This window comes from Enterobacter sp. 61D5 (assembly GCF_034107965.1).
In the GTDB taxonomy this organism is placed as follows: Bacteria; Pseudomonadota; Gammaproteobacteria; order Enterobacterales; family Enterobacteriaceae; genus Enterobacter; species Enterobacter cloacae_M.
On sequence record NZ_JAWNFK010000003.1, the window covers coordinates 29511 to 143982 of the forward strand.

Consider the following 114472-nt stretch of genomic DNA (forward strand, 5'->3'; position numbering starts at 1 on the left):
GGGAAATCGTACTGAGACAGCAGTTCACGAACTTCCATCTCTACCAGTTCCAGCAGCTCTTCGTCATCAACCATGTCGCATTTGTTCAGGAACACGATGATGAAAGGAACGCCTACCTGACGACCCAGCAGGATGTGCTCACGAGTCTGAGGCATTGGGCCGTCAGTCGCAGCAACAACCAGGATCGCGCCGTCCATCTGCGCAGCACCGGTGATCATGTTTTTAACATAGTCGGCGTGGCCTGGGCAGTCTACGTGTGCGTAGTGGCGAGTCGGGGTGTCGTACTCAACGTGAGAGGTGTTGATGGTGATACCACGAGCTTTTTCTTCTGGTGCGTTATCGATCTGGTCGAATGCGCGAGCAGAACCACCGTAGGTTTTTGCCAGAACGGTAGTGATTGCAGCGGTCAGCGTTGTTTTACCATGGTCAACGTGGCCGATAGTACCGACGTTAACGTGCGGTTTTGTACGTTCAAACTTTTCTTTAGACATCGATTGTCCCTCTAAGACACGGATAAATCGGTGATATCACCACATCAACCAGACGAAATGCCTGAATTGTTGAATACAGTAAAATTGAAACAGAGAGAAACGGGAAGGAGAAGTGAAGTGGTGCTGATACCCAGAGTCGAACTGGGGACCTCACCCTTACCAAGGGTGCGCTCTACCAACTGAGCCATATCAGCACGTATTGGAGCGGGCAGCGGGAATCGAACCCGCATCATCAGCTTGGAAGGCTGAGGTAATAGCCATTATACGATGCCCGCATCCTGAAACTCGGCTACCCAGTTCTTTCTGTAACAAAAAAAGAGATTTCTCTCTTTTTCAGTTTGAGCTGGCTAATTTTTCCAACCAGCTCCGGCGGCATTTACGCTGCCAGAAAGTGGTGGTGGGGGAAGGATTCGAACCTTCGAAGTCTGTGACGGCAGATTTACAGTCTGCTCCCTTTGGCCGCTCGGGAACCCCACCGGACTTGATGGTGCCGACTACCGGAATCGAACTGGTGACCTACTGATTACAAGTCAGTTGCTCTACCTACTGAGCTAAGTCGGCATCAAGTAGCGCGCATTCTATGGATACCTGCGCGGTCATGCAACTAAAAATTTGCATAAAACGTTCTTTCGCTCACATTTTATGCGAACAGCGTATCAGGCGCTGTAAAAGTAGTCATTTGAGGTCAAATATTCAACATATCATCGTGATTTGCACCGTATTCACCGTAGCGTGACGGCTTCCGCGTAACGCAGTGCTTTCCATCTTTTTTCTTATTATTCCCGTCATCTGGTGTTAACCTCCTGCCCATTGTCCAAAATTAACTGTGTGATGAGCCATGATCCGGCAGTGTGATGCTGGCTCACTGAAGCATGCTTATGAGCAAAAAAGAGCAAACGTTAATGACGCCTTATCTTCACTTTAACCGCAGCCAGTGGGCTGCCCTGCGTGATTCCGTCCCTATGACGCTGACGGAAGGTGAAATCGCACGGTTAAAAGGGATAAACGAAGATCTGTCCCTGGAAGAGGTGGCAGAAATTTATCTCCCCCTCTCTCGCTTGCTTAACTTCTATATCAGCTCGAACCTGCGCCGTCAGGCCGTGCTGGAGCAGTTTCTCGGGACGAACGGTCAACGTATTCCTTATATCATTAGTATCGCAGGCAGCGTGGCCGTGGGTAAAAGTACCACCGCGCGCGTCCTGCAGGCGCTGTTGAGCCGCTGGCCGGAACACCGCAGCGTGGAGCTGATCACCACCGACGGCTTCCTGCACCCGAACGAGGTGTTAAAAGAACGTGGGCTAATGAAGAAGAAAGGCTTCCCGCTTTCTTACGATATGCACCGTCTGGTGAAATTTGTCTCTGACCTGAAATCCGGCGTGCCTCACGTGACTGCGCCAGTCTATTCGCACCTGATCTACGATCGCATCCCGGGCGGGGATAAAACCGTGGTCCAGCCGGACATCCTGATTCTGGAAGGTCTGAACGTGCTGCAAAGCGGGATGGACTATCCTCACGACCCGCATCACGTATTCGTCTCGGATTTCGTCGATTTCTCTATTTATGTCGATGCGCCGGAAGACCTGCTGCAAAACTGGTACATCAACCGCTTCCTGAAGTTCCGCGAAGGGGCGTTCACCGACCCGGATTCCTATTTCCACCACTATGCCCAGCTTTCTGAAGAAGAAGCGATCAACGTGGCCACGGGACTGTGGAATGAGATCAACTACGTGAACCTCAAAGAGAACATCCTGCCGACGCGCGAGCGTGCAAGCCTGATCCTCACCAAGAGCGAGAAGCACGCCGTCGACCAGATTCGCCTGCGGAAATAATCAAGCAGACATAAAAAAAACCGGCTTAACGCCGGTTTTTTTCGTTATGCCTGTGGCTTCTCGCCATTTTCATCCTGATCGACCGCGAAGCAGGCAACCAGCTGGCCGCCATAATCCTTCAGCTGCGGCTGGAGCTGGGTGCACGGACCGAAGCGGCGACTGCAGCGGGCGTTGAATGCACATCCCGGAGGCGGATTCAGCGGGCTTGGCAGTTCACCCGTCAGCTTAATACGCTCACGACGATCGTCCGGGTTCAGACGCGGCGTCGCAGACAGCAGCGCCTGGGTATACGGGTGACGAGGGTTATTAAAGATCTGGTCTTTAGTCCCCTTCTCCACGCAGCGCCCCAGGTACATCACCATCACTTCATCGGCAATATGCTCCACCACCGACAGGTCGTGGGAGATGAACACGTAAGAGAGCCCCAGCTCCTGCTGGAGATCCATCATCAGGTTCAGCACCTGCGCACGCACGGATACGTCGAGCGCGGAGACCGGCTCATCGGCAATCACCACGTCCGGATCGAGCATCAGCCCGCGGGCGATAGCGATACGCTGACGCTGGCCGCCGGAGAACATGTGCGGATAGCGATCGTAATGCTCGGTTTTGAGGCCGACCTTCGCCATCATCGTCAGCGCTTTTTCACGGCGCTGCTCTTTGCTCAGATTGCTGTTGATCAGCAGCGGCTCTTCCAGAATCTGTCCCACTTTTTTACGCGGGTTCAAAGAACCGTACGGGTTCTGGAACACAATCTGGATTTTCTGGCGACGCAGCTTCTGCGCCTGCGGATCGTGCTTGAGCAGATCCTGCCCCTGATAATAGAGCTCGCCGCCGGTCGGCACTTCAATCATCGTCAGCAGACGGCCCAGCGTGGATTTACCGCAGCCTGACTCCCCCACCACCGCCAGCGTTTTACCGCGTTCGAGGTTAAAGGAAACGCCGTCCAGCGCTTTCACCAGGCGTTCAGGGGCAAACAGTCCCTTCTTCACCGGGTAGTATTTTTTCAGGTCGATGGCCTGCAACAGCGGTTGTTGCGTGGTGGCCTGTTGCGTACTCATAGTGTTGGCCTCCCGGCATCATCGAGTGGGTAGTGGCATTTCGACTGACGGCCGTCAGCAAGCTGGTTCAGCTCAGGCTCTTCTGCCCGGCATTTGTCCGTTGCATACGGACAGCGCGGATTGAGCAGACAGCCCTGCGGACGGTCATATTTACCCGGTACCACACCCGGCAGCGACGCCAGACGCGCTTTGTCCTGGGCAAACTCCGGCAGCGCGCGTAAAAGCGCTTGGGTATACGGGTGACGCGGCGCGCGGAAAATATCGTGTGAATTCCCGGTTTCGACCACCTGACCGGCATACATCACGATGATTTTGTGCGCGGCTTCGGCCACCAGCGCCAGATCGTGCGTAATCAGCACCAGCGCCATATTCTCTTTCTGCTGCAGCTCCAGCAGCAGTTCGATGATTTGCGCCTGGATGGTCACATCCAGCGCCGTCGTCGGTTCATCTGCAATCAGCAGTTTTGGTCGACAGGCAATCGCCATCGCGATCATCACGCGCTGGCTCATCCCACCGGAGAGTTGGTGCGGGTAAACGTCCAGGCGTGATGCCGGGTCAGGAATACCCACCTGGTTCAGCAGGTCGATCGCGCGCTGACGACGGGTTTTCTTATTCCCGCCCTGATGCACCTTAATCGCTTCCATAATCTGGAAACCAACGGTGTAGCAAGGGTTCAGGCTGGTCATGGGATCCTGGAAAATCATCGCCACTTCGGCGCCCACCAGCTGGCGGCGCTGTTTTTCAGAAATGCGCTTCAGATCCTGACCGTTGAACTGCAGGTTTTCCGCCATCACGCGGCCCGGGTAATCAATCAGCCCCATGATTGCCAGTGAGCTCACTGACTTACCGGAACCGGACTCCCCGACAATGCCAACCACTTCGCCCTGATTTACGCTGTAGCTGATGCGGTCCACGGCGCGAAACGGGGTGCCTTCGTCGCCGAAGTGCACCGATAATTTATCTACATTTAATAACGCCATCTCGTGCCTCTTACTGCTTCAGTTTGGGATCAAGCGCATCACGCAGACCATCACCCATCAGGTTAAATGCCAGCACCGTCAGCAGGATTGCCAGACCCGGGAAGGTGACAACCCACCAGGCGCTTTGTGCGAACTGCAACACGTCGGAGAGCATGGTGCCCCACTCTGGTGTTGGCGGCTGCGCACCCATGCCCAGGAAGCCAAGAGCGGCCATATCAAGAATGGCGTTAGAGAAACCGAGCGACGCCTGAACAATCAGCGGCGCAAGGCAGTTTGGGAAGATATTGACAAACATCTGGCGCATCGCACCGGCACCCGCCACGCGAGAGGCGGTGACGTAATCGCGGTTCACTTCCACCAGCACCGCCGCACGGGTTAAACGCACGTAGTGAGGGAGCGCTACGAAGGTCAACGCCAGCGCGGCATTGCCTATCGACGGGCCGAAGATCGCCACCAGCACCAGCGCCAGCAGCAGGCTTGGCAGCGCCAGCATGATGTCGACGATACGCATGATGATGTTATCAACGATGCCGCCGAAGTAACCGGCAACCAGGCCGAGTACAACACCCATGATCAGCGACAGCACAACAACGAGACAGCCGACCAGCAGCGACAGGCGCGCGCCGTACATCAGACGCGACAGCACGTCGCGGCCCACGTCATCGGTACCCAGCAGGTGCGCCAGGCTGCCGCCGTCCTGCCACGCAGGCGGCGCGAGCAGCGCATCGCGGAACTGGTCCGCCGGGTTATACGGTGCGAGGAAATTCGCAAACACCGCAATCAGGATCATGATTACGACATATACCAGCCCTACCACCGCGCCTTTATTGCGCTTGAAGTAGTGCCAGAATTCCTGCAGCGGCGTCATAGGAACCGGTGCAGCGACCACTTTATTTTGAGTAACTTGTGACATGATGGTCCCTTACTTCTTATGACGAATACGCGGGTTCACCACGCCGTACAGCAAATCGACCAGCAGGTTAACGAGGATAATCATCGTCGCGACCAGCAGTACACCGCCCTGCACAACCGGATAGTCACGGCGTTGCAGCGCGTCAATCAGCCAGCGTCCAAGGCCCGGCCAGGAGAAGATGGTTTCGGTCAGGATCGCCCCCGCCAGCAACGTCCCCACCTGGAGACCGATAACGGTCACCACCGGCAGCATGGCATTACGCAGCGCATGGACGATGATGACGCGCATACGCGTCAGGCCCTTTGCGCGCGCGGTGCGGATATAATCCTCACCCAGCACTTCCAGCATCGAAGAACGGGTCATTCGCACGATCACCGCCAGAGGAATGGTGCCCAGCACCATGGCAGGCAGGATCATGTGCGCCACGGCATCAATGAAGTTGCCCTCTTCGCCCCAGATAGCCGTATCAATCAGCATAAAGCCGGTGAGCGGGTTGGAGTCATCCAGGAAGACCATATCACTGACGCGCCCGGAGACCGGTGTCAGGTTAAGCTGCACCGATACCAGCATGATCAGCATCATGCCCCACCAGAAGATAGGCATGGAGTAGCCGGTCAGCGCGAGGCCAACGGCGGTGTGGTCAAAAATAGAGCCACGCTTGACGGCAGCCAGTACCCCGACAGGAATACCCACCGCAGTGGCGAAAATCATGGCGCAGACGCCAAGCTCCAGCGTCGCTTTAAAACGCGGCACGAACTCGTCCCACACCGGAAGGCGGCTTTTCAGCGAAATCCCTAAATCACCGTGCAATACGCCCCAGATATAGTGGAGGTACTGCTGCCACATCGGCTTATCGAGACCGAGTTCCGCCAGCAGCTGTGCATGGCGCTCAGGGGAAATACCACGCTCGCCCGCCATAATCATTACCGGGTCGCCGGGGATCATATGGACGAAGGCAAAAGTGAGAAGGGTGATACCGATAAACGTGGGGATAACAAGTCCCAGACGTCGGAGGATGAACTGCAACATAACCCGGATTCTCTCTGATGACGCACGACCAGTGGCGTGACGTCTGTATTGCTCACAAATGTAAATTCCCTCTCCCAGCGGGAGAGGGTTAGGGTGAAGGGCGTGCATGCATCCCCTCACCCCTGCCCTCTCCCAGAGGGAGAGGGAGAACACCCTACTTATTATTCAACAGATACGTTTTCGAAGTGGTGTTTGCCCAGTGGATCAACCACGTAGCCCTTCACTTCTTTACGCACTGGCTCATAGACGGTGGAGTGAGCAACAATCAGCGCCGGAGCCTGATCGTGCATAACAACCTGAGCCTGCTTGTACAGTTCAATACGTTTGTTGTGATCGTCGGTCGCACGCGCCGGCTGGATCAGATCTTCAAACGGCTTGTAGCACCAGCGAGAGTAGTTAGAACCGTCTTTCGCCGCCGCGCAGCTGAACAGGGTGGCGAAGAAGTTGTCCGGATCCCCGTTGTCACCGGTCCAACCCATCATTACCGCCTGGTGCTCACCCGCTTTGGCGCGCTTCAGGTACTCGCCCCACTCGTAGGTCACAATCTTGGCCTGAACGCCAACCTTAGCCCAGTCAGCCTGAACCATTTCCGCCATACGGCGTGCGTTCGGGTTGTAAGGACGCTGTACCGGCATCGCCCACAGCTCAACGGTAAAGCCTTTATCCTGGCCCGCTTCTTTCAGCAGCGCTTTCGCTTTCTCAGGATCGTAGGTGTAGTCTTTAACGTCGTCGTTATAGCCCCACATGGTTGGTGGGATCAGGTTTTTGGCAGCAACGCCTGCGCCCTGGTAAACCGCCTTGATGATCGCTTCTTTGTTCACCGCGTAGGTCAGCGCCTGACGCACCTTCACGTCATCAAACGGTTTCTTCTCGGTGTTGAAGGAGAGATAGCCCACGTTCAGGCCAGCCTGCTCCAGCAGGTTGATGTTCTTGTCCTGCTTCATGCGGGCGATATCAGCCGGGTTCGGGTACGGCATTACCTGGCATTCGTTTTTCTGCAGTTTTGCATAACGCACTGACGCATCAGGCGTGATGGAGAAGACCAGACGGTCGATCTGCGGCTTGGTGCCCCAATAGCCTTCGAACGCTTTATACAGAATGCGGGAGTCTTTCTGGTACTGCAGCAGCTGGAATGGACCGGTACCGATTGGGTTCAGGTCAACTTTTTCCGGCGTACCGGCTTTCAGCATGTTGTCCGCATACTCTTTGGACAGAATTGAGGCGAAGTCCATGGCCAGGTCAGCCAGGAACGGTGCTTCCGGGCGAGTCAGCACGAACTGAACCGTTTTATCGTCCACTTTTTTCACTTCAGCAATCAGGTCAGGAAGACCCATCCCTTCGAAGTATTCATAGCTGCCGCCAGACACTTTGTGGTACGGGTTCTGAGCGTTTTTCTGACGGTCGAAGGAGAACACAACGTCGTCTGCGTTAAAGTCGCGCGTTGGTTTGAATTCTTTGCTGTCCTGCCACTTCACGCCCTGGCGCAGGTGGAAGGTATAGGTTTTGCCGTCTTCGCTGACGTCCCACTTCTCGGCCAGACCCGGAATCACTTCCGTGGTACCGGTTTTGAATTCAACCAGACGGTTATAGATCGGTACAGAGCTTGCGTCGTAAGTCGTACCAGAGGTAAAGAGCTGTGGGTTAAAGCCTTCCGGCGAGCCTTCAGAACAGTAAACCAGGGTTTTTGCCTGTACGCCTGCTGCCACGGTCATAGCCACCAGGCTCAGACCAAGCTTCAGCATCCCTGACTTCTTCAAGGAAATACTCATTATTCTGCTCCAATGTGATGTTTTGCTTTGTTGTGTTACGCCGCCAGACCTTTATTTATTTTTTACCCGGTCCGGTCGGTGATGCCCGAAGGCTTTAAAGGGATGGAGAATCCTTTCAGAAGAGCGTTTGAGTTGCAGCGCAGATCGTCCCTGAAATGCCCCTCATGCCCTACAATCTGTCAACAGAATGTGAAAACGTCAATACAGGTGACGGGGATTTACGCTGAGTGTGAGAAACCGCAAACAAAGATTAAAAAAACTATGCATGCCAGTTTTCAGCAGGGAAATTTATGCTACTCGCTATCTTGCAGCACAAGTCTCTTCATATTTCGCAACAATCAGTGATTAACTTTTATTCAGAATGGGTAAATTTTCTTGCAGAATGGTGATTATCTGAGCACTAAATACCGCGAACGTTAAAACGCACAGCGAAAAATGCTGAGGTTATCCATAAGCAACGCGAAAAAAGATCAATCTATATATAAAAAAATACAATGGATTATGTCACAAAATCGTTAACAGGCAGGGAGAAGCAGGCCTAAGGGGCGTTTTGGATACTCTGACGGGATAAGATCATAATGCAAAAAGGGCTAACCTTGCGGTTAGCCCTTTTCAGAATGTGGTCGGCGAGAGAGGATTCGAACCTCCGACCCACTGGTCCCAAACCAGTTGCGCTACCAAGCTGCGCTACTCGCCGAATGCGGAGCGCATCTTACTGCTGAGGTGCGCCCCCGTCAATCCCTTATTTTCAAAAAGCCATTCAACTGGCGATATTCTCGCCAGAGCAGCTACTGCGCGGCTTTTACGCTGTTATCAGGGAGTTTACACCAGTTGTTGTTTTCGTTAATCCCACCATTCGGTGAGGTATAGCCGAGACAACCCATAATAGTGTCGTACAGCTCAACGTGGCGACGCGGCACCTTCATCTCCGCCTCTTTTTTCAGCTGAGCAAACATCTTCGCCTTCTCCGGGTTTTCAAGATACTTATCCGACATCCACATGATCATCGGCACGCGGAACTGCTCCGGCGGTGCCAGCTTGCGCGGCGTACCGTGCAGGTGCTCTTTCTCATTGATGGATTCACCGTGATCTGCCGCGTAAATCACAATCGCTTTTTTATCGCGCAGCTGGTCAATGACACGGCTCAGGAAGGTATCCACATACAGCACCGAGTTGTCGTAGGCGTTGATCAGCTCCTGCTTGCTGCAGTCTTTATTAATGCCCACGCACTCAGGCTGCCACTTCGCGAAATCACGCGTGTAGCGCTGGTAGTAGCTGTAATGCGACCCTTTGGTATGCAGAATAACCAGATGCTTACCCTGCGGATGGTTCTTGAGGGATTGCGACATCTCTTCCAGCAGCAGCATGTCGTCGACGTTTTTGCCGCGGTTACGCGGCTCGGCGCCAATCTGCTCGCGGTACGCGATGTTATCTGCCAGCGTGTTGGTGTAGAACCACATCTCACTTTGCATGGCGAACAGGTCAGAGCTAAATCCAAGCTGCTTCAGCACGGCAAACACGTTCTGTTCTTTCAGCGTGCGTTGCGGGTTATCGCTTGCACCGCCTTCACGCACAAACATGCAGCGCAGCGAGAGCTTGGTTGCGGTATCGCAGGAGTAGCCACGGTAAGCCACCAGGTTTTTCTCCTGCGCCAGCTTTGGCGTGGTGTCCCGGTTATAGCCGAGAATGCCCATATGATCCCAGCGCGTCGTTTCGCCGATGACGAAGACGACGTAAGTATCATCAATCCCGTCGGCTGGCGGCTGGTAGGTGAATTTTTTCGTTGGATTGATCAGCGATTTCACATCGCTGGATTCGTCCGCCTGCGCCCAGGCATACAGACCTAACGCTGACAGCCAGTTAGACGGCAAATACGAGTTTGCCACCACGCCGCCATAGCTTGGCATATCCACGCCCGTCGCTTTTTCGACGCGTTTTTGCTGCGTTTCCATCAGGCGGATTGGCGCCCATACCAGCAGTCCGGCCAGCAGGACAACGACGATATTGCGGATCCGCTGTCCACGCGTGCGCAGCTGGCGTAGCAGCGTATAGCGGCACGTATTGTTCCAGATAAAGAACAGGGGTATCAGACAGGTTAAAACCGTCCAGACGATAAAACCTTTCCCTACCACCTCTTTCGAGAGATCGATATCCGTGGTCATCACCGAGGCAACGATGCCGTACCCAATGACCACGTTCATAAAGGTCATGTAATAGCTTGCGGCGGCGGAAATAATCACCACCAGCGAGGCCAAAATTTGCCAGGTACGTCGGCCAAAAAGGGACAGCAGGCGTAAGAGGAAGAAGGTGGCGAGGACGGAGCCGAATACTTCAATGGCGGCAAAAATACTATTACTTACGGTAAGGTTTTCAAAATAACCTTCCACTCTTCTGAACAGTACCGCGCCATTCAGAAATAGTCCGATATAGACAGCCAGCATCAGACACAATCTTTGCTGGGTAAGAGACCTAATGTATTTCATGCAAACAACCCTGGGGGAAGGGGTATAAAAACCCGACGAATCTCAAAGAGAAAGCGGACAGAGTAAGTAAATGCGTAAGGAAGCGTTATTAGAAACGTCTACAAGCGCGATAAGTAGACCACAGCGGGAGAGAAAAGTGGCAGCAGAGAGTGTGATCGGTGTAAATTTTTACAAAATATCGAGACGGGAAGCCTCTCACATAAAGAAAAAAGAGGCCGCAATGGCCTCTTTCATACAGCTTATGCATGCACTTCTTTAAATACCTCGCGCTGCGGCTGGCGAATCGTGGTGGATAGCGCCAGTGAGATAATCAACAAGGCGAAGATGACGCAGAAGGTCACATAGAACCCGCCGAACAGGGAGGCAATCAGCGAGCCGCAGATACTGCCGATGCCGAAGCCGAGATAAATCACGCCATAGTTTTTCGCCAGATTGTTCAGGCCAAAGAACTCGCTCACCAGTGACGGGAAGACGGTAATGGTGCCGCCGAAGTTAAAGGCCACGCAGGCAATTGCCGCAAAGAAGGTGGCTTCATTCAGCGGAGCGAACAGCAGCGCCGCCATACCGACCAGCGAAACCACCTGCCCGATCGTAATCACGCGGATGCGGGCAATTTTGTCAGACAGAATACCGAGCACCAGACGACCGGAGAGGTTGGCAATGGAGATGACCGTCACCGCATTGGCCGCCGTGGCCGCATCCAGCTTCACCATTCCCTGTGCGATATCCTTCGCCACACCAATGACATACAGACCACTCATGCAGGCCGTCAGGAACATCACCGCCAGCATCCAGTACTGTGGCTTACGCATGGACTGCGCGAGGGTGAAGTCGTTCTCCACCACGCCGTTAACGGATTTGACCTCCTGCTGCGGCGCATCGGTCATCAGCGTGGCGCCGAACAGAATCATCACCAGCACGATTGCGCCCCAGATCATAAAGGTGTTTTCGAGGCCAACGGACACCAGCAGATGGGAGTCGATAAATTTGAACCCGAGGCTGCCCAAGCCATAAGAGCCGATGGCGAACGCGGAGATTAAGCCTTTACGCTCCGGGAACCACTTCACGCAGTTCGACAGCGTCAGCAGGTAACCTGCGCCATCGGCCAGACCCACCAGCACGCCGGCGCTCAGCCACAGCATCATCAGGTTGCTGGAATGCGCCGTCAGGAAGAAGCCCAACCCCAGCAGAATGCCAGACGCCATGGTCACGCGCTTCACCCCAAAACGCTCCTGCAGCTTGCCCGCGACGGAAGACGAAATCGCCAGACCCAGGCTCAGCAGACCAAAGGAGAACGCGACCTGGCTGACCGGTGCGCCGAGTTTGTCGGAAAGCGCACTGTTAAACAGGCTCCAGGTATAGACCGACCCCAGCGCAAACTGGGTGACGATGGTGCCAAAGAGCGTAAGCCAGCGCGTGCGGTTATAAGTTGATGTGTTCATGGCAGTTGTCCTGCAAGAGAAATTAAGGAAGTTCGCTGAGGACAACCATAAACAAAACCTTAATACGCCTGGGGTAAAACGGCATGAAATGCAGGCGGAACGGAATGAAATGCCTGGAATCGGGAATGAATGGCCTGGTCCGGGAATAAAGCGACAGCATGTTAGTACACACTATCGCTGTAAAGGCCGTGGTTGTTGTATTCGAGATGTTATCGTAACGTTTAAAAAAGTAACAACTCTAGAAATTTGCGCTAACGCCGAGGGTGTATAAAAACTCCTCACCGGTGGTGGTGTGCTCCCCCTGAGCCAGCGACGCATAGGCCGCCACGTGCGTATTAAAAGGAATATCCGTTCCCACGGTGACGTCCATCCAGCTACCGTTTTGGGCTGGGGCTGGCGTTTGCGGCATGCCAAACTGCGATTTCCACTGGTTTTCACCAAACTGCTGGTTATAGCTAATCTGGGCCCACGGACGAAGATCGCCGTACTGGGTATTCACGCGCCACCCCAGCGAGCTGACGCTGGCATGCCAGAGCGGGTCGATGATTGCCTGCGTCGACGCGCTATCACCAAACTCGTTGATCATCATGGGAGCCGTGCCGTCGTAACGCCACGCCACTACCGGACCGGTGGTGATACGCGCTGAAACCGGAAAATTCCAGCCCACGCTCATCGCCCCCTCCGTCGTGCTGCCAGATGGTATATTCAGGGCAAGACCCGGCGCGTTTTGCGAAGACTGAATACGCTCAGCAAGAATATCCTCATAACGCGGTTGGTGATCCGCGTCCCATGTATAGCGTTCCGCCGTATTATTTTGGGCGTCTGAAACGATATATTCCTGTTGCCAGGCAGACGCTGTATTACAAAAAAACAGGCAGGCTGAAATTCCCACCAGGCCAGAAGCAGCATGGCGACCACTGATTTTTTTTATCATCATCAACGCGACCCCAGAGAGAGCCGAATTCGGCGATATTTGTCGTTATTCAGGAAGAGCTTATAGCCCTGTATTAACTATTGTCTTTAAAGTAAACACGTCAAGCCAGTCAGAAAGAAAATTTTGCGAAATCAGTATCAATAAGGGAGATGACGGATGGAACGTTGCGGTTGGGTGAGCCAGGATCAGCTTTATATCGACTATCACGATCGGGAATGGGGCGTGCCAGAAACGGATGGCAAAAAACTCTTTGAGATGATCTGCCTGGAGGGCCAGCAGGCTGGGTTGTCATGGATTACGGTACTGAAGAAACGCGAAAACTACCGTAACGCCTTCCACCAGTTCGATCCTGTCGCCGTCGCCGCCATGACCGATGAAGATGTGGAACGCCTGGTGCAGGACGCCAGCATCATCCGCCATCGCGGTAAGATCCAGGCCATCATCGGCAACGCTCGTGCTTACCTGGCGATGGAACAAAACGGCGAATCGTTCTCAGATTTTGTCTGGACGTTTGTGAACAACGATCCGCAGGTCACCCAGGCCGCCACGCTCGCGGAAATCCCGGCCTCTACCCCGGCCTCGGATGCCCTCTCGAAGGCCCTGAAAAAACGCGGCTTTAAGTTTGTCGGCTCCACCATCTGCTACGCCTTTATGCAGGCCTGTGGCCTGGTCAACGACCACGTTACCGGCTGCTTCTGTCATCCGGGAGGCCATCATGATCCGCAAATGGCAAAGTGAGAATACCGCGGCGCTTTTGAGCCTATGGCTTGAAAGCACCACGGAAGCGCATCCGTTTATCGAGCCGGGTTACTGGAAAGAAAACGAGGCCATGGTGCGGGACGTTTACCTTCCGTCGGCGGAAACCTGGGTCTGGGAACAGGATGGCGAGCCATACGGATTTATCAGCGTGATGCAGTCTCAGTTTGTCGGCGCGCTGTTTGTCACACCATCATGCATAGGGAAAGGCATCGGGCGCGCGCTGCTGAACCATGTTCAACAGCGCTTCCCGCATTTAACGCTGGAGGTATATCAGAAAAATGTGCGGGCGGTGAATTTCTACCATGCTCAGGGCTTTCGCATTGAAGACAGCGCCTGGCAGGATGATACCCAGCACCCGACGTGGATCATGAGCTGGCAGGCGGATCAAACGCCGTTAAGATAAGCTCGGGTCCCTGATATTTCTCTACCCAGGCCAGCGCCGTGTTCCCTGCACAGCCATTCCCCAGCTTCGAGCTGGGGAGATCTTTGGTCAGCACGTTAACCGCCCCGTTTTTACAGATCCCTCCCTCGGCGGGCTCAAGGTCGGGCCAGGCGCCCTGATGAATGCAGATCACGCCCGGTTTAATCCCGTCGCTCACCACTGCCCCTGCCAGCACCTGCCCGCGCGAGTTCCAGACGCGCACCACGTCGCCGTCCGCGATCCCGCGGGCTTTCGCATCAAGGGTATTCAGCGTGATCGGCTCTCGCCCGGCGACCGCATACTGCTCGCGCAGGGAGGTATAGTTAAGCTGGCTGTGCAGACGGTGCGCGGGATGCGCAGACAACACCTGTAGCTGTTCCGGCTGGGCGTTGCCGTGCCACTCGTCCGGCTCGAGCCACATAGGGTGTGGCGGGCAGTCGGCATAGCCAAAGCTGGAGATACGCTCGCTATAGATCACGATCTTTCCGCTCTCGGTTTTCAGCGGGTGGCTCTCCGGGTCGCGGCGGAAATCGGCAAAACGGACAAACTTCGCGTTCTGTTCGCTCTCCGGCATCTCGACGAGCTGGTTCGCCTCCCAGAATTCAGCAAATGGCGGAAGCGTCACGCCCTGCGCCGCGCCGCGCTGTCCGGCAATCTGGTAGAAGCTCTCCAGCCATTGCAGATCGCTTTTCCCTTCGGTAAAACGCTCGCGACCGCCCGCTTCCCACAGCTCGCTCAGTTCAGCAAACACGTCAAAATCATCACGCGCCTCATCGCGCGGGGCCACAACGCGCTTCATCGGGACCATATGCTGGTTGCTGTAGTCGCCGGTCATGGTGAGGTCGTTACGCTCAAACGAGGTGGTCGCCGGCAGCACGATATCTGCATGCTTAGCCGAACCGGTCCAGAAGCACTCGGAAATCACCACCAGCTCCGGCTTTTGCCAGGCGCGGATCAGGCGATTGGTATCCTGATGGTGCGTGAAGTTCGATCCGCCCGCCCACCAGACAAATTTAATGTCCGGGAAGTGGCGGTCCAGACCGTTGTGCTGATAAAAACCGCCGGGGTTTTCCAGAGCTTCAACGATCCGCGCCACCGGAATTTTATCCACGGCATCGACGCCGCCCTGCAGCGAGCCTTGCAGTGACGCCAGCACTGCCGCTTTACGCGTTGGGTTACCGCCGTTCGCAAAGTGATAGGAGAGACCAAAACCCCCGCCCGGCGTACCGATCTGCCCAAGCATTGCGGCAAGGGTGACCAGCATCCAGTGTTTTTGCTCGCCAAACTGCTGACGCTGCATTCCCCAGCCGGACATTAACATGGTGGTATTTTTATGGAACAACGCCGCCAGTTCGCGGAGTTTGTCCGCAGGAATGCCACAAATCCCTGCTGCCCACTCTGCCGTTTTTGCTACCCCATCGGATTGTCCCGTCAGGTAGTCGGCGAATTTATCGAAGCCGGTGGTACAGCGCGTCAGGAATCCGACGTCGTGCCAGCCGTTTTCTACCAGCGTATGGGCGATCCCCAGCATCATCGCCACGTCGGTGCCCATATGGGGGGCAATCCACTCGGCGCTGTCGCCGAAGAAATCCATGGTTTCAGAGCGCATTGGGTCAATGCAGATGATGCGCTTGCCGCTTTTGCGCAGCGCGTCGAAATACCCGATGCCCTGCTCGTCGCTGGCATTCCAGGCAATTTTCAGCGTGTTGAGGGGGTTAGCGCTCCAGAGCACCACCACGTCGGTATGCGCCAGCACCAGCGGCCAGCTAGTCTGCTGCTGGTACACTTCGTTCCCCCCTACGACGTACGGCATGATCGCCTGCGCCGCGCCGGTGGAGTAATCCCCCAGATGGCCGGTATAGCCTCCCGCCAGGCTCATGTAGCGCTGCAGCAGCGTCGAGGCCTTGTGCAGCACGCCGTTAGAACGCCAGCCGTAGGAGCCGGCAAAAATGGACGACGGACCGTAAGTGTCGCGAATGCGCTTATGCTGGGCGTGGATCAGCGCCAGCGCGTCATTCCAGCTCACGCGAACAAACTCATCCTGACCGCGAATCCCCTGTGGCTTATCCGGCGAGGCCAGAAAACCTTTACGAACCATCGGCCAGCGCACGCGTGTTTTGCTGTGCACCTGATCGCGAACGACGGTCTGTAACGAGTTGGGATGTTGGGTTGGCAGTGCCCCGCGGGACGACAGAACATTTTCGCCATCGGTTTCGACCAGCATCGGCCCCCAGTGGGCGGCGGTCAGAATGGTTTTCGTTGAGGTGCTCAAGCGTGCGCTCCTGGTTGCGTGCAGGTTTACGGCCTTCTTTCTAAGGCAGTTTATGGTTTGTCACAAATTTCAGAGTTATACCCGGAATTTTCTCCGTATCTGGACGTCATAATCAACTGCCACGCTCGCCGTGGCAAAGAATAAAAAGGATTAAGGAAAGAAGATGAAAAAACGCGTACTCGTTATTGCCGCTCTGGTGAGCGGTGCACTGGCTGTTTCTGGCTGCACAACCAACCCTTACACCGGTGAGCGTGAAGCGGGTAAATCCGGCATTGGCGCGGGTATCGGCTCGCTGGTCGGCGCAGGCGTTGGGGCGCTCTCCTCCTCCAAGAAAGACCGCGGTAAAGGCGCGCTGATTGGCGCAGCGGCGGGCGCGGCACTGGGTGGCGGCGTTGGCTATTACATGGACGTGCAGGAAGCGAAGCTGCGCGACAAAATGAAGGGAACCGGCGTGAGCGTGACGCGCAGCGGCGATAACATCATCCTGAATATGCCGAACAACGTGACCTTCGACAGCAGCAGCGCGACGCTGAAACCAGCGGGCGCAAACACCCTGACCGGCGTGGCGATGGTGCTGAAAGAGTACAATAAAACCGCCGTTAACGTGATGGGCTATACCGACAGTACCGGCAGCCAGGATCTGAACATGCGTCTGTCTCAGCAGCGCGCCGATTCCGTGGCCAGCTCGCTGATTACCCAGGGCGTTGAAGCCAACCGTATCCGCACCAGCGGCATGGGCCCTGCCAACCCTATCGCCAGCAACAGCACGGCGGAAGGCAAAGCGCAGAACCGCCGCGTTGAGATTACGTTAAGCCCAATTCAGTAGGTAAAAGCAAAACGGCAACGCTCGTTGCCGTTTTTAGTGGTTGCACCCTCTCCCGTGGGAGAGGGTTGGGGTGAGGGCACCAGACCGCACCCTCCGGTAAGCGCAGCGCCACCGGGCAAATTACTTGATTCGTCTGATTTTCCCGCTAAGGTATTCTCACTAAATTCAGGGAAATCAGCGATGAGCAAACCAGCCCGGGCCACCATCAGCGACGTGGCGAAAGCCGCCAAAACCGGTAAAACCAGCATTTCGCGCTACCTTAACGGCGAGAAACACCTGCTGTCCGACGCATTGCTGGCGCGTATTGAACAGGCCATTGCCGATCTCGACTACCGTCCCAGCCTCATGGCGCGCGGGCTCAAACGCGGCCGCACCCGCCTTATCGGGCTTATCATCGCCGATATCACCAACCCCTATTCCGTTAACGTGCTCAGCGGTATTGAAGCCGCCTGTCGCGAGAAGGGGTTCACGCCGCTGGTCTGTAATACCAACAACGAAGTCGACCAGGAGCTGCATTACCTCGATCTGCTGCGCAGCTATCAGGTCGAAGGGATTGTGGTTAACGCGGTGGGCATGCGGGAAGAGGGTTTAAATCGCCTGCAGCAATCCTCCCTGCCCATGGTCCTCATCGACCGTAAAATCCCGGAATTTGCCTGCGATGTGGTCGGGCTGGATAACACCCAGGCCGCCACTACCGCCACCGAACATCTGATCGAACAGGGCTTCGAGGCCATTCTGTTTCTGAGTGAACCGTTAGGGATGGTCAATACCCGTCGCGAGCGCCTGGGCGCATTTCGCGCCACGCTGGAGCGATATCCCGGCGTGATCGCCGAAAATGCCGAAACGCCGCTTCACGAAGCCGACCAGCTCGATAACACCCTGCGCCAGTTCCACACGCGCCATCGCGGGATGCGCAAAGCCGTTATCTCCGCAAACGGGGCGCTGACGCTTCAGGTCGCCCGCTCGCTCAAGCGCATTGGCCTGCACTGGGGCAGCGATATCGGTCTGCTGGGGTTTGATGAACTGGAGTGGGCGGAGCTGGCGGGCGTCGGCATTACTACCCTCAAACAACCCACCTGGCAGATTGGCTATGCGGCTGTTGAACAAGTAGTTCGTCGCATTGAAGGCACCAGCGATGCCGTTCGCGAGCAGGTCTTCTCCGGCGAGCTGATCGTTCGCGGCTCCACGGCGCGTTAATTTTCCCTTGTGATACCGATCATAAATTCGACATCCTGACCTTTTCTTTGGAACCGGTTCCATCTAGCGTAATAGTATTGATATGTTGCGATGGAGTCCGAAGATGGGCAGGAAAATTATGGTGGTCACCGCCGCGTACGGTGCGGAACAGGTGCGACAGGCAGGCGGTCAGCGGGCGATGCTTCCCGTTATTGCAGGCGCAGGGGCAGACGGCGTGGAGATCCGCCGGGAACTGTTCAGCAGCGAAGAGCTGCTGGCGCTGCCTGCGCTGGGAGAATCTATTGAGCTGCTCGGCCTGCTGGCGTGCTACTCCGCCCCCGCCGCCCTGTTTATGCCCGACGGCACCCTCAACCCGGATCTGACCCGCTATCTTTCTGAGGCCAGCACCCTGAACGCCCTGTGGCTGAAGGTTTCCCTGGGCCATTTCCGCGACGCCCAGCCTCTCGACGCCCTGCGTACCCTGCTGAACGCAAGCGGCATGGCGCTGGTCGTGGAGAACGATCAGACCGACTGCGGACAGCTCGCGCCGATGCAGCGCTTCCAGACCGCCTGTCGGGAAATGGCCTTACCCGTCACGCTGACCTTCGATATGGGCAACTGGCTGTGGGTTGGCGATTCGCCTGAAGAGGCCGCGCGTCATCTGGCCCCTGCGGTGAGCTATATCCACGTGAAAGCCGCCGTGCCGCACAAAGATAACTTCCGCGCCGTGGCGCCGGACCACGCCGATGCGCGCTGGCTGGATCTGCTCGGCCAGCTGCCTGCCGATGCCCCGTGCGGTATCGAGTTCCCGTTGGAAGGAACGGATTTAACCGCCGTTACCCGCCATTACGTCAACCTGCTGCGCGAGGAGTAAACCATGCACAAGACGCTGGATGTCATCACGATTGGCGAAGCCATGGCGATGTTTGTTGCCACTGAAACGGGCGAACTGAGCGCGGTGGAGCACTTTATCAAACGCGTGGCGGGCGCAGAGCTGAACGTCGCAACCGGCCTGGCGCGTCTCGGCCTTAACGTCGGCTGGGTCAGCCGCGTGGGGGACGACAGCTTTGGCCATTTCGTTCTCTACTCGCTGAAAAAAGAGGGAATTGATGCCGCAGGCGTCACCCTCGATGGACGCTTCCCTACCGGCTTTCAGCTTAAATCTAAGGTCGAAAATGGAACCGATCCCATCGTGGAATATTTCCGTAAGGGATCGGCCGCAAGCCACCTCTCAGTGGCAGATTACCACGCCGACTATTTCGCCTCCGCGCGCCATCTGCACCTGAGCGGCGTGGCGGCAGCGCTGTCCGCCAGCTCGTATGAGCTGCTGGATCACGCGGCAGCCACTCTGAAAACCCAGGGAAAAACGATCTCTTTCGATCCGAACCTGCGCCCGGTGCTGTGGAAAAGCGAAGCGGAAATGGTCGAGAAGCTCAACCGCCTGGCGTTCAGAGCGGACTGGGTTCTGCCGGGCCTGAAAGAAGGGATGATCCTGACGGGTGAAAATACGCCGGAAGGCATTGCCGATTTCTACCTGAATAAAGGGGTAAAAGCGGTGGTGCTGAAGACCGGCGCCGATGGCGCATGGTTTAAGACGGCCGACGGCCAACAGGGCGCGGTCGCGGCGGTGAAGGTTGAGAACGTTGTCGACACCGTCGGCGCGGGCGACGGTTTTGCCGTGGGCGTGATTAGCGCCCTGCTGGAAGGCAAAACGCTGCCGCAGGCCGTGGCGCGGGGCAACAAGATTGGCTCGCTGGCCATTCAGGTGCAGGGCGACAGCGAAGGATTACCCACTCGAGCAGAGCTCGGCGTTTAACTTCCCTCTCCCCGTGGGAGAGGGCCAGGGTGAGGGCAGCAAGCCGCACCAAATAATTAAGCCACCGTGTACCCTACAGACAACGGCGGTAACAACCTCAACAACAGAGGCAAGCCTATGAACAGTTCGACCAATGCAGTAAAACGCTGGTGGTACATCATGCCTATCGTGTTTATCACGTACAGCCTGGCGTACCTTGACCGTGCCAACTTCAGCTTCGCGTCCGCGGCGGGGATCACAGAGGACCTAGGTATCACCAAAGGTATCTCCTCCCTCCTGGGTGCCCTTTTCTTCCTGGGCTACTTCTTCTTCCAGATCCCCGGCGCGATTTATGCGGAACGCCGCAGCGTGCGTAAGCTGATCTTCGTCTGTCTGATCCTGTGGGGCGCCTGCGCGTCACTGACCGGCGTGGTAAACAATATTCCTGCCCTGGCCGCCATTCGCTTTATCCTAGGCGTCGTTGAGGCGGCGGTCATGCCGGCAATGCTGATCTACATCAGCAACTGGTTTACCAAATCTGAACGCTCGCGCGCGAATACCTTCCTGATCCTCGGTAACCCGGTCACGGTACTGTGGATGTCGGTGGTGTCTGGCTACCTGATCCAGTCCTTCGGCTGGCGCGAAATGTTTATCATCGAAGGGGTCCCGGCAGTGATCTGGGCATTCTGCTGGTGGGTGCTGGTGAAGGATAAACCTGCCCAGGCGAAATGGCTTTCCGAAGACGAAAAAGCGGCGCTGCAGGCGCAGCTGGATAAAGAACAGCAAGGTCTGAAGGCGGTACGCAACTACGGTGAAGCCTTCCGCTCGCGCAACGTGATCCTGCTCTGCGCGCAGTACTTTACCTGGAGCATTGGCGTGTACGGTTTTGTGCTGTGGCTGCCGTCGATTATCCGCAGCGGCGGCGAAAACCTCGGCATGGTAGAAGTGGGCTGGCTCTCTTCCGTACCGTATCTGGCCGCGACCATCGCCATGATCGTCGTCTCCTGGGCATCGGACAAGCTGCAGAACCGAAAATTGTTTGTCTGGCCGCTGCTGCTGATCGCTGCTTTTGCCTTTATCGGCTCGTGGGCCGTGGGTGCAAATCACTTCTGGGCCTCTTATACCCTGCTGGTGGTCGCCGGTGCCGCCATGTATGCCCCGTATGGTCCATTCTTTGCCATCATCCCGGAAATGCTGCCGCGTAACGTCGCGGGGGGCGCGATGGCACTGATTAACAGTATGGGTGCGCTGGGGTCGTTCTGCGGTTCCTGGTTCGTCGGCTACCTGAACGGTGCCACCGGCAGCCCGTCCGCATCGTACATCTTTATGGGGGTGGCGCTTTTCGCCTCCGTGTGGCTTACTCTGATTGTTAAGCCTGCTAATAATCAACAACACCCTGTCGGCGCACGCCACGCCTGAATCCTTAAAAATCAACGGAGATTAGCATGAAGCCGTCCGTCATTTTGTACAAAGCACTGCCGGAAGATCTGCAGAAACGCCTTGAAGAACACTTCACCGTCACGCAGGTGAAGAACCTGAGCCCGGAAACCGTGGCGCAGCACGCCGAAGCGTTCGCCAGCGCCGAAGGCCTGCTGGGTTCAAGCGAGAAAGTGGATGTCGCCCTGCTGGAGAAAATGCCGAAGCTTCGTGCTACCTCTACCGTTTCCGTGGGTTACGACAATTTCGATGTGGATGCCCTTAACGCCCGCAAGATCCTGCTGATGCATACGCCACATGCCCTGACGGAAACCGTGGCCGATACGCTGATGGCGCTGGTACTCACCACGGCACGTCGCGTGGTGGAAGTAGCCGAGCGCGTTAAAGCGGGCGAATGGACAAAAAGCATTGGACCGGACTGGTTCGGCGTGGACGTTAACGGCAAAACGCTGGGCATTGTTGGCATGGGGCGTATCGGGCTGGCACTGGCGCAGCGCGCGCATTTTGGTTTTAACATGCCGATTCTGTATAACGCGCGTCGCCATCACAGTGAAGCCGATGAACGCTTCAACGCCCGCTACTGCGAGCTGGATACCCTTCTGGAGGAAGCCGACTTTGTTTGTCTGGTTCTGCCGCTGACGGACGAAACGCGTCATCTGATTGGCAAATCCGCATTTGAAAAAATGAAGAAATCCGCCATTTTCATCAACGCGGGTCGCGGCCCGGTGGTGGATGAGAAGGCGCTGATTGAAGCCCTGCAGAACGGCGAGATCCATGCCGCAGGTCTGGACGTGTTTGAACAGGAGCCGCTGCCGGTTGATTCCCCGCTGCTGACAATGCCAAACGTCGTTGCCCTGCCCCACATCGGCTCAGCTACCCATGAGACGCGCTACAGCATGGCGGCCACTGCGGTCGATAACCTTATCGCCGCCCTAAGCGGAAAGGTGGAGATAAACTGCGTGAACCCGCAGGTGCAACGATAGAAACGAAAAAACCCGCCAGAAGGCGGGTTTTTGAATTTTGTGCTACTGGGTTGGAAGCTTACAGGCTTACAACGTTACCAGCTGCTGGGCCTTTAGCGCCGCTTTCGATGGTGAAGGAAACTTTCTGACCTTCGTCCAGAGATTTGTAGCCATCGTTCTGGATAGCAGAGAAGTGTACGAACACGTCTTTAGAGCCATCGTCAGGAGTGATGAAGCCGAAACCTTTATCAGCGTTGAACCATTTTACCAGACCAGTCATTTTAGCAGACATAGAAATTACCTTATTAACAAATATATTGAGCCTTCCGGCTTGATGGATTGCGTTACAGATTTTTAAGCGATGAAGGAAGGGTCACAACGAAGGGTATCTATGGATAACAATCTGGACTGCTTTACTAAACTGCTTTAGGTCTGTGTAACAAACCGACGGGGATAGTTATACCGATGTGGTAGAAGAATGACAAGTGTTATTTTCCATAAGCATAAAAAAAACCCCGCCGGGAGCGGGGTTTTTTCGGTTTATTCTGTGGCCGTGACGGCGGCACTCCAGGCCTGGCTAAAGGCCTGATGCTGGGAGGCCAGCGGCCCAATCAGCGTATTGTACTGGCTTGCCTGCTGCGAGGTCGGGAACTGAATGCCGTTGGCAACGAAGCTCACCTGAGTATCCTGCTGGGCAATAAAGTCGCCCACCTGAACCAGCTGCTGCGTGAAGATTTGCGCGGCCGGAATCAGCGGTTGCAGCGCTTCAGACGGTTTCGTCACCACTTTCTCATACACTTTGTCGAAGACAGGTTTGAGATCGTCACCCTGCTTCAGCGCAGAACGTGACGCGTCAGCCTGCATTTTCGCATTCTGCAACTGCTGGCTCAGCACGCCAAGCGCACCGTTGGACTGGCGAAGCGGTTCGCGCTGCGTCATATAATCCTGCGGAACGCGAATGGCGTTCACGCTATCCACTACCGGGCGGATACCGGAATCCATCGCCTGGCTCACCTGCTGAGAATAACCATAAAGAATGGCGTAATCGGACACGAAGGGGCCAAACTGTTTTTTCTGATCCGCAGTCAGCGTCGGCAACCGTTCGCCGCTGCGCATCACTGTATTCTGCAGAAAATCGATAAACGCTTTGCGCTGATCGCCTTCTTTATCAAAACACCCACTCAGGCTAACAACCATCAACAACGCCGCAATAGGCGCAAACCAGCGAGAGCAGGACTTTCCTGTCGCCATTTTATTACTCCTTTCACCCAAAAAAGCGCACACCGGCACACGCGTGCCCGACGCTGACAAGGATAGTCCAGGTCAGCCTTGCAAGATACTCTTTTCATGCAAAACGGCTATTGCCGTTTTATTTCTTACCATTTACAAAAAAATACCTGACGAAGCCGACATATGACTAATCAGGTAATTAGCATAACTATCCATATTGCTGAATCGGGTAAAGCGATCGTTACCGCACGATTAATCACATCCGTGACGATCCTGGGTTGGTATTAGGGACTATTCTTAACTGGCTCTCTGATGTTCTTGATCACGATGTGAGATTTAAGAGGAGTCCTCAATGGAATATAAAGATCCTGAGTTTGAACTGCTGAGCAGTCTGGAACAGATCATTTTTAAAGACGTACCGCAGGCGATTACCCTGCAACAAAAAACCAATCCCTTTACAGAATATGAGCAATTGCGCAAAGGGACAGGACTGAAAACTGAAGAATTCGCCAGAGCGATGGGTGTTAGCGTGGCTATGGTGCAGGAGTGGGAGTCAAAACGTGAGAAACCCACCCCAACCGAGTTAAGGCTGATGCGCCTGATTCAGGCCAACCCTGCACTCAGCAAACAGATAGCGTAGTAACGTTTGAATGCCCCCGCCTCTGCGGGGGCTTGTGCTTTAAAGGCTCTCGCAACGCCAGCCCGCCTCTTCCCATACCCATTCATGCGTTAACGTTAAGCCTCTTAAAAAAGCCTCATCGTGTGATACCACCAGCAGAGCTCCAGGGAAACCGGCCAACGCCGCTTCAATGGCCTGGATCGAGGCCAAATCCAGATGGTTGGTCGGTTCATCCAGCAGCAGAAGCTGCGTGGCCTCCGCGCGCCACAGTACGCAGGCCAGGGCGGCCTTAAGACGCTCGCCGCCGCTAAGCTCCGCAAGCGGGAGCGTCACTTTGTCGGCACCCAGTTGAAGCTGTGCCAGACGGGTTCGCAATACCCCCTCTTCCAGAGGCGTATTACTCAGGTTGAGATGCGTCATGACTGACTGCGAAAGATCGAGCCGGGAGAGATGCTGGTCGAGATAAGCACAGCTGACGGAAACCTTACAGGTACCCGAACGAGGAGCAATCTCGCCGAGGAGGGTTTTTAACAGTGTCGATTTGCCGCAGCCGTTCGGTCCCTTTAACGCCACGCGCATCGGTCCGTCCATTCGCAAGTTGAGCGGAGGAACAGGCACATGCGGCAGCAACAGATCCTTCAGCACCAGCACCTGCTTCCCCTCCGGGATCTGACTCCCCGGCAGGGTGAACATTACCGGGTTATCTTCCTCAGCGCGTTCACGCGCCTTATTTACCGCGGCGTTCAGGGCTTCATTTTGCTCGCTGTGCTGTTTTTTCCAGGAGCCGATCCGCTCCTTTGCCGCGCCTTTATATTTGACCCGCTCGAACGACGCGATATTCAGGGTATCGACGGTGCGCAATGTCTTTGCCGAACGCCGCTGGCTATCGTCATGCTCTTTTTGCATGCGTACCCGGGTGCGTTTGCGCTCGGTTGCCGCATGTTCCAGCGCCGCGCGGGCCGCCTGCTGTTCGGTATCGCGCTGGGTTTGATAATCCGCATAATTCCCGCCGTAGCTGCGCAGACCCGAGGCGCTCAGCTCAAGGATACGCGGCACCTGCTCCAGAAGTTCGCGGTCATGGGAGGCTACCAGCACGCCGCCCTGAAAACGGTGGAGCTGGTCGTAGAACCATGCCCGGCCCTGTCGGTCCAGATGGTTAGTGGGCTCGTCAAGCAGCATGAAATCCGCCTCAGCCGTAAACGCCCCGCACAGCAGGGCGCGAATGCGCTCGCCGCCGCTGAGTTCGCCGGCGGGTTTATCCGGATCAAACGGTGGGAGCTGCGCATTGATAAACGCCTCGCTCAGGCGCTCGGCAACATCCCAGTGGCCGTCAAGCAGCTCCAGATCGTCAGGCTGGTAATCGCCGCTGTCGATGCGCTTACGCGCCGCAAAAATAGCGTCATACCCGAGCAGTTCAGCAAGCGTCGTCTGCGGCGAAATGACGTGCTGTTGCGCCACCCAGGCATGCGAGCCAAAGCGTTCAATATGACCGGAAGCCGGTTCGTCCAGCCCCGCCAGCAGACGCAGCAGACGCGTTTTCCCGCTGCCGTTGCGGCCAACCAGCGCGCACAGGGAGGGTTCCAGCGTGAGATTCAGCGGACCAAAAAGGGTATCGCCCGTCGGAAACTGGCAGGTGACCTGATGCAAAATAAAAGAAGGGGACTGCGCAAAATGAGCCATAAGCACTCCTGAATGAAATCAAAACATCCCCTGCCGACGCGGTGGCGTTTAGCAAGGATCGAAATTCATCAGTCGTGTTTGTTCATTTTTGGGGGGCGCTCCAGCGCGAGAAAGTTAACGCGTTAAGGATAGCGGTAATGCGTTGAAGGTTTCAAGGTTAAATTTTGGGCGAAACGGTATAAAAAAACCCGCCGAAGCGGGTTTTTCTCACCTGTAGGCCCGTGCAAGCGAAGCGCCGCCGGGCAGCGGGCACATTACTGCAGCAGCGAAATATCCGCCACGCGCAGGAACAGCTCGCGCAGTTTCTCGAGCATAGAGAGACGGTTAATACGCAGTTCTTTATCTTCTACGTTTACCATCACTTTCTCGAAGAAGGCGTCGATCACGTCACGCAGCTCGGCCAGCTCCACCAGCGCTTCCTGGTAGCGACCTTCCGCGAAGTACGGCTCGAGCTTGTCGCGCAGCACCACAACCTGCATAGCCAGAGCGATCTCTTCCGGCTCTTTCAGGGTTGCGGCGTTCACGCGCTCGTTCAGCGTCTCGTCGGATTTCGCCAGAATGTTGGATACACGCTTGTTGGCCGCGGCCAGGGCAGATGCCGCTTCCAGCGTACGGAAGTGGGAAACCGCCTTCATACGCGCATCGAAATCAGCCGGACGGGTCGGACGACGCGCCAGCACCGCCTGAATGGTGTCAACGGTGTAACCTTCGTCCTGATACCACGCGCGGAAACGACCCAGCATAAAGTCGATCACATCATCCACAACGTTCGCGTTGGTCAGCTTGTCGCCGTACAGACGCACCGCTTCTTCGGTAAGGGTCTGCAGATCGAGGTTCAGGTTCTTCTCAACGATGATACGCAGCACGCCCAGTGCAGCACGACGCAGCGCAAACGGGTCTTTATCGCCTTTCGGATGCTGGCCGATACCGAAGATACCCGCCAGGGTGTCCATCTTATCGGCAATTGCAACGGCACATGCAACCGGGTTGGACGGCAGATCGTCACCCGCAAAGCGCGGCTGATACTGCTCGTTCAGGGCAACGGCTACGTCTTCCGCTTCGCCATCGTGACGCGCGTAGTGCATGCCCATCACGCCCTGGGTGTCGGTAAATTCGAACACCATGTTGGTCATCAGGTCGCACTTGGACAGCAGGCCTGCACGCGTCGCGTGGTTGACGTCCGCACCGATTTCACGGGCAATCCAGCCGGACAGCTCCGCAATACGGTCGGTCTTGTCGCGCAGCGTACCCAGCTGCTGCTGGAACAGCACGGTCTGCAGGCGCGGCAGGTTATCTTCCAGACGCTTTTTACGGTCGGTGTTGAAGAAGAACTCTGCATCCGCCAGACGCGGACGAACGACTTTCTCGTTACCGGAGATAATCTGGATCGGATCTTTCGATTCGATGTTTGCCACGAAGATGAAGTTTGGCAGCAGCTTGCCGTCGTTGGCATAAACCGGGAAGTACTTCTGGTCACCCTTCATGGTGTACACCAGCGCTTCAGCCGGAACGGCCAGGAATTTCTCTTCGAACTTCGCGGTCAGCACAACCGGCCATTCAACCAGAGAGGTGACTTCTTCCAGCAGGCTTTCGCTCAGGTCGGCGTTACCGCCAATCTGGCGCGCCGCTTCTTCAGCGTCCGCTTTGATTTTTGCTTTACGCTGTTCGTAGTCGGCAATGACCTTACCGCGCTCCAGCAGGATCTGCGGATACTGGTCGGCATTGTCGATGGTGAACTCTGGCTCGCCCATAAAGCGGTGGCCGCGGATCACGCGATCGGACGCCACGCCCAGAATGGTCGCCGGGATAACGGTATCGCCCAGCAGCAGGGTCACGGTGTGAACCGGACGCACGAAGTGCACGTCGGACGCGCCCCAGCGCATCAGCTTAGGAATCGGCAGCTTCGCCAGAGACGTGGCAATCATGTCCGGCAGCAGCGCTTCCGCGCTTTCGCCTTTCACGTGCGCACGGTACAGCAGCCATTCGCCTTTATCCGTGGTCAGACGCTCGGCCTGATCAACGGTGATGCCGCAGCCGCGCGCCCAGCCTTCAGCCGCTTTGCTCGGCTTGCCTTCCGCGTCAAACGCCTGGGCAATCGCCGGGCCACGTTTTTCAACTTCGCGATCCGGCTGAGACGCCGCCAGATTTGCCACTTTCAGCGCCAGACGGCGAGGTGCGGCAAACCACTCAATTTTACCGTGTGCCAGGCCAGCGTTATCCAGCTCGGCGGTCACGTTCGCAGCGAAAGATTCAGCCAGGCTGCGCAGGGCTTTTGGTGGCAGCTCTTCGGTGCCGATTTCCACCAGGAAAGTTTTCTCAGACATGGCCGCCTCTTATTTGTTTCGGTTGCACATCGGGAAGCCAAGGGCTTCACGGGACGCGTAGTAAGCTTCTGCAACGGCTTTGGTCAGGGTACGAATACGTAGAATGTAGCGCTGACGTTCAGTTACGGAGATGGCTTTGCGGGCGTCCAGCAGGTTGAAGCTGTGGGCGGCCTTCAGAATACGCTCGTAGGCAGGCAGAGGCAGCGGAGTCTCCAGCGCCAGCAGCTGCTGCGCTTCTTTCTCGTACTGCTCGAAGCAGGTGAACAGGAAGTCCACGTCCGCGTATTCGAAGTTATAGGTGGATTGCTCCACTTCGTTCTGATGGAACACGTCGCCGTAGGTGGTTTTACCCAGCGGGCCGTCGCTCCAGACCAGGTCGTAAACGCTGTCTACGCCCTGAATGTACATCGCCAGACGTTCCAGACCGTAGGTGATTTCACCGGTGATTGGCTTACATTCCAGACCACCCACCTGCTGGAAGTAAGTGAACTGGGTCACTTCCATGCCGTTCAGCCACACTTCCCAACCCAGACCCCAGGCACCCAGCGTGGGGTTTTCCCAGTTATCTTCCACGAAACGGATGTCGTGGATGGTTGGATCCATACCCAGCTCTTTCAGCGACCCGAGGTACAGTTCCTGAATGTTGTCGGGTGATGGCTTAATCACCACCTGGAACTGATAGTAATGCTGCAGACGGTTCGGGTTTTCACCGTAACGACCATCGGTCGGACGACGGGAAGGCTGCACATACGCGGTCGCCATTGGCTCTGGCCCCAACGCGCGCAGGCTGGTCATCGGGTGTGAAGTGCCGGCGCCGACTTCCATGTCCAAAGGTTGAACAATGGTACAGCCCTGACGAGCCCAGTAATCCTGTAAGGTCAGGATCAGGCCCTGGAAGGTCTTGGTATCAAACTTTTGCATAGTATTTCGTGCTGGATACGTGTGGTTTTAAATGGAAGGGACCAGTATACCCGCTGGCTGCAAGATATACAGTACGAAACGGGGTTGTTTAGGGAAAATTGGGAAATAAGCCTTCCGGCCAGAACGCTGACGGCGTCTGGCTGCTGATTATGCGAGCAGGCTAGCGCATGGAGAGGTGTAAAAACTGACCGTCCGCATCAAACGAGCAGACAAAGCCCTCTTTGCGCGACGTATGGCCCCGCAGCTCGTAGCTTCCCTGAAAACGCTCAAACCCGGTGACATCAATTTTCTGCACGTCCGAGTTATAGCGGCGAGCGGCCCGATCTTTACAGAGCGCTTCCATATCCAGTGAACGTTCCGGGCTCATTTTACCCTGCTGCGCTTTTTGCACAGGTGCTTCTTGCGGCGCGCTGCATCCCGCCAGTATCACCAGCAGAAAGAGTGACGCCACACGCTTCATCATCATTTTTATTACCGCCCTGGTCAGTGGCTGTTATTTTTAGTATCAAAGCTTTTATAGATTACGGTCCGGCATTCTGCGAATCTCGCGGCCTCCCTACAAGCCTGCTGAATAAAACTCAGAATTTTCCAAGCGAAGACTTTTGGACAATGGCAGTCACACTCAATTTACAGGGAATACGAGGAACTGATGCAGTCAAAAATTAACTGGATTGATAACCTGCGAGGAATAGCGTGTCTGATGGTGGTCATGATCCACACGACGACCTGGTACGTCACGAATGCCCACAGCATCAGCCCCGTTAACTGGGATATCGCCAATATTCTCAACTCTGCGTCACGCGTCAGCGTGCCGCTGTTCTTTATGATTTCCGGCTTTCTCTTTTTTGGCGAGCGTAGCGCGCAGCCGCGGCACTTCATCCGCATCGCGGCCTGTCTGGGGTTCTACAGCGCCGTTGCCCTGCTCTATATCACGCTGTTCACATCCATTAACGCCGGGCTATCGCTGAAATACGTGCTGCAAAAACCGGTGTTCTACCACCTGTGGTTCTTCTTCGCCATTATCGTTATCTATCTGGTCTCCCCGCTCATCCAGGTAAAACACGTCAGCGGGAAAATGCTGCTGGCCCTGATGGTGGTTATCGGTATTGTCGCCAACCCGAATACACTCTCACAGAAAATCGACGGATTTGAGTGGTTGCCGATCAATCTCTATATCAACGGTGATACTTTCTACTACGTGCTCTACGGCATGCTGGGGCGCGCCATCGGGATGATGGACACGCAAAAACGCGGTCTGAACTGGCTCTGCGCGGTGCTGTTTATCGCTGGCGTGGCGGTGATAGCGCGCGGGACGCTGCACGAGCTGCAGTGGCGCGGCAATTTTGCCGATACCTGGTATCTCTATTGCGGGCCGATGGTCTTTATCTGTGCCGTTTCGCTGCTCACGCTCGCCAAAAATACCCTGAACGCGCGCGCCCTGCCCGTGCTGAGTCTTATCTCGCGCCACTCTCTCGGGATTTACGGTTTTCACGCGCTGGTGATCCACGCCCTACGGACGAGGGGCGTTGAGTTAAAAAGCTGGCCGGTGCTGGATATCGTCTGGATTTTTGCCGCCACGCTGGCGATCAGCCTGCTGCTGTCGATGCTGCTGCAAAAAATAGACGTTCGCCGCTTCGTCAGCTAATGCTTCGCTGCCGGGCGCGATGGTACTGCCGCGGGGAGGAAAACCCCGCCGCCAGTGAAGCCTGCTCAACCCCGCGCCCCTGTATCAGCCACTGCTCCGCCACCGCCAGACGCAGCTGTTCCAGATAATCGCGAACGCTAATCCCTAAATGTAACTGGAAAAGCCGGGTGAGATGACGCGGGCTGACGTGCGCCAGTGCGGCAATGTCAGGCAAGCTCCACGCTTTTTGCGGCTCGGCGGTGAGCGCATCCTGCGCCCGATGGATCGCCGGATGAAGATGATTGCGGTAGCGCAGCCACGGGGATAGCTGGGGATCGTCACCGGAACGGCGGAACCAGACCACCATCTCACGCGCCACACTCAGCGCCTTTTCGGGGCCGCACAGGCGGTTAATCATATGCAGCGCCAGATCGATGCCTGACGTGATCCCCGCGCTGGTCCAGATGTTCTCATCCTGCACAAAGATGCGGTTTTCTTTAATCGTCGCCGTGGGGGCAGCGGTGCGTAAACGGCTAATAACGTCATGATGGGTCGTGCACTGCCGGTTGTTCAACAGGCCCGATTTCGCCGCCAGTAAGGCCCCTGAACAGACGCACATCACGGTCATTTCCTGGCGCTGGATCTGCGGCTGCAGGCACATCAGCCAGTGCTGGATCTGCTGCGCCTGTGGCGTTGAGAACTGACTGCGGGAGTCGCTCACACCCGGCAGCACCAGCAGGCTGCCTTCCGGGAGACGCTCCGGCAGCGGCTGAATGCCGCTCATCGTCAGGCCAATCGACGTCGGAACCTCAGATTGCGGGCCAATGTAATGCAAACGAAACGCGTCGCCAGCCAGCACAAAGGTCTCTGCCGGGCCGGTCATGTCTAATGACAGCACCCCGGGCAACATCACGAACCAGACGTCGATGCTCATTACAGGGACTCCAGCGTCTCCGCTACCGTTTTAATCTCGGCAAAACGCCCGGACAGTACCGTCTCGGTACGATGGCGAATTTCCGCTGCGCTAAGGGTTATCCCCTTGTACGTCATGGGAAACGTCAGCGTTGCCTCACTAACAAAGGTCACAGCATAACCCAGATCGGAAGCCACCCGGGCGGTGGTTTCACAGCATTGCTCAGTACGAATTCCGCAGATAATCACACTGTTGATATCACGCTCGCGCAGCCAGCGGTCAAGCCCGGTATCCGTGAAGGCATTATGGACGTGTTTCTGGAAAACCACATCCGGCTGATGACGCAAAAAGGCCATCGGTTTGACATAGCCGCTTTCCAGAGTGAAAGGACCGTCTTCATCCACATGAAAAATATCAACGACCGGAATATTGCGCGCCTGGCAGCCTTCAATCAGCCCCAGCATCGCCTGCTGAAAGGCAGGAATTTCGTCCTCCTGCCAGTAATTGCGGTGATGGAACGACTGCTGAGTATCGATGTTGATTAATGCAATGCGTGACATGATAAATCTCCTCGCCAGTGGGTGTAACACCATACTGGCAAGGAAAGTAAGGCACGCACAGCCCAAAAAAGGACATCCTCGTGCCTCTCCCGGACAAGCGTATTTACGACATCAGGGGCAGCAGCTGCTGGTAGATTTTGCGGAACACTTCGCGCCTTTCCGCGTACCGCGCATGGCGCTCCGCGTCAGGCAAATGCGCCTGTTCAAGCGTAAGCTGCGGCAACAGTTGCGAAAGTGGTTGTTCCGGATGAATGGCTATCTGCGCCAGACGCGCAGCACCGAGCGCGGGCCCGACATCCCCTCCGGTGCGGAAATCCAGCTGCAAGCCGCTGATATCCGACAGCATCTGTCGCCAGTAAGGGCTTCGCGCACCGCCGCCAATCAGGGTGACGCTCGTCGGTTTCAGGCCGCAGTCGTGCACCACGTCCATCCCGTCAGCCAGCGCATAGCCCACGCCTTCCAGAACCGCACGCGCCAGTTCTGCCGGGCCATGTTGATGGGTTAAGCCAAAGAACACCCCTTTCGCTTCCGGGTTGTTGTGCGGCGTACGCTCGCCGGAAAGATACGGTAAAAACCAGACGGTACCCGCAGCGTCATCCGCCTGCTGGGCTGCGGAAATGAGCGCCGGAACGTCGGCCATGCCGGTGAGTTTTGCCGCCCAGTCCAGGCAGGATGCCGCGCTGAGCATCACCGACATCAAATGCCATTTCCCGGGAAGGGCATGACAGAAACTGTGCACAGCGCTTTCAGGATTACTGCGATATCCGTCGCTGACGGCAAAATAGACGCCAGACGTTCCCAGTGATAGCATCGCCTGGCCCGCCTCAACCATCCCTACACCGACAGCGCCCGCCGCGTTATCGCCGCCTCCGGCCACCACCGGTACGGCAGGCATATTCCAGCGCTCAGCAACGGCTGGCAGCAGCGCGCCCGTCACCTCACAGCCTTCGTACAGCGCGGGCATGTGTTCACGGGTCAGATGGCAAGCATCCAGCATTGCCTCGCTCCAGTCGCGCTTCGCCACGTCGAGCCACATGGTGCCCGCGGCATCCGACATGTCGCTGGCGAAATCGCCCGTCATGCGAAAACGCAGATAGTCTTTCGGCAGCAGGACTTTCGCCACCTGACGGAAAATCTCCGGTTCATGGCGCTTCACCCACAGCAATTTGGGCGCAGTAAAGCCGGGCATCATCAGGTTACCGGTAATCTCGCGGGAATTGGGTACGCGTTCCTCAAGAAGCGCACACTCTTCCGCACAGCGGCCATCGTTCCAGAGGATCGCAGGACGCAACACACGATGCTGGCTATCGAGCAGCGTAGCGCCGTGCATTTGTCCGGCAATCCCCAGCGCTTTCACGTCGCGCAGGCTGTGCTGCTCACCTAAGGCTTTGATTGCGCGATCCGTCGCCTGCCACCACTGTTCCGGATCCTGTTCCGACCACAGCGAATGCGGACGTGAAACCTGCAGCGTTTCCGTCTGCGTTGCTAACACGTCGCCCTGCTCGCTCAACAGGATAGCTTTCACACCCGATGTGCCAAGATCGATCCCGATATACATTACGGTGACTCCTTTAACAGAAATGCCCGGTGGCGCTAACGCTTACCGGGCCTACGTGCATCTTCAGCTCAATCACTTATCAAACAGATAGTGGTTTACGAGATTTTCCAGCAGTTCCTGGTGCCCGCTCTGGTGCTGCGGCGCCAGCTGCTGTTGTTCAGCGTACTTCGCAATTTCCGCCAGCGATAACTGACCTTTCAAGATTTGCTGGCCCAGCTCACTGTTCCAGCCGCTGTAACGCTTCGCCACGCGCTTATCCAGTTCGCCGTCTTCAATCATGCGCGCGGCCACTTTCAGCGCCAGCGCCATGGTGTCCATCGCGCCAATGTGGCCGTAGAACAGGTCGTATTTGTCGGTGCTCTGACGACGTACCTTGGCGTCAAAGTTCAGGCCGCCGGTGGTGAAACCGCCCGCTTTGACGATTTCGTACATCACCAGGGCATTCTCTTCCACGCTGTTCGGGAACTGATCGGTGTCCCAGCCCAGCTGTGCATCGCCACGGTTCGCATCGACAGAGCCGAAAATGCCCAGCGCAATGGCAGACGCGATCTCGTGATGGAAAGAGTGGCCCGCTAGCGTGGCGTGGTTGGCTTCAATGTTCACTTTAATCTCTTTTTCCAGACCGAACTGCTTCAGAAAGCCATACACCGTCGCCACGTCGTAGTCATACTGGTGCTTGGTCGGTTCCTGCGGTTTCGGCTCGATCAGCAGCGTGCCGCGGAAGCCGATTTTGTGCTTATGGTCGACAACCATCTGCATAAAGCGGCCAATCTGCTCGCGCTCCTGGCGCAGGTCGGTGTTCAGCAGCGTTTCATAACCTTCACGGCCACCCCACAGGACATAGTTCTCGCCACCCAGCTGATGCGTAGCGTTCATTGCAGTCACCACCTGCGTGGCTGCCCAGCTAAACACTTCCGGATCCGGATTGGTTGCCGCGCCTGCGCCGTAGCGTGGGTTGGTGAAGCAGTTTGCCGTGCCCCAGAGCAGCTTCACGCCGCTTTGCTGCTGTTTCGCCGCCAGTACATCTACCATCTGCGCAAAATTGTTCAGATACTCTTTCAGCGACGCCCCTTCCGGCGACACGTCCACGTCATGGAAGCAGTAGTACGGCACGTTTAGCTTGTGGAAGAACTCAAATGCGACATCGGCTTTGCGCTTTGCCAGCTCAATGGCCTCACCCGGCTGCTGCCACGGGCGGTCAAAGGAACCCACGCCGAACATATCGGCGCCGTTCCAGCAGAAGGTATGCCAGTAACAGGCGGCAAAGCGCAGATGATCTTCCATGCGCTTACCCAGCACCAGCTCATCCGGGTTGTAGTGACGAAATGCTAAAGGATTGGTCGTTTTTGGGCCTTCGTAACGAACACGATCGAGTTGGTCGAAATAAGCTTGCATATTGAGCTCCATAATCAGGGTATGCGGCGAGTCGTTGATACAGGAGTAATAGTGAATAGACATTTTGGGTTGCTCAATTACGTTATTTCACACTGCTATTGAGAGAATGCATAACTGTGCGCTGGCTCGCAAAATAATGCGCAGACAAACTATTTTTCGGCGCGTATTCCAGAATCAAATGTAATTAAGACGTTACGTATTTTAAAATCCGATCGCGGTCATAAATTCAGAAATAAACCAAATATCATAATGAGAAGATAAAAATCTGTAATTGCCAGCCCGCCTTTCCGCGTTAAAAATTTGCTGCGTCTCAGCAGTGAATGTTTCTTTTATCTCAGCAACACATACCCCTACAAAAAGGCCTAATAATTATGAAGATAAAGAACCTGACTCTAACGCTCTGCACTACGCTCCTCCTTGCAAGCTTTGCAGGACATGCCAAAGAGGTCAAAATTGGCATGGCGATTGACGACCTGCGCCTGGAGCGCTGGCAAAAAGATCGCGATATTTTTGTTAAAAAAGCAGAATCCCTCGGTGCCAGCGTGTTTGTTCAGTCGGCTAACGGCAATGAAGAAACACAAATGTCGCAAATCGAGAATATGATCAACCGTGGCGTCGATGTTCTGGTCATTATCCCCTATAACGGCCAGGTATTAAGTAATGTAGTGAAAGAAGCCAAACAGGAAGGCATAAAAGTCCTGGCCTATGACCGCATGATTAATAATGCGGATATTGATTATTATATTTCGTTCGACAATGAAAAAGTCGGGGAATTACAGGCGCAAAGCCTGATCGACAAAGTGCCTCAGGGCAATTATTTCCTGATGGGCGGCTCTCCGGTAGATAACAACGCCAAACTGTTCCGCGAAGGGCAAATGAAAGTCCTTAAGCCGTACATCGATAACGGGAAAATTAAAGTGGTTGGCGATCAGTGGGCCGACGGCTGGCTGCCAGAAAACGCGCTGAAAATTATGGAAAACGCGCTGACAGCCAACAACAACAAAATTGATGCGGTTGTGGCCTCCAACGATGCCACTGCAGGCGGCGCTATCCAGGCCCTGAGCGCACAGGGGCTGGCCGGAAAAGTCGCCATTTCAGGACAGGATGCCGATCTCGCTGGCGTAAAACGCATTATCGCAGGCACCCAAACCATGACGGTCTACAAACCGATTACCCAGTTGGCCAATACGGCGGCGGAAATCGCCGTGGAGCTGGGCAATGGCAAACAACCTAAAGCAGACGCAACGCTGAATAACGGCCTGAAAGACGTTCCGGCTCGCCTGCTCACGCCGATTGAAGTCAATAAAGAGAACATTGACGCCACCGTGGTTAAAGACGGTTTCCACAAGAAGAGCGAACTGTAATCCGGCGCGGCCCCTGCTCTGCGGGGGCGTATCACGTTGTACTGTTCTTCCCTCGGGTTATGTGGAGCGGTTATGCCCTATTTACTTGAAATGAAAAGCATCACCAAGCGCTTCGGCACGGTGAAAGCCGTCGATAACGTTAGCCTCCGGTTGAACCCCGGCGAAGTGGTTTCATTGTGCGGCGAGAACGGCTCGGGCAAGTCGACGCTGATGAAAGTGCTGTGCGGGATCTACCCACACGGCAGCTACGAAGGCGAAATCGTCTTTGCCGGCGAAGTGATTCAGGCGACACACATCCGCGATACCGAACGCAAAGGCATCGCCATCATCCACCAGGAGCTGGCGCTGGTGAAGCATCTCACCGTGCTGGAGAACATCTTCCTCGGGGCCGAAATTTCCCACCGCGGCGTGCTGGATTACGACACCATGACGCTCCGCTGCGAAAAGCTGCTGGCGCAGGTGAGCCTCAACATTTCACCGGATACCCGCGTGGGGGATCTGGGCCTCGGGCAACAGCAGCTGGTCGAAATAGCGAAGGCGCTAAATAAACAGGTCAGGCTGCTGATCCTTGATGAGCCAACGGCCTCGCTTACCGAACAGGAAACCGCGGTTCTGCTCAACATCATCCGCGATCTGCAAAACCACGGCATCGCCTGTATCTATATTTCGCACAAGCTGAACGAGGTCAAAGCCATTTCGGACACCATCTGCGTGATCCGCGACGGGCAGCACATCGGCACGCGTGAAGCCGCAGGCATGAGTGAAGATGACATCATCACCATGATGGTGGGCCGCGAGCTGACGGCGCTCTACCCGAATGAGCCTCACGCTAAGGGCGATGAAGTGCTGCGCGTGGAAAACCTGACCGCGTGGCACCCCGTTAACCGCCACATCAAGCGCGTCAATAACGTCTCGTTTTCCCTTCACAGCGGTGAAATTCTTGGGATTGCTGGCCTCGTCGGTGCCGGGCGCACCGAAGCCGTACAGTGCCTGTTTGGCGTGTGGCCGGGGCGCTGGGAGGGCACGGTTTATATCGACGGTCAGCCGGTGAAAATCGACAACTGCCAGCAGGCGATTGTCCACGGCATTGCCATGGTGCCGGAAGATCGTAAGAAAGACGGCATCGTACCGGTGATGGCTGTGGGTAAAAACATTACGCTTGCGGCACTCGATCGGTTCTCCGGCGCGCTGAGCAGCCTGGACGACGCCGCCGAGCAGCAGTGCATCCTCCAGTCGCTTGCCCGGCTGAAGGTCAAAACCTCCTCGCCGGAACTGGCGATTGGCCGTCTGAGCGGGGGAAACCAGCAGAAGGCGATTCTGGCACGCTGCCTGCTTCTCAATCCACGCATATTAATCCTTGATGAGCCGACGCGCGGGATTGATATCGGTGCCAAATATGAAATCTACAAACTGATTAATCAGCTTGTACAGCAAGGGATTGCCGTCATTGTCATTTCGTCTGAGTTACCCGAAGTGCTCGGCCTGAGCGACCGCGTGCTGGTCATGCACGAGGGAAAACTGAAAGCCAACCTGATTAACCAGAACCTGACGCAGGAGCAGGTGATGGAAGCCGCTTTAAGGAGCGAACGTCATGTCGAAAAGCAATCCGTCTGATATCAAAGTCGCTGTTCCGACGCCCGGTGCATTCGCGGGGCTAAAAGCGCTTAACCTGCAGGTTTTCGTGATGATCGCGGCCATTATCGTCATCATGCTGTTCTTTACCTGGATGACCGATGGCTCGTACTTAAGCGCACGTAACGTCTCCAACCTGCTCCGCCAGACCGCCATCACCGGCATTCTGGCCGTGGGCATGGTGTTCGTGATTATCTCCGCGGAGATCGACCTGTCGGTCGGGTCGATGATGGGTCTACTCGGCGGCGTGGCGGCGATTTTTGACGTCTGGCTCGGGTGGCCGCTGCCGCTGACCGTGGCGGTCACGCTGGTGCTGGGTCTGGTTCTGGGTGCCTGGAACGGCTGGTGGGTTGCCTACCGTAAGGTGCCATCGTTCATTGTCACCCTGGCGGGGATGCTGGCCTTTCGCGGGATCTTAATCGGCATCACTAACGGCACCACCGTCTCCCCGACCAGTGCAGCCATGTCGCAGATTGGTCAGAGTTACCTCTCGGATAGCGTGGGCTTTGCCCTCGGTGTGGCGGGGTTGCTGGGGTTTGTCGCGTGGCAGTGGCGTGGACGCATGCGTCGTCAGGCGCTGGGGCTGGCTTCTCCGGCGTCAACATCGGTGTTGGGGCGTCAGGCGCTCACGGCGGTCATTGTGCTGGGCGCCATCTGGCTTCTGAACGACTATCGCGGTGTCCCGACACCCGTCCTGCTGCTGGCGCTTTTACTGCTGGCCGGTATGTTTATGGCGACGCGCACCGCGTTTGGCCGCCGTATTTATGCCATAGGCGGCAACCTTGAAGCTGCCCGCCTCTCGGGTATCAATGTCGAGCGTACCAAGCTGGCGGTCTTCGCCATTAACGGCCTGATGGTCGCTATCGCCGGGCTGATCCTCAGCTCGCGTCTGGGCGCCGGTTCTCCCTCCGCCGGTAACATCGCCGAGCTGGATGCTATCGCCGCCTGCGTCATTGGCGGCACCAGCCTCGCAGGGGGTATCGGTAGCGTGGCGGGCGCGGTCATGGGGGCATTTATCATGGCGTCGTTGGATAACGGGATGAGTATGATGGACGTCCCGACGTTTTGGCAGTATATCGTCAAGGGGGCCATTCTTTTACTGGCAGTCTGGATGGACTCGGCCACCAAGCGACGGGCCTGATAACCGTATTGTGACTTAATTGGGAAGTGAGCCATGTTTGAAAAGCGTCACCGCATTACGTTGTTATTCAATGCCAATAAAGCCTACGACCGTCAGGTGGTGGAAGGTGTTGGTGAATATTTGCAGGCGTCGCAATCTGAATGGGACATTTTTATTGAAGAAGATTTTCGCACCCGTCTGGAAAACATCAAAGACTGGCTGGGCGATGGCGTCATTGCCGACTATGACGATCCCGTCATCGAGCAGCTGCTGACCGACGTCGATGTCCCGATAGTGGGCGTCGGCGGCTCCTATCATGCGCCCGAACACTATCCGCCGGTCCACTATATTGCCACCGATAACCATGCCCTGGTCGAGGCCGCCTTTCTCCATTTAAAAGAGAAAGGCGTCCATCGCTTCGCGTTTTATGGGTTACCGGCCACCAGCGGCAAGCGCTGGGCCGTTGAGCGAGAACACGCGTTTTGCCAGCTGGTCGCACAGGAGAAGTATCGCGGCGTGGTGTACCAGGGGCTGGAGACCGCGCCGGAAAACTGGCAGCACGCGCAAAACCGCCTGGCGGACTGGCTGCAAACGCTGCCGCCGCAAACCGGTATTATCGCCGTGACGGACGCTCGCGCGCGGCACGTGCTGCAGGTCTGCGAACACTTACACATTCCGGTGCCCGAAAAGCTGTGCGTGATTGGCATAGATAACGAAGAACTGACCCGCTATCTGTCTCGCGTGGCGCTCTCCTCCGTTGCTCAGGGCACGCGTCAGATGGGCTATCAGGCGGCGAAGCTGCTGCATCGTCTGCTGGATAAAGAATCTCTGCCGCTTCAGCGTTTGCTCGTGCCTCCTGTCCGCGTGGTGGAACGTCGCTCAACCGATTATCGCTCCTTAAGCGACCCGGCCGTCATTCAGGCCATGCACTATATTCGCAACCACGCCTGCAAAGGGATTAAGGTCGATCAGGTGCTGGATTCGGTGGGCATTTCGCGTTCGAATCTGGAGAAGCGTTTTAAAGAAGAGGTGGGCGAAACCATTCATGCCGTAATCCATGCTGAAAAGCTGGAGAAAGCACGCAGCCTGCTCATTTCCACGTCGCTGTCGATCAACGAAATCTCGCAGATGTGCGGTTACCCGTCTCTGCAATATTTCTATTCGGTGTTCCGCAAAGAGTATGACACCACGCCGAAGGAGTATCGGGATCGCCACAGCGAGGTGCTGATATAGAAAAAAAAACGCCTTCCAGTGGAAGGCGTTTTTTTTGAGATTACATATGGGCGGCGATTAAACGCTGGTTATCCTGGTACATGGCGAACAAATAGTTGTTATAGCTCTGTCCCTTTGTCGAATAACCTTTCAGCTTGTGGATCATCGTACTGGCCGTCACTTCCTGGTCCGCTTTACGCAGCTGAGCGCGTGATTTACGGAACGATGAGTAGGCCGGGTGCGTGTTCAGATTCACTACGTAAGCGCTGACGGAATCTTTCACAGATTCAAACTGCGAATAGCCTTTCACCTTGCCAGGGGCATTATTACAACGACCTTTCACACATTTCATGCCGAAAAGGTTGTTGTTGCTACGCGCAAGCTTAGAAGTACCCCAGCCGCTTTCGGCAGCAGCCATGGTAGCAACCATGCTGCCCGGGATGATATCTACACGCTCAAGGAGAGCATTCCACGGCACACGACGGGTGTTACCGTTCCAGCTCAGCTTGTAGCGCTTCGTGATATCTTTCAGACGCGCGCGCTCTGACGGCGACCAGCGGCTATCGTACTGCTTGGAAATCAGCCAGTTACGATCCGCAGTAATCGCGGCATTTTGACTCGTGATGTAAGGCATTACCGTCCGGAGAAACGCTTTTTTCCTTGGTGTTCCGGAAGGGTATTTTCGCAAATCAGGAAGTGAACTACTCTTTGCACTATTGCGAGAATACTCTTGTTTACTGCTAACCTTACTACTTGTCGTCTTTATTACGTGGGCTTTCTTACTCGTTGTATCCGTGTGCGTCTTCGCAAGCACCTCACCCGAAAATGCCGTGGTGAGTAACATGAGTATCGCAGCCCCATATCGTCGAATGGGAGTCGATATCATTAGGTCTCCTGGTCGGATGTAATCATCCCAACACCTTATTTTTTTCACAAATTTGAGAGCGGAATCTCAAATCATATCAAAAATAGACTTCAAGAGCACGTATAGAAATAGTCCAATTCCGAAACTATGTCACCTGAAACTTGCTCATAAAAACATCATTCCACAAAAACTGTGTGCGCTATCGCAGATAACTGCCTAATTTTGCGCGAGATCACTCATCCTCACGCATCCTCCTGGCAGAAAGCGACAGGGGATGAGTTTCAGCCCCCCGCCTGATGGCACACTGGTCAAAAATGCCGCGACAGGAAAAAGGAATGAAACGTACCGCATTAGCCTTTCTGATGTTACCCGCACTGGCGCATGCCGACTGGTCATCGCCGGGGTTTAGCACATTTAGCGCCGAAGGCACCGGGGTCTTCACCAGCCAGGCAAAGCTTGCGAAGGGTACGCGTCCTCTGACGCTGAGTTTTGACAAGACGTGCTGGCAGCCTGCAGATGCGATAAAACTCAATGAGATGCTGTCGCTCAAGCCCTGTGACGGCACGCCGCCGCAGTGGCGCCTTTTCCGCGACGGTGACTACCAGATGCGGATTGATACCCGCTCCGGCACGCCCACCCTGCAGCTGACGATTCAGAGTGCCTCAGAACAGCCGGTTGCAAACGTCATTCGCCAGTGTCCGAAGTGGGACGGCAAACCGCTGACGCTGGACGTCAGCAGTACCTTCCCGGAAGGCTCCGTGGTGCGCGACTACTACAGTAAACAGACGGCGACGGTGCAGAATGGAAAAATCACCCTGCAGCCAGCCGCCAACAGTAACGGCCTGCTGCTGCTTGAGCGCGCGGAAACCGACAAGCCTGCGCCGTTTAGCTGGCAAAACGCTACCGTCTATTTTGTGCTGACCGACCGTTATGTGAATGGTGACCCGGGCAACGACAACAGCTACGGTCGCCATAAAGACGGTATGCAGGAGATCGGCACCTTCCACGGCGGGGATCTCAAAGGACTCGCCGGCAAGCTCGATTATTTACAGCAGTTGGGGGTGAACGCGCTTTGGATAAGCTCCCCGCTTGAGCAGATCCACGGCTGGGTAGGCGGTGGCACCAAAGGAGATTTCCCCCACTACGCCTATCACGGCTACTACACCCAGGACTGGACCAGGCTCGACGCCAACATGGGCACCGAAGATGATTTACGCCATCTTGTCGACGAAGCGCACAAGCGCGGGATCCGCGTTCTGTTTGATATCGTTATGAACCACGTTGGCTATGCCACGCTGTCAGACATGCAGGAATTTCAGTTTGGTGCCCTGTACCTTCAGGATGATGAACTGAAAAAGACGCTGGGAGAACGCTGGACGGACTGGAAGCCTGGCGCGGGCCAAAGCTGGCACAGCTTTAACGACTACATCAACTTTAGCGACAAAGCCGCATGGGAGAAATGGTGGGGCAAAAAGTGGATCCGCACGGACATCGGCAATTACGATAACCCCGGCTTCGACGATTTGACCATGTCGCTGGCATTTCTGCCGGATCTGAAAACGGAATCCACGACGCCTTCCGGGTTGCCTAACTTTTACCAACACAAGCCCGACACCCACGCGAAGGCCATCCCCGGATATACCCCGCGCGATTATCTGACCCACTGGCTGAGCCAGTGGGTACGTGACTACGGCATCGACGGTTTCCGGGTGGATACGGCGAAACACGTTGAGCTTGCCGCCTGGCAACAGCTGAAAGACCAGGCAAGCCAGGCGCTGGCCGCCTGGAAAGGGGCGAACCCGGATAAAAAGCTCGACAACGCACCGTTCTGGATGACCGGGGAATCCTGGGGCCACGGGGTGATGCAAAGCGATTATTACCGCCACGGTTTTGATGCGATGATCAACTTTGATTATCAGGAGCAGGCGGCAAAAGCGGTGGATTGCCTGGCCGATATGGATCTCACCTGGCAGCAGATGGCGGAAAAGCTGCAAAGCTTCAACGTGCTGAGCTATCTCTCATCACACGATACGCGTCTGTTCCGCGAAGGGGGCCAGCGAGCTGCGGAGCTGCTTCTGTTAGCACCGGGCAGCGTACAAATCTATTACGGGGATGAATCCGAGCGTCCGTTCGGGCCAACAGGTTCTGACCCATTACAGGGCACCCGATCAGATATGAACTGGCAGGACGTCACGGGCAAGCAGGCCCTAACCGTCGCCCACTGGCAAACGCTGGGTCAGTTCCGCGCCCGCCATCCGGCGATCGGTGAAGGCAAGCAAACCACATTGTCGCTGAAAGAGGGATATGGCTTCGTGCGCGAGCACATGGGCGATAAGGTGATGGTGGTATGGGCAGGTAATCCATAATTCCCCCCCACCCTAACCCTCTCCTCCCCGCACGGGAGAGGGAACCGCACGGCGCCGTCTTTTCCCCCTCTCCCTTTTGGGAGAGGGTCGGGGTGAGGGGAAATCCACCAGAACTATTCACTATATAAATCCAATTCCGCCATACAAAACAACAAATCCGACCACATCACCCGATTTGCACCAGCACGGTGCTAGCGTTATGGTTACCCACTTTCAAAATAAGCTCGACAGATCACCTGCTATGACGTTTTCACTTTTCGGCGACAAATTTACCCGCCATTCAGGCATTACTCGCCTGATGGAGGACCTCAACGACGGGCTGCGCACACCGGGCGCAATCATGCTCGGCGGCGGAAACCCGGCTCAAATTCCGGAGATGAATACCTATTTCCAGACGCTGCTCGCTCAGATGCTGGAAAGCGGCAAAGCAACCGATGCGCTTTGCAATTACGACGGCCCGCAGGGGAAAACCGAACTGCTGGCACTCCTCGCCGAAATGCTGCGTGACGAGCTGGGTTGGGATATCGAACCACAGAATATTGCACTGACAAACGGCAGCCAGAGCGCGTTTTTCTACTTGTTTAACCTGTTCGCAGGGCGTCGCGCCGACGGCACCACCAAAAAAGTGCTGTTCCCGCTGGCGCCGGAGTATATCGGCTATGCCGATTCCGGCCTGGAAGAGGATCTGTTCGTCTCCGCGCGCCCGAACATCGAGCTGCTGCCGGAAGGCCAGTTCAAATATCACGTCGATTTTGAACACCTGCATATTGGTGAAGAGACGGGCATGATCTGCGTATCGCGCCCGACTAACCCAACGGGCAACGTGATCACCGACGACGAACTGATGAAGCTGGATGCTCTCGCGAATCAGCACGGCATTCCGCTGGTGATCGATAACGCCTACGGCGTGCCGTTCCCGGGCATTATCTTCAGCGAAGCACGTCCGCTGTGGAACCCGAACATTGTCCTGTGCATGAGCCTCTCTAAGCTGGGTCTGCCGGGCAGCCGCTGCGGCATCATCATCGCCAACGAAAAAATCATCACCGCCATCACCAATATGAACGGCATTATCAGCCTCTCACCGGGCGGCATTGGCCCGGCGATGATGTGCGAAATGATTAAGCGCAATGACCTGCTGCGTCTGTCCAATGACGTGATCAAGCCATTCTATTACCAGCGCGTACAGGAGACGATTGCGATACTTCGCCGCTACTTGCCGGAAGAACGCTGCCTGATCCACAAGCCTGAAGGGGCGATTTTCCTGTGGCTGTGGTTTAAGGATTTGCCTATCACCACCGAACTGCTCTACCAGCGCCTGAAAAAGCGCGGCGTGCTGATGGTACCGGGCGATTATTTCTTCCCGGGGCTGGATAAGCCGTGGCCGCATACTCACCAGTGCATGCGCATGAACTACGTGCCCGATCCGGAAAAAATCGAAGCGGGTGTTAAAATTCTCGCCGAAGAAATTGAAAAAGCCTGGCGCGAAGACGGTCAGTAAGTTCTTACGCCAGATTATGCAGCCGTTCGGCGCGTAGTCTGGCAGGATCAACGCATCGCAACGCATGGGTTGGACAGGCCTCCACGCAGGCCGGTCCGCCTTCGCGATGCAGGCATAAATCACATTTCAGCGCTTGCGCCCTTTTTCCCTCCAGGCGCACCTGCATCGCCCCGAACGGACACGCCACCATACAGCTTTTGCACCCAATGCAGCGCGTCTGCTCAACGAGCCATGTTCCCGCCGTACGGCTGATGGCATGGGTTGGGCAGACGTTAGCACACGGCGCATCCTCGCACTGATGGCAACCCACTGCCGTTGTGTAGTCGTCCCCCTTAACCACCCGAAGGCGGGGCGTAAAGGCATGAGCGGAGACAGCGCTCTGATGCGACACCGCGCAGGCCACTTCGCAGGTGCGACACCCAATGCATTTTTCCGCATCCGCCATGATAAATCGGTTCATCTGTTACGCCTCGCGCACGTTAAAACCCAGCTCTTTTGAGATAGCCTCTGCCGTTTCGCGCAGCGGCTTGAGCAGGTTCTTCTCACCCACCTGCTTCATGCGCGACGTCGACAGCGAAATGGAGATCGCATACGGCACGCGGCCGTGGATATCAAAGACCGGCACGGCAATGCAGGAAACCCCCAGCTCGTTCTCTTCTTTGTCCATCGCCATGCTGCGATCGCGAATTTCCGCCAGCTCATCATACATCGCACTCAGCTCAGTGATGGTGTTGCGCGTCAAAGGTTGGATCTGTTCCTGATGGCTTTCCCAGTAGCTCGCCACGTAGTCCTGATGACCAAACGCCATGTAGATCTTGCCCATTGCGGAGCAGTAGAGCGGCATATGCTGACCGATATAGGCGCGCGTGCGCAGCATACCGGTTGTCGGTTCGAGCTTGTAAATCAGGATCGCGTGGTCGTCTTCCCGGCTGGAGAAGTTCACCGTCTCGCCGGTCGCGATGTTCAGCGCTTCGAGGTGCGGAGCGGCCACGTGGATGATATTCAGCGACGACAGCGCCTTTTGCCCGACGGCGATAAATTTGGTGGTCAGGCGATAGCTGCCCGCCGCGGGTGCCGGGCTCACGTACCCGCACGACTGTAGCCCCTGCAGCAAGCGGTGCACGGTGCTCTTATTCAGCCCCGCCAGTTCCGATAAATGCGCAAGCGGACATCCGTTCGGATAGTTGCTGAGGATCTCAATCAGCATCAGGCCGCGAAACAAGCTCTGGCTGCCTGCTGGCCTCTCTTTTTCTTGCGTCATCTCGCTCTCTTTCATGCTCATTAAATGGATCCTTTTTATCGCGCCCTGATGGTAGCGCAAAGTGTGGTTCAGTTCACGATCTCAACAGAAAAAACACAACCATTTGATTTTAATCGATTTTGAAAAACATGAATGTCGTTGATCTGACAAAATTTGATCGATATATCTGAAATCAGATTTCGCATAGTGAAATTTAGCGATAAAAAAGCACTCGCACTTGCCCCTTAAAAGAACAGGAGAACAGGGATGAAAGTGACCTTTGAAGAGTTGAAAGCGGCGTTCAATCGGGTCCTGCTCGATCGCGGTGTGAAAGCGGAAACCGCAGACGCCTGCGCCGAGATGTTCGCCCGCACCACGGAGTCCGGCGTCTATTCGCACGGCGTTAACCGCTTCCCGCGCTTTATTCAGCAGCTTGATGCTGGCGACATCATTCCCGACGCTCAGCCAAAACGGGTGATGACATTAGGGGCTATCGAACAGTGGGATGCCCAGCGCGCCATCGGCAACCTGACGGCGAAAAAGATGATGGATCGCGCCACCGAGCTGGCGTCCGACCACGGTATTGGTCTGGTGGCACTGCGTAACGCGAACCACTGGATGCGCGGCGGCAGCTACGGCTGGCAGGCGGCGGAGAAAGGCTATATCGGCATTTGCTGGACCAACTCTATCGCCGTGATGCCCGCATGGGGATCAAAAGAATGCTGCATCGGCACCAACCCGCTGATCGTGGCTATTCCCTCTAACCCGATCACCATGGTCGATATGTCGATGTCGATGTTCTCCTACGGCATGCTGGAAGTGAATCGCCTGGCCGGACGCGAGCTGCCGGTCGATGGCGGCTTCGACGACGAGGGCAATCTCACCCGAGAGCCGGGCGTGGTGGAAATTGAAGGCCGCACTATTTTTGCCCAGGTTCTCGATCTGACGACAAAGGAACCGCACGAGAACCGTCCGGAAGTGCACCGCCGCTATCTGGATATTCAGTTTTGGCATGGGGTGAAGAGAAAATCGGTATCGCTATTGATACCGGCAATAACGAAATAAGCGAATCATTACTGGAACAGCGGGATATTATTTTTTATCACGACAGCGAAAATGAATCCTTTATCGAAATGACACCCGGCAACTATGCCCTATTTTTCCCGCAGGATGTGCACCGTCCTGCCTGTATTAAAAACAAGGAATCCGCAATTCGTAAAATTGTGGTGAAAGTGGCAATCAGCGAATTAGATTAATTTTCTGATATCCCCTAAATAATTCGAGTTGCAGGAAGGCGGCAAGAGAGTGAATCTCCAGGAGCTTACATAAGTAGTGACTGGGGTGAACGAGCGCAGCCAACGCACATGCAACTTGAAGTATGACGGATATAAATACAGGAACGCGAAATGACCAATACCAGTTTTATTATTGGTGCGTACCCCTGCGCACCCTCGTTTCACCAGAAAGGGGAACAAGAAGAACAAACCTTCTGGCGGGAACTTTCCGACACGCCGAACATTCGCGGGCTGGAACAGCCGTGCCTTGAACATCTTCATCCGTTTGGGGATGAATGGCTGTTCCGCCATACGCCGGGTGACTGGCAAATTGTCGTCACGGCAGTGATGGAGAACATGCGCCGCCGAGGCAGCAACGGCGCGTTTGGCCTGGCCTCAGCCGACGAAGCGCAGCGTAAAGCTTGCGTCGAGTTCTACCGGCATCTGCACCAGAAAGTAAACGCCGTGAACGCCCGTTATCCGGGCAAAGTAATCGCCCTGGAAATGCAGGCAGCCCCGCAGGCGGGCAATGCTTCCGTCGAACAGGCTACCGGGGCGTTTTCACGCTCGATCCGGGAAATCGCGGGCTGGGACTGGGGCTGCGATCTGGTGCTGGAACACTGCGATGCCATGAACGGTCCGGCACCTCGCAAGGGCTTCCTGCCCTTAGAGCAGGTGCTGGAGGTGGTAAAAGAGACGGATATCAGCGTCTGCATCAACTGGGCGCGGTCGGCCATCGAAGGTCGTAATACGACGCTCCCGCTGGAACATGTTCAGGCCGCGCTCAAAGCCGGAAAGCTGGGGGCACTGATGTTTTCGGGCACGACTACTAGCGGTGAATACGGTGAATGGCAGGATCTTCACGCGCCGTTTTCTTCATTCTGCGCCGACAGTTTGATGTCAACTGAACACGCAAAACCACTCTTTACTGCGGCGAGCGCCGTAACGTTGAAATTCTCCGGTATTAAATTACTGGAAATAAATGCTAATGCTGACGTCAGCCATCGCATCGCTATTTTGCGTGACGGTATTAGCGAAATGAATAAAGCAACGCAATAACAATAAAAATATCCCTATTCCGGTTACATTGACTGAGACAGTAAATATGAACACTTACTCGAATACTCTACAAGCGGACATTCCGCGCCAGCGCTGGCTAAGAATCATTCCTCCCATTCTTATCGCCTGCATTATTTCATATATGGACCGCGTGAATATCGCCTTTGCCATGCCCGGCGGTATGGATGAAGAACTGGGTATTACCGCCACTATGGCGGGCCTGGCAGGTGGAATCTTCTTTATCGGCTATCTGTTCCTGCAGGTTCCCGGCGGCAAAATTGCCGTGCACGGCAGCGGCAAGAAGTTTATCGGCTGGTCGCTGGTTGCCTGGGCGGTGATCTCGGTGCTCACGGGTCTCGTGACGAATCAGTATCAGCTTCTGGTGCTGCGCTTCTTACTCGGCGTGGCGGAAGGCGGGATGCTGCCCGTTGTGCTCACCATGATCAGCAACTGGTTCCCGGATGCCGAGCGCGGTCGCGCCAACGCGATTGTGATTATGTTCGTGCCCATCGCCGGGATTATCACCGCCCCGCTTTCGGGCTGGATCATCACCGCACTCGACTGGCGCTGGCTGTTCATCATTGAAGGTCTGATGTCCGTCGTTGTGCTGGTGCTGTGGGCGTACACCGTTTACGACCGACCGCAGGAAGCCCGCTGGATTTCAGAGGCGGAGAAAAACTATCTGGTGCAAACGCTGGCGGCGGAGCAGCAGGCCATCGCCGGAAAAGAGGTAAAAAATGCCTCGCTCCGCGCTGTGCTGTCCGACAAAACCATGTGGCAGCTGATCGCCCTGAACTTCTTCTACCAGACCGGAATTTACGGTTACACCCTCTGGCTGCCGACCATCCTGAAAGAGCTGACGCACACCAGCATTGGTCAGGTGGGCATTCTGCCTTACATCGGCGCCATTGCGGGGATGTTCCTGTTCTCTACGCTCTCTGACCGCACCGGCAAGCGCAAGCTGTTTGTCTCCCTGCCGTTGATTGGCTTTGCGCTCTGCATGTTCCTCTCCGTGGCGCTGAAAGCAAACACCTGGCTGGCATATTCCGCACTGGTGGGCTGCGGGTTCTTCCTGCAGTCCGCCGCGGGCGTGTTCTGGACCATCCCGGCACGTCTGTTCAGCGCAGAGATGGCGGGCGGCGCGCGCGGCGTGATCAACGCCCTGGGCAACCTTGGTGGCTTCTGCGGCCCGTATGCGGTTGGCGTGCTGATCACCCTATACAGCAAAGACGCGGGCGTTTACTGCCTGGCGGTGTCGCTGGCGCTGGCGTCACTGCTGGCCCTGCTGTTACCGGCGAAATGCGATGCCGGCGCAGAGCCTAATCCCACGGTGACTCCGCATAAACGTGCGGCCTGATGCCCTCACCCCAGCCCTCTCCCACGGGGAGAGGGAGAAAACCGAACAGGGTCCACCCGGCGAATAAGTGAGATGAAGATGAGTGAAAAAGAGCCCTTCTGGCTGGGTATCGATTGTGGCGGTACTTATCTCAAAGCCGGTTTATACAACAGCCAGGGCAAGGAAATTTGTATCGAACGTCGCTCCGTTGCCACGCTAAGCCCGCGTGCTGGCTACGCGGAGCGGGATATGCCCTCACTGTGGCAGCACTGCCACGCCACCGTCGCAACGCTGCTCAAACATTCAGGCGTAAACGGCAACCAGATTAAAGGTGTCGGCATTTCTGCACAGGGTAAAGGTCTGTTTCTGCTCGATAAACAGGACCAACCGCTGGGCAACGCCATACTCTCCTCTGACCGCCGTGCGCTGGAGATAGTGCAGCGCTGGCAGCAGGACGGCATTCCCGAAAAGCTCTACCCACATACGCGCCAGACGCTGTGGACCGGGCACCCGGCCTCGCTCCTGCGCTGGGTGAAAGAGGACGAGCCGCAGCGGTACCAGCAGATTGGCTGCGTAATGATGGCGCACGACTATCTGCGCTGGTGTCTGACCGGCGTGAAGGGCTGTGAGGAGAGCAATATCTCCGAGTCCAATCTCTACAACATGAATACCGGGAAATACGACCCACAGCTTACGCACTGGCTCGGTATCAGCGAAATTGACGGCGCCCTGCCGCCGATTGTCGGTTCAGCAGAAATTTGCGGGGAAATCACCGCTCAGGCAGCCGCACTTACCGGTCTCGCGGCGGGCACGCCCGTCGTGGGTGGACTGTTTGATGTGGTTTCCACCGCAGTCTGCGCCGGGCTGCAAGACCAACACACGCTGAATGCCGTGATGGGCACCTGGGCCGTCACCAGCGGGATCGCCAGTGCGCTTCGCGATAACGAGCCGTTCCCCTATGTGTATGGCCGCTACGTTCACCCGCAGCAGTACATCGTTCACGAAGCCAGCCCCACCTCGTCCGGCAACCTTGAGTGGCTCACCGCACAGTGGGGCGACATGTCATTCGATGAGATCAACCATGCCGTCGCCAGCCTGCCGAAAGCGGAAAGCGATCTGTTCTTCCTGCCGTTCCTTTACGGCAGTAACGCCGGGCTGGAGATGACCAGTGGTTTTTACGGCATGCAGGCGCTACACACCCGCGCGCACCTGCTGCAGGCGGTTTACGAAGGCGTGGTGTTCAGCCACATGACCCACCTTAACCGCATGCTCGAACGCTTTACCCAGGTGCAGGCACTGCGCGTGACGGGTGGCCCGGCCCATTCGGACGTGTGGATGCAAATGCTCGCCGACGTCAGCGGGCTGGCCATTGAGCTGCCGCAGGTGGAAGAGACGGGGTGCTCCGGCGCGGCGCTGGCGGCGATGGTGGGTACCGGTGTGTTCACCGACTTCCACTCAGCGCAGCGCGCACTCAAACATGACATCCGGGTGATTGAGCCGGACATGCGCGCCCATGCGGCCTACCAGCGCAAATATCACCGTTACCAGTTACTGATTTCAGCACTACAGGGCTATCACGCCCGTGTTAAGGAGTACGACCTATGAGCCGACCATTACTGCAGCTGGCGCTCGACCACACTTCACTGCAGGCCGCGCAGCGCGACGTCGCGACGCTTTCAGATCACGTCGATATCGTCGAAGCGGGCACCATTTTGTGCCTGACAGAAGGGCTGAACGCCGTGCGCGCCCTGCGCGAGCAGTGCCCGGATAAGATCGTCGTTGCGGACTGGAAAGTGGCCGACGCCGGAGAAACGCTGGCAGAACAGGCGTTTGGCGCGGGCGCGAACTGGATGACCATCATCTGCGCCGCGCCGCTGGCCACCGTTGAACGAGGCCACGAGGTGGCGCTGCGTTGCGGAGGTGAAATCCAGATGGAGCTCTTTGGCAACTGGACGCTGGACGACGCGCGCGCGTGGCATCGCGTCGGCGTGAAGCAGGCAATCTACCATCGCGGCCGCGACGCGCAGGCGAGCGGTCAGCAGTGGGGCGAAGCGGATCTCGCCAAAATGAAAGCGCTCTCCGACATCGGTTTACAGCTTTTCGATTACCGGCGGCATCACCCCCGCCGATCTGCTGCTGTTTAAGCAGATCAACGTTAAAGCCTTTATTGCCGGGCGCGCGCTGGCAGGCGCCGCTAATCCGCCGCAGGTGGCACAGGCATTCCATTCACAAATTCGCGACATCTGGGGAGCATAACTATGCGTCAGCATCCGTTAGGGATTTACGAAAAAGCGCTGCCGAAAGATCTCTCCTGGCCGGAACGCCTGGTACTGGCGAAAAGCTGCGGGTTCGATTTTGTTGAGATGTCTGTCGACGAGACCGACGAACGTTTGTCACGCCTCGAGTGGAGCACCACGCAGCGCGCTTCGCTGGTTGAAGCGATGCTGGAAACCGGGGTGTCTATCCCGTCCATGTGCTTGTCTGCCCACCGTCGCTTCCCGTTTGGTAGCCGCGATGAAACCGTGCGCCAACGCGCCCGCGAGATCATGACCAAGGCCATCAGGCTGTCGCGCGATCTGGGCATTCGCACCATCCAGCTTGCCGGGTATGACGTCTATTACGAAGAGCACGATGAGGGGACGCAGCAGCGCTTTGCCGAAGGGCTGGCGTGGGCGGTAGAGCAGGCCGCCGCCGCGCAGGTGATGCTGGCGGTAGAGATCATGGATACCACGTTTATGAACTCCATCAGCAAATGGAAAAAGTGGGACGACATGCTCGCCTCGCCGTGGTTCAGCGTTTACCCGGACGTTGGCAACCTGAGCGCATGGGGCAACGACGTCACCGCCGAGCTGACGCTGGGCATTGACCGCATCGCCGCGATCCACCTGAAAGATACCCAGCCCGTTACCGCGCAAAGCCCCGGACAGTTCCGCGACGTGCCGTTTGGCGAAGGCTGCGTCGATTTTGTCGGCGTGTTTAACACGCTGAATACGCTGAACTATCGCGGCGCGTTTCTGATTGAAATGTGGACTGAAAAAGCAAAAGAGCCGGTGCTGGAAATCATCCAGGCGCGCCGCTGGATTGAAGCCCGTATGCAGGAAGGAGGCATGACATGTTAGAACAACTCAAAGCCGAAGTGCTGGCGGCAAACCTGGCGCTGCCCGCCCACCAGCTGGTGACCTTCACCTGGGGCAACGTCAGCGCGGTGGATCGCGAAAGCGGCCTGATGGTGATCAAGCCCTCCGGCGTGGAGTACGACGTGATGACGGCGGAGGATATGGTGGTGGTGAATATCGCCACGGGCCTAGTTGTCGAGGGTAATAAAAAACCCTCTTCAGACACGCCCACCCATCTTGCGCTCTACCGACGTTACCCGGAGATTGGCGGCATCGTGCATACGCATTCCCGCCACGCCACCATCTGGTCCCAGGCGGGGCAAGATTTACCCGCCTGGGGCACAACGCACGCGGACTATTTCTACGGAACCATTCCCTGCACGCGCCTGATGACCTCGGCAGAAATTGCCGGGGAATACGAATACCAGACGGGTGAAGTGATCATCAAAACCTTCGAGGAGCGCGATCTCAGCCCGATGCAGATCCCGGCGGTGCTGGTCCACTCCCACGGCCCGTTCGCCTGGGGTAAAGACGCTGCCGATGCGGTCCACAATGCCGTCGTGCTGGAAGAGTGCGCGTACATGGGCCTGTTCTCGCGCCAGCTCGCACCGCAGCTACCGATTATGCAGCAGGAGCTGCTCGACAAGCACTATCTGCGCAAGCATGGGGTGAATGCCTATTACGGCCAGTGATCAGCCGGAATTGATATGTTCTTTACAGTACCGCCGTTTCCAGACGGCGGGTGTTAGCCCGGTATGCTTTGAAAAGATCTGCCGAAAATACCCCACGTCATTAAAGCCGCAGCGGGTTGCCACTTCGGTGAGCGAGGCAGAGCCATCTAGCAACAGCTTTTCTGCCGCCCTGACGCGCTGGCGATGAATCGCCTCCGTCAGGGTTAAATGGAAAGTCCGGCGAAACACCCGCCCGAGGTAATCGGCATTGCAGTGCAACGCTTTTGCCAGTTGTGACGTAGAAAGGGGTAAATGAAACTGCGTGCGAATGAGCTGCTTCGCCTTCCACGCCATCGCCGCACCGGCTTCATCAGCATTATCTTCATATCCTGATGAAATAGAAATTTGCTGTAAAATCAGTAATAAAATGATTTCCAGCGCCACGCTTCGCTGTAATTTCTCCTGCTCGCTCAGGAACTGGCGAAAAAGAGAAATCACATACTGTGCATCCCTCACTCGGCAATGTTGTTCTATTGCCACATTTGGTAACCGGGGCGGGTGATGCTCAACCTCAAAATGCAGCCAGTAAAATTTAAGATCGGCCGGAAAGTCGCCCACGCCCACATGGCGTCGGTCTGGCCAAAGCAGCAAACTCTCTCCTGCTTTTACCTCAAATAACGTGCTTTCTTCCTGGATCGTTAATGTCCCTTTTTCGACAAAAATAATCTCCCACGACGTTAATTTTCGCGCAGGATGGCGGCCCACGCCCCGGGAGATAAATAACCCGCCATTCTGGACCTTAATCGGAAGCGCTATGGATAATTCAAGCATGGATATTCACCATTCCGCTTTTATTGCCGTTGGTATTCAACTTACGCTTTGATTATTAATCAATATTCGAATAACTGTCCGATTGGAATCACATTTTTATCATCAGGTCGGAATCGTCATCTTTTTATACTTTTCCCTTCCCTTGTTGGCCTTTCCGTTCGGTGCAGAATAAATGAGTACCTTGCACAAATACGATAATAAATTCGATTACTGAGGAGTTACTTCATGACTTCCACACCGATTACAGAATCAGACGTGACACAAGGGGCAACAGATAGCCACTTGTCCGTCCGCGAAAAAATTGGCTACGGCCTGGGTGATGCGGGCGGGACGGTGATTACCTGCCTGATCATGAATTTTCTGACCTTTTTCTATACCGATATTTTTGGTCTGACGCCTGCGCTCGTTGGCACGCTCTTTATTGCCTTGCGCGTATTTGACGCCATTTCCGATCCGGTTATGGGCATTATTGCCGACCGCACGCAAAGCCGCTGGGGGCGTTTTCGCCCGTGGCAGCTGTGGGTCGCCTTCCCGATCGGGATTATCGGCGTGCTGACTTTCACCGTTCCGGAAGCCAGCATGGGCGTGAAAATCGCGTGGGCGTTCGGCACCTACCTGCTGCTGTCCGTTGGCTATACGGCCATCAACGTTCCTTACTGCGCGCTGATCAACACCATGACCACCCGTCACAATGAAGTGATCTCCTGCCAGTCATGGCGCTTTGTACTCTGCGGGGTTGCGGGTTTCCTGGTCTCAGTGGGTCTGCCGTGGCTGGTCGCGGAGCTGGGCCAGGGCAATGCCGCAAAAGGTTACCAGCTTGGCGTTGGGGTGCTGTGCGCTGTCGCCGTGGTGATGTTCCTGTGCTGCTTCTTCTGGGTGCGCGAGCGCGTCCCGCTGGCGCTGATGGGCAAATTCACCCTGCGCGAGCATCTGGCCGGGTTGCGTAAAAACGATCAGCTGCTGCTGATGCTGGTGATGTCGTTCCTGCTGATCAATGTCTTCAACATTCGAGGCGGCGGGTATATGTACTTCATCACCTACGTGCTGCAGGGCAGTACCGCGTATACCTCGCTGTTTTTCACCATGGTGACCTTTGCCGCCATTCTGGGCGCGGTGATCGTCAGCCCGCTGTCGCGCCGTATTGATACCGTCAAACTCTACTATTACACCAACCTGGTGCTTGCAGCACTGGCTGTTGGAATGTGGTTCCTGCCAGGCGGCCCGGCGCACCAGACGCTCTGGCTGATCGTCATTTTAAGCAACGGCGTGATCCTGGGCTTCACCCTGCCGCTGCACTTCTCGTTGATGGCCTTTGCCGACGACTACGGCGAGTGGAAAACCGGCGTGCGCTCTTCGGGGATGAACTTCGCCTTCAACCTGTTTTTCATCAAGCTCGCGTGGGCGTCCAGCGCAGGGATCATTAGCCTGGTGTTTATTGCCGTGGCCTATCAGCCAGGCGCGGGCAATCAGACGCCTGCTTCGCTGCAGGGCATCACCGCCATGGAGACGCTGCTCCCTGCCCTTTTCCATCTGCTGCTGGCCGTCTCTATCCGCTGGTGCAGACTCAACAACCCTATGATGTCGCGCATTGCCACCGACCTGCGCCAGCGTCACGTACCCTCCTGAGGAGAACACGATGTCTATTATGGAAGCCGACCTGCATAAACTGAAAATTAACGACCCGTTTCTCGGGCAGTATCAACGGCTGGTACGTGAGGTGGTGATCCCCTACCAGTGGGATGCCCTAAACGATCGCGTGACGGAAGCCGAACCCAGCCACGCCATCGCCAACTTCCGCATTGCGGCGGGCCTGGAGCAAGGTGAATTCTACGGCATGGTATTCCAGGACAGCGACGTGGCGAAATGGCTCGAAGCCGTGGCGTGGTCGCTGTGCCAGAAACAGGATGCTGAACTGGAAAAAACCGCCGACGAGGTCATTGAACTGATTGCCGCAGCGCAGTGTGAAGATGGCTATCTCAACACGTACTTTACGGTGAAAGCCCCCGAGGAGCGCTGGACGAATATGGCCGAATGCCACGAGCTGTACTGCGCCGGACATATGATTGAAGCGGGCGTGGCGTATTTCCAGGGAACAGGGAAACGCCGTCTGCTGGATGTGGTCTGCAGGCTGGCGGACCATATCAACAGCGTGTTTGGCCCTGGTGAGAACCAGCTTCACGGCTATCCGGGCCATCCGGAAATCGAGCTGGCGCTGATGCGGTTGTACGACGTCACGCAGGAGCCCCGCTACCTCACGCTGGTGAAATATTTCGTTGAACAACGCGGCGTGCAGCCTCACTTCTACGATATCGAATACGAGAAGCGCGGCAGAACGTCCTACTGGAACACCTATGGTCCGGCCTGGATGGTCAAGGACAAAGCCTACAGCCAGGCGCATCAGCCGCTTTCTGAACAACAAACGGCCATCGGCCACGCGGTGCGTTTTGTCTACCTGATGGCGGGCATGGCGCATCTGGCGCGCCTGAGCCATGACGAGGGTAAACGGCAGGACTGTCTGCGGCTGTGGAAAAATATGGCGCAGCGCCAGCTGTACATTACCGGTGGAATCGGTTCGCAAAGCAGCGGCGAGGCGTTCAGCAGCGATTACGATCTGCCCAACGATACGGTGTATGCCGAAAGCTGTGCCTCCATCGGTCTGATGATGTTTGCCCGCAGGATGCTGGAGATGGAGGCTGACGGCCACTACGCCGACGTGATGGAGCGCGCGTTATACAACACGGTACTGGGCGGGATGGCGCTGGACGGTAAGCATTTCTTTTATGTGAATCCGCTGGAGGTGCACCCGAAAACGCTGGCGTTCAACCATATCTACGATCACGTGAAACCCGTCCGCCAGCGCTGGTTTGGCTGCGCCTGTTGTCCGCCGAATATCGCCCGCGTGCTGACCTCGCTGGGGCACTACATTTATACCGTCCGCCAGGATGCGCTTTTTATTAACCTTTACGTGGGCAACGATGTCGCCATACCGGTTGGCGACGAAACCCTGGCGCTGCGAATTAGCGGTAACTATCCGTGGCATGAACAGGTAAAAATCGACATTACCTCGCCTGTTCCCGTCACGCATACGCTCGCCCTACGGCTGCCGGACTGGTGTGCCGCGCCTGACGTTTTATTAAATGGTAAAGCGGTAACGGGCGAGATCTCACGTGGATACCTTTATCTGACCCGCAGCTGGCAGGAGGGTGACGTCATTACGCTAACGTTACCTATGCCGGTTCGCCGGGTGTATGGCAACCCACAGGTCCGCCAGCAGGCGGGGAAAGTCGCCCTGCAGCGCGGACCGCTGGTCTACTGCCTGGAAGAGGCTGATAACGGTGCCAATCTTCATCACCTTTCTCTGCCTGAAAACAGCGAGTTCAGGGTCTTTGAAGGGAAAGGGATTTTCGCGCACAAGATGCTGATACAGGCAGAGGGGATTGGGTGTCACATGAAGGACACGGATGCGCTGTGGCAATACGACCGCTCGCCGGTAAAACGTCAGCCCCGGACGCTGACCTTTATACCCTGGTTTAGCTGGGCCAACCGGGGAGAAGGGGAAATGCGGATATGGGTGGATGAAGGCTGAATATCTGCGGTCTGTTGCCCTCACCCTCTCCCACGGGAGAGGGAGAACGTTAAGGCAGCACGCGACGTGCTGCCTCAGCCAGAAATGCGCTTCGATTACCGAACTGAGGATGCTCGCTGACAAAGGAATCAATTTTTACCAGCAAACGTCGAGGCATCGTGATGTTGATACGCTCGGCCCTGCCGTCGAACTGTTTCATATTAATATCTACCAACAGCCATTGCCCGCCTGTGAAATCCTCAGGACGACTTTCCAGATGCGCTTCCACATTACCCGGAAGAGGCAGTGCATTATCCATTTCAAATAGCGCTTCGAAGTGTGCTGTGAGCGCATCACGCGCATCCTGAAAAGCGTCGTCCAGGGAATCACCTGCAAAAAAACAGCCTGGAACGTCAGGGAAAAAGCCGCTGGCGCTACCGTCGGAGTCAGAATGAATGTAAGCCGGATAAAACATAACTACTCCTGATATCAGTGTTTAATTCCCGCCTGTCGCCAGATGTGGGCGAGAGTGCCCGGTTTAATATCCTTCTTGGGATGTGGGACAGTAACCAGCCCTTTCTGTTCGGGATGGCGAAACTGATGATGGCTTCCTTTCGTTCTGACACATTTCCAGCCATGGCTGATCAGAACAGTAATGACATCCGCACTTTTCACATCCCAATCCTTCCATGATTATACACATAATACACACTATTGCTATCGGGTCGAATCACATTAGCGCATAAGGAACATCAGTGCAGCCGTGTTTTGGCGGAACAGGAAGAAGCATCGAGAAATGAAAAAGGAATACGTTGTATTGCAGATAAAAATGCAGGCACGATCGTAGGCCGGGTAAGGCGGAGCCGCCACCCGGCTTTACCGCATCAGAAACGCCAGGTCAGGCCGGTCATCAGCGCGAAGCTGTCGTCGCGGTCGATCATCGGGCTGTTCTTCACGTCGTCAGGCAATACGGTGTAGACCGCGCTGGCGTTCAGGTACAGCTTCTGGGTTAACTGATATTTGGCCGCCAGGCCAACGTATGGCGTCCAGCTGTCACCGGCGGTGTATTCATCCAGACCTGAGCGGCGAGACTCGCTGCCGGATACGCCGTAGTAGTAGTCGTTATAGCTTTCGTCGCTGTAGAACACCCCCACAGAAGGCGTCAGGGTCAGGCGTTCCATCCTGATCGGACGGAAGTAAGAGACCTCGCCTACCACGCCGCCGCTTTCATCCGTGGCATCACCAGAGACCGCCACTTTCAGCGAACCCCAGCTTTCGTGGCGGTAGTACGCGCCGCCGAGGAAGGCGGACGCTTTACGCTCATCCAGATGCTTCATCTGATGGTCGTCGTTGTCATCAGGATCGAAATGCAGCGGCATCCACGATGCGGTCAGGCTGAGTTCATTTTTTGCGTCTTTCCACAGGATCCATCCGCCCGTGGTCTGGCGAACATAAAAGTTGTCGCCTTCGTAACTAATTAATGGTACTGCGGTAGTATTTTCGTTATAGCCTTTGTAAGGAGACTCATTAAATACGGCCCCCGCTCCTAGTGAAAAGTCACTGGCCATTGCTGAGGATGTTGCAAATAATGTGGTAGCGATGAGTAATTTGTATTTAAAAGTCATTACATGTAATCCATTAAAATGCCGAACAAGCGAGGAGCATAATAATGGTTACAAATTTGCCAATGCAACGCTGCGCTTTATATAATATTATATATAAAATCATATAGATGGGTGTGCAGAATGAGTAATTTACAGCTAAAGCCACGCGAATTAAAAATCATATCCGTCATCGCCGCAACTCGCAGCATTGGCGATGCCGCCGCCCTGCTGGGCATGGCGCAGGCCAACGTCAGCAAATATCTGTCTGATTTTGAAACACGGGTTGGACTCAAGGTTTTTGAACGCACCACGCGCCAGCTGGCGCTTACTCAGTTCGGTGAAGCGTTACTTCCCTACGTTAACGCCACGCTGGATAAAAACACTCAACTTGTTAATTTCATTGCTGATTATAAGCATGAGAAACGTGGGAAAGTCACGATTTACGCCCCTACGGGTATTGTGACCTATCTGTCGCGGCATGTGATCCACAAAATCGAGGATATCGGTGACATCCGCATATCCCTGAAAACGTACAATCTGGATCGCAATGAATTTGCCGAAGGTGTTTCATTTCCAGATGACTGCGATATTTTAATTACCTATGCGCAACCGAAAGACGAAAGTCTGGTCGCCAGCGTGTTGACAAAATATTCCGTTACGGCATTCGCAACCCTTGAGTATTTAAATAAACATCCCATAACGGGGCCTGAAGATTTAATTAATCATTCCTGTATTCTCATTGACTCCATGCTGGTCGATGATGCAAATATCTGGCGTTTCCGCGTGCACGGCAGCGATAACGTGCATGACTACCGGGTGACCGGTAATTATATTTGCGACAATACGCAGACGGCCCTGGAGCTGGCAAGAAATAATCTTGGGATTGTTTTTGCGCCAAAAGAGAGTCTGAAAAAAGAATTAACGCAAGGGATGCTGGTTCCCTGCTTTCCGCACCAGGAGGAATGGTGGCTCGATCTGACGGCCATCTTCCACAAACGCGAATACCAGCCCTGGCGTGTGCAATACGTTCTGGATGGCGTTTTGAACTGCCTGCGCCAGCAAATTGCTCAGGCCGCCCATGGACGGCCTGAGCAGGGCGATTAGAACAGCCCCAGCGGTTTATCAGAGTAGCTGACCAGCAAACATTTCGTCTGCTGGTAATGCTCCAGCATCATCTTATGGGTTTCACGCCCGATGCCCGATTGCTTATAACCGCCAAATGCCGCGTGCGCAGGATAGGCATGGTAGCAGTTGGTCCATACACGCCCGGCCTGAATGCCTCTGCCCATTTTATAGGCCAGATTACCGTTGCGGCTCCAGACGCCTGCCCCCAGGCCATACGGCGTGTCGTTGGCAATCTCCAGCGCCTCTTCCATCGTTTTGAAGGTGGTCACGGCCAGCACAGGTCCGAAAATTTCCTCCTGGAAGACGCGCATGTTGTTCTGACCGAACAGGATCGTCGGCTCAAGGTAATACCCTTTCTGCAGATCCCCGCCGAGCACTTTACGGCGACCACCGGTCAGAATATCCGCCCCTTCTTTCCTGCCGATATCAATGTAGTTGAGGATAGTTTCCAGCTGTCCGTGCGAGACCTGCGCCCCCATCTGGGTGACGTTATCGAGCGGGTTACCGCTGCGGATTGACTCGACGCGGCGAATGGCCCGCTCCATAAAGCGCTCATAGATGGACTCCTGCACCAGCGCGCGGCTTGGGCAGGTACAGACTTCGCCCTGGTTAAACGCAAACAGCGCAAATCCTTCCAGGGCTTTATCGAAGAAGGCATCTTCTTCCTCCATTACGTCCGCGAAAAAGATGTTCGGGGATTTCCCGCCCAGCTCCAGGGTCACCGGAATAATGTTCTGCGTGGCGTACTGCATGATTTGCTGACCCACTTCCGTCGAGCCTGTAAACGCCACTTTAGCGATGCGTTTTGAGGTGGCCAGATATTCTCCGATCTCACCGCCCGCACCGTTAACCACGTTAATCACGCCCGGCGGCAGAAGATCGCCCACGATTTCCATCAGCAGAAGAACCGAGAGCGGGGTCAGACGCGCCGGTTTAAGCACAATGCAGTTCCCGGCCGCCAGCGCGGGCGCCATTTTCCAGCTCGCCATCAGCAGCGGGAAGTTCCACGGAATAATTTGCCCGACGACGCCCAGCGGTTCGTGGAAGTGATATGCCACGGTGTCGCTGTCTACCTCGCTTATTCCGCCCTCCTGAGCGCGAATACAGGAAGCAAAATAGCGGAAGTGGTCGATAGCCAGCGGCACGTCTGCCGCCATCGTTTCCCGGATCGGCTTGCCGTTATCCCAGGTTTCCGCCGTCGCCAGCAGCTCCAGATTCTGCTCCATCCGGTCGGCAATTTTGAACAAAATGGCCGCACGGTCCTGAACGGAGGTATGGCCCCATTTATCTTTCGCTTTGTGCGCCGCATCCAGCGCCAGATCGATATCGCGCTTGCCGGAGCTGGCTATCTCGCACAGCGGCTGGCCGGTAACGGGAGTCAGGTTGGAATAGTATTCGCCGTCGACGGGAGCCACCCAGTCGCCGCCAATAAAGTTGTCATAACGAGGTTTCAGCCTGAGGGGAAAACCATACTCGCCGGGCTGGATACGCGATGAGAGAGGATTGTTTGTCATGACCGTCTCCTTGCTGTTGGTGTACAACAAGGGTAGTTACGGCTGGCGATTTTCTCGCCAACCGGTAACGGCGTTTACGACGGGGGTCACGGAGTTTCAGGAAATAATAACGAATCGCGTAATAAATGATCGTTACCACGACGGCGGGTAAAGCCAATGCGGTTGAAATACTCCAGGATCTGAATCGCCAGCTTGCGGCCCACGTTCAGCCGGTCACGAAAATCGGCCGCGCAGGTAGAGCCCCGCTCCTGATCCAGCTCGCGGATCAGGTTGGCAAACGCCACAATGCGATCGTTACGGTAATAACGATCTTTCACGATCGCGACTATCAGTCCCTGCTGCGCCGCATGGCGCAATACCTGACGCATCACCTGCTCGTCGGTATTCGTTTCGCGGGCCAGATCGCGAACCCACCACGGTTCATCGCCAAACAGCGAGGCCACTTTTTGCCATACTGCCTCTTGATCTGCGGTGAACCCGGCCTTGTGATCCGGCAGATGCAGCCAGCCGTGGTGGCTTTTTATCGCCCCGCTTTCGCGCATGTTTTCAATCAGCAGCAGCACCAGCGCATCGTCTTCCATCGGCAGCGCCATGCGTCGCAGCCGCTCGCGGCCCGGGCCAGGCTCATCCTGATGCTGCTCATGGTACGTCGCCAGCGTGTTCAGTATCTTACGCTGCCAGCGTGCAGCAACCGGGGCATTAAGCAGGCTGTTGCCGGCCTGAATAAAGTCCGGTTCTTGTGTCAGCTGCCGTAAGCCTTCCCCGCTCAGCTGGCGTGCCCATGCAAAATCACTCAGACTCACCGCACCGCGTTCAAGATGCACCCGCAGCGCGGCGTTATCATTGCTGGCCTGCGCCAGCGCTGCCAGCCACTGCAGATATTCAGGCTTACGCTTGCCGCGTCGCGGTGGATTCAGCGCGACGACCCGTGCTCCGGCCAGCGTTTCCCGCGCGGAAATATCACGCAGTACCAGACGATCGTTGTCTGCCAGCCAGAGCGGGGAATCGAATACCAGTTCGGCAAGGTCGTTTTCCAGCAGCGACACGCGGCCGGTGATATGGCTGGCCGCGTGGTGAATATGCAGCGGCTGCCATTGGGTCAGGGGCACGTTTGCCTGCAGGGAGACGATGACGCGTTCAGACGGTTCAGGCGGAGCATCGGCCAGCAGCCAGTCCCCGCGGTTAAGCTGCTCTTTTTCCGCATCACCGGCTATGTTCAGCGCGATCCGCTGCCCGGCATGAGCGCGCTCTGCGGGCTGGTTTTGCGCATGCAGGCCGCGCACGCGCATCGGTTTGTTAACGCCCGTCAGCCACAGGCTATCCCCCACTTTTACTTCACCGCTCAGCGCCGTACCGGTCACCACCAGACCCGCCCCTTTGACGGTAAACGCCCGGTCAATGGCCAGACGGAAGCGGTGATGGCTGGCGTGGTCACGCGACGAAAGCTGCCGTAAGTGGTGGCGAAGTTCATCGATACCGCGCCCTTCTGTCGCCACGGTGACAAAAAGCGGTGCATCGGCAAAACCATACTCCCGCAGGGTCGCCTGTACCGTTTCGCGCACCTCGCTGACGCGTGCGTCATCCACGCGATCGGCTTTGGTCAGCGCCACGGTCAGCTGCGGGTTGCCGGTCAGCTGCAGGATCGCCAGGTGCTCACGGGTTTGCGCCATGACGCCATCATCGCAGGCCACCACCAGCAGGGCATAATCGATACCCCCCACGCCCGCCAGCATGTTGGACAGAAACTTTTCATGCCCCGGAACATCTATAAAACCCAGTACGCGGCCATCAGGCTGGGGCCAGTAGGCATAACCCAGATCGATGGTCATGCCGCGCTTTTTCTCTTCCGGCAGACGGTCGGCGTTTATGCCGGTGATCGCCTGCAGCAACGTGGTTTTTCCGTGGTCGACATGACCGGCGGTGGCAATAATCATTTCAACAACATCTCCAGAAATCGCTCTTCATCTTCAAGGCAGCGCAGATCCAGCCACATTCGGCCATCGTAAATTCGCCCGATAACCGGCGCAGGCAGGCCACGCCAGCGCGACGACAGGGCTTCAAGATGGCTGCCGCGCCCGTCACGCGGGGTGAACGTGAGCGCTTCACTCGGCAACCTGTCCACCGGCAGCGAACCGCTGCCAATCTGGGACTGGCAGGGTTCAATGCGAACGTCAAAATCGGGGTAGTGCGGGGCAATGCGCGGCAGCAGTAACTCGGCCTGGGCGCGAATCGAGGCGGCATCACGGGTTAACAGACGCAGCGTGGGCAGGCGGTCGGCCAGTTTCTCCGGGTGGAGATAGAGCCGCAGCGTCGCCTCCAGCGCGGCAAGCGTCATTTTATCAGCTCGCAGGGCGCGCTTGAGCGGATGCTGCTGCAGCTTCGCAATCAGCTCGCGCTTGCCGACGATAATCCCGGCCTGAGGCCCGCCCAGCAGCTTGTCGCCGGAAAAGCTGACCAGGCTGACGCCCGCAGCAATCATCTCTTGCGGCATCGGCTCTTTCGGCAGACCGTACTGACTGAGATCGACCAGCGAGCCGCTGCCGAGATCGGCAATCACCGGGATATTAAGTTCCTGCCCAATCGCCGCCAGCCCGGCCTCGTCAACCGTTTTGGTGAACCCTTCAATATGGTAATTACTGGTGTGAACCTTCATCAGCAGGGCAGTATTTTCATTCGCCGCCGCGCGATAATCTTTCGCATGAGTACGGTTAGTGGTGCCCACCTCATGCAGCGTACAGCCCGCCTGGCGCATCACGTCCGGAATGCGAAACGCCCCGCCAATCTCCACCAGCTCGCCGCGGGAAACCACCACCTCTTTGCCGCTGGCGGTCGCCGCCAGCATCAGCAGTACCGCTGCGGCGTTGTTATTCACTATGCAGGCATCTTCCGCGCCGGTCAGCTGGCACAGCAGGTCCGCCAGCGCCCGGTCACGATGCCCGCGTCCGGCGCCGCCCAGATCGTACTCCAGCGTCACGGGCGTTCGCATGGCCTGCACGACCGCAGCTACGGCCTCTTCCGCCTGCTGCGCGCGCCCCAGGTTAGTGTGCAGCACGGTACCCGTCAGGTTAATCACAGGCTGTAGCGCGCTTTGCGCTTTCTCATCCAGCCGGTGCTCCACTTCTTGCTCCCACGCATTACACCAGTCGGGCAAGGCATTTTCGGCCTGAATAGCGCATCGGGCTTCATTCTGAAGCAGGCGTAACATCTCCACCGTCGCGGTATGGCCGAAACGCTCAACAACAGCATGAATGCGGGGATCGCGAAGAAGACGGTCGGTAGCGGGGATCTGGCAGTACAGCGATTGATGAGTAGTCATGAAAGCGCCTGGCGAGTGAATATCTTCCCCCCTCCCGACGGGAGAGGGAGTTAACATGTGGGGGGATTGTACCGCCTCCGACGTCGAAGTGTTATAACCCGCATCAAGCCTTTGGTGGTTCGGTGCGGGCAAAGCTCTCGCGGCTAAAGAGCGTTTCTGCGAGCTTCACAAGCAGCGGACGGTCAACGCACCAGCCAGGGGAAACCCGGCGGAAGTTGAGATAGCCGATAGCGCAGGCGATGGCGATGGTCGCCAGGTTCAGGCTGTCGGTTTGAATCTTTCCCTCCTGGATGAGCTGTTCGCATCTGTCCAGGCTGCGGCTGATTTTTTCACGCTGGCGTAACAGCTCCGTTTCCGACTGCTGGGCGGCAGGCCTTGCCTGCTCACGTACAGAGGTTAATGCCGCGTCCATAATGCCATCGGCCAGCGCTTCGACCTGCTTAACCGCCAGCGCCGCTTTTGGATCGGCTGGCAGCATAGCCGGTGCAACGCCCAGCAGCTCGATATACTCCGCAATAATCGGGGAATCGAACCAGTATTCTCCCTCGTCTGTGACCAGCGCCGGGACTTTCCCCAGCGGGTTATACTGCGCGACGCCGTTTTCCGCGTTGTAGGGCTGTTCATTAATGAATTCAAATTCAATCCCCTTCTCCAGCAGGAGAACCGAGATTTTTCGCACGAAGGGACTGGTATAGCTGCCGATGAGTTTCATTGCCTGATCCTTGATGCCGGAAAAAAGTCAGTATGGATCAAGCGATGAAAAAAGGGCAGGTTTGCATGCCGCATTCCTGCCCTGGAGGGATTAGTGATCGAGATAGAGGTAGTGCATCCAGCTGGTCATACGTAACAGTACCTTTCGCATGACCGAGACGTGGGCGAAATGGTCCGAATAAACTGCAACCTGGGCATAGATACCGTCCGGCAGAGCATCGACTTCGGCGTTGGGCTCCAGCTCGATAAGCGCCTGAACGCCGTCCATACCCGGCACCACCGTCAGCGACTGCAGCGCGCCCTGCGCCTGATAGGTTCCCCCAGGCACCACCGGCAGAATACTGGTGAGCTTCCCGGAGAACACCTGACCCGGCAGCGCGTTAAACACCACTTCCGCTTCATCGCCCGGTTTCAAACGCAGCAGCGAGTTCTGGCGGAACTGGGCCACAATCAGACGCTTCTGTTCAGGGATAAAGACCATCACCGGACGCAGAGGCAGCGCGGCGGCATAGGTCCCCGGACGAATCAGTACCTGGGTGATATAACCATCGCTCGGCGCACGCACCACGGTCTGCTCCAGATTGTATTTGGCTTCGGCAAGCTGGGCACGTAAGGAGGCAATCTGCGATTGCTCGCCGTTCACCATGCTGTCTAACTGGCTTTGAATCTGCGTCTGCTCAGCCACGGAGCCTTTCACCAGCGCATCCTGCGCCAGATAGTTCTGCCGCGCGTTGTCGATATCGCTTTCAGAGAACGGGTTCACCTTTGCCTGGCTGCCTTTCAGGTAGCGCTGATAATCTTTATACAGGCGGTCACGCTCTGCCGAGACGCGCGTGGTATTAGCGACGGCCTCCACCAGCTGCGCTTTGAGATTGTCGATGTTGTGCGTCGCGGTCACCAGGTCGGCCTGGAGTCTGTCGACGCGCGCCTGGTAGCGGCCCGGATCAAGTTTAAATAACACTTCGCCTTTTTTAATAAGCTGGTTATTTTTATCGGTCACTTCACTGACCACCCCGGTAACCTGCGGCGTAACAGGAATAGAAATAACCGCTTTTTGCGCCGTAAAGGTGTACGGGTGGTTATAGTTCATTAACAGAATAAGACCGGCAACAATAAACACCCCGCCTAACGTTGCGGTGGCAAGCGTCCACTGGTTTACCGGAATACGGAATATTTTAAAAATCACCCAGGCAAATGCCACATAGGTCAAAATAATTAACAGATCCATGATTAGCGCTCCAGCGTGTTCTTATCAGCAGCAGGCTTTACCGCGGCCAGCTTTTGTTCAAGTTCCGCCACGCGTTTGGCGAGCGCATCCATGCCCGGGACTTCATCAGGCTTTGTAATGTGGTTTTGCATACCCCAGCCGCGATCTTCACGGTACAGCGTGGCCCAAATCCACAGGAACGGCCAGATGGCATGGAGCGTAAACAGGCTAATCCAGCCTGCCGTATGAATCGCATCGGCATGGGGATGGTTACGCTTTTTGGCCATATTATAAGGAATGTCATGAATGGCGATGATTCCGTAAAACAGAACCAGAAATACAAAAATTAATACGCCCAGCGCAAAATAGTTGAGAAACATATTCTCCTCACTTAAACAACGTCAACTCATTAAATTAATAAAACAGTACACAGCCTAATTAATTTATTTTAAATACAAAAAGTATACTGATTATTTCAGAGCCGGGGAGTATCGGTTTTTATAATATCTCCATGCAAGTTTATAAGCGTGTCAAAATATATCCTGAATAATAATATACTTAACCTTACAATATGAGCGTAATCCACGTTTTAACTTTTCGCCATACCACACATCAAAAGTGTTTTTTTAGCTTAACGTGTCGTGCCAGGTCATCCTGACGCCGATCGCAGCCGGGGAAATCTGCATAAAAATATTTTGTGAAATCAGTCACAATCCAGAAACAAACCTTCAAAACCAAAGCGTGACACTCATCACATAAAAGGGTGTTTTTTGCCGCTTTTCTCGCCATCGTATTTTTTTTGGCCATACATTTTGTGATTCAGATCACCTCATTAATGTCCACACCCCCTACATTTACGTGATACGCGTCACATAAATTTTCGTTGTCTGGACAGTTGAACGATTCAGTGCCAGATTTCACAGCATCAGAACAGGGCCCGGCTACCTCTGCCGCCTCATTAACAATAAACCTCGGGCCGCAAGCCTAAGCGTAAACAGAAGAAGGGGTGTTTTATGTCATCCGATTTCAAGATCAAAGTTCAAAGCTTTGGTCGTTTCCTCAGCAACATGGTGATGCCAAATATCGGCGCGTTTATCGCGTGGGGTATCATCACTGCATTGTTCATTCCGACAGGGTGGTTGCCTAACGAAACGCTGGCGAAACTTGTTGGCCCAATGATTACCTATCTCCTGCCGCTGCTCATCGGTTTCACCGGTGGTCGTCTGGTGGGCGGTGACCGTGGTGGCGTAGTGGGCGCTATCACGACCATGGGCGTTATCGTCGGTGCGGATATGCCGATGTTCCTCGGTGCAATGATTGCCGGTCCTCTGGGCGGCTGGGCGATTAAGAAATTCGACGTCTGGGTTGATGGTAAGATCAAATCCGGCTTCGAAATGCTGGTGAACAACTTCTCTGCGGGCATCATCGGGATGATCCTCGCGATTCTGGCGTTCCTCGGCATTGGCCCTGCGGTTGAAGTGCTGTCCAAAATTCTGGCGGCCGGCGTTAACTTCATGGTGGCGCACGACATGCTGCCGCTGGCGTCTATCTTCGTTGAACCGGCTAAAATCCTGTTCCTGAACAACGCCATCAACCACGGTATCTTCTCGCCGCTGGGTATTCAGCAGTCTCACGATCTCGGCAAGTCCATCTTCTTCCTGATTGAAGCGAACCCGGGTCCGGGTATGGGCGTACTGCTGGCGTACATGTTCTTTGGTCGCGGCAGCGCTAAGCAGTCCGCTGGCGGTGCGGCAATCATTCACTTCCTGGGCGGTATACACGAAATTTACTTCCCGTACGTGCTGATGAACCCACGTCTGATCCTGGCCGTTATCCTTGGCGGTATGACCGGCGTGTTCACCCTGAGCGTGCTGGGCGGCGGTCTGGTGTCTCCGGCCTCTCCGGGTTCTATCCTGGCGGTACTTGCGATGACGCCAAAAGGGGCGTACTTCGCGAACATCGCGGCCATCTGTGCGGCCATGGCCGTCTCCTTCGTGGTCTCTTCTATTCTGCTGAAAACCAGCAAAGTGAAAGAAGACGACGATATTGAAGCGGCAACCCGTCGTATGCACGACATGAAAGCCGAATCCAAAGGCGCAACCCCACTGACCGCGGGCGATGTCTCTAACGACCTGAGCCACGTGCGTAAAATCATCGTTGCCTGTGATGCCGGTATGGGTTCCAGCGCGATGGGTGCAGGCGTGCTGCGTAAGAAAGTGCAGGATGCGGGCCTGACCAACATCTCCGTCACCAACAGCGCCATTAACAGCCTGCCGCCGGACGTTGACCTGGTCATCACGCACCGCGACCTGACCGAACGCGCCATGCGCCAGGTACCGCAGGCACAGCACATTTCGCTGACCAACTTCCTCGACAGCGGCCTGTACTCCAGCCTGACCGAACGTCTGGTTGCGGCGCAGCGTCACGAAGACAACGAAGTGAAAGTGCGCTCCAGCCTGCAGGACAGCTTTGACGAGAGCAACGCCCACCTGTTCAAACTGGGTGCGGAAAACATCTTCCTCGGTCGTACTGCGGCCACCAAAGAAGAAGCGATTCGCTTTGCCGGTGAGCAGCTGGTGAAAGGCGGCTACGTTCAGCCTGAATATGTTGACGCGATGCTGGAACGCGAAAAGCTGACGCCAACCTACCTGGGCGAATCCATCGCGGTGCCGCACGGCACGGTTGAAGCGAAAGATCGCGTCCTGAAAACCGGCGTCGTATTCTGTCAGTATCCGCAGGGCGTGCGCTTCGGTGAAGAAGAAGATGACATCGCCCGTCTGGTGATTGGTATCGCCGCTCGCAACAACGAGCATATTCAGGTGATTACCAGCCTGACCAACGCGCTGGATGATGAGTCCGTCATTGAGCGTCTGGCCAATACCACCAGCGTGGAAGAAGTGCTGGCTCTGCTGAACAAATAAGTTCTCTTCCCTCTCCCCTCAGGGGAGAGGGCTAGGGTGAGGGGAAACGTTCCTCACCCCAGCCCTCTCGGGTAAAAACATTGATGAAGGTTAACACTATGAAAGCATTACATTTTGGCGCAGGTAATATCGGTCGTGGTTTTATCGGTAAACTGCTGGCAGACGCGGGCATTACGCTGACATTCGCCGATGTGAATCAGGTTGTCCTGGATGCCCTGAATGCGCGTCATAGCTATCAGGTTCATGTGGTCGGTGAAAACGAGCAGGTTGAGACAGTATCCGGCGTCAACGCGGTCAGCAGCATCGGTGAAGACGTTATCGACCTTATCGCCAGCGTTGATCTGGTTACCACGGCGGTAGGCCCGGTTGTCCTTGAGCGCATCGCCCCTGCAGTCGCGAAAGGCCTGGCAAAACGTAAAGCGCAGGGCATCGACACTCCGCTGAACATCATCGCCTGTGAAAACATGGTGCGCGGCACAACGCAGCTGAAAGGCCACGTTCTTAACGCTGTAGCAGACGAAGACAAAGCCTGGGTTGAAGCGCACGTCGGGTTTGTGGATTCCGCTGTGGATCGCATCGTTCCGCCGTCTGAATCCGCCACCAACGACCCGCTGGAAGTGACCGTGGAAACCTTCAGCGAGTGGATCGTAGATAAAACCCAGTTTAAAGGCGCCCTGCCGACCATTCCGGGAATGGAATTAACCGATAACCTGATGGCATTTGTCGAACGCAAACTCTTCACGCTGAACACCGGGCATGCTATAACCGCGTACCTCGGAAAATTGGCCGGTCATCAGACCATTCGTGACGCGATCCTCGATGAGAAGATCCGCGCTGTGGTAAAAGGTGCAATGGAAGAGAGCGGCGCGGTGCTGATCAAACGCTACGGTTTTGATGCTGAGAAACACGCAGCATACATCCAGAAAATCCTCGGTCGCTTTGAAAACCCGTATCTGAAAGATGACGTTGAGCGCGTGGGCCGTCAGCCTCTGCGTAAACTGAGCGCGGGCGATCGCCTGATTAAGCCGCTGCTGGGCACGCTGGAATACGGCCTGCCGCACGCCAACCTGGTGAAAGGGATTGCCGCGGCGATGCACTACCGCAGCGAGCAGGACCCGCAGGCGCAGGAACTGGCTCAGCTGATTGATACCAAAGGCGCGCAGGCTGCGCTGGCGCAGATTTCCGGTCTGGACGCCAACAGCGACGTGGTTGTGGAGGCGGTTAACGCATATAGCGCAACCAAATGATGCAGAATGCGGCGCAGGTTAGCCTGCGCCCAGATAATAGATTGTCAGATATGCAGGCAATAATGGAACAAACCCAGGCCTTTGAAAATCGTGTGCTTGAGCGTCTGAATGCTGGCAAAACCGTACGAAGCTTCCTGATTGCCGCCGTCGAATTACTGACCGAGGCGGTGAACATTCTGGTGCTTCAGGTGTTTCGCAAAGACGACTACGCGGTAAAGTATGCTGTAGAACCGTTACTGGACGGAGACGGACCGCTGGGCGATTTGTCCGTGCGTCTGAAGCTGATTTATGGTCTTGGCGTGCTGAACCGGCAAGAGTATGAAGACGCGGAGCTGTTAATGGCGCTGCGCGAAGAACTCAATCATGACGGTAACGAGTACACCTTTACCGATGATGAGATCCTGGGGCCCTTCGGCGAGCTGCACTGCGTCACCGCGCTGCCTCCTGCTCCCCATTTTGATAACAGCGACCCTGAGCTATACGCGATGCAAAAGCTGCGTTATCAACAGGTTGTCCGTTCCACGATGGTTCTCTCCCTGACTGAGCTGATTTCCCGAATCAGCTTAAAAAAAGCGTTTCAGAAGTAAGCCTGCTCACATTGGTGTATCCTTCCCTGTAAATTCCCCGTTTTCAGAGTCATTTGTCATGAAAGAAGTCGAAAAGAACGAAATTAAACGCCTGAGCGACCGCCTGGATCTGATCCGCCACCAGATGGCGGGCCTGTCACTGGTCGATTCCGCCGAGAAGTACGCCGAGCTGGAAAAAGAAGCCGCCACGCTGGAAACAGAAATCGAGCGCCTGCGCGAAGTGAAAGGTCAGAAGCTGAGCAAAGAAGCGCAGAAGCTGATGAACATGCCGCATCGCCGCGCGATTACCAAAAAAGAACAGGCCGACATGGGCAAGCTGAAAAAAAGCGTCCGTGGTCTGGTGGTGGTACACCCGATGACCGAGCTTGGCCGCGAAATGGGCCTGAAAGAGATGACAGGTTTTTGTAAGACGGCTTTCTAACCGCTCTTCCCCTCTTCCTATGGGAGAGGGCCGGGGTGAGGGCATCAGGCCCCATCCCGCTTCAAATTGGCCCAACCAATCCCCCTTTTCTTTCTTCCCCGGTTCACAATTCCATTAATTGCGCTCACAAACTCATTGCCTGGTCATAACATTTGGTTAACCATTCATTGTCATTAACCCTACAACACAACATTGGCAGGACCACTTTTACACAACCTGTGACGCAGAGTTGAGCGGAGACTCACCCGCAGCGCAGGCTGTCTGGTCCCCAGGAGACCTGCATGAGCCTCTGGCAACAAAACTACGACCCGGCCGGAAATATCTGGCTGTCGAGCCTGATCGCATCGCTTCCGATCCTGTTCTTCTTCTTTGCGCTGATTAAGCTCAAGCTGAAGGGCTACCTCGCCGCGACGTATACCGTTGCTATCGCCCTGATGGTGGCGCTGTTCTTCTATAAAATGCCGGTCGATCGCGCGCTGGCCTCCGTCGTCTACGGTTTCTTCTACGGCCTGTGGCCGATTGCGTGGATCATCATCGCGGCGGTCTTTGTCTATAAAATCTCGGTGAAAACCGGGCAGTTCGACATTATCCGCTCGTCAATCCTCTCCATCACGCCGGACCAGCGGCTGCAGATGCTGATTGTCGGCTTCTCCTTCGGGGCGTTTCTGGAAGGTGCGGCAGGCTTTGGCGCGCCGGTGGCGATCACCGCTGCGCTGCTGGTGGGTCTGGGCTTTAATCCGCTCTATGCCGCGGGTCTTTGCCTGATTGTGAACACCGCGCCGGTGGCGTTTGGCGCGATGGGCATTCCGATTCTGGTGGCGGGTCAGGTCACCGGGCTGGACAGCTTCGAGATCGGCCAGATGGTTGGCCGCCAGCTGCCCTTCCTGACAATTATCGTCCTGTTCTGGATCATGGCGATTATGGACGGCTGGCGCGGCGTGAAGGAGACCTGGCCTGCGGTGATGGTGGCGGGCGGTTCGTTCGCTATCGCCCAGTACCTCAGCTCAAACTTCCTCGGCCCGGAGCTGCCGGACATCATCTCTTCGCTGGTCTCTCTTGTCTGTCTGACGCTGTTCCTGAAACGCTGGCAGCCGGTCCGTATTTTCCGCTTCGCCGACATGGGCGCCTCGCAGGTTGATCAAACCCTGGCCCGTACGGGCTATACGGCAGGACAGGTGATCCGCGCCTGGTCGCCGTTCCTGTTCCTGACCGCAACGGTCACCCTGTGGAGCATCCCGCCGTTTAAAGCCCTGTTCGCGCCGGGCGGTGCGCTGTACGACATGGTGATTAATATCTCCGTGCCGTTCCTCGACAAGATGGTCGCCCGTATGCCGCCGGTGGTACACGCCGCCACGCCGTATGCCGCGGTCTATAAATTCGACTGGTTCTCCGCCACCGGTACCGCCATCCTGTTTGCCGCTATCCTTTCCGTAGTGTGGCTGCGCATGAAGCCTGCGGCTGCGGTACAGACCTTTGCGGCGACCGTTAAAGAGCTGATGTTGCCGATTTACTCCATCGGCATGGTGCTGGCGTTCGCGTTTATCTCGAACTACTCCGGCCTGTCGTCGACGCTGGCACTGGCGCTGGCCCATACCAGCCACGCCTTTACCTTCTTCTCGCCGTTCCTCGGCTGGCTGGGGGTGTTCCTGACCGGTTCCGATACCTCGTCTAACGCCCTGTTTGCCGCACTGCAGGCAACAGCAGCCCAGCAGATTGGCGTGTCGGACGTCCTGCTGGTGGCCGCGAATACCACCGGCGGCGTGACCGGGAAAATGATCTCTCCACAATCCATCGCCATTGCCTGTGCGGCGGTGGGACTGGTGGGTAAAGAGTCGGATCTGTTCCGCTTTACCGTGAAACACAGCCTGATATTCACCTGCATGGTCGGGGTGATCACCACCCTGCAGGCCTATGTCTTAACCTGGATGATCCCATGATAGTGATGCCCAGACGCCTGTCCGACGAGATTGCCTCTCGCGTGCGGGCGCTGATAGAAGAACAACAGCTGGAAGCGGGCATGAAGTTGCCCGCCGAACGCCAGCTCGCCGCCCAGCTTGGCGTGTCGCGCAATTCACTGCGCGAGGCGCTGGCGACGCTGGTTAGCGAAGGGGTGCTGCTGAGCCGTCGTGGCGGCGGTACCTTTGTGCGCTGGCAGCATGACGACTGGTCCGAGCAAAACATCGTGCAGCCGCTGAAGACGCTGATGGAGAACGACCCGGACTACAGCTTCGACATCCTTGAAGCGCGTCACGCCATCGAAACCAGTACCGCCTGGCACGCGGCCATGCGGGCAACCGACGCTGACAAAGAGAAACTCATCGCCTGCTTTGAGGCCACGCAAAGCAGCGACCCGGATATCGCCTCCCAGGCGGACGTCCGTTTTCACCTGGCGATTGCCGAGGCGTCACACAACGTGGTGCTGCTTCAGACCATGCGCGGGTTCTTCGACCTGCTGCAATCCTCCGTGAAGCAGAGCCGCCAGCGCATGTATCTGGTTCCGCCGGTGTTTGCCCAGCTGACCGAACAGCACGAGGCGGTGCTCAACGCCATTCTGGCCGGTGATGCCGAGGCCGCGCGCAAAGCGATGATGGCGCATCTCGGTTTCGTGCACACCACCATTAAACGATTCGATGAAGACCAGGCCCGACAGGCGCGTATTACCCGTCTGCCTGGCGACAGTGATATTTCCAGGGAGAACAAAGCATGATCATTTCAGCAGCCAGTGACTATCGCGCCGCGGCGCAGCGCATTTTGCCCCCGTTCCTGTTCCACTATATCGACGGCGGGGCGTATGCCGAATACACCCTGCGCCGCAACGTGGAAGATCTGTCGGAGGTGGCTCTGCGCCAGCGCGTGCTGAAGAATATGTCTGACCTGAGCCTTGAGACAAAACTGTTTAACGAAACGCTTTCCATGCCCGTCGCGCTCGCGCCTGTGGGCCTGTGCGGCATGTATGCCCGCCGTGGCGAAGTGCAGGCGGCCGCGGCGGCGGATGCCAAAGGCATTCCGTTTACCCTCTCTACCGTCTCGGTTTGTCCGATTGAAGAGGTCGCCCCGACCATCAAGCGGCCAATGTGGTTCCAGCTGTACGTCCTGCGCGATCGCGGCTTTATGCGCAACGCGCTCGAGCGCGCCAAAGCGGCGGGCTGCTCGACGCTGGTCTTTACCGTCGATATGCCAACGCCAGGGGCGCGCTATCGTGATGCCCACTCCGGCATGAGCGGCCCGAATGCTGCGTTACGCCGCTACTGGCAGGCCATGACCCATCCGCAGTGGGCGTGGGATGTCGGCCTGAACGGTCGTCCGCACGATCTGGGCAATATCTCGGCATACCTCGGTAAACCGACCGGGCTGGAGGATTACATTGGCTGGCTGGCGAACAACTTCGATCCGTCAATCTCGTGGAAAGACCTGGAGTGGATCCGCGAGTTCTGGGACGGCCCGATGGTGATCAAAGGGATCCTCGATCCGGAAGATGCCCGCGATGCGGTCCGCTTTGGCGCAGACGGGATTGTGGTCTCTAACCACGGCGGACGCCAGCTTGACGGGGTGCTCTCTTCCGCACGCGCTCTGCCGGCCATCGCCGATGCGGTGAAAGGCGATATTGCGATCCTGGCCGACAGCGGCATCCGCAACGGGCTGGACGTGGTGCGCATGATTGCGCTGGGCGCCGACAGCGTGCTGCTGGGACGCGCGTATCTGTATGCGCTGGCGACGGCGGGCCAGGCAGGCGTGGCGAATCTGCTCAACCTGATCGAAAAAGAGATGAAGGTGGCGATGACGCTGACAGGAGCGAAAACGATCGGTGAAATCAGCAGAGATTCTCTGGTGCAGGAGTTAAGCAAATTACCGGCGGCGCTGGCGCCACTTGCTCAGGGAAACGCGGCGTAAATTCTCCTCCGTTAATACACCTTTCTCACGCGCCCGATTTCCCCCTCGGGCGTTTTTTTACGCCAAAAATAACATCCAGATAACATATTGGATAAGAAAATTTGACATCCACCTGCCGTCCGCAATTGTATAGACAAGCAAATACAAGAACACAAAAACAACATCAAATCGGAGTGGAGCGTATGGCATATTCAGGTAAGGTGGATATTCAGCAGGTGATCGATGAGAGTCCCTTTTCAGGGTTTCACTGGCTGCTCATTGTGCTGGGCTTTCTGGTTCTGGCGATCGATGGTTTTGATACGGCAGCGATGGGTTACATCGCGCCTACGCTGTCGGCAGAATGGGGAATACACAAACAGGATCTGGGGCCGGTGCTGAGTGCGGCGCTGCTGGGGCTGTCGCTGGGCGCGCTGGTTGCCGGTCCGGTATCGGACCGGATGGGGCGCAAGCGCGTGCTGGTCTTTTCGTGCCTGTTCTTCGGCCTTGCGAGCCTGGGGACGGCCTGGGCACAAAGTCTGAATACCCTGACGCTGTGGCGCTTTCTGACGGGACTGGGGCTCGGCGCCGCAATGCCTAACGCCATCACGCTGATCTCCGAGTTTGCCCCCCAGCGCTGTCGCGCCATGGCGATCAATACCATGTACTGCGGCTTCCCTCTGGGTGCGGCGGGCGGCGGCGCGATCTCTTCCTGGCTTATCCCCCATCACGGCTGGCGAAGCGTGCTGCTGACCGGGGCAATTGCGCCGCTGGTTTTAACGCTGCTGCTGGCGCTGTTTTTACCGGAGTCCGTGAAGTTTCTGGTGCAGCGCGGGAAGGACGTCATGCAGGTCCGCCGTATCGCCAGCCGGTTCGCCCGCAGCACGCTGGATAGCGTCACGGGCTTTTTCCTGGCGGAGGAGAAAGTCGCCTCTAAAAAAGGGAGCGTGTCGCAGCTGTTTTCCATGCCCTGGCTGCCCGGCACCCTGATGCTGTGGGTGACCTATTTTATGGGCCTGGTCATTTACTACGTTCTGCTTAGCTGGATGCCGACGCTGATGCAGGGGATGGGCTATGCGCTGGCGGAATCCGCCTGGCTCACCTCGCTGTTCACCTTCGGCGGTACCGCAGGCATTCTGCTCGCGGGCTGGATGATGGACCGCTGGGAAGCGCATAAAGTTGTCGCGTGTGGTTTCGTGCTGACAATGGGCCTTATTCTTTTACTGGGTATTGAGCATAACCATATCGCCCTGTTTGGCGGGCTGATTTTCCTGATGGGGGTCGCGATGAACGGCGCGCAATCGGGCATGCAAACCCTGGCCGCCACCTTTTACCCTACCGAGTGCCGCGCGACGGGCATCGCCTGGATGCAGGGGATCGGCCGCTTTGGCGGCGTAGCGGGAACCATGACCAGCGCCCAGCTTCTCTCTATGCAGTGGCAGGCAGACAGTATTTTAATGATCCTCAGCGTGCCCGCTCTGGTGGCCGCTGCGGCAACCGTCTACAAAATGCTGTACAGCCGCTCGCAGGAACCCGGCGTCGCGTAGTAGCTCTCTTTTCTGCTATTCTGCCCCCGCAATTAAGGGGGCAGCATGCTTAACATCGTTTTATTCGAACCAGAAATTCCGCCGAATACCGGCAATATTATCCGCCTGTGTGCCAACACCGGTTTTCGTCTGCATATCATTGAGCCGATGGGCTTTACGTGGGACGACAAACGTCTGCGTCGCGCAGGGCTGGATTATCATGAATTTACCGCCGTCGTTCGCCATCACGATTACGCCGCGTTTCTGGAAGCCGAAAAGCCGCAGCGCATGTTCGCCCTGACCACCAAAGGCACGCCAGCGCATAGCGCCGTGAGCTATCAGGACGGTGACTATCTGATGTTTGGTCCGGAAACCCGCGGCCTGCCGGCCACGATTCTGGATGCCCTGCCCGCTGAGCAGAAAATCCGTATTCCGATGATGCCGGACAGCCGCAGCATGAACCTGTCGAACGCGGTGTCGGTGGTGGTGTATGAAGCATGGCGCCAGCTGGGGTATCCGGGCGCCATTCTCAGAAGTTAAATGCCGTCACCATACTCGAACGTATGGTGAATGCCGTTGAAGTGCTGATCCATGTCCATGGAAGGCTTATCGCTGTCTGGTTTACCGACGATGCGCGCCGGTACGCCAGCGGCGGTGGTATGCGGCGGCACGGGCTGGAGCACCACGGAGCCTGCGCCGATCTTCGCACCGCGCCCGACTTCGATATTGCCGAGGATTTTGGCACCCGCGCCAATCATTACCCCTTCACGGATTTTCGGATGGCGATCGCCGCTGGTTTTACCGGTACCGCCCAGGGTAACCGACTGCAGGATCGAGACGTCATCTTCAATCACCGCCGTTTCCCCGACGACAATCCCGGTGGCGTGGTCAAGCATGATCCCACGGCCAATCTTTGCCGCCGGATGAATATCGACCTGGAACGTCACAGAAACCTGGTTTTGCAGGAAGATCGCCAGCGCGCGGCGGCCTTCATTCCACAGCCAGTGGCCGATGCGGTAAGCCTGCAGGGCGTGGAAGCCTTTCAGGTACAGCAGCGGCGTAGAATATTTATCGACCGCCGGGTCACGCGTGCGCACGGCCTGAATATCGCAGGCGGCAGAGGCGATCATTTCCGGGTCTGCAGCGTAAGCCTCTTCCACCACTTCACGAATCGCGATAGCTGGCATGATCGAGGAAGCCAGCTTGTTGGCGAGCATATAGCTCAGCGCGCTGCCGAGATTTTCGTGCTTGAGTAGCGTCGCGTGGTAGAAACTGGCCAGCATAGGCTCGCAGTCGGCCAGCGCCCGGGCTTCGGCTTTAATATTGTTCCAGACGATATCCAGTTCTTCACACGGCATTGCTTACTCCAGACGATAGCTAATGACCAGCCAGTTCTGCGCTGGCTGGGTCATTCAGGTGACAACGGTTCCGACTAGTTACTGCTGCGCTCGTCCTTGCGCGCACGACCTAATAAGGTCAATGCTGCCTCGCGCGCATTTTTTCCGCAATACAATACCTGATAAATTTCCTCGGTTATTGGCATTTCGACACCGAAACGGTGCGCCAACTCGCGGACTTCTTTGGTATTGCGGTAGCCTTCAACTACCTGACCAATCTTCTCCTGCGCGTCTTTAACATCGCTGCCCTGCCCGAGCATCATGCCAAAGCGGCGGTTACGAGACTGATTGTCGGTACAGGTCAGCACCAGGTCGCCCAGGCCAGCCATCCCCATAAAGGTGGCCGGATCGGCACCCAGCGCTTCGCCCAGGCGGGACATTTCGGTCAGCCCTCGGGTGATCAGCGCCGTACGCGCATTGGCACCAAAACCAATGCCGTCTGACATCCCGGCGCCAATCGCAATCACGTTCTTCACCGCACCGCCCAGCTGCACGCCGATAAAATCGGGGTTGCTGTAGACGCGGAAGCTCTTGCCGCAGTGCAGCAGCTGTTGAAGGTCGTCGGAGAAGGCCTGATCGGTGGAGGCCAGCGAAATCGCCGTCGGCAGGCCAGCGGCCAGCTCTTTGGCAAAGGTCGGGCCGGAGATGACCGCCAGCGGGATCGCATCACCCAGCGCTTCGCGGGCAACGTCCTGCAGCAGGCGTCCGGTTTCGGCTTCCAGTCCTTTTGTCGCCCAGACAATGCGCGCATCCGGGCGCATCAGCGGCTTAATCTGACGGAGCACGTCGCCAAATACATGGCTCGGAACCACAATCAGAATGTTGCGGCTGGCCGCCAGCGCGGTCGCAAGGTCGCTTTCAAGGTGCAGGGAGTCGGGGAATGGAACGTCCGGAAGAAACGCCACATTACAACGGTCGCGTTGCAGCGTTGCGATATGTTTTGGGTCGTGGCCCCAGAGAACCACTTCGTGACCATTTCTTGCCAGCGTGATGGCAAGAGCGGTGCCGTATGAGCCGGCACCGATCACAGTCATTGACGCATTAACAGTGCTCATCAGGCATCCTGATGTTGTTCAGCACCTTCGCCAGCTTGCTGCTGCAGATAGTTCATGAACAGCGCATCAAAGTTCACTGGCGCAAGGTTCAGTTGCGGGAATGTACCGCGAGAAACCAGGCTGGTGATGCATTCACGCGCATACGGGAACAGAATGTTCGGGCAGTACGCACCCAGGCAATGCGCCATCTGGTTGCCTTCGATACCGCCGATAGAGAAGATGCCGCCCTGCTGAACTTCACACAGGAATGCAGTTTCTTCGCCCAGAGACGCGGTAACGGTCACACGCAGCACGACTTCATACACGTCATCTGCCAGTTGGGTAGATGCGGTATCCAGATCAAGTTTAACCTCTGGCTGCCAATCTTTCTGGAAAACATGCGGCGCATTTGGCGCTTCGAAAGAGACGTCCTTGGTGTAGATACGCTGGATCTGGAAAGTCATTTCGGTGTTGTTTTGTTCTGACATGGAAATACCCTTTTTAATTGTCCTAAAGTCTCTTAGCTCAGCAGCGGATCGAGTCCACCACGGGCGTCGAGCGCATACAAGTCATCACAGCCGCCAATGTGCTGCGCATCAATAAAAATCTGCGGAACCGTCGTACGACCACTACGTTTGATCATCTCTTCGCGTTTAATCGCGTCACCGTCAATTGGCAGTTCCTGGAACGTGACGCCTTTGCTGTTCAGCAGCGCTTTCGCACGATGACAGAACGGGCACGTCGCTTTGGTATAGATCTCAATATTGGCCATGACTGAACTCCTTATTTACCGCGTACCAAAGGAAGATTTTCCCCGCTCCAGCCGGAAATACCTTCTTTCAGTACCGTTACGTTTTCGAAGCCTGCTTTATGAAGCGCGCTGGCAGATTCCTGTGCCTGCATGCCGGTCGCATCGACAACGATAATCGGCTGGGTTTTGTGTTTCTCAAGCTCACCGACGTTGTTCGCTTTGATTTCAGCTGGCAACAGGTTGATTGCGCCCGCAATGTGACCTTTACGGAAATCGTCACGCTGGCGCAGATCGACCACGACGGCATCTTCTTTGTTGATCAGACGCGTCGCTTCACCACGGGTGATAACCTTAATTTTAGACGTCAGGCTCTTAAATGTGGTGAACAGCACAGCAGCCAGCAGGCCAATCCACGCGATGCTCAGAACCGGATGGCGGCTAACGAATTGCATAATTTCTTGCATGGAGGGTAACTACTCCCGACTAAGTGATAAAAAAAACCAGGACAGGAGTATACCTGTGAGTTCTGGCAAATACAGCCAACGACCATAACCTAATCCATTTTCTGCGGCATGCCACCTAAAAAAATGCCTCAAAATGGTCTGGTGAACATCTTGCCCCTGCGCTTTCTTTGATCTTCTGCGGCTATTTGATCGATTCAGCTGTAGTAAAATTACGCAAATTTTGACTCTTGAGCATGAGGTTGTCGCAATGTCGGTTTCTAAAAAACCTATGGTACTGGTGATTCTGGATGGCTATGGCTACCGTGAAGATAGCCAGGATAACGCTATTTTCAACGCCAAAACCCCGGTCATGGATGCCCTGTGGGCGAAACGTCCGCATACGCTGATTGACGCGTCTGGCCTGGAAGTAGGCCTGCCGGACCGCCAGATGGGCAACTCCGAAGTCGGTCACGTAAACCTGGGCGCCGGGCGTATTGTGTATCAGGATCTGACGCGTCTGGACGTTGAAATCAAAGAACGCACCTTCTTCTCCAACCCAACGCTGTCTGGCGCGGTCGATAAAGCCGTTGCCGCTGGCAAGGCCGTACACATCATGGGACTGCTCTCTGCTGGCGGCGTTCACAGCCACGAAGATCACATCATGGCGATGGTTGAACTGGCCGCCGAGCGCGGTGCGGAAAAAATCTATCTGCACGCCTTCCTGGACGGACGCGATACGCCACCACGCAGTGCAAAAGGCTCTCTGCAAGCCTTCGAAGAGAAATTCGCCGCGCTGGGTAAAGGCCGCGTAGCGTCCATCATTGGCCGTTACTACGCTATGGACCGCGACAACCGCTGGGATCGCGTTGAACAGGCCTATGACCTGATGACCCTGGCAATAGGTGAATTCCAGTTCGCGACCGCCGTTGAAGCGCTGGAAGCGGCCTATGCACGTGATGAAAACGACGAATTCGTGAAAGCGTCCGTGATCCGCGCTGAAGGCCAGGCCGACGCCGCCATGGAAGATGGTGACGCGCTGATCTTCATGAACTTCCGCGCTGACCGCGCGCGTGAAATCACCCGTGCCTTCGTCAACAGCGACTTCGACGGTTTTGCCCGTAAGAAAGTGGTAAAACTGGACTTCATCCAGCTGACTGAATACGCCGCAGACATCAAAGCGCCTTGCGCGTATCCGCCAGCATCTCTGGCAAATACCTTTGGCGAGTGGATGGCGAAGAACGACAAAACGCAGCTGCGTATCTCCGAAACCGAGAAGTACGCACACGTCACCTTCTTCTTTAACGGCGGCGTTGAAGAGCCGTTCAAAGGCGAAGACCGCATTCTGATCAACTCCCCGAAAGTCGCTACCTACGATCTGCAGCCAGAAATGAGCTCTGCAGAATTGACGGAAAAACTGGTTGCGGCCATCAAGAGCGGTAAGTACGACACCATCATCTGTAACTACCCGAACGGCGACATGGTTGGGCATACCGGGGTGATGGAAGCGGCAGTGAAAGCGGTTGAAGCGCTGGACCACTGCGTTGAGCAGGTAGCGAAAGCGGTTGAATCCGTTGGCGGCCAGCTGCTGATCACCGCTGACCACGGTAACGCTGAACAGATGCGCGACCCGGCGACTGGCCAGGCGCACACGGCCCATACCAACCTGCCTGTTCCGCTGATTTATGTGGGTGATAAATCACTGAAAGCAGTGGAAGGCGGCAAGCTTTCTGACATCGCGCCAACCATGCTGTCGCTAATGGGTATGCCGATCCCTGAAGAGATGACTGGTAAGCCGCTGTTCATCGTGGAATAATCGCTCCCCATGAGGGGAAAGGCGATTTTTTCAATCACATGGGTCGTGAAGCCGCTTAGGTTATCAGTCAGACCTCTGTTTTACGCCAGCGCACTCAGCGCTGGCGTATTGCTGTGCGCCGCATCCGCCCACGCGGATGACCGCGACCAGCTGAAATCTATTCAGGCCGATATCGCCGCCAAAGAGCGTGCGGTACGCCAGCAGCAGCAGCAGCGCTCCGCTCTGCTCGCCCAGCTTAAGCAGCAGGAAGAGGCGATCTCCGCCGCCACGCGTAAACTCCGTGAAACGCAAAACACCCTCGCCCAGTTGAATAAACAGATCGACGAGATGAACGCGTCGATTGCCAAACTCGAGCGCCAGCGTGATGCGCAGGAGCGCAATCTTGCTGCACAGCTTGATGCCGCATTCCGCCAGGGTGAACATACCGGACTCCAGCTGATCCTCAGCGGCGAAGAGAGCCAGCGCGGCCAGCGCCTGCAGGCCTACTTTGGCTATCTCAACCAGGCGCGTCAGGAGACGATCGCGCAGCTGAAGCAGACGCGCGAAGAGGTCTCCACGCAAAAAGCCGAGCTGGAAGAGAAGCAGAGCCAGCAGCAGACGCTGCTCTACGATCAGCAGGCCCAGCAGGCGAAGCTTGAGCAGGCTCGCAACGAGCGTAAGAAAACCCTTTCCGGCCTTGAATCCTCCATTCAGGAAGGTCAGAGCCAGCTAAGCGAAATGCGCGCCAACGAATCAAAACTGCGTAACAGCATCGCTCGTGCGGAAGCGGCGGCGAAAGCGCGCGCCGAAAAAGAGGCTCGCGAGGCGCAGGCCGTTCGCGACAAGCAGCAGGAAGCGTCCCGCAAAGGCACTACCTACAAGCCAAGCGAGAGCGAACGTTCCCTGATGTCGCGTACCGGCGGTTTGGGTTCTCCTCGCGGTCAGGCTTTCTGGCCCGTTCGCGGTTCAATTCTGCATCGCTATGGCGAACAGCTGCAGGGTGAGCTACGTTGGAAAGGGATAGTTATCGGTGCGTCTGAAGGTAGCGAAGTAAAAGCCATTGCCGATGGCCGCGTGATTCTGGCCGACTGGCTGCAGGGTTACGGACTGGTGGTGGTGGTTGAACACGGTAAAGGTGATATGAGTCTTTACGGCTACAACCAGAGCGCGCTGGTCAGCGTCGGCACGCAGGTGCGCGCAGGCCAACCCATCGCCCTTGTGGGCAGCAGTGGCGGTCAGGGCCGCCCGTCACTCTATTTCGAAATTCGTCGCCAGGGTCAGGCGGTCAATCCACAGCCGTGGTTGGGAAGATAAGTTTTGCTTCAATTTCGTCGAATGGTTTTCTCCGTCGTCAGCGCGCTGGCGCTGGCTGCACCGGTATACGCAGGTAAACTCGCTATCGTGATTGATGACTTCGGTTATCGTCCACACTATGAAAATCAGGTGCTGGCGATGCCGTCGGCCATCTCTGTCGCCGTTCTTCCAAATGCGCCCCACGCGCGTGAGATGGCGACCAAAGCCCATAACAGCGGTCATCAGGTGCTGATCCACCTGCCGATGGCCCCGCTCAGCAAGCAGCCGCTGGAAAAAGACACTCTGCGCCCGGATATGAGCAGCGAGGAGATCGAGCGCATCATCCGCGACGCCTACAACAAAGTGCCGTATGCCGTAGGGCTGAACAACCATATGGGCAGCGCGATGACCTCAAGCCTGTACGGGATGCTCAAAGTGATGCAGGCTCTGGAGCGTTACAACCTCTACTTCCTCGACAGCATGACCATCGGCAACAGCCAGGCAATGCGTGCCGCTCAGGGAACGGGCGTAAAGGTGATTAAGCGCAAGGTGTTCCTGGATGATACCCAGAACGAAGCCGATATCCGCATGCAGTTTAATCGAGCGGTACAGCTGGCTCGCCGCAATGGCTCAGCCATCGCCATCGGTCACCCACACCCGTCTACCGTTCGCGTTCTGCAGCAGATGCTGCCGACCTTGCCTGCCGATATCACGCTGGTGCGTCCGAGCGATCTGCTGAACGAGCCGCAGGTGGATACCTCTACACCAAATTCTGCGCAGCCTGTCCCGACAGCGCCGCGCAATCCGTTCCGCGGCGTGAAGCGCTGTGTACCTAAGCAACCGCTTGAACCGGTCTATGCAACCCGCTTCTTCTCCGTCATCGGAGACAGCATCAGTAACAGTACGCTGGTGAAATACGTCCAGCAGCAGTGGCAGGGATGGGGTAAGAAAGCCTGACGCTTATTTCGCAATCTGAGAGTCCGTCTGCTCGTTAGCAACGGGCTCTTTTTTTTCCTGATGCTGATACCAGGATTTGAAATACTTCAAAAAGCTATAGGCTGTGGCATACAGTCCCGTTGCCACCCCCACTTTGCCCTTACGCCAGGCACCGCTAAACAGATACCATTTGAAAAAAGCCCCGATGGCGCTGATTACGCCGCGCCCAATTGAGGGCCGTATTTTTTGATATTGAACCAGGCGGGTTGTATAACAATTTAATTTGTTAAAAAGCTCATGCAGCGTGGGAAACGTATCATGTTTTACATAACCCGGAATACGTTCACAATGGAGAAAACCTTCGACCTGATCGTCTACCGGTCGGTTATTAAACCGGGACTGGTTACGGTTAAAAAGACGCACAGGATAATCGGGAGATGAAACAGGATAAATCGTCCGGACTTCCTCACCCAGAACAAACCAGTGGCGGCAAATTTGCCATGCCATTCCCGGCTCTGGCTCATCGCCCGCTTTTAAAGTTAAAACGGCATTAACCGTTTCCCGGTCAAGAATTTCGTCGCTGTCGATGCACAGGACCCAGTCATGGCTGGCTAAGGATATGGCATAGTTCATCTGCTCGCCATGCCAGCCAAATTTTTTATAGACGGGTTGCAGGCCAAAGCTTTCACAAATATATCGTGTTTTGTCCGTACTGCCAGAATCGACCACGACAATTTCATCCGCTATTTCCAAAAGAGGCGGGATAACATCGTGCAATAATCTTTCAGAATTAAACGTTAATAAGCAGACCGTTATTTTAAACATTTTCCCACTTTCAATAGCAGCCTAAATTAATATTATTAATACTATATAAATGAGTAGAGACGATTAAAGTCCTGAATCACACTTTTCAAATAAGCACGTTTGAAATGTTGTCTAATCCTGAAGCGCAATAAAATAGAAAAATCTATTTTATTTCAACAGATTCTTTATAATGCAGTCAGTTGAAGGGTAGCACACGGATTCAGACATGCCGCACAAAAGTAAAATTCTCCTCCTGGATACGGGTAAAGAATGGGGGGGAGGCACCAACAGTATGCTTGAGCTCCTGAAGCGAATTAATCGCGATAAATTCGATATTACCTGTTGTTTTTACAGTGATTATAGTCGTGCTGAAGGTGAGACGATTGGCCAGGTGCTCAACGGCATCGGCATCCCACTCATCGTGATCCCTCAACGCCAGCAGCCGGTCTGGGCCAAATTGCTGAAGGAAGCGGGACGTAGCCTGCTGTTTTTCTCACGCGGCGCCCGCAAGGCATTTACACGTCATGTGGATATCATGTGGCGCATCAGGCCTAACGTCAGCAAAATCGAAACCCTTTTCACGCAGGGCGGTTTCGATACGCTCTATATGAATAACCAGCCGGGCTCAAACGAGGAAGGCTATCTGGCGGCAGCGAACCTGCAGGCGCGGTTGATCCAGCACTGCCGCATTGAACCTGTTTTGACCCCACCGCTGGTGAAACTGGTGAATGCCCATGCCACAAAAATCATCGCGGTCTCGCACGGCGTTGAACGCGTGTTGCTAGAGCATGGCGTCCGGCCCGAACTGTGTACGACGGTCAATAATGCCATCGACATCCACCAGCCTTTACCTGACCGACGCGCGATGCGCCAGCGCCTGAACATTGATGACGACACGTTTGTGTTCGGCAGTATCGGGTCGTTAATCCCTCGCAAAGCCAACCACCACACGCTGGAGGCGCTGGCACAGTTCAGCCAGAAGCATCCCCAGGCGAAATGGAAAATGGTGCTGGTCGGCGAAGGTGCCGAACGCCGCGCTTTAGCGGAACAGGCCCGAGCGCTGGGAATTGAATCCCGCGTCATCTTCACCGGTTTTCAGAATACCCCCTTTGATTACCTCGCTACGTTTGACGCCTTTATTCTCGCCTCAAAAAGCGAAGGGCTGCCGCGCGTGGTGCTGGAAGCGATGCTTCTCAATATCCCCGTGATTGGCTCTCAGGTGACCGGCACGGCGGAATTGATTAATCATGATTCGACAGGGCTGCTATTCCCCTGGAGCGATGTTTCACAGCTTGCACAGCATTTGGACAATATCTGGTCAGATGCGGACCTGCGGGCTCGACTGGCTGCGGCCGCATACCAGAACGTCTGTCATACCTATGCCATCGAAAACTATGTCAGCGGTGTCGAAGCCGTGCTTGGCGCGCACTAACCAAACGAGATAACTATGTTTAAATTTCTTAATGCTCGCTATCGTCATATCACCGGGCGACACAACATTCCTTACAGCTCTCTGCCCGTGACGGGCGCGCTTGCTGCGGTGGATTCTATTGTGATTCCGTGTACCGGCGCAGATTTCGTCGAAGAAGCATTACTCTCTGCCACCTTCGCGGAACGCTATGCCACCGGGGTGAGCGAAATCGTCATCGTCAGCGATCAGCCTGAATCCGCCTTTGGGGTACTGCCGCCGAAAACACGCGTAGTGACGCTTAACCTTCCGGTTCGTGAGGAAGGTTACCGCTATAAGCAGATCTACCTCAGCCGTCTGGTGAAGCTTAACGCCCCGCTGCAGGCGCGCGGTGAAGGCGTATTGATGATCGATTCCGATCTCAACCTGCTGAAAATGCCTGAGATCAACATGGCCGATATGCATATCTACTCCAGCTTCCGTCAGGGCAAAATGATTGCCAAGCTGGACGGTGCGCCAGCGGAGAAAGTGCCGGCATATTACAAGGAGACGGTGCGCCCGTATCTGGTCGATCACGTTAACGGCGCGTTTCTCGCGGCAACAAAAAAAACCTGGCGCCGTATCTGCCCGCTGTGGCTGACGCTGTTCCAGGATACCTGGGAGCTGATGGACGACACGCAGCCGCCGACCGATCAGCTGCCCCTCGCCGCGCTGCTGGACATGCTGGATCTAAAAACGGTTAACCTGGGCGACTGGATGAACTGGCCGGTCTCCAAGAAGATCGGTGGTCAGGAAGCCGTTGTACCGAAAGAGGTGATTGGCGCGCACGGCGGCTTCCCTCTCTCCGAATGGCAGAAGTATCTTGAATCGCCGGATAACAAACTGCTGTTCAAAGGCCAGGACTACACCCGCAAGGTGCGTTACCTGACGGACGAAGAGAAAAAGAATCAATGAAAAAAGGGGCCTCAGGCCCCTTTTTGATTACTTATCCCAGCTCAGGATCACTTTCCCTGACTGGCCGGAACGCATAGCGTCGAAGCCCTGCTGGAACTCATCGATGGAGAAGCGGTGAGTAATAATCGGGGACAGATCCAGACCGGACTGGATCAGCGCTGCCATCTTGTACCAGGTCTCGAACATCTCGCGGCCATAGATGCCCTTGATGAACAGCCCCTTGAAGATGACTTTGTTCCAGTCGATAGACATGTCTGACGGCGGAATACCCAGCATCGCGATACGGCCACCGTGATTCATGGTGTCGAGCATGGTGCGGAACGCCGGCGGCGCGCCGGACATCTCCAGGCCAACGTCAAAACCTTCGGTCATGCCCAGCTCTTCCATCACGTCGGTCAGGCTCTCTTTCGAGACATCTACCGCACGGGTGACGCCCATTTTGCGCGCCAGCGACAGACGGTATTCGTTCACGTCGGTGATCACAACGTTGCGCGCGCCCACGTGCTTCGCCACCGCTGCCGCCATAATGCCGATTGGGCCCGCGCCGGAGACCAGCACGTCTTCACCGACCAGGTCGAAGGAGAGCGCCGTGTGCACCGCGTTGCCGAACGGGTCGAAGATGGAGGCCAGATCGTCAGAGATATTGTCCGGGATTTTGAACGCGTTAAACGCCGGGATCACCAGGTATTCCGCGAAGCAGCCCGGGCGGTTTACGCCCACGCCAATGGTATTACGGCACAGGTGAGTACGCCCGCCGCGGCAGTTACGGCAGTGGCCGCAGGTAATATGGCCTTCACCGGAGACGCGATCGCCAATTTGGAAGCCTTTCACTTCCTGGCCGATACCCACCACTTCACCGACATATTCGTGACCGACAACCATCGGTACCGGAATGGTTTTCTGCGACCACTGGTCCCAGTTGTAGATGTGAACGTCAGTACCGCAGATGGCGGTTTTACGAATTTTGATCAGCAGATCGTTATGACCGACTTCCGGCTCCGGCACGTCGGTCATCCAAATCCCTTCTTCCGCTTTCAGTTTGGATAACGCTTTCATCACACGTCCTCAGGCAATTACGCCCAGCTGTTTGCCGATGCGGGTAAAGGCTTCCACCGCACGTTCAATTTGTTCAGGCGTATGCGCCGCAGACATCTGGGTGCGGATACGCGCCTGACCTTTTGGCACCACCGGGAAGAAGAACCCGGTGACGTAAATCCCTTCTTTCTGCAGCTCGCGGGCAAATTGCTGCGCGACGACCGCATCGCCCAGCATCACCGGAATGATCGCGTGGTCAGCACCGGCCAGGGTAAACCCTGCGGCGCTCATTTTTTCACGGAACAGACGGGCGTTGGACCACAGGCGGTCGCGCAGCTCAGCGCCGGACTCCACCATCTCCAGCACTTTGATGGAGGCAGAAACAATCGCCGGCGCCAGGGAGTTGGAGAACAGATACGGGCGGGAGCGCTGACGCAGCCACTCGACCACCTCTTTACGCGCGGCGGTATAGCCGCCGGACGCGCCGCCGAGCGCTTTGCCCAGCGTACCGGTGATGATGTCCACGCGGCCCATCACGTCACAGTATTCGTGGGAACCGCGGCCGTTTTCGCCGACAAAACCGACCGCGTGAGAGTCATCAACCATCACCAGCGCGTCGTATTTATCCGCCAGGTCGCAAACGCCCTTCAGGTTGGCGATCACGCCGTCCATGGAGAACACGCCGTCGGTGGCGATCAGCACGTGGCGAGCACCCGCTTCACGAGCCTCTTTCAGGCGCGCTTCCAGCTCGACCATGTCGTTGTTGGCGTAGCGGAAACGCTTCGCTTTACACAGGCGTACGCCGTCGATGATGGAGGCGTGGTTCAGGGCGTCGGAGATAATGGCATCTTCTGCTCCAAGCAGGGTCTCAAACAGACCGCCGTTGGCGTCAAAGCAGGAGGAGTACAGAATCGCGTCTTCCATTCCGAGGAAGCTCGCCAGCTTTTGCTCAAGCTGCTTGTGGCTGTCCTGCGTACCGCAGATAAAGCGTACGGAGGCCATGCCGAAACCGTGGGTGTCCATGCCGTTTTTTGCAGCGGCAATCAGCTCAGGGTGATTCGCAAGACCTAAATAGTTGTTCGCACAAAAGTTGATCACATGGCTGCCGTCGGCAACGGTGATGTCCGCCTGCTGGGCAGACGTGATAATACGCTCTTCCTTGAACAACCCTTCCGCACGTGCGGTCTCGAGGTCGCTGTTTAACTGTTTGTAAAAATCACCACGCATTGCAATTCTCCAGACTCGGCAAATTTCGGGACATATTACCCAAACCTATAGTTCATGACGAGATGACACGTCATCTCTTGTCGTTTTTGCAGCATAAATCACGCGTACCCCTGCGCTGTGAAGGTGAATGGCTGAAGGGCAGCCATACTAATGATATGATAGAGACATTAGCGTCCGGGATTGTCCCCGGGCTCCACACTTCAAAGGTTACAGTTATGATCATCGTTACCGGCGGCGCGGGCTTTATCGGCAGCAATATTGTTAAGGCTCTCAATGACAAAGGCATCACCGACATCCTGGTGGTTGACAACCTGAAAGACGGCACCAAGTTCGTCAACCTGGTGGATCTGAACATCGCTGACTACATGGATAAAGAAGACTTCCTTATCCAGATTATGGCAGGCGAAGAGTTCGGCGAGATCGAAGCCATCTTCCACGAAGGTGCGTGCTCTTCCACCACCGAGTGGGACGGTAAGTACATGATGGACAACAACTATCAGTACTCCAAAGAGATCCTGCACTACTGCCTGGAGCGTGAAATTCCGTTCCTGTATGCCTCTTCCGCGGCAACCTACGGCGGCCGCACCTCTGACTTCATCGAATCTCGCGAGTACGAGCAGCCGCTGAACGTCTACGGTTACTCCAAATTCCTGTTCGACGAGTACGTGCGTCAGGTGCTGCCAGAAGCGAACTCGCAGATCGTCGGCTTCCGTTATTTCAACGTCTACGGACCGCGCGAAGGCCACAAAGGCAGCATGGCGAGCGTGGCGTTCCACCTGAACACCCAGTTGAATAACGGTGAAAGCCCGAAACTGTTCGAAGGCAGCGACGGCTTTAAGCGCGACTTCGTTTACGTGGGCGACGTTGCCGCAGTGAACCTGTGGTTCTGGGAAAACGGCGTATCCGGCATCTTCAACCTGGGTACCGGCCGCGCGGAGTCCTTCCAGGCCGTGGCTGACGCAACGCTGGCGTATCACAAAAAAGGCAGCATCGAGTACATTCCGTTCCCTGACAAGCTGAAAGGCCGTTATCAGGCGTTCACCCAGGCCGATCTGACCAACCTGCGCGCCGCAGGCTACGACAAGCCGTTCAAGACCGTTGCCGAAGGCGTAACGGAATATATGGCCTGGCTGAACCGCGACGCGTAAGTATGAAGATTCTGGTGATCGGCCCGTCATGGGTGGGCGACATGATGATGTCGCAAAGTCTCTATCGCACGCTCAAGGCGCGTTATCCCCAGGCGATAATCGACGTGATGGCACCCGCATGGTGCCGTCCGCTGTTGTCGCGTATGCCGGAAGTGAACGAGGCGATCCCGATGCCGCTTGGCCACGGGGCGCTGGAAATTGGCGAACGCCGTAAACTCGGCCATAGCCTGCGCGAGAAGCGCTACGATCGGGCGTATGTCCTGCCAAACTCCTTTAAATCCGCCCTGGTGCCTTTTTTTGCGGGTATTCCACATCGCACCGGCTGGCGCGGTGAAATGCGCTACGGCCTGCTGAACGATGCGCGGGTGCTGGATAAAGAGGCATGGCCGCTGATGGTGGAGCGCTATGTGGCGCTGGCCTACGACAAAGGCGTGATGCGCAGTGCGAAAGATCTGCCGCAGCCGCTGCTCTGGCCACAGCTTCAGGTCAACGACGGTGAAAAATCCCAGACCTGTAACGCGTTTGGTCTTTCGTCTGAACGCCCGATGATTGGCTTCTGCCCCGGTGCAGAGTTCGGGCCGGCAAAACGCTGGCCGCACTACCACTATGCGGAGCTGGCGAAACAGCTGATTGACGAAGGCTACCAGATTGTCCTGTTCGGTTCGGCAAAGGACCACGAGGCAGGCAACGAAATTCTCGCGACGCTCAGTAATGAACAGCAGGCCTGGTGCCGCAACCTGGCGGGAGAAACGCAGCTTGAACAGGCGGTTATTCTGATTGCCGCCTGTAAGGCTGTGGTCAGTAACGATTCGGGCCTGATGCACGTCGCTGCCGCGCTCAACCGCCCGCTGGTGGCGCTGTATGGCCCAAGTAGCCCGGACTTCACGCCCCCGCTTTCTCATAAAGCGCGCGTCATCCGCCTGATCACGGGCTACCATAAAGTTCGCAAGGGCGATGCCGCAGAAGGCTACCATCAGAGCCTGATCGACATTACGCCAGAGCGCGTTCTCGAAGAGCTTAACGAACTGCTGTTGAGCGAAGAAGGATAACGAATGCGGGTATTGATCGTTAAAACCTCTTCGATGGGCGATGTTCTGCATACGCTCCCGTCACTGACGGACGCTATGCGGGCCATTCCCGGCATTCGTTTTGACTGGGTGGTGGAAGAAGGCTTCGCGCAGATCCCCACCTGGCATGAAGCGGTTGACCGCGTGATCCCGGTGGCGATTCGCCGCTGGCGCAAAGCGTGGTTCTCCGCGCCGATTAAAGCCGAACGCAAGGCCTTCCGTGAGGCGGTGCAGGTACAGCATTACGACGCTATCATCGACGCCCAGGGGCTGGTGAAAAGCGCCGCGCTGGTGACGCGTCTGGCACACGGCGTAAAACACGGCATGGACTGGCACACCGCCCGCGAACCGCTGGCGAGCCTGTTCTATAATCGTCGACACCACATCGCAAAGCAGCAGCACGCCGTCGAACGTACCCGCGAGCTGTTTGCAAAAAGCCTGGGCTACGCGAAACCGGAAACCCAGGGCGACTACGCCATTGCGCAGCACTTTTTGCGCAATACAGATCCCTGTGCTCAGCCTTATCTTGTCTTCCTGCATGCCACAACGCGCGACGATAAACACTGGCCGGAATCGCACTGGCGAAGCCTGATTGAACTAATGCAACCCACCGACATCCATATTAAACTCCCGTGGGGTGCCGAACATGAGCGGCAGCGTGCAGAGCGTCTGGCAGCAGGCTTTTCACACGTCGAAGTATTGCCGAAACTCACGCTGGCGCAGGTTGCAGCGCAGCTGGCGGGAGCGAATGCTGTTGTTTCCGTTGATACAGGTTTAAGCCATTTAACCGCGGCGCTGGATCGTCCGAATATTACGATTTTTGGTCCGACCGATCCTGGATTGATCGGGGGTTACGGCAAAAACCAGCATCAGATGGTCAGCCCGACCCAGCAAACGAAGGATATCAGCGCAGATGCTATTTTTTCATTTTTACAGGGCAGCCGTTGGCTTTCCAACAGGGATATCTAACGCATGAGTTACGTATTTCTGCTGATTTTACTCTTTCCGGTGAAGCTTATCCGGAAGCTGTTCCGCAAAGAGACAGGTAAAAACCTGGTCATTCAGACAGCAAAAATCGGCGATTTTGTTAATGCAACGCCCCTTCTGGCATACCTGCAAAAAAGCGACGTGCTCATCAGTCGTAGCGTGGGTGCGCTGTCAAAGCATGATGAGACGATCGATAAGATTTTTTTTATCGAGCAGCATAAGCGTAACCTGTGGCGAAAGCTGGTCTTTGCCTGCCGGATCATGAACCGCTATGACAATGTCTATCTCCTGCAACCCAACAGCGTGAACCTCTTTTTCGCCTCCGTATGTAACGCTAAAAACAAACAGTTTTTAAGCACTTACACGCGAAGATGGTATCACGGTATTTTCTATGCAACGGCAGACGGCACTGTTGAACACGGCAGAAAGACGCTGTCGGTCACGAACTATCTCAAACTGGCCGATCGCACCTTAACCTGGAAAGACTCGCCAAAGCACGCCACAAAGCCGCTTTTCAAACCGGCGACCTATCCGGCAATCCTCGATAAACCCGGCGTGATCCGCATTGGCATCAGCGTAGCCGCGGGAAATAAAGCGAAAACCGTTCCGCCGGTCATCTGGAAGCAAATTGCCGATCGTCTCGCCGACCTGCCCTGCGAGTTTTATGTGTTTGGCGCCCCGAATGAACAATCGTGGATGGATGACATCACCCGCGCTTATGGTGAACTACCCAACTTTATTAACCTGATTGGCAAAATCTCGCTTGAAGAGCTGCCGTGGGCCATTTCTAAAATGGATTGCTATATCGCGTCTGACTCGGGGAATGTCTACATTGCCGATGCGGTCGACGTGCCGGTAATTTTACTGTTCGGGCCTTGTTGCCACTATGAACAGCGTCCTCTGGGCAACGTATTGCTGATTGGTAATGATGACAACATTTGCTCATATGTTTTTGAAACACGATATTACTTCTCACAGAGCCGGGAAGAACTCTTCGCTGTAACAGACGAAGCGCTACGTGAACTCAAAAATTTTATTTGCGAGTTACCAACAATTAACGCAACTGCATACTCCTTTGATGCTCAGGAAAACTGATTATTATGGCTTTTCTTAGCATCATTATTGCCGCGCATAACGCCAAAGATACGCTTCACACTACGTTAGAAAGCCTGCAAAACGCGATTGAAGGTGCGGGCGATGATGTAGAGATCATTATCTTTAACGACAGTTCCAATGACTCAACGCAGGATATTATTGAAGCGTGGCTGCCAATGCTTCCGAATGCGCAATCCCGATACGTCGAGTACCGTAACGTAGGTCATGTTCGAAACAGTGCCCTCTCGCTGGCCTCAGGTGAATATATTACCATGCTGGATAGCGATGACCGGATGAAACCGGGCAGCATCAGGGACGCTGTGGCGTTTCTCAAATCAGAGCGCCCTGATATGCTACTGACGCGCCTGCTGGAAATTCGCGACACCAAAAAAATTACAGCTGACTGGCAGGGGTTCTCTCCGGTTGCTTTGTCACAACATGAGGCAATAAAGCGGTTCCTGCAGCACAAAGATTTTCAGGCACATCTCATCGGGCAATTTATTCATCGGAAATTGTACGTGAGCAATTCCATTCCATCGATGGTCTGTTACGAAGACTTTGCGGTATTTCCTGCCATGCTCATGCAGGCAGAAAAAATCTGCTATCAACGCCAGGGCCATTACTATTACATCAAACGTAGCGAAAGTTTATCGAGTCGTCTCGACGCCAGTAAAATCGCTACGCTGGTTGAATGCACATTGCAAATGGAAAAAACATTCCCTCGTTCTTTTAAGCATCTTGTTAATTGTCACTGGTTTGATATCTACAGTAACCATCGGCAGCATCTGACTGACCTGCAACTCAAACTGGTTAAACAGCGGGTCAATGCACTTTATTCTCTCTCTTTCTTTTTCTCCAGAGATGTACGTTTTAGCTACAAAAAAAGGGTCATTGAGGCATTATGGAAAAAGTAAAACTGCGGCTTTATCAGCTGACGCTGATTTTGAGCCTTATTTCGCTTGCGCTGGCGCTGCTGAGTTCAGGTAAGCAGCGAGAGTTTTTCTATATTGCAATTTATGCCAGCATTATCGGCTTAGCATGCGAATATAAAAAAATCACAGTGCGTCCTTTTTCTATAGCATTGCCGATGCTATTAATTGGGCTGCTTAATCTTGTCTGGTATCTGGTGTATGAATATCATAGCGAAGGCCTGAACGTTTATAGCGATTATCTCGGTGCAAGTAAGAAATTGATCCTGGCGAGCATTCTTATATTCTATCTTGACCGGTTTAAGTCTTACATTGATCAAGCATCCTTCCAGAAGTATTTTTTATATGCCTCTGGCGTAGGGTTTATACTTGCAACTGGCTATGGCTTATGGCAGGCATCACAGGGTATGGGGCGTATCGAGATGGCCATAAACCGTGCAACCGTGTCGGCCTATGTTTACTCTGTACTGTCACTGGCGTTTGTATACAGCCTTTATCTACAGAAAAATATAAAACTGTATGTAGCCGCAGGACTCATCATCTTAATATCTTATTTCGTCATTCTTCTAACGGGCACGCGTGCCGCAATGGGATTATATTTGATCCTGGCGATTGTACTCACGCTCTACCACTTCAGAAGAATACACCTTAAATCAACGCTGATTTTCTTCTGTATTGTGGCGGGTATTGTTATCGTTAGCTACAAACCATTAATTTTACCAAAGATACAACAAACTCAAGCTGAAGTTGAAAGTTATCAACAAGGATATGATGCAACCTCACTGGGCGCTCGTTTCTCTATGTGGAGTGTGGGTATTCAAAACGGACTTGCCCATCCTTTGGGGCAGTCTGTTGAAGAGCGCGAAGTTTGGACACAGCAATATGTAAAAAATGGGCATCCACATCTCGCGGCCGCACTCGAGTTTATCAAAGTGCATCTGCACAATGAGTTTATTGAAAAATATTCACTGCAAGGGATCCCCGGGCTAGCGATATTAGTCTTTTCCTATATATCGATGTTCGCTTACGCACTTAAGAACAGAAATGGCCTGCTGCTGACGACCATGCTTCTTTTATTACTCTACGGCCTGACGGACGTAATACTATTGAGTTCAGAGGCCTTAATCTTCTTTGTCACCGTGTTTGCGCTGAGTACACCTTTTTCGCAAACCAGGCTACGTTAATGATAATGCCCGCGAGGCGGGCATTATTTTTTCCTGTATTGATAAAACTCCGCCAGCGTCATTCCTACCGTCTTATCAGACAACCAGCTAAAGAGCGTTTCTAAATCCTGATACAACCCTTCGATCGCCGCCTCATCTTTAAACGTGGGGCTTCCGCCAGGCATAAATTCCGACGAATGAAGCATAAACTCCACGTAATCACTTCCCTGAGACAGGCATTGCTGTGCAACTTGAATCATCTGCGCCGCATTCCCACCGGAAGGTCTTAGCCAGTTGACCGAGGGTGAGCGGTATTTACCGCGAAGCCTGTCGTAACCCTGTTTGATCGTGTTCAACCACGCCGGGTGTTTATACTGAATGCTCATCGGCACTTCGAGTAATGGGCTATTGCCCGCCCGGGAAATATTATCTAAATCCATAAAATAGGCATGGTCGGGGAAATGCTGATAATTCGTTCCGCCATTACCCTGCGGCGCACCTTTCGCGTTGCGCCAGTTCACCCGCGGCGTCACGGAGCAATCCACCTGGTAACCCAGCTCAACGAGCAATTTTGCGTAGCGACTGTCAAATGCCCAACGTCCGGCACGGTGGCTTAACATTTTGGTCTGGAATGTCTCTTCCAGCAGGCGGGTCATAAACAGCACTTTCTCGCGCATCACCTCATCCGAAAATTCAATCAGATAAGGCTGCCAGCGCCAGTCGTCTCCCGTGAGATCGTGTTCCGGCGGGCTATTCCATGCGTGAAGGTGCATCCCCACCTCGCTCTGACCGCGGGCGATCGCGTCCCTGGCGAATTCGATGAAAACGGGCTCGATCGCCATCTCGTAATTGGTCAGCCACACGGGCTTAAAACCGAAACGCTCACAAAGCGCCTGGAACCGCGCCAGATAGCGCGCGTTTTCCGTTTTAATGACGCGGTGATTTTGCCAGAGATTATCGCCCTCAGTATCAATCGTGATGATAAACGCTGGTTTGTTCATAATGAGTCCGCAAGACAGGAAAGTTAGCGCTATGTTACGCACTCTCCAAAGCGTGAGTAAACCCTTCCTGGGAAATTACTGAGATTATGGAGAAAGAGTGCAAGTCGCTATCAGGTCTATTAGAATTGCCATCAGTACAACGCCGATAAGATGATGATGAATAACTTACCTGACACACCTGATTTGCGCATTTTACTTATCAAACTCCGCCATCATGGCGACATGTTGCTGACCACTCCCGTCATTGATTCGTTACGTCAAAAATGGCCGCAGGCGCAGATTGATGTCCTGCTGTATGAAGAAACGCGCGATATGCTCGCCGCGCATCCGGCGATCGGTACAATTTATGGAATCGATCGTAAATGGAAGCAGCTGGGCACGCTGAAGCATCTTCAAAAAGAGTGGCAGTTGCTGTGTGCGTTAAGAAATCAGCATTATCATCTGGTCATTAACCTGGCCGATCAATGGCGTAGCGCAATTGTCACCCGCTTTACCGGCGCACCCGTTCGCCTCGGATTCGCGTTTAACAAACGCAACAGTGCATTCTGGCGTTTTTGTCATACCGATCTGGTCTCTGTCGACGGCCACAAATCCCTGCATACGGTCGAACAGAATCTCTCCATTCTGACGCCATTACCTGTCGCGCCGCAGCCTGCCGTCACCATGGCTTACACCGCAGAGGACTGGGATTATGCCCGTCAAAGACTGACGCAGACGGGTGTGGGCGAGCGCTATATCGTGATCCAGCCAACGTCCCGCTGGTTCTTTAAATGCTGGAGCGAAGACAAAATGGCGCAAACCATTACTGCACTGCAGCAGGAGGGTCATAAGGTTGTGCTCACCGCGGGGCCGGATAAAAAAGAGCTGGCGATGATCGATCGCATTCTCGCCGCCTCGCCAAAGACGGGGGTCGTCTCTCTGGCGGGCCAGCTAACGTTGCGCCAGCTGGCCTCACTCATCGATCATGCGTGTCTTTTTATTGGCGTTGACTCCGTTCCAATGCATATGGCCGCCGCGCTTCAAACGCCCTGCGTGGCATTGTTTGGTCCATCAAAACTGACGTTCTGGTCACCGTGGCAGGTTAAAGGGGAAGTGATCTGGGCCGGCGATTACGGCCCGCTACCCGATCCGGATGCCATTGATACCAAAACGAAAGAACGCTATCTCGACGCCATTCCCGTTGATGCTGTCGTCTCCGCCGCAAGGAGATACCTGTCATGAAACACCATCGCCTGGCCATTGTTCGCCAAAAGTATCGCCCTGATGGCGGAGCGGAGCGCTTCGTTTCGCGCGCTCTCACCGCGCTGAGCAATCAGAACCTTGAGCTCAACGTCATCACGCGTGAGTGGCAGGGAGAGAAGCAAGACGACTGGCATATCCACATTTGTAACCCTCAAAAATGGGGCCGCATCAGTCGCGAACGCGGATTTGCACAGGCCGCGCGCGCGCTGTGGCAGCAACAGCAGTTTGATATTGTTCAAAGCCATGAGCGCATTCCGGGGTGTGATATTTATCGCGCGGGTGATGGGGTGCATCGTCGCTGGCTGCTGCAGCGCGCGCGCATTTTACCTGCCTGGCGCGCGCAAATGCTGATGTATGACCGCTATCACCGCTATGTGATGCGTGCGGAACGGGAAATGTATCAGGCGCCTGAGTTAAAAGCCGTCATCTGTAATGCGGAGATGATCAAACGCGAAATCGTTGAAGACTTTGATATTGACGCAAAGAAAATTCATGTGATTTATAATTCAATTGATTCCAGCCGCTTCGTTCCGGCCCTGGAAGCACAGCGTGCGATTTTGCGCCAACAATTTGGTTTGCCAGCCGATGCCGTTGTTTTCTGTTTTGTAGGCTCAGGGTTTGAACGAAAAGGATTAGCCAGCGCCATACGCGCTATTGCTGGAACATCTGCCTGGCTGATTGTGGTTGGGCAAGATAAAGCAGAACGTCGTTATCGCGACCTCGCCCGTTCGTTAGGCTGCGAGGGGCAAATTCGTTTCCTGGGGATGCAAAAAGAAACTCTGCCTTTTTATCAGCTATCCGATGGTTTACTGTTGCCAACGCTGTATGATCCCTTTCCTAACGTCATTCTTGAAGCGATGGCCTGCGGCTTGCCCGTCATTACTTCAGAGAGTTGCGGTGGTGCAGAATTTATTCAACAAGGCCAGAACGGATTTTATTGTGACGCACTTGATATCAGTACATTGAAGGAAGCGGTAGCCGCTATCCCTTCACTGGAAAAAAATAACAATATGGGACGAGCGGCACGTGAACGTGTAATAGACGCCACTCCCGAAAAACTATCAAGTCAGCTTATTACGCTTTATCAAAAATTACTGGATTAAAAATGCGCATCCTAATGATTATTGATGGTTTACCCGGTGGAGGAGCCGAAAAAACGGTTCTTACACTCTCCCGCGGGTTAATAGAAATGGGGCATCAGGTCTCTCTATTCTCTCTGCGGAAAGTGTGCGACTACGCCATCCCGGAAGGCATCGATTATCAGGTTGTTCAGGACACATGTAAAAAACCGTGGCGAAAGCTGACGGAGATCCCACGCCGCGCCCAACTGCTTGATCAGGCGATTGAGCGAGCTGAGCGCAGCGGCAAATTTGATGTGGTGTTCTCTCACCTGCACAAGACAGACCGCATTGTGGCGCACTGCCGCGCGCTGGAACGTGACAAAGTCTGGTTCTGCGTGCACGGCATGTTCTCGTTTTCCTATCTTCGCCATCGCAGCGGACTTTCGCGCTGGTTTAAACATCTTAAAATTCGTCATACCTACGAAAACCGCAACGTTGTCGCCGTCTCAGGCGCCGTGTTGAAAGATCTTTCCGAGACGCTGGCGCTCAATCTTCGACGCAAAGCGGTTATCCATAATCCTTTCGATATTCCTGAAATTCAGCGTCTGGCGGATGCGCCCTTCGAAATGCAGGGAAAGGATTACATTATTCATGTTGGCCGCTTCCATGAGCACAAACGCCACGACCGACTCTTACGTGCGTTCGCCCTGAGTAAAATTGACACCACGCTGGTCATGATGGGCAATGGATCTGATGCTCAAATTCGCAAACTCAAGCAGCTTGCAGCCGAGCTGGGTATTGAAAACAAAACGGTTTTCCGCCCGTTCGATTCCAATCCCTATCCCTGGATTAAAGGGGCACGCCTTTTAGTGTTAAGTTCTGACTGCGAAGGTTTTGGTAATGTGCTGGTCGAAGCCATTATCTGTCAGACGCCACCGGTCAGTACAAATTGCCCCGGAGGCCCTGCTGAAATCCTCACCGGAGCCTTAGCGCGCGGGCTGGCAGAGTTAAATGACGCGTCACTGGCAAAAACGCTGGCGGATATTTATACCGCCCCGCCGGTCGTTGGCGATGCAACCATCGCGTCGTTCGGTATCAGTGCCATTTGCCAGCAATATATTGCTCTGGTCGACAATCAAAAATAATCAGGTTTCTTATGCAAAATTCTGCCCCATTGCTAAGCGTGGTGGTTGCCGTTTATAACGGTGAAGCTTTCCTGGATCAGTTCTTTACCTGCCTTGTCAATCAACGCATCGACAGCATGGAAGTCATTATTGTCAATGACGGCTCTACTGACCGCTCGATGGAGATCGTCGAAAACTGGCGAGAAAAACTGCCGCAGATGCAGGTTATAGAACAGCAAAACCAGGGCGTATCCATAGCGCGTAACACCGGTCTGGCCGTTGCGACGGGTCAATATCTCTCTTTCCCGGATATTGATGATGTCTTTAAACCCGGCATGTACCAGCGCCTGCTGGATATGGCCGTCACGCAGGATCTGGATGTCGCCACTTGTAACGGGAACTACGTCTGGGAGAACAACAAGAAACCCTCACGCCCGATCTTCCCTGAAGACAAACTAGCTTCCACAGGGGTCATGACTGGCCCTGCGTGGTTAAAAATGGCGCTGGATTCACGTAAATTCCTTCACGTCACCTGGTTGAACATCTATCGCCACGACTTTATCCGTCAACACAGTTTCCATTTCGAACCCGGCCTGCGCCATCAGGATATTCCGTGGACCACCGAAGTGCTGCTTGCGGCAGAGCGGGTTCAGTACACCAGTGAACGTTATTACGACTACTACATTCACTCTGCATCGGTGTCCCATATGCCGGACAATGACGACACGCTAATTCGCTCCGCGCGTCACTACATGAAAATCCTGCAGATGCTCGATGCCATCAATCAGCGTTACCCGGACAAAGTAAAAGGGATCCCTGCCTGCCACTGGCAAATTGCCAAAGAGGGGCTGGGCATTATTCACACCTTCGACAACATGAAGGATGAGAAGAAGAAATCAATGATTATTAAAGAGTTCTTCGAAACAGGCATCTGGAAACTCATCTGGAAAAGTGCAAAAAGTCCGCGTCTGCGCTGGCGGCTGGGTCGACGTTATTTCCGTTTGAAACGGTATCTGGCATAAGAGATAGCTTTACCTGGCCTAAATGCTTAGAATTTGCCCGCCGAAACTAAAAAAACGGATAATCGCTTGGAATTGTTGTATACCGCTCTGCTGTACATCATTCAGCCACTGGTGTGGCTGAGACTGTTGCTTCGTAGCCGGAAAGCGCCTGCGTATCGTAAACGCTGGGCTGAACGCTACGGCTTCTGCCGCAATAAAGTCGTACCGGACGGTATTTTGCTGCATTCCGTTTCTGTCGGTGAAACGCTGGCGGCGATCCCGCTGGTTCGCGCCCTGCGTCACCGTTACCCGTCGCTGCCAATCATCGTCACGACGATGACGCCAACCGGCTCGGAGCGCGCGTTATCCGCTTTCGGCAAAGACGTGCAGCACGTTTATCTGCCTTACGATCTACCCTGCGCCATGAATCGTTTCCTCAACACCGTGCGCCCGAAGCTGGTGATTGTGATGGAAACCGAGCTGTGGCCGAACATGATTTCCGCTCTGCATGCCCGTAAAATCCCGCTGGTCATTGCCAACGCGCGCCTCTCAGAGCGCTCGGCGAAGGGTTACGGCAAGCTGGGTAAATTTATGCGCCGCCTGCTAAGCAAAATTACCCTGATTGCGGCGCAGAATGAAGAAGATGCGGCGCGCTTCATCGCGCTAGGCCTGAAACGCAACCAGCTTGCGGTAACGGGCAGCCTTAAATTCGATATTTCCGTCACGCCTGAACTCGCCGCCCGTGCGATCACACTGCGTCGCCAGTGGGCCCCGCGTCGTCAGGTCTGGATTGCGACCAGTACCCATGATGGCGAAGAAGAGATCATCCTGCAGGCTCACCGCAAGCTGCTGGAAAAATTCCCTGATTTACTGCTGATCCTCGTGCCTCGCCATCCGGAGCGTTTTAAGGATGCCCGTGAAATGGTGCAGAAAGGCGGCTTCAGCTTCACGCTGCGCAGCAGCGGTGAAATCCCTTCCGGCAGCACCCAGGTCGTGATTGGCGATACGATGGGCGAGCTGATGTTGCTTTACGGAATCGCTGACCTCGCGTTTGTCGGTGGCAGCCTGGTCGAGCGCGGCGGTCATAACCCGCTGGAGCCGGCAGCCCACGCCATTCCGGTGCTGATGGGGCCGCACACGTTTAACTTCAAAGATATCTGCGCGAAATTACAGCAGGCCGATGGTTTAATTACCGTGACCGATGCGGATTCGGTGGTTAAAGAGGTATCAACCCTTCTGACTGACGAAGATTATCGCCTGTGGTACGGTCGCCATGCCGTCGAAGTGCTGCACCAGAACCAGGGCGCCCTGACCCGACTGCTGCAGCTTCTGCAACCTTATCTGCCCCAGCGGAGCCACTAATGTCAACGCGTCTGTCGGTCGTCATGATCGCCAAAAACGCCGCCGACCTGCTTCCGGATTGCCTGGCGTCGGTTGCCTGGGCTGACGAAATAGTCATTCTTGACTCCGGAAGTACGGACAACACGGTAGACATTGCCCGGGCAGCGGGCGCAAAAGTCTTTGTCGACGCTGACTGGCAAGGCTACGGCATCCAGCGCCAGCGCGCGCAGGGGTATGCCACAGGTGATTATGTCCTGATGCTCGACACCGACGAGCGCATCACGCCAGAACTTCAGCAGGCCATTCAGGCAGTGCTTTCTTCGCCCCAGCCTGGCGCCGTATACAGCATTGCCCGCCGCAACTACTTCCTTGGCCGATTTATGCGCCACAGTGGCTGGTATCCTGACCGCGTGATGCGCCTTTACGAGCGCGAGCGGTATCAGTACAACGATAATCTGGTCCATGAATCCCTGAGCTGCAATAGTGCACAGGTCATCCCCCTGACGGGCGATTTGCTGCACCTGACCTGCCGTGATTTCGCGAGCTTCCAGCGTAAACAGCTCAACTATGCCACCGCATGGGCGCAGGAGCGCCACCAGCGCGGCAAGAAAGCCTCGCTGACGGGTATCTTCACCCACACGCTGGGCGCGTTTCTGAAAACGCTGCTGCTGCGTGGTGGCGTGCTGGACGGTAAGCAGGGCTGGTTACTCGCAGTAGTGAATGCCCAGTATACTTTCAACAAATACACCGAGCTGTGGGCGCTCTGCCGCGGCTACTCAGAGAAAACGTGAGCCATGAGCACAAAAGCGATTTATCCGGGTACCTTCGATCCGATCACCAACGGTCATCTTGATATCATCACCCGTGCGGCGTGCATGTTCGACAAGGTGATCCTGGCCATTGCCGCAAGCCCCAGCAAAAAGCCGATGTTTGACCTCAACGAGCGCGTACAGCTCGCCACCGATGCCATTTCGCACCTGCCGAATGTTGAGGTGGTCGGGTTTAGCGACCTGATGGCTAACTTTGCCCGCGCTCAGCAGGCAAACATTCTTATCCGTGGTTTACGCGCGGTGGCAGACTTCGAGTATGAGATGCAGCTGGCGCACATGAACCGCCACCTGATGCCGGAGCTGGAGAGCGTGTTCCTGATGCCCTCTAAAGAGTGGTCGTTTATCTCTTCTACGCTGGTAAAAGAGGTGGCGCGTCATCACGGCGACGTCACCCATTTCCTGCCGACTAACGTCCACCAGGCACTGATGGAAAAGCTAAAGTAACCCTATTTCTGGCACTGACGGCAGTAGAACGTGGCGCGCTGGGCGTGCTTCGTGGCAATAACGGGCGTGCCGCAGACTCTGCACGGTTCGCCTTTACGGCCATATACCTGCAGCTTCTGGGCAAAATAGCCCGGCTTGCCGTCACTTTGCAGGAAGTCCTTCAACGTTGTCCCGCCCTGCTCAATCGAGCGAAGTAATACGGCTTTAATCACCCGGACCAGCAGCTCGCACTCCTGCGCAGACAGCGAAGAGGCCAGCCGATCGGGATGGATCCCGGCCGCAAACAGCGATTCGCTGGCGTAGATATTCCCCACGCCGACCACCAGCTTGTTATCCATCAGCCAGGGCTTAATCGGGCTTTTCTTCTTCGCACACTTCGCCTTGAGGTATTCCGCGTTAAACGCGTCTGAGAGCGGCTCCGGGCCCAGATGCGCCAGCACGTTGTGCCCTTCCAGCTCCTTCGTCCACAGCCACGCGCCAAAGCGCCGTGGGTCGGTGTAACGGAGCACTTTGCCGTTGCTCATCACCAGATCGACATGGTCATGCTTTTCCGCAGGCAGTTCTTCGGTAAGAATGCGCAGGCTCCCGGACATTCCCAGGTGGATAATAATCCAGCCGTCGGGCAGCTCCAGCAGCAGGTATTTCGCGCGCCGCTGTACGCTAAGGACGGGTTTATCGCTCAGGGCATGGATCTCATCGGACACCGGCCAGCGCAGACGTCCATTGCGGACCACCGCGTGAAGAATCGTTGCGCCGACCAGATGGGGCTCAATGCCGCGACGGCTGGTTTCTACCTCAGGTAATTCAGGCATGGTTCCTCCGTTGAGATTCAGAATGCAAAAAACCCCGCAGTTGCGGGGTTTTTCGATACAAGGAGACTAAAATTATTTGATTTTAGCTTCTTTGTACAGTACGTGCTGGCGTACAACTGGATCGAATTTTTTCAGTTCCAGTTTTTCCGGCTTAGTACGTTTGTTCTTCGTGGTGGTGTAGAAGTGACCTGTACCAGCAGAAGAAACCAGCTTGATTTTCTCGCGAATACCTTTAGCCATGATTTATTTCCTCTTTAAGTACTTAGTACTTTTCGCCACGGGCACGCAGTTCGGACAGAACTGTATCGATGCCTTTCTTATCGATTACACGCATACCTTTAGCAGATACGCGCAGGGTGACAAAACGCTTCTCGCTCTCAACCCAGAAACGGTGAGAGTGCAGGTTCGGCAGGAAACGGCGTTTAGTCGCGTTCAGTGCGTGGGAACGGTTGTTACCGGTCACCGGACGCTTGCCAGTAACTTGGCAGACTCGGGACATGTCTATTCTCCAAAAATCAAATTAGCTCGAGCTTCGTATGGGGTATCGGCGCCTCGTCAGGCTTTACAGCCCGGTCATCGCATAGTTCTAAGTGAACTCTCGATTGCCAGGCCCAAATGCCAAACCCGAGATTCTCAAAGGTGGCGTAGTATACGCTGACTCGGCGGTGTGCTCAAGTCCCGAACAGACAAAGATCCCGATGGATCGCGAGAAATAGCCTAAATCCAGCCATGTTCTGCGAAAGAAATGTACTCACCGCGGCCAATTATCAGATGGTCCAGCACACGAATGTCCATGAATTGACAGCATTTGATAATGCGTTCGGTGATTTCTTTGTCCGCTCTGCTCGGTTCTGCACAGCCAGAGGGGTGATTATGCGCGAGGATCACGCCCGCTGCATTCACTTTTATCGCTTCCCGCACAATTTCACGCGGATGCACCTCAACGTGGCTCAACGTGCCCGCAAAGAGACAGCTATGTTTCAGCACCCGATTTCTGTTATCGACAAAGATCACCATAAAGATCTCGCGTTCAATATCGGTTAACTGGCTTTGCAGGAATTCACGCGTCATTTCTGGCGTCAGGATCGGATCTTCCTTCTCCATGCGGACATTGTAAAAACGGCGGGCAAGTTCAGCAATGCCCCTCAGCTGGGCATATTTCGCCACGCCTATTCCCTCAACGTGCTTAAACTGCGCCAGGTCGGCGGTCAATAAACCGTACAGCGAACCGAAATGTGCTATCAGCTCTTTTGCCAGCGTAAATACCGTTTTTCCGGGCGTTCCGGTACGTAAAAAGAGCGCCAATAGTTCATCGTCTTTTAACAGGGTGACGCCATAGCGCAGCAGTTTTTCGCGCGGCAGCAGCTCCTCATCCTCTTCTTCCATGCTCTTTCTCCTTTTTAACCTCATGCTGCCACAGGCCAATCCGTCGCTCGACGGCCACATTGCGTTCTTGCGTAGCGCCTCGCAAAGTGGACGAAGTACAAAATCACTCCGCTTTGGGGATTGTGATAAAATGCCCGCTCTCTGGTGAAACCCAACAGGAAAGAATCATGATGAGCCTGGCCGGTAAAAAAATCGTTCTTGGCGTGAGCGGCGGCATTGCTGCTTATAAAGCGCCGGAGCTGGTGCGTCGTCTGCGCGAGCGCGGAGCTGACGTGCGGGTCGCGATAACCGAAGGCGGTAAAGCCTTTATCACTCCCCTGAGCCTGCAGGCCGTTTCAGGATACCCGGTATCTGACAGCCTGCTCGATCCGGCCGCCGAAGCCGCGATGGGCCATATTGAGCTGGGTAAATGGGCAGACCTGGTTATCCTCGCCCCCGCCACGGCTGATTTAATCGCTCGGGTGGCGGCCGGTATGGCAAACGATCTGGTCTCCACCATTTGTCTGGCCACGCCAGCTCCAGTTGCCGTCGTTCCTGCCATGAACCAGCAGATGTACCGTAACGCGGCCACCCAGCATAATCTGGAGACGCTGGCCTCACGCGGCCTGCTTATCTGGGGTCCGGACAGCGGCAGCCAGGCCTGCGGCGACGTTGGCCCGGGTCGCATGCTTGATGCGCTGACGATTGTTGATATGGCCGCAGCCCATTTTTCGCCTGTCAACGATCTGCAACATCTCAACATCATGATTACCGCGGGCCCCACGCGCGAGCCGCTGGATCCGGTGCGCTACATCACCAACCACAGCTCCGGCAAAATGGGCTTCGCGATTGCCGCCGCCGCCGCAAGGCGTGGCGCGAACGTCACGCTGGTGAGCGGCCCGGTATCGCTACCTACCCCTGCGTTTGTGAAGCGAATTGACGTGACTACCGCGCTGGAGATGGAAGCCGCCGTGCAGGCACATGCGCAAAGCCAGCAGATTTTTATCGGCTGTGCGGCCGTCGCAGACTATCGTGCCGAGACGATCGCCGAGGCTAAAATTAAAAAGCAAGGCGATGAATTAACACTAAAAATGGTGAAAAATCCGGACATTGTTGCCGGCGTCGCCGCACTAAAAAGCCATCGTCCATACGTTGTTGGGTTTGCCGCAGAAACGAATAATGTGGAAGAATATGCCCGGCAAAAACGTACCCGCAAAAACCTCGATTTGATTTGCGCGAACGACGTATCGCTGGCCACACAAGGATTTAACAGCGACAGCAACGCACTGCACCTTTTCTGGCAGGATGGAGATAAAGTCTTACCGCTTGAGCGCAAGGAACTCCTGGGCCAACAATTACTGGACGAGATCGTTACCCGTTATGATGAAAAAAATCGACGTTAAGATTCTGGACCCGCGTGTTGGCGAGCAATTCCCGCTGCCAACCTATGCCACCTCCGGTTCTGCCGGTCTTGACCTGCGCGCCTGTCTCGATGACGCCGTAGAACTGGCTCCGGGTGCCACTACCCTGGTTCCAACTGGCCTGGCGATTCACATTGCTGACCCGTCTCTGGCAGCGGTGATCCTGCCGCGTTCTGGTCTGGGCCATAAGCACGGCGTTGTGCTGGGTAACCTGGTGGGCCTGATCGACTCCGACTACCAGGGTCAGCTGATGGTCTCCGTCTGGAACCGCGGTCAGGACAGCTTCACCATTGAACCGGGAGAGCGTATCGCCCAGATGGTCTTTGTACCGGTAGTACAGGCAGAATTTAACCTGGTGGCAGACTTTGACGCCACCGACCGTGGCGAAGGCGGCTTCGGCCATTCCGGGCGCAAATAACGGCCCGAAAGACACGTATCTCACAGCGTTATAATGCAATAACAAACCGCAAACGCCAGTTTGCGGTCGCTGTGTGGATACCAGCCTGGCAAGTGCTTATTTTCAGGGGTATTTTGTAACATGGCAGAAAAACAAACTGCGAAAAGGAATCGTCGCGAAGAAATACTTCAATCTCTGGCTCTGATGCTTGAATCCAGCGATGGCAGTCAACGCATCACCACCGCTAAACTGGCCGCCTCTGTAGGCGTGTCTGAGGCGGCGCTGTACCGTCATTTCCCGAGCAAGACCCGGATGTTCGACAGCCTGATCGAGTTTATTGAAGACAGCCTGATTACGCGCATCAACCTGATTCTGAAAGACGAAAAAGACACCACCGCGCGTTTGCGTCTGATTGTGCTGTTAATCCTGGGCTTCGGTGAACGCAATCCGGGCTTAACCCGCATTCTCACCGGCCACGCGCTGATGTTTGAACAGGACAGACTGCAGGGCCGCATTAACCAGCTTTTCGAGCGTATTGAAGCGCAGCTGCGCCAGGTACTGCGCGAAAAGAAAATGCGTGAAGGCGAAGGGTACACCATCGATGAGACGCTGCTGGCGAGCCAGATTCTGGCGTTTTGTGAAGGGATGCTCTCCCGCTTTGTGCGCAGCGAGTTCAAATACCGTCCAACGGACGATTTTGACGCCCGCTGGCCGTTAGTGGCTGCTCAGTTGCAGTAATCCGTAAGCCCGGTAAGCGTAGCGCCACCGGGCAATTTAATTACACCCCGAACTCTTCCCGGTACGCACGTACCGCCGCCAGATGGTCCGCCATCTCGGGCTTCTCTTCCAGATACGCAATCAGGTCTTTCAGGGTAATAATCGACGTCACTTTGCAGCTGTAATCGCGTTCGACTTCCTGAATAGCGGAAATTTCACCGCGACCACGCTCCTGACGATCCAGAGAAATCAGTACGCCAGCAAGCGTCGCACCGTTGGCCTGAATAATCTCCATCGATTCACGGATCGCCGTACCCGCGGTAATCACGTCATCGACCAGCATGACGCGGCCCTGCAGCGCGCTGCCGACCAGATTCCCGCCTTCACCATGGGTTTTGGCTTCTTTGCGGTTAAAGCAGTAGGGCACGTCGCGGTCATGGTGTTCCGCCAGCGCCACCGCGGTGGTTGTCGCAATTGGAATGCCTTTATAGGCCGGGCCAAACAGCAGGTCAAAATCAATCCCGGAATCCACCAGCGCTTCGGCATAGAAACGGCCTAACAGTGCCAGATCGCGCCCGGTATTAAACAGCCCGGCGTTGAAGAAATAGGGACTCTTACGCCCGGATTTCAGCGTAAATTCGCCAAACTTAAGTACCTGCTTGTTAAGCGCAAACTCAATAAACTGGCGCTGATACGATTTCATGGATTTGCTCCTTTGGTTTTTCTGTCTTACAGGCAAAAAAAAGGCGACTCATTGGTCGCCTTTAAAATCAATTTTCTAACGCCGCTTTCTGCGTCGTTACAATGGATTCGATTCCTCCTCGGGCCAACGCCAGCAGGGAGAGAAGCTCTTCGTGGGTGAACGGCTCGCCTTCCGCCGTGCCCTGCACCTCAATGATGCGACCGTCTTCGGTCATCACCACGTTCATGTCGGTTTCGGCTGCGGAATCTTCAACGTATTCCAGATCGCAAAGCGCTTCGCCGTTAACGATACCAACAGAAACCGCCGCAACCATGCCTTTCATTGGGTTGGTTTTCAGCTTACCGGCCGCAACCAGCTTGTTCAGGGCATCTGCCAGCGCTACGCAGGCACCGGTAATAGACGCGGTACGCGTACCGCCATCTGCCTGAATGACGTCGCAATCGAGAGTGATGGTGAATTCGCCGAGGATTTTCAGGTCAACGGCGGCGCGCAGCGCACGCGCGATCAGACGCTGAATCTCCATGGTACGACCGCCCTGCTTACCCTTTGCCGCTTCACGGGCATTACGAGTATGGGTCGCACGCGGCAGCATGCCGTATTCTGCGGTGATCCAGCCCTGGCCCTGACCTTTCAGGAAGCGCGGAACGCCTTCTTCGATGGAGGCGGTGCAAAGCACTTTAGTGTCACCAAACTCAACCAGCACGGAGCCTTCAGCGTGTTTTGTATAGTTACGGGTCAGGGTGACGGGACGCACCTGGTTGGCGCTACGGCCTGATGGACGCATGATGGATTCTCCGGCTTGAAACGAATGTGGCTGCGCATTATACGGATAAAGGACGCTTATTCCTATCCTGAGAAGCCCCCGAAAGCTATAATCCCCCCATCTCTCCTTTAAAAACGGGAATGTCTATGATCCGCAGTATGACCGCCTACGCCCGGCGTGAAATCAAGGGTAGCTGGGGCAGCGCCACATGGGAAATGCGCTCGGTAAACCAGCGTTACCTGGAAACGTATTTCCGTATGCCGGAGCAGTTCCGCAGCCTTGAGCCTGTCGTACGTGAACGTATCCGTACGCGTCTGACGCGCGGGAAAGTGGAATGTAACCTGCGCTTTGAGCCCGATGCCAGCGCACAGGGCGAGCTCATCCTCAACGAAAAACTGGCAAAACAGCTCGTGAATGCGGCGAACTGGGTCAAAATGCAGAGCGATGAAGGCGAAATCAACCCGGTTGATATTCTTCGCTGGCCTGGCGTCATGGCCGCCGGTGAGCAGGATCTGGATGCCATTGCCGCTGAAATCCTGGCAGCCCTCGACGGCACGCTGGACGACTTTATCGTTGCCCGCGAAACCGAAGGTCAGGCGCTGAAAGCGATGATTGAGCAGCGCCTTGAAGGCGTAAGCACTGAAGTAGCCAAAGTCCGCACCCATATGCCAGAAGTGCTGCAATGGCAGCGCGAGCGTCTTGTCGCCAAACTGGAAGAAGCGGAAGTTCAGCTGGAAAACACCCGTCTGGAACAAGAGCTGGTGCTGATGGCGCAGCGTATTGATGTCGCTGAAGAACTGGACCGTCTGGAAGCGCACGTTAAAGAAACCTACAACATTCTGAAGAAAAAGGAAGCTGTGGGCCGCCGTCTGGACTTTATGATGCAGGAGTTCAACCGCGAGTCGAACACCCTGGCGTCTAAATCGATCAATGCAGAAGTGACGAATTCAGCGATCGAGCTGAAAGTGCTGATTGAGCAGATGCGCGAGCAAATCCAGAATATCGAGTAATGCCTTTCGGGTGGTGTCGGCCACACCACCCATTACTATTTCTAATCCATATCAACGTCCGCTTTTACGCTTTACCGCCTATTATCAAGCCTACCCAGGATAAATCGATAAAAATTTATAGGGCAAACTGACTCGCCTTAGAAAATTTCAATCGTGATCTTGCGCACAAATCGCTAACCTCCCCGCGTTCACACCGGAGGGTATATGCTGCTTCACATCCTTTATCTCATTGGCATCACCGCAGAAGCCATGACCGGCGCACTTGCCGCCGGACGTCGCCGTATGGACACCTTCGGCGTAATTATTATTGCTACCGCGACCGCGCTGGGCGGCGGTTCCGTGCGCGATATCCTGCTTGGCCATTACCCGCTCGGCTGGGTTAAACACCCTGAGTACGTGATTATCGTGGCGACGGCTGCTGTGTTAACTACCATCGTGGCGCCCGTTATGCCCCATCTTCGCCGCCTGTTCCTGGTGCTTGATGCGCTGGGGCTGGTCGTCTTTTCAATCATCGGTGCGCAAATCGCGCTCGATATGGGGGAAGGACCGGTTATCGCCACCATTGCTGCCGTGGTTACAGGCGTATTCGGTGGTGTGCTGCGCGATATGTTCTGCAAACGCATCCCCCTGGTCTTTCAAAAAGAGCTGTATGCCGGCATATCCTTCGCCGCAGCGGTGCTTTATATCGCCCTGCAGCATTACGTTTCGAACCATGATGTGGTGGTCATCTCGACGCTGCTGTTTGGCCTTACGGCCCGCATGCTGGCGCTGCGTCTGAAGCTCGGGCTGCCCGTTTTTCATTACAAACACAGCGCCCACTAGCTTCAGAACCCGTTGATGTGCTGTTCAGCGAGCCATTTCGCCAGCACATCAATCTGAGGGGCGTGAATCCAGTTAACGATTTGTCGCGCTTTTTCCTCTCCTGTTCCCGGCAGGGTCTGCCAGTCCTTTGCGTTGCGCCCGCTCATCTTCTGCCACGATATGTCTCCCATCGCCTTCAGCGAAGCCTGGGTCAATGGCACACCCATTGCCATGAGCCAGCGGATAAACGGCTTCTCGCGCACCAGATTAAATCGATGCCAGAGCGCCAGCCCGCGTGCTGAGGAAAATCCCGGTGTAGCCTGCAGCTGCGCCTGCGTTAATAACAGCCATGAAAAGAGATGTTCAAAATGATGCGCCTGC

The 114472-nt window shown here is 55.5% G+C and carries 105 protein-coding genes, 5 tRNA genes and 4 pseudogenes (1 of these 114 running past the window's edge); 60 read left to right on the top strand and 54 right to left on the bottom strand.

Annotation, left to right across the window (positions count from 1 at the left end):
- The 5 genes and pseudogenes from UTM25_RS01720 to UTM25_RS01740 form a co-directional block, all read right to left on the bottom strand.
- Positions 1-491 (bottom strand): annotated as a pseudogene (locus UTM25_RS01720) (GTP-binding protein); the annotation flags it as partial.
- A gap of 118 nt (positions 492-609) precedes the next feature.
- Positions 610-685: transfer RNA gene (locus tag UTM25_RS01725), tRNA-Thr, on the bottom strand.
- Between the two features lie 6 nt (positions 686-691).
- Positions 692-766 (bottom strand) — tRNA-Gly (locus tag UTM25_RS01730).
- Positions 767-883: 117 nt separating this feature from the next.
- Positions 884-968, bottom strand: a tRNA-Tyr gene (locus UTM25_RS01735).
- An 8-nt stretch (positions 969-976) separates the two neighbouring features.
- Positions 977-1052 (bottom strand) — tRNA-Thr (locus UTM25_RS01740).
- Between the two features lie 317 nt (positions 1053-1369).
- Here UTM25_RS01740 and coaA point away from each other — a divergent pair.
- Positions 1370-2320, top strand: coding sequence for a type I pantothenate kinase (gene coaA / locus UTM25_RS01745; RefSeq protein WP_021242480.1), 951 nt, complete (start codon positions 1370-1372; stop codon positions 2318-2320).
- 44 nt (positions 2321-2364) lie between these two features.
- Here the strand turns inward: coaA and dppF are convergent, their stop codons facing one another.
- From dppF to UTM25_RS01790, 9 genes are all read right to left on the bottom strand, one after another.
- A complete protein-coding gene (gene dppF, locus UTM25_RS01750; RefSeq protein WP_194401711.1) occupies positions 2365-3378 on the bottom strand; it encodes a dipeptide ABC transporter ATP-binding subunit DppF in 1014 nt (337 codons plus the stop codon).
- Positions 3375-4358, bottom strand: a complete 984-nt coding sequence (dppD, locus tag UTM25_RS01755; RefSeq protein WP_008502772.1) for a dipeptide ABC transporter ATP-binding protein — start codon at positions 4356-4358, stop codon at positions 3375-3377. Before dppD ends, dppF begins: the two co-directional genes overlap by 4 nt.
- Positions 4359-4368: 10 nt before the next feature.
- Positions 4369-5271 (bottom strand): dipeptide ABC transporter permease DppC, encoded by a 903-nt coding sequence (gene dppC, locus UTM25_RS01760; RefSeq protein ID WP_023309963.1) that lies wholly within the window; start codon positions 5269-5271, stop codon positions 4369-4371.
- 9 nt (positions 5272-5280) lie between these two features.
- Complete coding sequence (gene dppB, locus UTM25_RS01765) at positions 5281-6300, bottom strand: dipeptide ABC transporter permease DppB (protein ID WP_023334097.1); 1020 nt, start codon at positions 6298-6300, stop codon at positions 5281-5283.
- 161 nt (positions 6301-6461) lie between these two features.
- Complete coding sequence (dppA, locus tag UTM25_RS01770; protein ID WP_194401710.1) at positions 6462-8069, bottom strand: dipeptide ABC transporter periplasmic-binding protein DppA; 1608 nt, start codon at positions 8067-8069, stop codon at positions 6462-6464.
- A 620-nt stretch (positions 8070-8689) separates the two neighbouring features.
- Positions 8690-8766 (bottom strand) — tRNA-Pro (locus tag UTM25_RS01775).
- A gap of 91 nt (positions 8767-8857) precedes the next feature.
- Positions 8858-10552, bottom strand: coding sequence for a kdo(2)-lipid A phosphoethanolamine 7''-transferase (eptB, locus tag UTM25_RS01780; RefSeq protein WP_194401709.1), 1695 nt, complete (start codon positions 10550-10552; stop codon positions 8858-8860).
- A 239-nt stretch (positions 10553-10791) separates the two neighbouring features.
- On the bottom strand, positions 10792-11994 hold the full coding sequence (locus tag UTM25_RS01785; protein WP_194401708.1) for an MFS transporter: 1203 nt from the start codon (positions 11992-11994) through the stop codon (positions 10792-10794).
- Between the two features lie 238 nt (positions 11995-12232).
- Positions 12233-12931: an autotransporter domain-containing protein gene (locus UTM25_RS01790; RefSeq protein WP_194401707.1), complete on the bottom strand. Its 699-nt coding sequence runs from the start codon at positions 12929-12931 to the stop codon at positions 12233-12235.
- Between the two features lie 153 nt (positions 12932-13084).
- Here UTM25_RS01790 and tag point away from each other — a divergent pair, with 153 nt between their 5' ends.
- Together tag and UTM25_RS01800 are read left to right on the top strand one after the other, a co-directional pair.
- Positions 13085-13666 (top strand): DNA-3-methyladenine glycosylase I, encoded by a 582-nt coding sequence (gene tag / locus UTM25_RS01795; protein ID WP_194401706.1) that lies wholly within the window; start codon positions 13085-13087, stop codon positions 13664-13666.
- Complete coding sequence (locus UTM25_RS01800) at positions 13644-14090, top strand: N-acetyltransferase (RefSeq protein ID WP_194401705.1); 447 nt, start codon at positions 13644-13646, stop codon at positions 14088-14090. Before tag ends, UTM25_RS01800 begins: the two co-directional genes overlap by 23 nt.
- On the opposite strand, the gene UTM25_RS01805 is transcribed toward UTM25_RS01800, so the two are convergent.
- On the bottom strand, positions 14053-16332 hold the full coding sequence (locus UTM25_RS01805) for a molybdopterin guanine dinucleotide-containing S/N-oxide reductase (protein WP_233469434.1): 2280 nt from the start codon (positions 16330-16332) through the stop codon (positions 14053-14055). The two genes, UTM25_RS01800 and UTM25_RS01805, sit on opposite strands and share 38 nt — an antisense overlap.
- A 211-nt stretch (positions 16333-16543) precedes the next feature.
- On the opposite strand from UTM25_RS01805, the gene UTM25_RS01810 reads away from it, so the two are divergent.
- The 6 genes from UTM25_RS01810 to ghrB all read left to right on the top strand — a co-directional run bounded on the left by UTM25_RS01810 (position 16544) and on the right by ghrB (position 22597).
- Complete coding sequence (locus UTM25_RS01810; protein WP_109845848.1) at positions 16544-17206, top strand: OmpA family lipoprotein; 663 nt, start codon at positions 16544-16546, stop codon at positions 17204-17206.
- A 180-nt stretch (positions 17207-17386) separates the two neighbouring features.
- Positions 17387-18403, top strand: a complete 1017-nt coding sequence (locus UTM25_RS01815) for a LacI family DNA-binding transcriptional regulator (RefSeq protein ID WP_194401703.1) — start codon at positions 17387-17389, stop codon at positions 18401-18403.
- 103 nt (positions 18404-18506) lie between these two features.
- Positions 18507-19256, top strand: a complete 750-nt coding sequence (locus UTM25_RS01820) for a sugar phosphate isomerase/epimerase family protein (protein WP_194401702.1) — start codon at positions 18507-18509, stop codon at positions 19254-19256.
- Positions 19257-19259: 3 nt separating this feature from the next.
- The gene (locus UTM25_RS01825) at positions 19260-20198 is read left to right on the top strand and encodes a sugar kinase (RefSeq protein ID WP_194401701.1); all 939 of its coding nucleotides are present in this window, start codon (positions 19260-19262) and stop codon (positions 20196-20198) included.
- A gap of 117 nt (positions 20199-20315) precedes the next feature.
- Positions 20316-21596: an MFS transporter gene (locus UTM25_RS01830; protein WP_023309951.1), complete on the top strand. Its 1281-nt coding sequence runs from the start codon at positions 20316-20318 to the stop codon at positions 21594-21596.
- A gap of 26 nt (positions 21597-21622) precedes the next feature.
- Positions 21623-22597 carry a glyoxylate/hydroxypyruvate reductase GhrB gene (ghrB, locus tag UTM25_RS01835; protein WP_194401700.1) on the top strand — a complete coding sequence of 325 codons (975 nt, stop codon included), beginning with the start codon at positions 21623-21625 and terminating at the stop codon, positions 22595-22597.
- A gap of 58 nt (positions 22598-22655) precedes the next feature.
- Here ghrB and cspA read toward each other — a convergent pair whose 3' ends face one another.
- Both cspA and UTM25_RS01845 read right to left on the bottom strand, forming a co-directional pair.
- On the bottom strand, positions 22656-22868 hold the full coding sequence (cspA, locus tag UTM25_RS01840) for an RNA chaperone/antiterminator CspA (protein WP_003860775.1): 213 nt from the start codon (positions 22866-22868) through the stop codon (positions 22656-22658).
- Between the two features lie 248 nt (positions 22869-23116).
- Positions 23117-23827, bottom strand: coding sequence for a DUF3053 domain-containing protein (locus UTM25_RS01845; protein ID WP_023309949.1), 711 nt, complete (start codon positions 23825-23827; stop codon positions 23117-23119).
- A gap of 331 nt (positions 23828-24158) precedes the next feature.
- On the opposite strand from UTM25_RS01845, the gene UTM25_RS01850 reads away from it, so the two are divergent.
- Complete coding sequence (locus UTM25_RS01850; protein WP_194401699.1) at positions 24159-24446, top strand: HTH-type transcriptional regulator; 288 nt, start codon at positions 24159-24161, stop codon at positions 24444-24446.
- 39 nt (positions 24447-24485) lie between these two features.
- Here UTM25_RS01850 and UTM25_RS01855 read toward each other — a convergent pair whose 3' ends face one another.
- The 4 genes from UTM25_RS01855 to UTM25_RS01870 form a co-directional block, all read right to left on the bottom strand.
- A complete protein-coding gene (locus UTM25_RS01855; RefSeq protein WP_194401698.1) occupies positions 24486-26105 on the bottom strand; it encodes an ABC-F family ATP-binding cassette domain-containing protein in 1620 nt (539 codons plus the stop codon).
- 254 nt (positions 26106-26359) lie between these two features.
- A complete protein-coding gene (glyS, locus tag UTM25_RS01860) occupies positions 26360-28429 on the bottom strand; it encodes a glycine--tRNA ligase subunit beta (protein WP_194401697.1) in 2070 nt (689 codons plus the stop codon).
- A 9-nt stretch (positions 28430-28438) separates the two neighbouring features.
- Entirely contained in the window at positions 28439-29350 is a 912-nt protein-coding gene (gene glyQ / locus UTM25_RS01865; protein WP_003860141.1) for a glycine--tRNA ligase subunit alpha, read from the bottom strand.
- A gap of 160 nt (positions 29351-29510) precedes the next feature.
- A complete protein-coding gene (locus tag UTM25_RS01870; protein WP_029740978.1) occupies positions 29511-29816 on the bottom strand; it encodes a YsaB family lipoprotein in 306 nt (101 codons plus the stop codon).
- Between the two features lie 183 nt (positions 29817-29999).
- On the opposite strand from UTM25_RS01870, the gene UTM25_RS01875 reads away from it, so the two are divergent.
- Positions 30000-30995, top strand: coding sequence for an acyltransferase (locus UTM25_RS01875; RefSeq protein WP_194401696.1), 996 nt, complete (start codon positions 30000-30002; stop codon positions 30993-30995).
- Here UTM25_RS01875 and UTM25_RS01880 read toward each other — a convergent pair.
- The 4 genes from UTM25_RS01880 to xylA all read right to left on the bottom strand — a co-directional run bounded on the left by UTM25_RS01880 (position 30988) and on the right by xylA (position 35400).
- Positions 30988-31908: a GlxA family transcriptional regulator gene (locus UTM25_RS01880; protein WP_320714203.1), complete on the bottom strand. Its 921-nt coding sequence runs from the start codon at positions 31906-31908 to the stop codon at positions 30988-30990. The genes UTM25_RS01875 and UTM25_RS01880 overlap by 8 nt on opposite strands.
- Positions 31908-32447 (bottom strand): isochorismatase family protein, encoded by a 540-nt coding sequence (locus UTM25_RS01885; RefSeq protein WP_023309941.1) that lies wholly within the window; start codon positions 32445-32447, stop codon positions 31908-31910. The genes UTM25_RS01880 and UTM25_RS01885 overlap by 1 nt, the downstream gene beginning before the upstream one ends.
- Positions 32448-32550: 103 nt before the next feature.
- Positions 32551-34005 carry a xylulokinase gene (gene xylB / locus UTM25_RS01890; protein ID WP_194401694.1) on the bottom strand — a complete coding sequence of 485 codons (1455 nt, stop codon included), beginning with the start codon at positions 34003-34005 and terminating at the stop codon, positions 32551-32553.
- 72 nt (positions 34006-34077) lie between these two features.
- On the bottom strand, positions 34078-35400 hold the full coding sequence (gene xylA, locus UTM25_RS01895; protein ID WP_087823749.1) for a xylose isomerase: 1323 nt from the start codon (positions 35398-35400) through the stop codon (positions 34078-34080).
- Positions 35401-35771: 371 nt separating this feature from the next.
- On the opposite strand from xylA, the gene xylF reads away from it, so the two are divergent.
- The 4 genes from xylF (at position 35772) to xylR (ending at position 40749) form a co-directional block, all read left to right on the top strand.
- Positions 35772-36764: a D-xylose ABC transporter substrate-binding protein gene (gene xylF / locus UTM25_RS01900; RefSeq protein WP_032650791.1), complete on the top strand. Its 993-nt coding sequence runs from the start codon at positions 35772-35774 to the stop codon at positions 36762-36764.
- Positions 36765-36836: 72 nt separating this feature from the next.
- Positions 36837-38378, top strand: a complete 1542-nt coding sequence (locus UTM25_RS01905; protein ID WP_194401693.1) for a xylose ABC transporter ATP-binding protein — start codon at positions 36837-36839, stop codon at positions 38376-38378.
- Entirely contained in the window at positions 38356-39537 is a 1182-nt protein-coding gene (gene xylH, locus UTM25_RS01910) for a xylose ABC transporter permease XylH (protein WP_194401692.1), read from the top strand. The genes UTM25_RS01905 and xylH overlap by 23 nt, the downstream gene beginning before the upstream one ends.
- A gap of 33 nt (positions 39538-39570) precedes the next feature.
- Positions 39571-40749 carry a D-xylose utilization transcriptional activator XylR gene (xylR, locus tag UTM25_RS01915; RefSeq protein WP_023309935.1) on the top strand — a complete coding sequence of 393 codons (1179 nt, stop codon included), beginning with the start codon at positions 39571-39573 and terminating at the stop codon, positions 40747-40749.
- Between the two features lie 40 nt (positions 40750-40789).
- Here the strand turns inward: xylR and UTM25_RS01920 are convergent, their stop codons facing one another.
- Positions 40790-41614 (bottom strand): protein bax, encoded by an 825-nt coding sequence (locus UTM25_RS01920; RefSeq protein WP_032661838.1) that lies wholly within the window; start codon positions 41612-41614, stop codon positions 40790-40792.
- A 314-nt stretch (positions 41615-41928) separates the two neighbouring features.
- Here UTM25_RS01920 and UTM25_RS01925 point away from each other — a divergent pair, with 314 nt between their 5' ends.
- Together UTM25_RS01925 and avtA are read left to right on the top strand one after the other, a co-directional pair.
- Positions 41929-43959, top strand: a complete 2031-nt coding sequence (locus tag UTM25_RS01925) for an alpha-amylase (protein WP_194401691.1) — start codon at positions 41929-41931, stop codon at positions 43957-43959.
- 241 nt (positions 43960-44200) lie between these two features.
- On the top strand, positions 44201-45457 hold the full coding sequence (gene avtA, locus UTM25_RS01930; RefSeq protein WP_023309932.1) for a valine--pyruvate transaminase: 1257 nt from the start codon (positions 44201-44203) through the stop codon (positions 45455-45457).
- A gap of 4 nt (positions 45458-45461) precedes the next feature.
- Here the strand turns inward: avtA and UTM25_RS01935 are convergent, their stop codons facing one another.
- Together UTM25_RS01935 and yiaJ are read right to left on the bottom strand one after the other, a co-directional pair.
- Positions 45462-45917, bottom strand: a complete 456-nt coding sequence (locus UTM25_RS01935) for a 4Fe-4S dicluster domain-containing protein (protein ID WP_194401690.1) — start codon at positions 45915-45917, stop codon at positions 45462-45464.
- A gap of 3 nt (positions 45918-45920) precedes the next feature.
- Positions 45921-46739: an IclR family transcriptional regulator YiaJ gene (yiaJ, locus tag UTM25_RS01940; protein ID WP_194401689.1), complete on the bottom strand. Its 819-nt coding sequence runs from the start codon at positions 46737-46739 to the stop codon at positions 45921-45923.
- A 225-nt stretch (positions 46740-46964) separates the two neighbouring features.
- On the opposite strand from yiaJ, the pseudogene yiaK reads away from it, so the two are divergent.
- The 8 genes and pseudogenes from yiaK to araD all read left to right on the top strand — a co-directional run.
- Positions 46965-47621: pseudogene (gene yiaK, locus UTM25_RS01945) on the top strand (3-dehydro-L-gulonate 2-dehydrogenase); the annotation flags it as partial.
- Positions 47598-47953 (top strand): annotated as a pseudogene (locus UTM25_RS01950) (YhcH/YjgK/YiaL family protein). The pseudogenes yiaK and UTM25_RS01950, both read left to right, overlap by 24 nt.
- Before the next feature lie 150 nt (positions 47954-48103).
- Positions 48104-49030 carry a DUF4862 family protein gene (locus tag UTM25_RS01955; protein WP_194401687.1) on the top strand — a complete coding sequence of 309 codons (927 nt, stop codon included), beginning with the start codon at positions 48104-48106 and terminating at the stop codon, positions 49028-49030.
- Between the two features lie 46 nt (positions 49031-49076).
- Complete coding sequence (locus tag UTM25_RS01960; RefSeq protein ID WP_194401686.1) at positions 49077-50387, top strand: MFS transporter; 1311 nt, start codon at positions 49077-49079, stop codon at positions 50385-50387.
- Between the two features lie 78 nt (positions 50388-50465).
- Positions 50466-51971, top strand: coding sequence for an FGGY-family carbohydrate kinase (locus UTM25_RS01965; protein ID WP_194401719.1), 1506 nt, complete (start codon positions 50466-50468; stop codon positions 51969-51971).
- Positions 51968-52622, top strand: a pseudogene (ulaD, locus tag UTM25_RS01970) (3-keto-L-gulonate-6-phosphate decarboxylase UlaD). Before UTM25_RS01965 ends, ulaD begins: the two are co-directional and overlap by 4 nt.
- Positions 52623-52624: 2 nt before the next feature.
- Positions 52625-53485 carry an L-ribulose-5-phosphate 3-epimerase gene (locus UTM25_RS01975; RefSeq protein ID WP_194401685.1) on the top strand — a complete coding sequence of 287 codons (861 nt, stop codon included), beginning with the start codon at positions 52625-52627 and terminating at the stop codon, positions 53483-53485.
- Positions 53479-54174 (top strand): L-ribulose-5-phosphate 4-epimerase, encoded by a 696-nt coding sequence (gene araD / locus UTM25_RS01980; protein ID WP_194401684.1) that lies wholly within the window; start codon positions 53479-53481, stop codon positions 54172-54174. The genes UTM25_RS01975 and araD overlap by 7 nt, the downstream gene beginning before the upstream one ends.
- Here araD and UTM25_RS01985 read toward each other — a convergent pair whose 3' ends face one another.
- Positions 54175-54984: a helix-turn-helix domain-containing protein gene (locus tag UTM25_RS01985; protein WP_194401683.1), complete on the bottom strand. Its 810-nt coding sequence runs from the start codon at positions 54982-54984 to the stop codon at positions 54175-54177. It lies immediately after the preceding gene.
- 225 nt (positions 54985-55209) lie between these two features.
- Here UTM25_RS01985 and UTM25_RS01990 point away from each other — a divergent pair, with 225 nt between their 5' ends.
- Positions 55210-56610, top strand: coding sequence for an MFS transporter (locus UTM25_RS01990; RefSeq protein ID WP_194401682.1), 1401 nt, complete (start codon positions 55210-55212; stop codon positions 56608-56610).
- 10 nt (positions 56611-56620) lie between these two features.
- Positions 56621-58570: a glycoside hydrolase family 127 protein gene (locus UTM25_RS01995; RefSeq protein ID WP_194401681.1), complete on the top strand. Its 1950-nt coding sequence runs from the start codon at positions 56621-56623 to the stop codon at positions 58568-58570.
- Between the two features lie 49 nt (positions 58571-58619).
- Here UTM25_RS01995 and UTM25_RS02000 read toward each other — a convergent pair whose 3' ends face one another.
- From UTM25_RS02000 to UTM25_RS02010, 3 genes are all read right to left on the bottom strand, one after another.
- On the bottom strand, positions 58620-59024 hold the full coding sequence (locus UTM25_RS02000) for a type II toxin-antitoxin system HicB family antitoxin (RefSeq protein ID WP_194401680.1): 405 nt from the start codon (positions 59022-59024) through the stop codon (positions 58620-58622).
- A gap of 14 nt (positions 59025-59038) precedes the next feature.
- Positions 59039-59224 carry a type II toxin-antitoxin system HicA family toxin gene (locus tag UTM25_RS02005; protein ID WP_194401679.1) on the bottom strand — a complete coding sequence of 62 codons (186 nt, stop codon included), beginning with the start codon at positions 59222-59224 and terminating at the stop codon, positions 59039-59041.
- A gap of 209 nt (positions 59225-59433) precedes the next feature.
- Positions 59434-60174 (bottom strand): MipA/OmpV family protein, encoded by a 741-nt coding sequence (locus UTM25_RS02010; RefSeq protein ID WP_194401678.1) that lies wholly within the window; start codon positions 60172-60174, stop codon positions 59434-59436.
- Positions 60175-60294: 120 nt separating this feature from the next.
- Between UTM25_RS02010 and UTM25_RS02015 the strand changes: the two genes are divergently transcribed.
- A complete protein-coding gene (locus UTM25_RS02015) occupies positions 60295-61257 on the top strand; it encodes a LysR family transcriptional regulator (RefSeq protein ID WP_194401677.1) in 963 nt (320 codons plus the stop codon).
- Here UTM25_RS02015 and aldB read toward each other — a convergent pair.
- From aldB to UTM25_RS02045, 6 genes are all read right to left on the bottom strand, one after another.
- Positions 61254-62792, bottom strand: a complete 1539-nt coding sequence (gene aldB / locus UTM25_RS02020) for an aldehyde dehydrogenase AldB (RefSeq protein ID WP_194401676.1) — start codon at positions 62790-62792, stop codon at positions 61254-61256. The genes UTM25_RS02015 and aldB overlap by 4 nt on opposite strands.
- Before the next feature lie 86 nt (positions 62793-62878).
- Entirely contained in the window at positions 62879-64726 is a 1848-nt protein-coding gene (selB, locus tag UTM25_RS02025) for a selenocysteine-specific translation elongation factor (RefSeq protein WP_194401675.1), read from the bottom strand.
- Positions 64723-66108: an L-seryl-tRNA(Sec) selenium transferase gene (gene selA, locus UTM25_RS02030; protein WP_194401674.1), complete on the bottom strand. Its 1386-nt coding sequence runs from the start codon at positions 66106-66108 to the stop codon at positions 64723-64725. Before selA ends, selB begins: the two co-directional genes overlap by 4 nt.
- Positions 66109-66211: 103 nt before the next feature.
- Entirely contained in the window at positions 66212-66820 is a 609-nt protein-coding gene (locus tag UTM25_RS02035) for a glutathione S-transferase (protein ID WP_194401673.1), read from the bottom strand.
- A 90-nt stretch (positions 66821-66910) separates the two neighbouring features.
- Positions 66911-68047 (bottom strand): HlyD family secretion protein, encoded by a 1137-nt coding sequence (locus UTM25_RS02040; protein ID WP_194401672.1) that lies wholly within the window; start codon positions 68045-68047, stop codon positions 66911-66913.
- Positions 68048-68049: 2 nt separating this feature from the next.
- Positions 68050-68406: a DUF3302 domain-containing protein gene (locus UTM25_RS02045; RefSeq protein ID WP_024906600.1), complete on the bottom strand. Its 357-nt coding sequence runs from the start codon at positions 68404-68406 to the stop codon at positions 68050-68052.
- A 633-nt stretch (positions 68407-69039) separates the two neighbouring features.
- Between UTM25_RS02045 and UTM25_RS02050 the strand changes: the two genes are divergently transcribed.
- The 9 genes from UTM25_RS02050 to trmL all read left to right on the top strand — a co-directional run bounded on the left by UTM25_RS02050 (position 69040) and on the right by trmL (position 79135).
- Positions 69040-70947: a PTS mannitol transporter subunit IICBA gene (locus tag UTM25_RS02050; protein ID WP_194401671.1), complete on the top strand. Its 1908-nt coding sequence runs from the start codon at positions 69040-69042 to the stop codon at positions 70945-70947.
- 98 nt (positions 70948-71045) lie between these two features.
- Complete coding sequence (gene mtlD / locus UTM25_RS02055) at positions 71046-72194, top strand: mannitol-1-phosphate 5-dehydrogenase (RefSeq protein ID WP_194401670.1); 1149 nt, start codon at positions 71046-71048, stop codon at positions 72192-72194.
- Positions 72191-72781 (top strand): mannitol operon repressor MtlR, encoded by a 591-nt coding sequence (gene mtlR / locus UTM25_RS02060; RefSeq protein WP_047347596.1) that lies wholly within the window; start codon positions 72191-72193, stop codon positions 72779-72781. Before mtlD ends, mtlR begins: the two co-directional genes overlap by 4 nt.
- A 58-nt stretch (positions 72782-72839) precedes the next feature.
- The gene (locus tag UTM25_RS02065) at positions 72840-73202 is read left to right on the top strand and encodes a YibL family ribosome-associated protein (protein WP_010436679.1); all 363 of its coding nucleotides are present in this window, start codon (positions 72840-72842) and stop codon (positions 73200-73202) included.
- 281 nt (positions 73203-73483) lie between these two features.
- Positions 73484-75139, top strand: a complete 1656-nt coding sequence (gene lldP / locus UTM25_RS02070) for an L-lactate permease (protein WP_023309919.1) — start codon at positions 73484-73486, stop codon at positions 75137-75139.
- Positions 75136-75909, top strand: a complete 774-nt coding sequence (lldR, locus tag UTM25_RS02075) for a transcriptional regulator LldR (RefSeq protein WP_063145474.1) — start codon at positions 75136-75138, stop codon at positions 75907-75909. Before lldP ends, lldR begins: the two co-directional genes overlap by 4 nt.
- The gene (gene lldD, locus UTM25_RS02080) at positions 75906-77093 is read left to right on the top strand and encodes an FMN-dependent L-lactate dehydrogenase LldD (protein ID WP_045400286.1); all 1188 of its coding nucleotides are present in this window, start codon (positions 75906-75908) and stop codon (positions 77091-77093) included. Before lldR ends, lldD begins: the two co-directional genes overlap by 4 nt.
- Positions 77094-77275: 182 nt before the next feature.
- Complete coding sequence (locus UTM25_RS02085; RefSeq protein WP_194401669.1) at positions 77276-78616, top strand: MFS transporter; 1341 nt, start codon at positions 77276-77278, stop codon at positions 78614-78616.
- A gap of 45 nt (positions 78617-78661) precedes the next feature.
- Entirely contained in the window at positions 78662-79135 is a 474-nt protein-coding gene (gene trmL / locus UTM25_RS02090) for a tRNA (uridine(34)/cytosine(34)/5-carboxymethylaminomethyluridine(34)-2'-O)-methyltransferase TrmL (RefSeq protein ID WP_006808633.1), read from the top strand.
- On the opposite strand, the gene cysE is transcribed toward trmL, so the two are convergent.
- The 5 genes from cysE to UTM25_RS02115 form a co-directional block, all read right to left on the bottom strand.
- Positions 79132-79953, bottom strand: coding sequence for a serine O-acetyltransferase (gene cysE / locus UTM25_RS02095; protein ID WP_008502718.1), 822 nt, complete (start codon positions 79951-79953; stop codon positions 79132-79134). The genes trmL and cysE overlap by 4 nt on opposite strands.
- A gap of 74 nt (positions 79954-80027) precedes the next feature.
- On the bottom strand, positions 80028-81047 hold the full coding sequence (gpsA, locus tag UTM25_RS02100) for an NAD(P)H-dependent glycerol-3-phosphate dehydrogenase (protein ID WP_045907901.1): 1020 nt from the start codon (positions 81045-81047) through the stop codon (positions 80028-80030).
- A complete protein-coding gene (gene secB, locus UTM25_RS02105; protein WP_003860835.1) occupies positions 81047-81514 on the bottom strand; it encodes a protein-export chaperone SecB in 468 nt (155 codons plus the stop codon). The genes gpsA and secB overlap by 1 nt, the downstream gene beginning before the upstream one ends.
- A gap of 32 nt (positions 81515-81546) precedes the next feature.
- Positions 81547-81798, bottom strand: a complete 252-nt coding sequence (gene grxC / locus UTM25_RS02110; RefSeq protein ID WP_023309914.1) for a glutaredoxin 3 — start codon at positions 81796-81798, stop codon at positions 81547-81549.
- Between the two features lie 11 nt (positions 81799-81809).
- Positions 81810-82241, bottom strand: a complete 432-nt coding sequence (locus UTM25_RS02115) for a rhodanese-like domain-containing protein (RefSeq protein WP_194401668.1) — start codon at positions 82239-82241, stop codon at positions 81810-81812.
- Positions 82242-82488: 247 nt separating this feature from the next.
- On the opposite strand from UTM25_RS02115, the gene gpmM reads away from it, so the two are divergent.
- The 3 genes from gpmM to UTM25_RS02130 are packed head-to-tail and all read left to right on the top strand — an operon-like array spanning position 82489 to position 86262.
- Positions 82489-84033: a 2,3-bisphosphoglycerate-independent phosphoglycerate mutase gene (gene gpmM / locus UTM25_RS02120; RefSeq protein ID WP_194401667.1), complete on the top strand. Its 1545-nt coding sequence runs from the start codon at positions 82489-82491 to the stop codon at positions 84031-84033.
- Positions 84034-84066: 33 nt separating this feature from the next.
- A complete protein-coding gene (gene envC, locus UTM25_RS02125) occupies positions 84067-85326 on the top strand; it encodes a murein hydrolase activator EnvC (RefSeq protein WP_229231479.1) in 1260 nt (419 codons plus the stop codon).
- A 3-nt stretch (positions 85327-85329) separates the two neighbouring features.
- On the top strand, positions 85330-86262 hold the full coding sequence (locus UTM25_RS02130; RefSeq protein ID WP_047059721.1) for a divergent polysaccharide deacetylase family protein: 933 nt from the start codon (positions 85330-85332) through the stop codon (positions 86260-86262).
- 3 nt (positions 86263-86265) lie between these two features.
- On the opposite strand, the gene UTM25_RS02135 is transcribed toward UTM25_RS02130, so the two are convergent.
- The gene (locus UTM25_RS02135) at positions 86266-87066 is read right to left on the bottom strand and encodes a glycosyltransferase family 2 protein (RefSeq protein ID WP_194401666.1); all 801 of its coding nucleotides are present in this window, start codon (positions 87064-87066) and stop codon (positions 86266-86268) included.
- Between the two features lie 205 nt (positions 87067-87271).
- Here UTM25_RS02135 and UTM25_RS02140 point away from each other — a divergent pair, with 205 nt between their 5' ends.
- Together UTM25_RS02140 and UTM25_RS02145 are read left to right on the top strand one after the other, a co-directional pair.
- Positions 87272-88477 carry a glycosyltransferase gene (locus tag UTM25_RS02140; protein WP_194401665.1) on the top strand — a complete coding sequence of 402 codons (1206 nt, stop codon included), beginning with the start codon at positions 87272-87274 and terminating at the stop codon, positions 88475-88477.
- A 15-nt stretch (positions 88478-88492) separates the two neighbouring features.
- The gene (locus UTM25_RS02145; RefSeq protein ID WP_032661890.1) at positions 88493-89407 is read left to right on the top strand and encodes a hypothetical protein; all 915 of its coding nucleotides are present in this window, start codon (positions 88493-88495) and stop codon (positions 89405-89407) included.
- Between the two features lie 27 nt (positions 89408-89434).
- On the opposite strand, the gene tdh is transcribed toward UTM25_RS02145, so the two are convergent.
- Both tdh and kbl read right to left on the bottom strand, forming a co-directional pair.
- A complete protein-coding gene (tdh, locus tag UTM25_RS02150) occupies positions 89435-90463 on the bottom strand; it encodes an L-threonine 3-dehydrogenase (RefSeq protein WP_023309906.1) in 1029 nt (342 codons plus the stop codon).
- A gap of 9 nt (positions 90464-90472) precedes the next feature.
- On the bottom strand, positions 90473-91669 hold the full coding sequence (gene kbl / locus UTM25_RS02155; protein ID WP_194401533.1) for a glycine C-acetyltransferase: 1197 nt from the start codon (positions 91667-91669) through the stop codon (positions 90473-90475).
- 215 nt (positions 91670-91884) lie between these two features.
- Here kbl and rfaD point away from each other — a divergent pair, with 215 nt between their 5' ends.
- From rfaD to UTM25_RS02185, 6 genes are read left to right on the top strand one after another with little or no spacing between them, the layout of a single operon-like run.
- On the top strand, positions 91885-92817 hold the full coding sequence (rfaD, locus tag UTM25_RS02160) for an ADP-glyceromanno-heptose 6-epimerase (RefSeq protein WP_008502707.1): 933 nt from the start codon (positions 91885-91887) through the stop codon (positions 92815-92817).
- A 2-nt stretch (positions 92818-92819) separates the two neighbouring features.
- Positions 92820-93866 (top strand): ADP-heptose--LPS heptosyltransferase RfaF, encoded by a 1047-nt coding sequence (gene rfaF, locus UTM25_RS02165; RefSeq protein ID WP_032661897.1) that lies wholly within the window; start codon positions 92820-92822, stop codon positions 93864-93866.
- 3 nt (positions 93867-93869) lie between these two features.
- Positions 93870-94853, top strand: coding sequence for a lipopolysaccharide heptosyltransferase RfaC (gene rfaC, locus UTM25_RS02170; RefSeq protein WP_194401532.1), 984 nt, complete (start codon positions 93870-93872; stop codon positions 94851-94853).
- Positions 94854-94856: 3 nt separating this feature from the next.
- Complete coding sequence (locus UTM25_RS02175) at positions 94857-95966, top strand: glycosyltransferase family 9 protein (protein ID WP_194401531.1); 1110 nt, start codon at positions 94857-94859, stop codon at positions 95964-95966.
- Positions 95967-95971: 5 nt separating this feature from the next.
- On the top strand, positions 95972-96880 hold the full coding sequence (locus tag UTM25_RS02180) for a glycosyltransferase family 2 protein (protein ID WP_194401530.1): 909 nt from the start codon (positions 95972-95974) through the stop codon (positions 96878-96880).
- Positions 96868-98079 carry an O-antigen ligase family protein gene (locus UTM25_RS02185; protein ID WP_194401529.1) on the top strand — a complete coding sequence of 404 codons (1212 nt, stop codon included), beginning with the start codon at positions 96868-96870 and terminating at the stop codon, positions 98077-98079. The genes UTM25_RS02180 and UTM25_RS02185 overlap by 13 nt, the downstream gene beginning before the upstream one ends.
- Positions 98080-98102: 23 nt before the next feature.
- On the opposite strand, the gene UTM25_RS02190 is transcribed toward UTM25_RS02185, so the two are convergent.
- Positions 98103-99059 carry a polysaccharide deacetylase family protein gene (locus UTM25_RS02190; RefSeq protein WP_194401528.1) on the bottom strand — a complete coding sequence of 319 codons (957 nt, stop codon included), beginning with the start codon at positions 99057-99059 and terminating at the stop codon, positions 98103-98105.
- A gap of 150 nt (positions 99060-99209) precedes the next feature.
- Between UTM25_RS02190 and rfaQ the strand changes: the two genes are divergently transcribed.
- The 7 genes from rfaQ (at position 99210) to coaD (ending at position 106102) form a co-directional block, all read left to right on the top strand.
- Positions 99210-100280: a putative lipopolysaccharide heptosyltransferase III gene (rfaQ, locus tag UTM25_RS02195; RefSeq protein ID WP_194401527.1), complete on the top strand. Its 1071-nt coding sequence runs from the start codon at positions 99210-99212 to the stop codon at positions 100278-100280.
- Positions 100277-101404: a glycosyltransferase family 4 protein gene (locus UTM25_RS02200; protein WP_194401526.1), complete on the top strand. Its 1128-nt coding sequence runs from the start codon at positions 100277-100279 to the stop codon at positions 101402-101404. The genes rfaQ and UTM25_RS02200 overlap by 4 nt, the downstream gene beginning before the upstream one ends.
- A gap of 2 nt (positions 101405-101406) precedes the next feature.
- Positions 101407-102507, top strand: a complete 1101-nt coding sequence (locus UTM25_RS02205) for a glycosyltransferase (protein WP_045400325.1) — start codon at positions 101407-101409, stop codon at positions 102505-102507.
- Positions 102508-102518: 11 nt separating this feature from the next.
- Complete coding sequence (locus UTM25_RS02210) at positions 102519-103508, top strand: glycosyltransferase (protein WP_194401525.1); 990 nt, start codon at positions 102519-102521, stop codon at positions 103506-103508.
- Between the two features lie 66 nt (positions 103509-103574).
- Complete coding sequence (gene waaA / locus UTM25_RS02215; protein WP_194401524.1) at positions 103575-104849, top strand: lipid IV(A) 3-deoxy-D-manno-octulosonic acid transferase; 1275 nt, start codon at positions 103575-103577, stop codon at positions 104847-104849.
- Positions 104849-105619, top strand: coding sequence for a glycosyltransferase family 2 protein (locus UTM25_RS02220; protein WP_194401523.1), 771 nt, complete (start codon positions 104849-104851; stop codon positions 105617-105619). The genes waaA and UTM25_RS02220 overlap by 1 nt, the downstream gene beginning before the upstream one ends.
- 3 nt (positions 105620-105622) lie before the next feature.
- Positions 105623-106102 (top strand): pantetheine-phosphate adenylyltransferase, encoded by a 480-nt coding sequence (gene coaD / locus UTM25_RS02225; RefSeq protein ID WP_023334018.1) that lies wholly within the window; start codon positions 105623-105625, stop codon positions 106100-106102.
- A 2-nt stretch (positions 106103-106104) separates the two neighbouring features.
- On the opposite strand, the gene mutM is transcribed toward coaD, so the two are convergent.
- From mutM to radC, 4 genes are all read right to left on the bottom strand, one after another.
- Positions 106105-106914, bottom strand: a complete 810-nt coding sequence (gene mutM / locus UTM25_RS02230) for a bifunctional DNA-formamidopyrimidine glycosylase/DNA-(apurinic or apyrimidinic site) lyase (RefSeq protein WP_194401522.1) — start codon at positions 106912-106914, stop codon at positions 106105-106107.
- A gap of 72 nt (positions 106915-106986) precedes the next feature.
- On the bottom strand, positions 106987-107154 hold the full coding sequence (gene rpmG / locus UTM25_RS02235; RefSeq protein ID WP_003024094.1) for a 50S ribosomal protein L33: 168 nt from the start codon (positions 107152-107154) through the stop codon (positions 106987-106989).
- Between the two features lie 22 nt (positions 107155-107176).
- Positions 107177-107413, bottom strand: a complete 237-nt coding sequence (gene rpmB / locus UTM25_RS02240) for a 50S ribosomal protein L28 (RefSeq protein ID WP_002436699.1) — start codon at positions 107411-107413, stop codon at positions 107177-107179.
- A 218-nt stretch (positions 107414-107631) separates the two neighbouring features.
- On the bottom strand, positions 107632-108300 hold the full coding sequence (gene radC, locus UTM25_RS02245; protein WP_023309889.1) for a RadC family protein: 669 nt from the start codon (positions 108298-108300) through the stop codon (positions 107632-107634).
- A 170-nt stretch (positions 108301-108470) separates the two neighbouring features.
- Between radC and coaBC the strand changes: the two genes are divergently transcribed.
- The 3 genes from coaBC (at position 108471) to slmA (ending at position 110835) form a co-directional block, all read left to right on the top strand.
- Positions 108471-109682: a bifunctional phosphopantothenoylcysteine decarboxylase/phosphopantothenate--cysteine ligase CoaBC gene (gene coaBC / locus UTM25_RS02250; RefSeq protein ID WP_194401534.1), complete on the top strand. Its 1212-nt coding sequence runs from the start codon at positions 108471-108473 to the stop codon at positions 109680-109682.
- Entirely contained in the window at positions 109660-110118 is a 459-nt protein-coding gene (gene dut, locus UTM25_RS02255) for a dUTP diphosphatase (protein ID WP_008502691.1), read from the top strand. The genes coaBC and dut overlap by 23 nt, the downstream gene beginning before the upstream one ends.
- Before the next feature lie 120 nt (positions 110119-110238).
- Positions 110239-110835 carry a nucleoid occlusion factor SlmA gene (gene slmA / locus UTM25_RS02260; protein ID WP_010426428.1) on the top strand — a complete coding sequence of 199 codons (597 nt, stop codon included), beginning with the start codon at positions 110239-110241 and terminating at the stop codon, positions 110833-110835.
- 40 nt (positions 110836-110875) lie between these two features.
- Here the strand turns inward: slmA and pyrE are convergent, their stop codons facing one another.
- The gene (gene pyrE, locus UTM25_RS02265; RefSeq protein ID WP_010426430.1) at positions 110876-111517 is read right to left on the bottom strand and encodes an orotate phosphoribosyltransferase; all 642 of its coding nucleotides are present in this window, start codon (positions 111515-111517) and stop codon (positions 110876-110878) included.
- A 67-nt stretch (positions 111518-111584) separates the two neighbouring features.
- Complete coding sequence (gene rph, locus UTM25_RS02270) at positions 111585-112301, bottom strand: ribonuclease PH (protein ID WP_010426431.1); 717 nt, start codon at positions 112299-112301, stop codon at positions 111585-111587.
- Positions 112302-112426: 125 nt separating this feature from the next.
- Between rph and UTM25_RS02275 the strand changes: the two genes are divergently transcribed.
- Together UTM25_RS02275 and UTM25_RS02280 are read left to right on the top strand one after the other, a co-directional pair.
- Entirely contained in the window at positions 112427-113290 is an 864-nt protein-coding gene (locus UTM25_RS02275) for a YicC/YloC family endoribonuclease (protein WP_023309886.1), read from the top strand.
- 204 nt (positions 113291-113494) lie between these two features.
- A complete protein-coding gene (locus UTM25_RS02280; protein WP_194401521.1) occupies positions 113495-114112 on the top strand; it encodes a trimeric intracellular cation channel family protein in 618 nt (205 codons plus the stop codon).
- Between the two features lie 2 nt (positions 114113-114114).
- Here the strand turns inward: UTM25_RS02280 and ligB are convergent, their stop codons facing one another.
- On the bottom strand, positions 114115-114472 hold the final stretch of the coding sequence (ligB, locus tag UTM25_RS02285) for an NAD-dependent DNA ligase LigB (RefSeq protein WP_194401520.1). The gene runs 1313 nt beyond the window's last position; the window shows 358 of its 1671 coding nt (coding positions 1314-1671); the start codon falls outside the window, past its right edge; it ends in the stop codon at positions 114115-114117.

Coding starts and splice junctions, on each gene's coding strand:
- coaA (WP_021242480.1), top strand. CDS start 1,370: ATGAGCAAAAAAGAGCAAACGTTAATGACGCCTTATCTTCACTTTAAC.
- dppF (WP_194401711.1), bottom strand. CDS start 3,378: ATGAGTACGCAACAGGCCACCACGCAACAACCGCTGTTGCAGGCCATC.
- dppD (WP_008502772.1), bottom strand. CDS start 4,358: ATGGCGTTATTAAATGTAGATAAATTATCGGTGCACTTCGGCGACGAA.
- dppC (WP_023309963.1), bottom strand. CDS start 5,271: ATGTCACAAGTTACTCAAAATAAAGTGGTCGCTGCACCGGTTCCTATG.
- dppB (WP_023334097.1), bottom strand. CDS start 6,300: ATGTTGCAGTTCATCCTCCGACGTCTGGGACTTGTTATCCCCACGTTT.
- dppA (WP_194401710.1), bottom strand. CDS start 8,069: ATGAGTATTTCCTTGAAGAAGTCAGGGATGCTGAAGCTTGGTCTGAGC.
- eptB (WP_194401709.1), bottom strand. CDS start 10,552: ATGAAATACATTAGGTCTCTTACCCAGCAAAGATTGTGTCTGATGCTG.
- UTM25_RS01785 (WP_194401708.1), bottom strand. CDS start 11,994: ATGAACACATCAACTTATAACCGCACGCGCTGGCTTACGCTCTTTGGC.
- UTM25_RS01790 (WP_194401707.1), bottom strand. CDS start 12,931: ATGATGATAAAAAAAATCAGTGGTCGCCATGCTGCTTCTGGCCTGGTG.
- tag (WP_194401706.1), top strand. CDS start 13,085: ATGGAACGTTGCGGTTGGGTGAGCCAGGATCAGCTTTATATCGACTAT.
- UTM25_RS01800 (WP_194401705.1), top strand. CDS start 13,644: ATGATCCGCAAATGGCAAAGTGAGAATACCGCGGCGCTTTTGAGCCTA.
- UTM25_RS01805 (WP_233469434.1), bottom strand. CDS start 16,332: ATGCTGGTCGAAACCGATGGCGAAAATGTTCTGTCGTCCCGCGGGGCA.
- UTM25_RS01810 (WP_109845848.1), top strand. CDS start 16,544: ATGAAAAAACGCGTACTCGTTATTGCCGCTCTGGTGAGCGGTGCACTG.
- UTM25_RS01815 (WP_194401703.1), top strand. CDS start 17,387: ATGAGCAAACCAGCCCGGGCCACCATCAGCGACGTGGCGAAAGCCGCC.
- UTM25_RS01820 (WP_194401702.1), top strand. CDS start 18,507: ATGGGCAGGAAAATTATGGTGGTCACCGCCGCGTACGGTGCGGAACAG.
- UTM25_RS01825 (WP_194401701.1), top strand. CDS start 19,260: ATGCACAAGACGCTGGATGTCATCACGATTGGCGAAGCCATGGCGATG.
- UTM25_RS01830 (WP_023309951.1), top strand. CDS start 20,316: ATGAACAGTTCGACCAATGCAGTAAAACGCTGGTGGTACATCATGCCT.
- ghrB (WP_194401700.1), top strand. CDS start 21,623: ATGAAGCCGTCCGTCATTTTGTACAAAGCACTGCCGGAAGATCTGCAG.
- cspA (WP_003860775.1), bottom strand. CDS start 22,868: ATGTCTGCTAAAATGACTGGTCTGGTAAAATGGTTCAACGCTGATAAA.
- UTM25_RS01845 (WP_023309949.1), bottom strand. CDS start 23,827: ATGGCGACAGGAAAGTCCTGCTCTCGCTGGTTTGCGCCTATTGCGGCG.
- UTM25_RS01850 (WP_194401699.1), top strand. CDS start 24,159: ATGGAATATAAAGATCCTGAGTTTGAACTGCTGAGCAGTCTGGAACAG.
- UTM25_RS01855 (WP_194401698.1), bottom strand. CDS start 26,105: ATGGCTCATTTTGCGCAGTCCCCTTCTTTTATTTTGCATCAGGTCACC.
- glyS (WP_194401697.1), bottom strand. CDS start 28,429: ATGTCTGAGAAAACTTTCCTGGTGGAAATCGGCACCGAAGAGCTGCCA.
- glyQ (WP_003860141.1), bottom strand. CDS start 29,350: ATGCAAAAGTTTGATACCAAGACCTTCCAGGGCCTGATCCTGACCTTA.
- UTM25_RS01870 (WP_029740978.1), bottom strand. CDS start 29,816: ATGATGATGAAGCGTGTGGCGTCACTCTTTCTGCTGGTGATACTGGCG.
- UTM25_RS01875 (WP_194401696.1), top strand. CDS start 30,000: ATGCAGTCAAAAATTAACTGGATTGATAACCTGCGAGGAATAGCGTGT.
- UTM25_RS01880 (WP_320714203.1), bottom strand. CDS start 31,908: ATGAGCATCGACGTCTGGTTCGTGATGTTGCCCGGGGTGCTGTCATTA.
- UTM25_RS01885 (WP_023309941.1), bottom strand. CDS start 32,447: ATGTCACGCATTGCATTAATCAACATCGATACTCAGCAGTCGTTCCAT.
- xylB (WP_194401694.1), bottom strand. CDS start 34,005: ATGTATATCGGGATCGATCTTGGCACATCGGGTGTGAAAGCTATCCTG.
- xylA (WP_087823749.1), bottom strand. CDS start 35,400: ATGCAAGCTTATTTCGACCAACTCGATCGTGTTCGTTACGAAGGCCCA.
- xylF (WP_032650791.1), top strand. CDS start 35,772: ATGAAGATAAAGAACCTGACTCTAACGCTCTGCACTACGCTCCTCCTT.
- UTM25_RS01905 (WP_194401693.1), top strand. CDS start 36,837: ATGCCCTATTTACTTGAAATGAAAAGCATCACCAAGCGCTTCGGCACG.
- xylH (WP_194401692.1), top strand. CDS start 38,356: ATGTCGAAAAGCAATCCGTCTGATATCAAAGTCGCTGTTCCGACGCCC.
- xylR (WP_023309935.1), top strand. CDS start 39,571: ATGTTTGAAAAGCGTCACCGCATTACGTTGTTATTCAATGCCAATAAA.
- UTM25_RS01920 (WP_032661838.1), bottom strand. CDS start 41,614: ATGATATCGACTCCCATTCGACGATATGGGGCTGCGATACTCATGTTA.
- UTM25_RS01925 (WP_194401691.1), top strand. CDS start 41,929: ATGAAACGTACCGCATTAGCCTTTCTGATGTTACCCGCACTGGCGCAT.
- avtA (WP_023309932.1), top strand. CDS start 44,201: ATGACGTTTTCACTTTTCGGCGACAAATTTACCCGCCATTCAGGCATT.
- UTM25_RS01935 (WP_194401690.1), bottom strand. CDS start 45,917: ATGAACCGATTTATCATGGCGGATGCGGAAAAATGCATTGGGTGTCGC.
- yiaJ (WP_194401689.1), bottom strand. CDS start 46,739: ATGAGCATGAAAGAGAGCGAGATGACGCAAGAAAAAGAGAGGCCAGCA.
- UTM25_RS01955 (WP_194401687.1), top strand. CDS start 48,104: ATGACCAATACCAGTTTTATTATTGGTGCGTACCCCTGCGCACCCTCG.
- UTM25_RS01960 (WP_194401686.1), top strand. CDS start 49,077: ATGAACACTTACTCGAATACTCTACAAGCGGACATTCCGCGCCAGCGC.
- UTM25_RS01965 (WP_194401719.1), top strand. CDS start 50,466: ATGAGTGAAAAAGAGCCCTTCTGGCTGGGTATCGATTGTGGCGGTACT.
- UTM25_RS01975 (WP_194401685.1), top strand. CDS start 52,625: ATGCGTCAGCATCCGTTAGGGATTTACGAAAAAGCGCTGCCGAAAGAT.
- araD (WP_194401684.1), top strand. CDS start 53,479: ATGTTAGAACAACTCAAAGCCGAAGTGCTGGCGGCAAACCTGGCGCTG.
- UTM25_RS01985 (WP_194401683.1), bottom strand. CDS start 54,984: ATGCTTGAATTATCCATAGCGCTTCCGATTAAGGTCCAGAATGGCGGG.
- UTM25_RS01990 (WP_194401682.1), top strand. CDS start 55,210: ATGACTTCCACACCGATTACAGAATCAGACGTGACACAAGGGGCAACA.
- UTM25_RS01995 (WP_194401681.1), top strand. CDS start 56,621: ATGTCTATTATGGAAGCCGACCTGCATAAACTGAAAATTAACGACCCG.
- UTM25_RS02000 (WP_194401680.1), bottom strand. CDS start 59,024: ATGTTTTATCCGGCTTACATTCATTCTGACTCCGACGGTAGCGCCAGC.
- UTM25_RS02010 (WP_194401678.1), bottom strand. CDS start 60,174: ATGACTTTTAAATACAAATTACTCATCGCTACCACATTATTTGCAACA.
- UTM25_RS02015 (WP_194401677.1), top strand. CDS start 60,295: ATGAGTAATTTACAGCTAAAGCCACGCGAATTAAAAATCATATCCGTC.
- aldB (WP_194401676.1), bottom strand. CDS start 62,792: ATGACAAACAATCCTCTCTCATCGCGTATCCAGCCCGGCGAGTATGGT.
- selB (WP_194401675.1), bottom strand. CDS start 64,726: ATGATTATTGCCACCGCCGGTCATGTCGACCACGGAAAAACCACGTTG.
- selA (WP_194401674.1), bottom strand. CDS start 66,108: ATGACTACTCATCAATCGCTGTACTGCCAGATCCCCGCTACCGACCGT.
- UTM25_RS02035 (WP_194401673.1), bottom strand. CDS start 66,820: ATGAAACTCATCGGCAGCTATACCAGTCCCTTCGTGCGAAAAATCTCG.
- UTM25_RS02040 (WP_194401672.1), bottom strand. CDS start 68,047: ATGGATCTGTTAATTATTTTGACCTATGTGGCATTTGCCTGGGTGATT.
- UTM25_RS02045 (WP_024906600.1), bottom strand. CDS start 68,406: ATGTTTCTCAACTATTTTGCGCTGGGCGTATTAATTTTTGTATTTCTG.
- UTM25_RS02050 (WP_194401671.1), top strand. CDS start 69,040: ATGTCATCCGATTTCAAGATCAAAGTTCAAAGCTTTGGTCGTTTCCTC.
- mtlD (WP_194401670.1), top strand. CDS start 71,046: ATGAAAGCATTACATTTTGGCGCAGGTAATATCGGTCGTGGTTTTATC.
- mtlR (WP_047347596.1), top strand. CDS start 72,191: ATGATGCAGAATGCGGCGCAGGTTAGCCTGCGCCCAGATAATAGATTG.
- UTM25_RS02065 (WP_010436679.1), top strand. CDS start 72,840: ATGAAAGAAGTCGAAAAGAACGAAATTAAACGCCTGAGCGACCGCCTG.
- lldP (WP_023309919.1), top strand. CDS start 73,484: ATGAGCCTCTGGCAACAAAACTACGACCCGGCCGGAAATATCTGGCTG.
- lldR (WP_063145474.1), top strand. CDS start 75,136: ATGATAGTGATGCCCAGACGCCTGTCCGACGAGATTGCCTCTCGCGTG.
- lldD (WP_045400286.1), top strand. CDS start 75,906: ATGATCATTTCAGCAGCCAGTGACTATCGCGCCGCGGCGCAGCGCATT.
- UTM25_RS02085 (WP_194401669.1), top strand. CDS start 77,276: ATGGCATATTCAGGTAAGGTGGATATTCAGCAGGTGATCGATGAGAGT.
- trmL (WP_006808633.1), top strand. CDS start 78,662: ATGCTTAACATCGTTTTATTCGAACCAGAAATTCCGCCGAATACCGGC.
- cysE (WP_008502718.1), bottom strand. CDS start 79,953: ATGCCGTGTGAAGAACTGGATATCGTCTGGAACAATATTAAAGCCGAA.
- gpsA (WP_045907901.1), bottom strand. CDS start 81,047: ATGAGCACTGTTAATGCGTCAATGACTGTGATCGGTGCCGGCTCATAC.
- secB (WP_003860835.1), bottom strand. CDS start 81,514: ATGTCAGAACAAAACAACACCGAAATGACTTTCCAGATCCAGCGTATC.
- grxC (WP_023309914.1), bottom strand. CDS start 81,798: ATGGCCAATATTGAGATCTATACCAAAGCGACGTGCCCGTTCTGTCAT.
- UTM25_RS02115 (WP_194401668.1), bottom strand. CDS start 82,241: ATGCAAGAAATTATGCAATTCGTTAGCCGCCATCCGGTTCTGAGCATC.
- gpmM (WP_194401667.1), top strand. CDS start 82,489: ATGTCGGTTTCTAAAAAACCTATGGTACTGGTGATTCTGGATGGCTAT.
- UTM25_RS02135 (WP_194401666.1), bottom strand. CDS start 87,066: ATGTTTAAAATAACGGTCTGCTTATTAACGTTTAATTCTGAAAGATTA.
- UTM25_RS02140 (WP_194401665.1), top strand. CDS start 87,272: ATGCCGCACAAAAGTAAAATTCTCCTCCTGGATACGGGTAAAGAATGG.
- UTM25_RS02145 (WP_032661890.1), top strand. CDS start 88,493: ATGTTTAAATTTCTTAATGCTCGCTATCGTCATATCACCGGGCGACAC.
- tdh (WP_023309906.1), bottom strand. CDS start 90,463: ATGAAAGCGTTATCCAAACTGAAAGCGGAAGAAGGGATTTGGATGACC.
- kbl (WP_194401533.1), bottom strand. CDS start 91,669: ATGCGTGGTGATTTTTACAAACAGTTAAACAGCGACCTCGAGACCGCA.
- rfaD (WP_008502707.1), top strand. CDS start 91,885: ATGATCATCGTTACCGGCGGCGCGGGCTTTATCGGCAGCAATATTGTT.
- rfaF (WP_032661897.1), top strand. CDS start 92,820: ATGAAGATTCTGGTGATCGGCCCGTCATGGGTGGGCGACATGATGATG.
- rfaC (WP_194401532.1), top strand. CDS start 93,870: ATGCGGGTATTGATCGTTAAAACCTCTTCGATGGGCGATGTTCTGCAT.
- UTM25_RS02175 (WP_194401531.1), top strand. CDS start 94,857: ATGAGTTACGTATTTCTGCTGATTTTACTCTTTCCGGTGAAGCTTATC.
- UTM25_RS02180 (WP_194401530.1), top strand. CDS start 95,972: ATGGCTTTTCTTAGCATCATTATTGCCGCGCATAACGCCAAAGATACG.
- UTM25_RS02185 (WP_194401529.1), top strand. CDS start 96,868: ATGGAAAAAGTAAAACTGCGGCTTTATCAGCTGACGCTGATTTTGAGC.
- UTM25_RS02190 (WP_194401528.1), bottom strand. CDS start 99,059: ATGAACAAACCAGCGTTTATCATCACGATTGATACTGAGGGCGATAAT.
- rfaQ (WP_194401527.1), top strand. CDS start 99,210: ATGATGATGAATAACTTACCTGACACACCTGATTTGCGCATTTTACTT.
- UTM25_RS02200 (WP_194401526.1), top strand. CDS start 100,277: ATGAAACACCATCGCCTGGCCATTGTTCGCCAAAAGTATCGCCCTGAT.
- UTM25_RS02205 (WP_045400325.1), top strand. CDS start 101,407: ATGCGCATCCTAATGATTATTGATGGTTTACCCGGTGGAGGAGCCGAA.
- UTM25_RS02210 (WP_194401525.1), top strand. CDS start 102,519: ATGCAAAATTCTGCCCCATTGCTAAGCGTGGTGGTTGCCGTTTATAAC.
- UTM25_RS02220 (WP_194401523.1), top strand. CDS start 104,849: ATGTCAACGCGTCTGTCGGTCGTCATGATCGCCAAAAACGCCGCCGAC.
- coaD (WP_023334018.1), top strand. CDS start 105,623: ATGAGCACAAAAGCGATTTATCCGGGTACCTTCGATCCGATCACCAAC.
- mutM (WP_194401522.1), bottom strand. CDS start 106,914: ATGCCTGAATTACCTGAGGTAGAAACCAGCCGTCGCGGCATTGAGCCC.
- rpmG (WP_003024094.1), bottom strand. CDS start 107,154: ATGGCTAAAGGTATTCGCGAGAAAATCAAGCTGGTTTCTTCTGCTGGT.
- rpmB (WP_002436699.1), bottom strand. CDS start 107,413: ATGTCCCGAGTCTGCCAAGTTACTGGCAAGCGTCCGGTGACCGGTAAC.
- radC (WP_023309889.1), bottom strand. CDS start 108,300: ATGGAAGAAGAGGATGAGGAGCTGCTGCCGCGCGAAAAACTGCTGCGC.
- coaBC (WP_194401534.1), top strand. CDS start 108,471: ATGAGCCTGGCCGGTAAAAAAATCGTTCTTGGCGTGAGCGGCGGCATT.
- dut (WP_008502691.1), top strand. CDS start 109,660: ATGATGAAAAAAATCGACGTTAAGATTCTGGACCCGCGTGTTGGCGAG.
- slmA (WP_010426428.1), top strand. CDS start 110,239: ATGGCAGAAAAACAAACTGCGAAAAGGAATCGTCGCGAAGAAATACTT.
- pyrE (WP_010426430.1), bottom strand. CDS start 111,517: ATGAAATCGTATCAGCGCCAGTTTATTGAGTTTGCGCTTAACAAGCAG.
- rph (WP_010426431.1), bottom strand. CDS start 112,301: ATGCGTCCATCAGGCCGTAGCGCCAACCAGGTGCGTCCCGTCACCCTG.
- UTM25_RS02275 (WP_023309886.1), top strand. CDS start 112,427: ATGATCCGCAGTATGACCGCCTACGCCCGGCGTGAAATCAAGGGTAGC.
- UTM25_RS02280 (WP_194401521.1), top strand. CDS start 113,495: ATGCTGCTTCACATCCTTTATCTCATTGGCATCACCGCAGAAGCCATG.